100 protein-coding genes, 2 rRNA genes and 3 pseudogenes (1 of these 105 running past the window's edge) are annotated in these 113,128 nt (G+C 72.2%); 39 read left to right on the top strand and 66 right to left on the bottom strand.

Annotated elements, in window-relative coordinates:
- Nucleotides 1-40 precede the first annotated feature (40 nt).
- Entirely contained in the window at nucleotides 41-304 is a 264-nt protein-coding gene (locus HUT19_RS32005; protein ID WP_176183787.1) for a hypothetical protein, read from the bottom strand.
- Nucleotides 305-526: 222 nt separating this feature from the next.
- Here HUT19_RS32005 and HUT19_RS32000 point away from each other — a divergent pair, with 222 nt between their 5' ends.
- From HUT19_RS32000 to HUT19_RS31985, 4 genes are all read left to right on the top strand, one after another.
- Nucleotides 527-2,035, top strand: a complete 1,509-nt coding sequence (locus tag HUT19_RS32000; protein WP_176183786.1) for a DUF4331 domain-containing protein — start codon at nucleotides 527-529, stop codon at nucleotides 2,033-2,035.
- A 179-nt stretch (nucleotides 2,036-2,214) separates the two neighbouring features.
- Nucleotides 2,215-3,567, top strand: a complete 1,353-nt coding sequence (locus tag HUT19_RS31995; RefSeq protein WP_176183785.1) for a lipopolysaccharide assembly protein LapB — start codon at nucleotides 2,215-2,217, stop codon at nucleotides 3,565-3,567.
- Nucleotides 3,564-5,180 carry a sulfite exporter TauE/SafE family protein gene (locus HUT19_RS31990; protein WP_176183784.1) on the top strand — a complete coding sequence of 539 codons (1,617 nt, stop codon included), beginning with the start codon at nucleotides 3,564-3,566 and terminating at the stop codon, nucleotides 5,178-5,180. The genes HUT19_RS31995 and HUT19_RS31990 overlap by 4 nt, the downstream gene beginning before the upstream one ends.
- A gap of 44 nt (nucleotides 5,181-5,224) precedes the next feature.
- On the top strand, nucleotides 5,225-6,946 hold the full coding sequence (locus tag HUT19_RS31985) for a serine/threonine-protein kinase (RefSeq protein ID WP_176183783.1): 1,722 nt from the start codon (nucleotides 5,225-5,227) through the stop codon (nucleotides 6,944-6,946).
- Between the two features lie 2 nt (nucleotides 6,947-6,948).
- Here the strand turns inward: HUT19_RS31985 and HUT19_RS31980 are convergent, their stop codons facing one another.
- On the bottom strand, nucleotides 6,949-7,755 hold the full coding sequence (locus HUT19_RS31980) for an SGNH/GDSL hydrolase family protein (protein WP_176183782.1): 807 nt from the start codon (nucleotides 7,753-7,755) through the stop codon (nucleotides 6,949-6,951).
- 731 nt (nucleotides 7,756-8,486) lie between these two features.
- Nucleotides 8,487-8,885 carry a hypothetical protein gene (locus tag HUT19_RS31975; protein WP_176183781.1) on the bottom strand — a complete coding sequence of 133 codons (399 nt, stop codon included), beginning with the start codon at nucleotides 8,883-8,885 and terminating at the stop codon, nucleotides 8,487-8,489.
- A gap of 187 nt (nucleotides 8,886-9,072) precedes the next feature.
- Here HUT19_RS31975 and HUT19_RS31970 point away from each other — a divergent pair, with 187 nt between their 5' ends.
- Nucleotides 9,073-10,185 (top strand): DUF5925 domain-containing protein, encoded by a 1,113-nt coding sequence (locus HUT19_RS31970; protein ID WP_176187542.1) that lies wholly within the window; start codon nucleotides 9,073-9,075, stop codon nucleotides 10,183-10,185.
- A 19-nt stretch (nucleotides 10,186-10,204) separates the two neighbouring features.
- On the opposite strand, the gene ddaH is transcribed toward HUT19_RS31970, so the two are convergent.
- Both ddaH and HUT19_RS31960 read right to left on the bottom strand, forming a co-directional pair.
- Nucleotides 10,205-10,981 (bottom strand): dimethylargininase, encoded by a 777-nt coding sequence (gene ddaH, locus HUT19_RS31965; RefSeq protein ID WP_176183780.1) that lies wholly within the window; start codon nucleotides 10,979-10,981, stop codon nucleotides 10,205-10,207.
- A 50-nt stretch (nucleotides 10,982-11,031) separates the two neighbouring features.
- On the bottom strand, nucleotides 11,032-11,409 hold the full coding sequence (locus HUT19_RS31960) for a GntR family transcriptional regulator (protein WP_176187540.1): 378 nt from the start codon (nucleotides 11,407-11,409) through the stop codon (nucleotides 11,032-11,034).
- A 171-nt stretch (nucleotides 11,410-11,580) separates the two neighbouring features.
- Between HUT19_RS31960 and HUT19_RS31955 the strand changes: the two genes are divergently transcribed.
- Nucleotides 11,581-12,510 (top strand): GNAT family N-acetyltransferase, encoded by a 930-nt coding sequence (locus HUT19_RS31955; RefSeq protein WP_176183779.1) that lies wholly within the window; start codon nucleotides 11,581-11,583, stop codon nucleotides 12,508-12,510.
- 66 nt (nucleotides 12,511-12,576) lie between these two features.
- Here HUT19_RS31955 and HUT19_RS44390 read toward each other — a convergent pair.
- Together HUT19_RS44390 and HUT19_RS31945 are read right to left on the bottom strand one after the other, a co-directional pair.
- Nucleotides 12,577-12,888 (bottom strand): annotated as a pseudogene (locus tag HUT19_RS44390) (class I SAM-dependent methyltransferase); the annotation flags it as partial.
- 122 nt (nucleotides 12,889-13,010) lie between these two features.
- Complete coding sequence (locus HUT19_RS31945; protein ID WP_176183778.1) at nucleotides 13,011-13,616, bottom strand: NADPH-dependent FMN reductase; 606 nt, start codon at nucleotides 13,614-13,616, stop codon at nucleotides 13,011-13,013.
- Between the two features lie 135 nt (nucleotides 13,617-13,751).
- On the opposite strand from HUT19_RS31945, the gene HUT19_RS31940 reads away from it, so the two are divergent.
- Nucleotides 13,752-14,615, top strand: coding sequence for a helix-turn-helix domain-containing protein (locus tag HUT19_RS31940; RefSeq protein ID WP_176183777.1), 864 nt, complete (start codon nucleotides 13,752-13,754; stop codon nucleotides 14,613-14,615).
- Nucleotides 14,616-14,634: 19 nt separating this feature from the next.
- Here the strand turns inward: HUT19_RS31940 and HUT19_RS31935 are convergent, their stop codons facing one another.
- A complete protein-coding gene (locus HUT19_RS31935; protein ID WP_176183776.1) occupies nucleotides 14,635-15,612 on the bottom strand; it encodes a YafY family protein in 978 nt (325 codons plus the stop codon).
- 128 nt (nucleotides 15,613-15,740) lie between these two features.
- Between HUT19_RS31935 and HUT19_RS31930 the strand changes: the two genes are divergently transcribed.
- Both HUT19_RS31930 and HUT19_RS31925 read left to right on the top strand, forming a co-directional pair.
- Nucleotides 15,741-16,481, top strand: coding sequence for an NIPSNAP family protein (locus HUT19_RS31930; RefSeq protein ID WP_176183775.1), 741 nt, complete (start codon nucleotides 15,741-15,743; stop codon nucleotides 16,479-16,481).
- Between the two features lie 89 nt (nucleotides 16,482-16,570).
- Nucleotides 16,571-16,687: pseudogene (locus HUT19_RS31925) on the top strand (DUF397 domain-containing protein); the annotation flags it as partial.
- Nucleotides 16,688-16,702: 15 nt separating this feature from the next.
- Here HUT19_RS31925 and HUT19_RS44385 read toward each other — a convergent pair.
- Together HUT19_RS44385 and HUT19_RS31915 are read right to left on the bottom strand one after the other, a co-directional pair.
- Nucleotides 16,703-16,867, bottom strand: a pseudogene (locus HUT19_RS44385) (type III PLP-dependent enzyme); the annotation flags it as partial.
- An 83-nt stretch (nucleotides 16,868-16,950) separates the two neighbouring features.
- The gene (locus HUT19_RS31915) at nucleotides 16,951-17,532 is read right to left on the bottom strand and encodes a Uma2 family endonuclease (protein WP_176183773.1); all 582 of its coding nucleotides are present in this window, start codon (nucleotides 17,530-17,532) and stop codon (nucleotides 16,951-16,953) included.
- Nucleotides 17,533-17,651: 119 nt separating this feature from the next.
- On the opposite strand from HUT19_RS31915, the gene HUT19_RS31910 reads away from it, so the two are divergent.
- Together HUT19_RS31910 and HUT19_RS31905 are read left to right on the top strand one after the other, a co-directional pair.
- Nucleotides 17,652-18,491, top strand: coding sequence for a helix-turn-helix transcriptional regulator (locus tag HUT19_RS31910; RefSeq protein WP_254885885.1), 840 nt, complete (start codon nucleotides 17,652-17,654; stop codon nucleotides 18,489-18,491).
- Entirely contained in the window at nucleotides 18,485-18,697 is a 213-nt protein-coding gene (locus HUT19_RS31905; RefSeq protein WP_176183772.1) for a DUF397 domain-containing protein, read from the top strand. Before HUT19_RS31910 ends, HUT19_RS31905 begins: the two co-directional genes overlap by 7 nt.
- 15 nt (nucleotides 18,698-18,712) lie before the next feature.
- Here HUT19_RS31905 and HUT19_RS31900 read toward each other — a convergent pair whose 3' ends face one another.
- The 5 genes from HUT19_RS31900 to HUT19_RS31880 form a co-directional block, all read right to left on the bottom strand.
- On the bottom strand, nucleotides 18,713-19,900 hold the full coding sequence (locus HUT19_RS31900; RefSeq protein ID WP_176183771.1) for a type III PLP-dependent enzyme: 1,188 nt from the start codon (nucleotides 19,898-19,900) through the stop codon (nucleotides 18,713-18,715).
- Nucleotides 19,897-21,621: an IucA/IucC family siderophore biosynthesis protein gene (locus HUT19_RS31895; RefSeq protein ID WP_176187534.1), complete on the bottom strand. Its 1,725-nt coding sequence runs from the start codon at nucleotides 21,619-21,621 to the stop codon at nucleotides 19,897-19,899. Before HUT19_RS31895 ends, HUT19_RS31900 begins: the two co-directional genes overlap by 4 nt.
- 110 nt (nucleotides 21,622-21,731) lie before the next feature.
- Nucleotides 21,732-24,272 (bottom strand): IucA/IucC family protein, encoded by a 2,541-nt coding sequence (locus HUT19_RS43375; protein ID WP_254885884.1) that lies wholly within the window; start codon nucleotides 24,270-24,272, stop codon nucleotides 21,732-21,734.
- Entirely contained in the window at nucleotides 24,269-25,558 is a 1,290-nt protein-coding gene (locus tag HUT19_RS31885) for an acetyl-CoA carboxylase biotin carboxylase subunit family protein (RefSeq protein ID WP_176183770.1), read from the bottom strand. Before HUT19_RS31885 ends, HUT19_RS43375 begins: the two co-directional genes overlap by 4 nt.
- Before the next feature lie 76 nt (nucleotides 25,559-25,634).
- The gene (locus tag HUT19_RS31880) at nucleotides 25,635-27,482 is read right to left on the bottom strand and encodes a carboxyl transferase domain-containing protein (RefSeq protein WP_176187532.1); all 1,848 of its coding nucleotides are present in this window, start codon (nucleotides 27,480-27,482) and stop codon (nucleotides 25,635-25,637) included.
- Nucleotides 27,483-27,613: 131 nt separating this feature from the next.
- On the opposite strand from HUT19_RS31880, the gene HUT19_RS31875 reads away from it, so the two are divergent.
- The 3 genes from HUT19_RS31875 (at nucleotide 27,614) to HUT19_RS31865 (ending at nucleotide 30,654) form a co-directional block, all read left to right on the top strand.
- Nucleotides 27,614-27,964: a metalloregulator ArsR/SmtB family transcription factor gene (locus tag HUT19_RS31875; RefSeq protein WP_176183769.1), complete on the top strand. Its 351-nt coding sequence runs from the start codon at nucleotides 27,614-27,616 to the stop codon at nucleotides 27,962-27,964.
- Nucleotides 27,964-28,233, top strand: a complete 270-nt coding sequence (locus tag HUT19_RS31870; RefSeq protein ID WP_176183768.1) for a hypothetical protein — start codon at nucleotides 27,964-27,966, stop codon at nucleotides 28,231-28,233. Before HUT19_RS31875 ends, HUT19_RS31870 begins: the two co-directional genes overlap by 1 nt.
- Nucleotides 28,234-28,380: 147 nt before the next feature.
- Entirely contained in the window at nucleotides 28,381-30,654 is a 2,274-nt protein-coding gene (locus tag HUT19_RS31865) for an MMPL family transporter (RefSeq protein WP_176183767.1), read from the top strand.
- A gap of 193 nt (nucleotides 30,655-30,847) precedes the next feature.
- Here the strand turns inward: HUT19_RS31865 and HUT19_RS31860 are convergent, their stop codons facing one another.
- Nucleotides 30,848-32,038 carry an IS110 family transposase gene (locus tag HUT19_RS31860; RefSeq protein WP_176179770.1) on the bottom strand — a complete coding sequence of 397 codons (1,191 nt, stop codon included), beginning with the start codon at nucleotides 32,036-32,038 and terminating at the stop codon, nucleotides 30,848-30,850.
- A 238-nt stretch (nucleotides 32,039-32,276) separates the two neighbouring features.
- On the opposite strand from HUT19_RS31860, the gene HUT19_RS31855 reads away from it, so the two are divergent.
- Nucleotides 32,277-33,293: a lytic polysaccharide monooxygenase gene (locus tag HUT19_RS31855; protein ID WP_176183766.1), complete on the top strand. Its 1,017-nt coding sequence runs from the start codon at nucleotides 32,277-32,279 to the stop codon at nucleotides 33,291-33,293.
- 113 nt (nucleotides 33,294-33,406) lie between these two features.
- Here HUT19_RS31855 and HUT19_RS44055 read toward each other — a convergent pair whose 3' ends face one another.
- Nucleotides 33,407-33,535 (bottom strand): hypothetical protein, encoded by a 129-nt coding sequence (locus HUT19_RS44055; protein WP_303332258.1) that lies wholly within the window; start codon nucleotides 33,533-33,535, stop codon nucleotides 33,407-33,409.
- Nucleotides 33,536-33,545: 10 nt separating this feature from the next.
- On the opposite strand from HUT19_RS44055, the gene HUT19_RS31850 reads away from it, so the two are divergent.
- Complete coding sequence (locus HUT19_RS31850) at nucleotides 33,546-34,040, top strand: hypothetical protein (RefSeq protein WP_176183765.1); 495 nt, start codon at nucleotides 33,546-33,548, stop codon at nucleotides 34,038-34,040.
- 380 nt (nucleotides 34,041-34,420) lie between these two features.
- On the opposite strand, the gene HUT19_RS31845 is transcribed toward HUT19_RS31850, so the two are convergent.
- Nucleotides 34,421-34,906: a MarR family winged helix-turn-helix transcriptional regulator gene (locus HUT19_RS31845; protein WP_176183764.1), complete on the bottom strand. Its 486-nt coding sequence runs from the start codon at nucleotides 34,904-34,906 to the stop codon at nucleotides 34,421-34,423.
- Nucleotides 34,907-35,021: 115 nt separating this feature from the next.
- Here HUT19_RS31845 and HUT19_RS31840 point away from each other — a divergent pair, with 115 nt between their 5' ends.
- Complete coding sequence (locus tag HUT19_RS31840) at nucleotides 35,022-35,438, top strand: Ohr family peroxiredoxin (RefSeq protein ID WP_176183763.1); 417 nt, start codon at nucleotides 35,022-35,024, stop codon at nucleotides 35,436-35,438.
- 23 nt (nucleotides 35,439-35,461) lie between these two features.
- Here the strand turns inward: HUT19_RS31840 and HUT19_RS31835 are convergent, their stop codons facing one another.
- Complete coding sequence (locus HUT19_RS31835; RefSeq protein ID WP_176183762.1) at nucleotides 35,462-35,914, bottom strand: MarR family transcriptional regulator; 453 nt, start codon at nucleotides 35,912-35,914, stop codon at nucleotides 35,462-35,464.
- Between the two features lie 67 nt (nucleotides 35,915-35,981).
- Here HUT19_RS31835 and HUT19_RS31830 point away from each other — a divergent pair, with 67 nt between their 5' ends.
- Nucleotides 35,982-36,464: a MarR family winged helix-turn-helix transcriptional regulator gene (locus tag HUT19_RS31830; RefSeq protein WP_176183761.1), complete on the top strand. Its 483-nt coding sequence runs from the start codon at nucleotides 35,982-35,984 to the stop codon at nucleotides 36,462-36,464.
- Between the two features lie 33 nt (nucleotides 36,465-36,497).
- On the opposite strand, the gene HUT19_RS31825 is transcribed toward HUT19_RS31830, so the two are convergent.
- The 3 genes from HUT19_RS31825 to HUT19_RS31815 all read right to left on the bottom strand — a co-directional run bounded on the left by HUT19_RS31825 (nucleotide 36,498) and on the right by HUT19_RS31815 (nucleotide 42,439).
- Entirely contained in the window at nucleotides 36,498-37,430 is a 933-nt protein-coding gene (locus HUT19_RS31825) for a triacylglycerol lipase (protein ID WP_176183760.1), read from the bottom strand.
- A 150-nt stretch (nucleotides 37,431-37,580) separates the two neighbouring features.
- A complete protein-coding gene (locus tag HUT19_RS31820; protein ID WP_254885883.1) occupies nucleotides 37,581-38,570 on the bottom strand; it encodes a helix-hairpin-helix domain-containing protein in 990 nt (329 codons plus the stop codon).
- A gap of 308 nt (nucleotides 38,571-38,878) precedes the next feature.
- The gene (locus HUT19_RS31815; protein ID WP_176183758.1) at nucleotides 38,879-42,439 is read right to left on the bottom strand and encodes a DNA polymerase III subunit alpha; all 3,561 of its coding nucleotides are present in this window, start codon (nucleotides 42,437-42,439) and stop codon (nucleotides 38,879-38,881) included.
- A gap of 190 nt (nucleotides 42,440-42,629) precedes the next feature.
- On the opposite strand from HUT19_RS31815, the gene HUT19_RS31810 reads away from it, so the two are divergent.
- Nucleotides 42,630-43,115: a PPOX class F420-dependent oxidoreductase gene (locus HUT19_RS31810; protein ID WP_176183757.1), complete on the top strand. Its 486-nt coding sequence runs from the start codon at nucleotides 42,630-42,632 to the stop codon at nucleotides 43,113-43,115.
- Nucleotides 43,116-43,547: 432 nt separating this feature from the next.
- Complete coding sequence (locus tag HUT19_RS31805; protein ID WP_176183756.1) at nucleotides 43,548-43,991, top strand: subtilase-type protease inhibitor; 444 nt, start codon at nucleotides 43,548-43,550, stop codon at nucleotides 43,989-43,991.
- Nucleotides 43,992-44,156: 165 nt separating this feature from the next.
- On the opposite strand, the gene HUT19_RS31800 is transcribed toward HUT19_RS31805, so the two are convergent.
- The 10 genes from HUT19_RS31800 to HUT19_RS31755 all read right to left on the bottom strand — a co-directional run bounded on the left by HUT19_RS31800 (nucleotide 44,157) and on the right by HUT19_RS31755 (nucleotide 56,841).
- Nucleotides 44,157-45,233: a S1 family peptidase gene (locus HUT19_RS31800; protein ID WP_176183755.1), complete on the bottom strand. Its 1,077-nt coding sequence runs from the start codon at nucleotides 45,231-45,233 to the stop codon at nucleotides 44,157-44,159.
- Between the two features lie 408 nt (nucleotides 45,234-45,641).
- Nucleotides 45,642-46,589 carry a slipin family protein gene (locus HUT19_RS31795; RefSeq protein ID WP_254885882.1) on the bottom strand — a complete coding sequence of 316 codons (948 nt, stop codon included), beginning with the start codon at nucleotides 46,587-46,589 and terminating at the stop codon, nucleotides 45,642-45,644.
- A gap of 214 nt (nucleotides 46,590-46,803) precedes the next feature.
- A complete protein-coding gene (locus HUT19_RS31790) occupies nucleotides 46,804-47,709 on the bottom strand; it encodes a S1 family peptidase (protein WP_176183754.1) in 906 nt (301 codons plus the stop codon).
- Between the two features lie 252 nt (nucleotides 47,710-47,961).
- Nucleotides 47,962-49,392: an NtaA/DmoA family FMN-dependent monooxygenase gene (locus tag HUT19_RS31785; RefSeq protein WP_176183753.1), complete on the bottom strand. Its 1,431-nt coding sequence runs from the start codon at nucleotides 49,390-49,392 to the stop codon at nucleotides 47,962-47,964.
- Complete coding sequence (locus tag HUT19_RS31780) at nucleotides 49,389-50,483, bottom strand: LLM class flavin-dependent oxidoreductase (protein ID WP_176183752.1); 1,095 nt, start codon at nucleotides 50,481-50,483, stop codon at nucleotides 49,389-49,391. Before HUT19_RS31780 ends, HUT19_RS31785 begins: the two co-directional genes overlap by 4 nt.
- A gap of 31 nt (nucleotides 50,484-50,514) precedes the next feature.
- The gene (locus HUT19_RS31775) at nucleotides 50,515-51,480 is read right to left on the bottom strand and encodes an ABC transporter substrate-binding protein (protein WP_176183751.1); all 966 of its coding nucleotides are present in this window, start codon (nucleotides 51,478-51,480) and stop codon (nucleotides 50,515-50,517) included.
- Between the two features lie 59 nt (nucleotides 51,481-51,539).
- Nucleotides 51,540-52,292: an amino acid ABC transporter ATP-binding protein gene (locus tag HUT19_RS31770; RefSeq protein WP_176187528.1), complete on the bottom strand. Its 753-nt coding sequence runs from the start codon at nucleotides 52,290-52,292 to the stop codon at nucleotides 51,540-51,542.
- Nucleotides 52,293-52,297: 5 nt separating this feature from the next.
- On the bottom strand, nucleotides 52,298-53,161 hold the full coding sequence (locus HUT19_RS31765) for an amino acid ABC transporter permease (RefSeq protein ID WP_254886255.1): 864 nt from the start codon (nucleotides 53,159-53,161) through the stop codon (nucleotides 52,298-52,300).
- A gap of 89 nt (nucleotides 53,162-53,250) precedes the next feature.
- The gene (locus HUT19_RS31760) at nucleotides 53,251-55,191 is read right to left on the bottom strand and encodes an FAD/NAD(P)-binding domain-containing protein (RefSeq protein ID WP_176183749.1); all 1,941 of its coding nucleotides are present in this window, start codon (nucleotides 55,189-55,191) and stop codon (nucleotides 53,251-53,253) included.
- A gap of 396 nt (nucleotides 55,192-55,587) precedes the next feature.
- Nucleotides 55,588-56,841, bottom strand: coding sequence for a DUF5685 family protein (locus HUT19_RS31755; RefSeq protein WP_176183748.1), 1,254 nt, complete (start codon nucleotides 56,839-56,841; stop codon nucleotides 55,588-55,590).
- A 232-nt stretch (nucleotides 56,842-57,073) separates the two neighbouring features.
- Between HUT19_RS31755 and HUT19_RS31750 the strand changes: the two genes are divergently transcribed.
- Nucleotides 57,074-57,508, top strand: a complete 435-nt coding sequence (locus HUT19_RS31750) for a cell division protein SepF (protein ID WP_176183747.1) — start codon at nucleotides 57,074-57,076, stop codon at nucleotides 57,506-57,508.
- A 147-nt stretch (nucleotides 57,509-57,655) separates the two neighbouring features.
- Here the strand turns inward: HUT19_RS31750 and HUT19_RS31745 are convergent, their stop codons facing one another.
- A complete protein-coding gene (locus tag HUT19_RS31745) occupies nucleotides 57,656-58,840 on the bottom strand; it encodes an acyl-CoA dehydrogenase family protein (protein WP_176183746.1) in 1,185 nt (394 codons plus the stop codon).
- A 167-nt stretch (nucleotides 58,841-59,007) separates the two neighbouring features.
- Nucleotides 59,008-60,720 (bottom strand): MFS transporter, encoded by a 1,713-nt coding sequence (locus tag HUT19_RS31740; RefSeq protein ID WP_176183745.1) that lies wholly within the window; start codon nucleotides 60,718-60,720, stop codon nucleotides 59,008-59,010.
- A 330-nt stretch (nucleotides 60,721-61,050) separates the two neighbouring features.
- Between HUT19_RS31740 and HUT19_RS31735 the strand changes: the two genes are divergently transcribed.
- Together HUT19_RS31735 and HUT19_RS31730 are read left to right on the top strand one after the other, a co-directional pair.
- Nucleotides 61,051-62,238, top strand: a complete 1,188-nt coding sequence (locus HUT19_RS31735) for a hypothetical protein (RefSeq protein ID WP_176183744.1) — start codon at nucleotides 61,051-61,053, stop codon at nucleotides 62,236-62,238.
- Between the two features lie 312 nt (nucleotides 62,239-62,550).
- Nucleotides 62,551-63,609, top strand: coding sequence for a phosphatase PAP2 family protein (locus tag HUT19_RS31730; protein WP_176183743.1), 1,059 nt, complete (start codon nucleotides 62,551-62,553; stop codon nucleotides 63,607-63,609).
- A 137-nt stretch (nucleotides 63,610-63,746) separates the two neighbouring features.
- Here HUT19_RS31730 and HUT19_RS31725 read toward each other — a convergent pair whose 3' ends face one another.
- Nucleotides 63,747-63,962 carry an I78 family peptidase inhibitor gene (locus HUT19_RS31725; RefSeq protein WP_176183742.1) on the bottom strand — a complete coding sequence of 72 codons (216 nt, stop codon included), beginning with the start codon at nucleotides 63,960-63,962 and terminating at the stop codon, nucleotides 63,747-63,749.
- 384 nt (nucleotides 63,963-64,346) lie between these two features.
- Between HUT19_RS31725 and gvpO the strand changes: the two genes are divergently transcribed.
- From gvpO to ctaD, 9 genes are all read left to right on the top strand, one after another.
- On the top strand, nucleotides 64,347-64,658 hold the full coding sequence (gene gvpO / locus HUT19_RS31720; protein ID WP_176183741.1) for a gas vesicle protein GvpO: 312 nt from the start codon (nucleotides 64,347-64,349) through the stop codon (nucleotides 64,656-64,658).
- Nucleotides 64,659-64,709: 51 nt separating this feature from the next.
- Nucleotides 64,710-65,168: a gas vesicle structural protein GvpA gene (locus tag HUT19_RS31715; protein WP_176183740.1), complete on the top strand. Its 459-nt coding sequence runs from the start codon at nucleotides 64,710-64,712 to the stop codon at nucleotides 65,166-65,168.
- A complete protein-coding gene (locus HUT19_RS31710) occupies nucleotides 65,165-65,884 on the top strand; it encodes a GvpL/GvpF family gas vesicle protein (RefSeq protein WP_176183739.1) in 720 nt (239 codons plus the stop codon). The genes HUT19_RS31715 and HUT19_RS31710 overlap by 4 nt, the downstream gene beginning before the upstream one ends.
- A complete protein-coding gene (locus HUT19_RS31705; protein ID WP_176183738.1) occupies nucleotides 65,884-66,090 on the top strand; it encodes a gas vesicle protein GvpG in 207 nt (68 codons plus the stop codon). The genes HUT19_RS31710 and HUT19_RS31705 overlap by 1 nt, the downstream gene beginning before the upstream one ends.
- A 23-nt stretch (nucleotides 66,091-66,113) precedes the next feature.
- A complete protein-coding gene (locus tag HUT19_RS31700; protein ID WP_176187526.1) occupies nucleotides 66,114-66,395 on the top strand; it encodes a gas vesicle protein in 282 nt (93 codons plus the stop codon).
- Nucleotides 66,395-67,234: a GvpL/GvpF family gas vesicle protein gene (locus HUT19_RS31695; RefSeq protein WP_176183737.1), complete on the top strand. Its 840-nt coding sequence runs from the start codon at nucleotides 66,395-66,397 to the stop codon at nucleotides 67,232-67,234. The genes HUT19_RS31700 and HUT19_RS31695 overlap by 1 nt, the downstream gene beginning before the upstream one ends.
- Nucleotides 67,231-67,422 carry a gas vesicle protein gene (locus HUT19_RS31690; RefSeq protein WP_176183736.1) on the top strand — a complete coding sequence of 64 codons (192 nt, stop codon included), beginning with the start codon at nucleotides 67,231-67,233 and terminating at the stop codon, nucleotides 67,420-67,422. Before HUT19_RS31695 ends, HUT19_RS31690 begins: the two co-directional genes overlap by 4 nt.
- A complete protein-coding gene (locus HUT19_RS31685; protein ID WP_176183735.1) occupies nucleotides 67,419-67,697 on the top strand; it encodes a gas vesicle protein K in 279 nt (92 codons plus the stop codon). Before HUT19_RS31690 ends, HUT19_RS31685 begins: the two co-directional genes overlap by 4 nt.
- Before the next feature lie 116 nt (nucleotides 67,698-67,813).
- Nucleotides 67,814-69,490, top strand: coding sequence for a cytochrome c oxidase subunit I (ctaD, locus tag HUT19_RS31680; RefSeq protein ID WP_176183734.1), 1,677 nt, complete (start codon nucleotides 67,814-67,816; stop codon nucleotides 69,488-69,490).
- A 13-nt stretch (nucleotides 69,491-69,503) separates the two neighbouring features.
- Here the strand turns inward: ctaD and HUT19_RS31675 are convergent, their stop codons facing one another.
- Nucleotides 69,504-70,475, bottom strand: a complete 972-nt coding sequence (locus HUT19_RS31675) for a YafY family protein (protein ID WP_176183733.1) — start codon at nucleotides 70,473-70,475, stop codon at nucleotides 69,504-69,506.
- 63 nt (nucleotides 70,476-70,538) lie between these two features.
- Between HUT19_RS31675 and HUT19_RS31670 the strand changes: the two genes are divergently transcribed.
- Entirely contained in the window at nucleotides 70,539-71,726 is a 1,188-nt protein-coding gene (locus HUT19_RS31670) for an epoxide hydrolase family protein (protein ID WP_176183732.1), read from the top strand.
- A gap of 19 nt (nucleotides 71,727-71,745) precedes the next feature.
- Here the strand turns inward: HUT19_RS31670 and HUT19_RS31665 are convergent, their stop codons facing one another.
- A complete protein-coding gene (locus HUT19_RS31665; RefSeq protein WP_176183731.1) occupies nucleotides 71,746-72,624 on the bottom strand; it encodes a hypothetical protein in 879 nt (292 codons plus the stop codon).
- Between the two features lie 74 nt (nucleotides 72,625-72,698).
- Nucleotides 72,699-73,937 carry a glycosyltransferase family 4 protein gene (locus HUT19_RS31660; protein WP_176183730.1) on the bottom strand — a complete coding sequence of 413 codons (1,239 nt, stop codon included), beginning with the start codon at nucleotides 73,935-73,937 and terminating at the stop codon, nucleotides 72,699-72,701.
- Between the two features lie 279 nt (nucleotides 73,938-74,216).
- On the opposite strand from HUT19_RS31660, the gene HUT19_RS31655 reads away from it, so the two are divergent.
- Entirely contained in the window at nucleotides 74,217-75,122 is a 906-nt protein-coding gene (locus tag HUT19_RS31655; RefSeq protein ID WP_176183729.1) for a hypothetical protein, read from the top strand.
- Between the two features lie 5 nt (nucleotides 75,123-75,127).
- Complete coding sequence (locus HUT19_RS31650) at nucleotides 75,128-75,586, top strand: hypothetical protein (protein ID WP_176183728.1); 459 nt, start codon at nucleotides 75,128-75,130, stop codon at nucleotides 75,584-75,586.
- 36 nt (nucleotides 75,587-75,622) lie between these two features.
- On the opposite strand, the gene der is transcribed toward HUT19_RS31650, so the two are convergent.
- The 14 genes from der to HUT19_RS31580 form a co-directional block, all read right to left on the bottom strand.
- Nucleotides 75,623-77,086: a ribosome biogenesis GTPase Der gene (gene der / locus HUT19_RS31645; RefSeq protein ID WP_176183727.1), complete on the bottom strand. Its 1,464-nt coding sequence runs from the start codon at nucleotides 77,084-77,086 to the stop codon at nucleotides 75,623-75,625.
- A gap of 58 nt (nucleotides 77,087-77,144) precedes the next feature.
- Nucleotides 77,145-77,822, bottom strand: coding sequence for a 1-acyl-sn-glycerol-3-phosphate acyltransferase (locus HUT19_RS31640; RefSeq protein WP_254885881.1), 678 nt, complete (start codon nucleotides 77,820-77,822; stop codon nucleotides 77,145-77,147).
- Nucleotides 77,819-78,535, bottom strand: a complete 717-nt coding sequence (gene cmk / locus HUT19_RS31635) for a (d)CMP kinase (RefSeq protein WP_176183725.1) — start codon at nucleotides 78,533-78,535, stop codon at nucleotides 77,819-77,821. Before cmk ends, HUT19_RS31640 begins: the two co-directional genes overlap by 4 nt.
- A gap of 144 nt (nucleotides 78,536-78,679) precedes the next feature.
- Nucleotides 78,680-79,765: a prephenate dehydrogenase gene (locus HUT19_RS31630; protein WP_176183724.1), complete on the bottom strand. Its 1,086-nt coding sequence runs from the start codon at nucleotides 79,763-79,765 to the stop codon at nucleotides 78,680-78,682.
- Nucleotides 79,762-80,124 carry a chorismate mutase gene (gene aroH, locus HUT19_RS31625; RefSeq protein ID WP_176183723.1) on the bottom strand — a complete coding sequence of 121 codons (363 nt, stop codon included), beginning with the start codon at nucleotides 80,122-80,124 and terminating at the stop codon, nucleotides 79,762-79,764. Before aroH ends, HUT19_RS31630 begins: the two co-directional genes overlap by 4 nt.
- A gap of 204 nt (nucleotides 80,125-80,328) precedes the next feature.
- Nucleotides 80,329-81,423, bottom strand: coding sequence for a pseudouridine synthase (locus tag HUT19_RS31620; protein ID WP_176183722.1), 1,095 nt, complete (start codon nucleotides 81,421-81,423; stop codon nucleotides 80,329-80,331).
- On the bottom strand, nucleotides 81,423-82,085 hold the full coding sequence (scpB, locus tag HUT19_RS31615) for an SMC-Scp complex subunit ScpB (protein ID WP_176183721.1): 663 nt from the start codon (nucleotides 82,083-82,085) through the stop codon (nucleotides 81,423-81,425). The genes HUT19_RS31620 and scpB overlap by 1 nt, the downstream gene beginning before the upstream one ends.
- Nucleotides 82,082-83,497, bottom strand: a complete 1,416-nt coding sequence (locus tag HUT19_RS31610) for a segregation/condensation protein A (protein WP_254886253.1) — start codon at nucleotides 83,495-83,497, stop codon at nucleotides 82,082-82,084. Before HUT19_RS31610 ends, scpB begins: the two co-directional genes overlap by 4 nt.
- Before the next feature lie 386 nt (nucleotides 83,498-83,883).
- The gene (locus tag HUT19_RS31605) at nucleotides 83,884-84,474 is read right to left on the bottom strand and encodes a hypothetical protein (RefSeq protein WP_176183719.1); all 591 of its coding nucleotides are present in this window, start codon (nucleotides 84,472-84,474) and stop codon (nucleotides 83,884-83,886) included.
- The gene (locus HUT19_RS31600) at nucleotides 84,459-85,502 is read right to left on the bottom strand and encodes a ParA family protein (RefSeq protein ID WP_254885880.1); all 1,044 of its coding nucleotides are present in this window, start codon (nucleotides 85,500-85,502) and stop codon (nucleotides 84,459-84,461) included. The genes HUT19_RS31605 and HUT19_RS31600 overlap by 16 nt, the downstream gene beginning before the upstream one ends.
- Nucleotides 85,503-85,989: 487 nt before the next feature.
- Nucleotides 85,990-87,105 carry an alanine dehydrogenase gene (ald, locus tag HUT19_RS31595; RefSeq protein WP_176187524.1) on the bottom strand — a complete coding sequence of 372 codons (1,116 nt, stop codon included), beginning with the start codon at nucleotides 87,103-87,105 and terminating at the stop codon, nucleotides 85,990-85,992.
- A gap of 188 nt (nucleotides 87,106-87,293) precedes the next feature.
- Complete coding sequence (locus HUT19_RS31590) at nucleotides 87,294-89,357, bottom strand: tetratricopeptide repeat protein (RefSeq protein WP_254885879.1); 2,064 nt, start codon at nucleotides 89,355-89,357, stop codon at nucleotides 87,294-87,296.
- Between the two features lie 843 nt (nucleotides 89,358-90,200).
- Entirely contained in the window at nucleotides 90,201-90,827 is a 627-nt protein-coding gene (locus HUT19_RS31585; RefSeq protein ID WP_176183717.1) for an NUDIX hydrolase, read from the bottom strand.
- Between the two features lie 79 nt (nucleotides 90,828-90,906).
- Nucleotides 90,907-92,562 carry a CTP synthase gene (locus HUT19_RS31580; protein ID WP_176183716.1) on the bottom strand — a complete coding sequence of 552 codons (1,656 nt, stop codon included), beginning with the start codon at nucleotides 92,560-92,562 and terminating at the stop codon, nucleotides 90,907-90,909.
- Nucleotides 92,563-93,033: 471 nt separating this feature from the next.
- Between HUT19_RS31580 and HUT19_RS31575 the strand changes: the two genes are divergently transcribed.
- Both HUT19_RS31575 and HUT19_RS31570 read left to right on the top strand, forming a co-directional pair.
- Nucleotides 93,034-94,848, top strand: a complete 1,815-nt coding sequence (locus HUT19_RS31575; RefSeq protein ID WP_176183715.1) for a glycoside hydrolase family 15 protein — start codon at nucleotides 93,034-93,036, stop codon at nucleotides 94,846-94,848.
- A 69-nt stretch (nucleotides 94,849-94,917) separates the two neighbouring features.
- Entirely contained in the window at nucleotides 94,918-96,573 is a 1,656-nt protein-coding gene (locus HUT19_RS31570) for a PucR family transcriptional regulator (protein ID WP_176183714.1), read from the top strand.
- A gap of 17 nt (nucleotides 96,574-96,590) precedes the next feature.
- On the opposite strand, the gene HUT19_RS31565 is transcribed toward HUT19_RS31570, so the two are convergent.
- The 6 genes from HUT19_RS31565 to HUT19_RS31540 form a co-directional block, all read right to left on the bottom strand.
- Nucleotides 96,591-97,754 (bottom strand): glycoside hydrolase family 64 protein, encoded by a 1,164-nt coding sequence (locus HUT19_RS31565; protein WP_176183713.1) that lies wholly within the window; start codon nucleotides 97,752-97,754, stop codon nucleotides 96,591-96,593.
- A gap of 126 nt (nucleotides 97,755-97,880) precedes the next feature.
- On the bottom strand, nucleotides 97,881-99,005 hold the full coding sequence (locus tag HUT19_RS31560; protein ID WP_176187520.1) for a glycosyltransferase family 4 protein: 1,125 nt from the start codon (nucleotides 99,003-99,005) through the stop codon (nucleotides 97,881-97,883).
- A 350-nt stretch (nucleotides 99,006-99,355) separates the two neighbouring features.
- Complete coding sequence (recN, locus tag HUT19_RS31555) at nucleotides 99,356-101,107, bottom strand: DNA repair protein RecN (RefSeq protein WP_176183712.1); 1,752 nt, start codon at nucleotides 101,105-101,107, stop codon at nucleotides 99,356-99,358.
- A 341-nt stretch (nucleotides 101,108-101,448) separates the two neighbouring features.
- Nucleotides 101,449-102,471 carry an NAD kinase gene (locus HUT19_RS31550; RefSeq protein WP_176183711.1) on the bottom strand — a complete coding sequence of 341 codons (1,023 nt, stop codon included), beginning with the start codon at nucleotides 102,469-102,471 and terminating at the stop codon, nucleotides 101,449-101,451.
- Nucleotides 102,468-103,343 (bottom strand): TlyA family RNA methyltransferase, encoded by an 876-nt coding sequence (locus HUT19_RS31545; protein WP_176187518.1) that lies wholly within the window; start codon nucleotides 103,341-103,343, stop codon nucleotides 102,468-102,470. Before HUT19_RS31545 ends, HUT19_RS31550 begins: the two co-directional genes overlap by 4 nt.
- Nucleotides 103,344-103,385: 42 nt before the next feature.
- Complete coding sequence (locus HUT19_RS31540; protein ID WP_254886251.1) at nucleotides 103,386-103,820, bottom strand: hypothetical protein; 435 nt, start codon at nucleotides 103,818-103,820, stop codon at nucleotides 103,386-103,388.
- Nucleotides 103,821-103,896: 76 nt separating this feature from the next.
- On the opposite strand from HUT19_RS31540, the gene HUT19_RS31535 reads away from it, so the two are divergent.
- A complete protein-coding gene (locus tag HUT19_RS31535; protein ID WP_176183709.1) occupies nucleotides 103,897-104,244 on the top strand; it encodes a sterol-binding protein in 348 nt (115 codons plus the stop codon).
- On the opposite strand, the gene HUT19_RS31530 is transcribed toward HUT19_RS31535, so the two are convergent.
- The 4 genes from HUT19_RS31530 to HUT19_RS31515 form a co-directional block, all read right to left on the bottom strand.
- Nucleotides 104,192-105,157 (bottom strand): ABC transporter ATP-binding protein, encoded by a 966-nt coding sequence (locus HUT19_RS31530; RefSeq protein ID WP_254886250.1) that lies wholly within the window; start codon nucleotides 105,155-105,157, stop codon nucleotides 104,192-104,194. The two genes, HUT19_RS31535 and HUT19_RS31530, sit on opposite strands and share 53 nt — an antisense overlap.
- A gap of 38 nt (nucleotides 105,158-105,195) precedes the next feature.
- Entirely contained in the window at nucleotides 105,196-106,239 is a 1,044-nt protein-coding gene (locus tag HUT19_RS31525; RefSeq protein WP_176187516.1) for an iron chelate uptake ABC transporter family permease subunit, read from the bottom strand.
- 14 nt (nucleotides 106,240-106,253) lie between these two features.
- Nucleotides 106,254-107,300, bottom strand: coding sequence for an iron ABC transporter permease (locus tag HUT19_RS31520; RefSeq protein WP_254886249.1), 1,047 nt, complete (start codon nucleotides 107,298-107,300; stop codon nucleotides 106,254-106,256).
- Nucleotides 107,301-107,438: 138 nt separating this feature from the next.
- Nucleotides 107,439-108,503 (bottom strand): HAD-IIA family hydrolase, encoded by a 1,065-nt coding sequence (locus tag HUT19_RS31515; protein ID WP_176183707.1) that lies wholly within the window; start codon nucleotides 108,501-108,503, stop codon nucleotides 107,439-107,441.
- Between the two features lie 79 nt (nucleotides 108,504-108,582).
- Here HUT19_RS31515 and HUT19_RS31510 point away from each other — a divergent pair, with 79 nt between their 5' ends.
- Nucleotides 108,583-109,869 (top strand): DUF1015 family protein, encoded by a 1,287-nt coding sequence (locus tag HUT19_RS31510; protein WP_176183706.1) that lies wholly within the window; start codon nucleotides 108,583-108,585, stop codon nucleotides 109,867-109,869.
- Between the two features lie 84 nt (nucleotides 109,870-109,953).
- Here the strand turns inward: HUT19_RS31510 and HUT19_RS31505 are convergent, their stop codons facing one another.
- From HUT19_RS31505 to HUT19_RS31490, 4 genes are all read right to left on the bottom strand, one after another.
- Nucleotides 109,954-110,775: a tetratricopeptide repeat protein gene (locus HUT19_RS31505; RefSeq protein ID WP_217712295.1), complete on the bottom strand. Its 822-nt coding sequence runs from the start codon at nucleotides 110,773-110,775 to the stop codon at nucleotides 109,954-109,956.
- Entirely contained in the window at nucleotides 110,754-111,689 is a 936-nt protein-coding gene (locus HUT19_RS31500) for a hypothetical protein (protein WP_176183705.1), read from the bottom strand. Before HUT19_RS31500 ends, HUT19_RS31505 begins: the two co-directional genes overlap by 22 nt.
- Before the next feature lie 223 nt (nucleotides 111,690-111,912).
- Nucleotides 111,913-112,029 (bottom strand): 5S ribosomal RNA (rrf, locus tag HUT19_RS31495).
- 109 nt (nucleotides 112,030-112,138) lie between these two features.
- A 23S ribosomal RNA gene (locus HUT19_RS31490) occupies nucleotides 112,139-113,128 on the bottom strand; it runs 2,134 nt beyond the window's last position.

The following is a 113,128-nucleotide window of genomic DNA, read 5'->3' as shown; positions in this document are numbered from 1 at the left end:
ACCAACCTCGGAAACCTGAGAACCCGGTGGACCGGGCGGGTCAGCCGCGACTGCCGAAGAGCGAGCGGCGCAGCCGGCGCAGCGGCGCGAACAGCGAAACCCGCGCACTCCGGCTGTTCTTCGCGCGCACATGGTCGCGCGCGGTGAGCTCCTGCATCAGCACCGTCGCGCCCTCGGCCTCCCGCTCCGGGACGGCCGGGCCGCCCATCACCGCGAGATGGCGTTCGAGGCGCGCGCTGGACGCACCGCTCCCGCAGTTGATCGCAGGCACTCGTGGCCTGCTCCTTACCGTTATCTGCTCCATGACACTCCCCACCCGTACGAGGGCACCCGCCCCGGGCAGAGTAACCCTACCTCCCCGAACCGTCACGCGCGCGTCCCGTGCTCCGGATTCACCACCGCGTCAAGGGTGTTGACGGTAACTGTCACACGCGGACAAATTGTCGGACGGACCAAGCCATCGGCCCGTCGGCCCCGAATTGCTGCTTGAAGGAAAGTCCCGACAAGCGTGCGAAGGACCGACAGGATGACCGCATTCACCAGGAGCTTGGCCGCGCTGGTCAGCTGCGCACTGGCCGCGGGCGGGCTCACTGCCGCCGGTGTGGCCGTGCTGCACCCGGAGACGGCCCAGGCGTCCAGCCATCGTGAGGCGCCGCTGATCTCCGGTCAGCCGCAGTACGACACCACGGACGTGTACGCGTTCGTCAGCCCCGACAAGCCCGACACGACCACCATGGTGGTCAACATGCTGCCGTTCGAGGACCCGGCGGGCGGCCCGAACTTCTACAAGTTCGCCCATGACGCCCGCTACGACCTGCATGTGGACAACGACGGGGACGGCCAGGGCGATCTGCTGTTCCGGTGGACCTTCAAGGACCACCTGCGCAACGGGGACACCTTCCTCTACAACACGGGTCCGGTGACCTCCCTGGAGGACCAGGACCTGAACTTCTTCCAGACCTATGACATCGAACTGATCCATCTGAAGGATCAGAAGGCCGTCTCCCGCGAGAAGATCGCGAAGAACCAGCTGGTCGCCCCGTCCAACGTCGGCAAGGCGTCCATGCCGAAGTACCAGACCCTGCGCGACCAGGCGGTCTATCAGCTGCCCGGCGGCGGTTCGACGTTCGCGGGCCAGGCCGACGATCCGTTCTTCCTCGATCTGCGCGTCTTCGACCTGCTGTACGGCGGCGACATGTCCGAGGTGGGGCAGGACAGCCTGAAGGGCTACAACGTCCAGAGCCTCGCGCTCCAGCTGCCGACGAAGACGCTGACGCAGTCCGAGGACCAGCCGGTGATCGGCCTGTGGTCCACCACCCACCGCAAGACGGCCAACGGCGACTGGGCGCAGGTCTCCCGGCTGGGCAGTCCGCTGGTCAACGAGGTGGTCATCCCGCGCAAGGACAAGGACAAGTTCAACGCCTCGTCCCCGTGGGACGACAGCCAGTTCCTGAAGTTCGTCCAGGACCCGGAACTGGCCCGGCTGGTGGAGCAGATCTACAAGATCAAGGCGCCGAAGACGCCCCGTGACGACCTGGTGCAGGTCTTCCTCACCGGCGTGCCCAAGCTGAATCAGCCCCCGAACGTACGCCCCGCCGAGGAACTCCGGCTCAACACCTCCGTCAAGCCGACCGCCAGCCCCAAACGACTGGGGGTGCTCGACGGTGACAACGCCGGATTCCCCAACGGCCGACGGCTGACCGACGATGTGCTGGACATCTCGCTCCAGGCCGTGGAGGGCGAACTCGTCGGCAAGAAGAACGACCTGGGCGACGCGGTGGACGAGAACGACCAGAAGTTCGGCGGCTCCTTCCCCTATCTGGCGCTGCCCAACTCCGGTTCGGATGCCCTCGCGTCCAAGAAGAGCGCCGGGGAGTCGCTGCTGAACGGCGGCGACGGTATCGGCTCGTCCTCGGACGACAACATGCTGCTGGCCGGGTCCGCGGCGGCCGGTGGCGGGGCCGTCCTGCTGCTGACCCTCGCATTCGTCTGGTGGCGCTCACGCCGCCGGCCGGTTCGGGTCCGCAGGCACTGACCGGTCCGCGTGTGTCCGGTCCCCGGGCGACCGGACACGGGCGCGGCCCCGCACCTCCCGCGCGGCGGCCGCGCCCACCCCGCCCCTCACGCCTTTTCTCGACTCCCTCGACTCCTCGACTTCCTCGACCCTGACCCGTCCCGCCCCGGCGTACGTTCCGGCGAAAGGCAACAGTCACCATGGCTCTTCGGCCACTCCCCCCTCACACGCCCCGCACCGCCGCGGTCGTGTGCGCGCTCGCGGTGGGTCTGACCGCCGCCTCGGTCGTGATCGACGGGCCGGGCGGATCCGGCGGCGGGCCCTCCGCGACCCGCGCCGCGCGGCCCGCCGCGGCCCAGCTCGCGCAGGTCTCCGCGGACGGCCTCACCGACCGGATCAGCGCGCTCCAACAGCATCTGCGCGCCGAGCCGAAGGACGCGACGGGCTGGGCCCAGCTCGGCTCCGCCTATGTGGAACAGGCCCGCGGCACCGGCGACCCCACCCGCTATCCGCAGGCGCAGAAGGCGTTCGCCCGGTCCCTGACCGTCCAGCCGCGCGACAACGACGCCGCGCTCGCCGGACGCGCCTCGCTCGCCGCCGCCCGCCATGACTTCCGGGGCGCGCTGCGCGACGCCGACAAGGCGCTGAAGGTGAACGCCTACAGCCAGGCCGCGATGGCGGTCCGCGTCGACGCCCTCGTCGAACTCGGCCGCTACCAGGACGCGAAGAAGGCCGCGGAGCACGCCGACGCCACCCGCCCCGGCATCCCCGTCTTCACCCGGCTCGCCTACGTCCTGGAACTGCGCGGCGACCCGGCGAAGGCGCGCACGGTGCTGCTGCGCGCCAAGGACTCCGCGAGCTCGCCCAGCGACATCGCCTACGTCTCCACCGCGCTCGGCCAACTCGCCTGGGGCCAGGGCCGGTACGACACCGCCCGTAAGGCCTACGACACCGCTCTGCGGGCCGTCCCCGGCTATCTGCCCGCGCTGGAGGGCCGAGGCCGCACCGAAGCGGCGGACGGGCGGCTCGACGCCGGGATCCGCGATCTGAAGAAGGTCGTCCAGCGCTATCCGCTGCCCGCGGAGCTGGCGGCCCTCGGCGAGGCGTACGAGGCGCGCGGCGACCGTACGCAGGGGCGCCGCCAGTACGCCGTGGTGGACACCTGGATCACCCTGGCGAAGGCCAACGGCGTGGCGACCGACCTCGACAGCGCGCTGGTCGCCGCCGACCACGGCGACCCCGAGGAGGCCCTGAAGGCGGCCCGCGCCGAATGGGAGCGGCGGCAGACGGTGCACACGGCCGACGCCCTCGCCTGGGCCCTGCACCGCACCGGCGACGACAAGAAGGCCCTCGGCTACACTGAGCGCGCCGCCGAACCCGGCTACCGCAACGCGGCGTTCCTCTACCACCGGGGCATGATCGAGAAGTCGCTCGGCGAGAAGGCCGACGCCCGCCGCCACCTCCGCGCGGCCCTCGACCTGAACCCCGGCTTCTCCCCCACCGCCTCCCGTACGGCGAAGGCGGCGCTGAAGCGGCTGGACGGTGACGGATGAGGTTCCGCGTCCGCCGTCTGGTGGCCGCCGCGGGCGTTCTGACCGGCGCGGCGGCCCTGGTCGTGCTGCCCGCGGGCAGCGCCTCCGCCCATCCGCTCGGCAACTTCACCGTCAACCGCTACGACGGTCTGGTCGTCGCCCCCGGACAGCTGCGGGTGGACCATGTCGAGGACCTGGCCGAGATCCCCTCCTCACAGGCGAAGCCGGAGATCGACCGCAACGGCGACAACGCCCTCTCGGCGCGTGAGGTGGACACATGGGCCGCGCGCCGGTGCGCAAGCGCCGCACGCGGGGCGCAACTGACCGTCGACGGGCGCGCGGTGCCGGTGCGCGCCGCCCACACCGCCGGACACACTCGGCGCGGCCAGGCGGGGCTGCCGACACTGCGCGTCGAGTGCCGGCTGACGGCCGCGCTGGCACGGGATGAGCGGACGGCCGTCTCGTACCGTCCGAAGGACATCGGCACCGGCCCCGGATGGCGGGAGATGACGGCCCAGGGCGACCGGATGACGCTCTCCGGCTCCGACGCGCCGAAGGACTCCGCCTCGCGACGGCTGACCAGCTACCCCAAGGACCAGCTCTCCTCACCGGCCGACCAGCGCTCGGTCACCCTGCGGGCGCGGCCCGGCGGCCCGGCGCTCGCCGCGTCCCCCTCCGACGAGGCGGCGAAGGGGGTGGCCTCCGGGGTGCTGCCGCGCGGTGTCGACCGCTGGACCGAGGCGCTGACCTCGATGGTGGCGCGCCATGACATCACCTTCGGCTTCGCGCTCACCGCGTTCGGCACCGCCGTCCTGCTCGGCGCGATGCACGCGATGGCCCCCGGGCACGGCAAGACGATGATGGCGGCGGCCGCGGCGGCGGGCGGACGCAGTGCGCTGCGCGATGTGGTGGCGCTGGGCGCGTCGGTGACGGTCACCCACACGATGGGTGTGTTCGCGCTGGGGCTGCTGGTCACGGCGGGCTCGGCGGCGGCGCCCTCGGTGATCTCCTGGCTGGGCATCGCGAGCGGGGTGCTGGTCTCGGCGGCCGGGGCGCGGCTGCTGCGCAAGGCGCTGCGCCGCCGACGGCAACTGAGCCCTCAGTACCATCACCACGGTCATGACCACGAGCACGGCCACAGCCACAGCCCTACGGATGACCACGAGCAGGGCCACACCCACGACCACGCGCACCCCCACGACCACGCCCCTACGCACACCCACGCCCATACGCACACCCATGACCACGGGGACGGGCACAGCCACACCCATGAGCTGCGGCCCACCCTCCGCGGCACACTGCTGCTCGGTTTCGCCGGGGGTCTGGTCCCCAGTCCCTCCGCCGTCATCGTGCTGGTGGGCGCGGCGGCCCTGGGGCAGGCGTGGTTCGGCTTCCTGCTGGTGCTGGCGTACGGGCTGGGTCTGGCGCTGACCCTCACCCTCGCCGGGTTCGCCGTGGTGCGGCTCGGACACCGGGCCGCGGAAAGGCTGAGCGCCCGCCGTACGGCCGCGGCGGGCCGCGGCCACCGGCTGCTGGCGGCGCTCCACCGCGCCTCCCCGGTGGGCACGGCAGCCGTGGTGCTCGTGCTCGGATGCGGATTGGTGCTCAGGGGGGCCGCAACTACGCTCGGTTGAGGTACATTCACCCCGAATTGCTCGGTTGGGGGGAGGGCTCGGCCATGGGCGACGAGGGTACGGGGCGACGGGGCGAGCGGGTGGCAGGCGGGCGTTACCGCCTCCTGGACGTGCTGGGCCACGGCGGGATGGGCGTGGTGTGGCGGGCGTACGACGAGGCGCTGGGCCGCGAGGTCGCCATCAAGGAGGTCCGCGCCCCGGCCGGGCTCGGCGACCGCGACATCGGGCGGCTCTACGCCCGGCTGGAGCGCGAGGGCCGGGCGGCCGCGCGGGTCTCGCACCGCAATGTGGTCACGGTATACGACGTGGCGCTGGAGGGCGGTCGCCCCTGGATCGTGATGGAGCTGGTGCGCGGCCTGTCCCTGTCCGACGTCCTGGAGGCGGAGGGTCGCCTGCCACCCCCACGGGCGGCGTTCATCGGCGCCGAGGTGCTGACCGCGCTGCGGGCGGCCCATGCGGTCGGGGTGCTGCACCGGGACGTCAAACCCGGCAACGTACTGGTCGCCAACGACGGCCGGGTGGTGCTCACCGACTTCGGTATCGCGGTGGTGGAGGGTGATTCGGCGCTGACGCTGACCGGGGAGCTGGTGGGCTCGCCGGAGTTCCTCGCGCCGGAGCGCGCCCTCGGCGCCCCGCCGGGTCCCGCGGCCGACCTGTGGTCGCTGGGCGTCCTGCTGTACGCGGCGGTCGAGGGCGTCTCACCGTTCCGCCAGGACACCCCGCTGAGCACGCTGCGCGCGGTGGTGGACGCGTCGCTGCCGGAGCCGCGCCGGGCCGGACCGCTCACGCCCGTTCTGGAGGGGCTGCTGCACAAGGATCCGCGGCTGCGGCTCACGGCGGCGGAGGCGGAGCGGATGCTGCGGCTGGTGGCGGCGGGCGGTACGCCCCGGTCCGCCTCGGCCCCGGTGCCCGCGCCCGTACCCGTACCACCCGTACCGTCGGCGGGCTTCGCGGCGAACGGCCCGGACACCGCGCCGTACCACGCCGCCCCCGCCCCCGCTCCCTTCTCCCCGCCGCCGGACGGCGGGCCGCCGCCCGGCCACCGGCCCCGCCGTGCGGTGGCCGCCCTGGCGGCGGGCGCACTGCTGGCCGGGCTGGCGCTGGGCGGGCTGGCCTGGGCGCTGCTGAACGACAACGGCGAGGACGGCAACGCTCCCCGGGGCGGCGGCGGTTCGCACAGCGCCGGTCCCGCCGCCGGGGGCAAGGACCGCCCTGAGCCCCGCGCCAGTACGAGCCGTACAGATGGGGGCGGCGACACGGCCTCCCGTCCGGCGGACGGCACCTCGTCCTCGAAACGGCCGTCCCTCACCATCACGATCATCGTGAAGGCGGTGCGCGGCGGCTACCACGGCACCTGCCCCCCGCCGGAGGACAAGGCGCCGTCCTTCACCGCGACCGTCACGGTGAACCGCGCGCCCACGACCGTGGAGTACCGCTGGATCAGCGGAAGCGGTGAGGTGTCCGGTCCGGGCTGGCAGAAGCTGGAGTTCACCGGCGGCTCGGCGGGATCGTCCCGGACGCTGCGTCATACGGAGGCGGCTCCCGGGGCGCGCAAGGACTGGATCGCGCTGGAGGCGCGGAGCCCCAAGGCGGTGACCTCGGAGAAGGTGTCCTTCACCGTGGTGTGCGAGGAGGCCCCGACGGACGGGGCCTCCTCTTCGGCTTCCTCCTCGGCTTCCTCCTCGGCTTCCTCCTCGGCTTCCTCTTCGGCCTCCTTTTCGGCCGCTGATTCGGCCGCTGATTCGGCCTCGTCCCAAGGCGGCTGAGGTCAGGCGGCCGCCGAGAACGCGGGGAGGTAACCGCCGGACTGTCCGGCGGCGTTGGGGTGGTACGACTCGTCGATGGGCCAGGTGACGCTGTTCAGCCAGGCACTGCCGGAGCAGATCTCGTGGCCGGAGAAGCGGCTCGCGACATCGCCGAAGCTGAAGCCGTGGTCGGCGGCGCGCTTGGCGGTGATGGAGTTGAGCAGGTCGGCCGCCCCGTTGATGGCGGAGCGCTCGGCCTCGGTCAGACCCACGATGCAGGAGCCGTTGAGCTTGTAGAAGCGCGGGTAGCCGAGGACCACGACATGGGCGGAGGGGGACTTGGCGCTGATCGCGTTGTAGACCTGGTCGAGCCTGCCCGGCAGGGTGTCCTGGGCGAAGGCCCGGGCGGTGGCGATCTTGCTGAGGCAGGCGCTCTCACCGGGGAGTACGCAGGTGGTCATGACGTCGGCGAATCCCGCGTCGTTGCCGCCGATACTGATGCTGACCAGTCCGGTGCCGGAGTTGAGCGGTCCGAGCTGGTTGTTGAGGACGTCGGCGGTCTTGGCGCCCGAGCAGGCGGTGAAGTCGAAACTGGAGGGGGAGTGGGAGGCGGCCCAGAGCGCGGGGTACGCCTTGGTGCTGCGCTTGCAGCCGCCGCTGGAGCTGTCGTAGCTGCCCGCGCCGACGCCGGATGAGTAGGAGTCACCCAGCGCCACATAGGCGGGGCCCGCGCTGTTCTCGGTGGCGTGTGCGGTGCCGGCCCCGGTGAGGGCGAGGACGGCGCCTACGGCGAGCGCTCCAACGGTCGCCGTGAGTCTGGACAGTTTCATTCGATCTCCCTAGCAGGGTCCCTGCTGTGCCGATGTGAGGCGCAATCACCCCGGGCGGGGGCAATCGCGTTCGAAACCGTCGGTCACGCCGCGCGCACATGTTTCAGCGACATGACATGGCTATGTCATCCCGTCGAACGCACCGATCCATGCGCGTAGTTGGCAAAATTCTTGCGTTGTCAGGGGCGGGCAGCCCCAAGCGTCCCTGGGCGCACTCCGGGCGCACACGGCGCGCGAGGCCTTGATGAGTGCTCAACCGTTCGCGGCTTCGCGGCGCGTTAGCAGCTATCGGCGCGCTGCTGCGTGCGCCGTTCACGCTCCTGCTGATCCACGCCGGGACGCGGGCGGCCCGCCGGACCCGCGGTGCGACGGGTCGGGCAGGCCGTACGACAAGAAGTCAGGAATGGCCCGGGGAGTTCGGTGTATACGGCCCGGGTGAGCTGACGGCCGTGGACCGGGAGGTCTGGACCGCCATGCGGTCGCGGGCCCGTCTGCTCGGCGCGCCGGAGCCGGGGAACCCCTTTCCGGCACCGGAGTTCACCCTCGCCCTCGGCCGCGGGCGGGCGGTCCGGGCCTCTCGGACGCCCAGGGCCTGGTGCACCGTCCCGGCCTCCGCACGCCCGCAGCGGTTCCCTCGCCCGACACGCTCGGCGAAGTCCTGGTGGCGGGCGGGGCTCGGCGTGGTCTCCACGACGCTTGCGACCAGTCGGTGCGCCCCGGTGTGCCGCCCTTCATCCAGTCGGGGGCGCAGACAGGGTGAGGACGGGCGCGGCGCGGGTGCGGCGCATCAGGGCGACCCGGCGGTCGGGGGCCGCGGAGTCGCCGTGGCCCGGCGACGGCTCGGGGTTGTCCGCGCCCCAGCCCATGAGGTGCTGGTTCCGCGGCACCCGGCGGCCGGGGGGCGTCCTCTCGGCCGTACGTCCGGCGCGCGGCGCCTTGGCCGGCGCTGTACTGGGTATGGATGAATCCCCAGCCGAGTGCCGGTGCGGCGGCTCTGTCGTCACCGTCGCCGTCCCCCGCGGCCCCTCTCCCTCACCGGGCCGGCCGGTGCAGGTGGTCAGGAGTACGACCAGGGCGGCCGTACCGGCGGCGAGCAGCATGCCGCTCCGCCACCGCCGCGCGGCCGTCAACCCGCCCGGTCCTTACCTTGACGTCCCACAAAGGGTAAGAGTGTCCGTGAACGCCCCCATTCCAGTGGGGTTCTTCGGAACCGCTCGCCAAACGGCCGCAAACCCCGGTGCGTGGACGCCCCTCGTGCTGGATCATGGGGCGGGTGCGCTGACCGACGTACCGACCCGCGTTCTCAGGAGGCAGGCCCTGCCCGCGACACCCGCCGAACAGTCCCTCCCGATCCGGCTGAACGTCGATGACAGCGACTCTCCGTCGGATGTGGTCGACGCGCTCTTCCTCGGGCGCTTCGCCACCGGGGAGCAGCCGTACGCGCGCAGCCACTCCGTGGACCGCGTGAAGTCCGGTGTGACCCTGCTGCCGCCCGCGGCCACCGTGCTGCGCGCGGCCCGTGACGACGACCGCAGCGCGACACTCGCCGAGGGCGAGGGCTGGACGCTGCTGGTGTCCCGGTGGAACCGGGGCGCGGACGTGACCGTGACCGCCGTCGACGACGCGCTCGCCGAGAAGGTGCTGCGGCAGGCGATCGACGGCGCGGAGGACGAGCCGGAGCCCCAGCCGGAGAACGTGTCGATGGGCTTCTGGTACGTCTCCCCGCGGCGCGGTCCGCACCGCACCACTCGTCAGATCGCCGCCGGGACCTGGGAGGAGATCCGCGGCAACTACACCGCGCCGGTCGCCGAGGCGATGGACGGGCTGATGAAGATCACCCCGGATGACATCGCCGGGCGGCTCCTGCTGCTGCACGGCCCGCCCGGCACCGGCAAGACCTCGGCGCTGCGCACCCTGGCCCGGTCCTGGCGGGACTGGTGCCAGGTGGACTGCGTACTGGACCCGGAGCGGCTGTTCACCGACGTCGGCTATCTGATGGACATCGCGATCGGCGAGGACGACGGCTCCGCCAAGGGCCGCTGGCGGCTGCTGCTGCTCGAGGACTGCGACGAGCTGATCCGCGGCGAGGCCAAGCACACCGCGGGCCAGGCGCTGTCCCGGCTGCTGAACCTGACGGACGGTCTGCTCGGCCAGGGGCGCAATGTGCTGGTCGGGGTGACCACCAACGAGGACCTGGAGCGGCTGCACCCGGCCGTGGTCCGCCCCGGCCGCTGTCTGGCCCGGATCGAGGTCGGCAAGCTGACCCGCGCGGAAGCCATCGGCTGGCTCGGCGACGACGCCCACGGCCGGGAGGACACCGTCGGGCGGGACGGCGCCACGCTGGCGGAGCTGTTCGCGCTGCGCCGCGGCACCCGCCCCGCGTCGGTGCCCGTCCAGCCGGGCGACGCGGACGCGGGGCTGTATCTGTGAAACGCCGCCCTTCGGCCGCTCAGCCGTACAGCTCCCGCAGCCGTACCGACAGGCAGGTCACACAGCCCTCCATCTTCTCGAACTCGCTGATGTCCACCGGGACCGGCTCATAGCCGAGACCGGCGAAGAGCTCGGCGCTGCGGGGCGCGCTCGACGCCATGAGCAGCTTGCCTCCACCGAGCAGCACCACATGGGCGCCGGACTCCTCGGGGACGGGCAGGAAGCGGGGGAACGCGGCAGGGTCGTCGACCAGCGGGGGAAAGCCGATGACGGTCCCGTCGGGGAGGGCGGTGACCGCCGACTTGAGGTGGAGCACCTTGCTGACCGGGACGGCGACCACCCGTGCGCCCAAGGGCTCGAAGACGGCGCGCAGTTGCCGCACGCCCTCGGCGTTGGTCCGGCCGCCGCGCCCCACGTAGAGGGTGTCCCCGATCTTGAGGATGTCGCCCCCGTCCAGCGTTCCCGGCTCCCGGACCCGGTTGAGCGAGCAGCCCAGCCCGGTCACGGCCGCTTCCGCCGCGGCGGTCTCGGGCCTGCGGGACTCGGCGCCCGGCCGGGCGATCAGCGCGACGTTCTTGTAGACGACCATGGTGTCCTCGACGAAGACGCCGTCCGGGCACTCGTCCATCGGGGGCACCTCCAGCGTGTCCCAGCCGTGGGCGCGCAGCGCCACGACATAGACCTCCCACTGCCGCAGCGCCAGCGCGGGGTCGACCGGCTTTCGGTCGATGTGGGTGACCAGCCCGTCGGCGAGACGGGGGCTGGGGCGTCGGACGAGGGCTTTCCGGCTGGTCATGGGGCTCCTTGGTGAGCGTGCGGGCGCGGGCCGTTGTGCGGGCAGGGGTTTCAGGACGCGTCGTACCCGGCCCGCAGCGCGTCCTCGACGGCGGCGAGCGCGTCCGCGCGGTCCAGGCCGAGGCGTTGCGCCCGCTGGACATAGGTCCGGGCGGCCTCCGCCGCCCGGCGCCGGGCCGCGTCACCCGCCGCCGCCACGAAGGAGCCGTGGCGGCCACGGGTCTCGATCACCCCGTCGGACTCCAGCGACCGGTACGCCTTGGCGACCGTGTTGGCCGCGAGCCCCAGCTCCTCGGCGAAGCCGCGCACGGTGGGCAGTTTGTAGCCCACCGGCAGCGCGCCGGAGCGGGCCTGTTCGGCGATCTGGGCGCGGATCTGCTCGAAGGGGGCGGTCGCCGCGTCCGGGTCGACGGTGATCTGCAAGGCCACGCGGGGCTCCTCGGCGTGTGGTGGGTCCGGTGCGGACGGTGGTCGGGGCGGGCGGTCCGGCGGCCCGGCGGGGGTTTGTCCTCCCCATTGTGTGATGTGCTGGTGTGATGTCACATCGGTGTCCGGAAATCGGGAGGCACACCGGACGGGGACACCGTAGCCTGCGACACCATGACCATGATCGTGCGCGATTTCCGTCCCGCCGACGCGGAGGCCGTGGCCGCGGCGCGCCGTTCCGCCTTCCCCCATCTGGTGACCACGGCGGAGACCGTGGCCTGGGAAGTGGCGAGCGCCCCCGCCGAACGGCAGTACCGGCTGCTGGTCGCCGAGGTGGGCGGCCAGGTGGTGGGCTCGTCCGAAATCGGCGTCTTCCACGCGAGCGACGAGCCGGGGCTCGCCTTCGCCAACACCTCGGTGCGGGTGGACACACTCGGCCGGGGTGTGGGTTCGGCGCTGGTGACCGCGGCGGAGGAGCGGCTCGCCGCACTCGGGGCCGCGAAGGTCTTCGCCTGGACGCTGGAGGCCCCGCACGCGGTGACGTTCGCCGAACGCCGTGGCTACCGCCGCGGCCGCTCGTCCCGGATCCAGCGGCTGGACCTCGGCACGGCCGCGCTGCCGCCGCTGGACCCGCACGGGTTGCCGGAGGGGGTGGAGCTGCGGACGGCGGCGGACTTCACCGCCGATCCGCGTCCGCTGTACGAGGCGGACGCGGAGTGCACCGAGGACGAGCCGGGGGACGTGGACGCCGGGCGGCTGCCGTACGACCAGTGGATCGCCCTGATCTGGGAACACCCCGCCCTGGACCGCGAACTGACCACGGTGGCCGTGGTGGACGGGGCGGTCGCCGCCTACAGCGTGGCGCATACCGACGGCCACGGCCGGTACTGGTCGGGGATGACCGGTACGCTCCGCGCCTTCCGGGGCCGGGGGCTGGCGAAGCTGGCCAAGAACGACGCACTGCACCGCGCGCGGGCGGCGGGCTGTCGCGAGGCGTTCACCGGCAACGACGGCGACAACCAGCCGATGCTGGCGATCAACAGGTGGTTCGGCTATGAACCCGCGGTCACGGAGTGGCGCTACATCCGGGAGCTGACGGCGTAACGGGCGATGACACCGGCAGCGGCAGGAGCCGGCCGGGGCCCGCGGAGTCGAACCCGGCGGCTCCGCCGCGTCGCCGACGAGCACGGTGCCGCCGGTCCCGGCCAGCTTGGCGCGGGCCCGTTCGGCCATGGGCGGCGACCGGTCGACCCCGGTCACCCGGTGGCCGTCCTCGGTCAGCAGCAGCGCGAGACTGCCCGTGCCGCAGCCGAGGTCGAGGATGTCGAGCGGCTCACCGGGCGGCCGCTCGGGCAGCCAGTCGCGCAGCCGCGCGGCCCAGGCGGCCCGTACCCGCGGATCGCGCAGTCCGTGGTCCGGCTCCTGGTCGAAGTCCGCCGCGGCGGCGTCCCAGTAGGCGGCGGTGGAGTCCTCGAGTCCCATGCCGCGATGGTGCCGGACGCCACTGACAATCCCGTAGCTCCGCGCATCCGCATGTCCCGGGCACGGACCGGGCCGGGCCGGGTGCCCGGGAAGCACGGTGGCGATGGACCACCCCGCCGCGGCTATTCCGCAGCGTACGGCCGGTCGCGGCGGGCGTCGTGGAGGACCTCGGCCCACCAGTGGAGCTCGTCGAGCAGGGCCTTCGCCGCGCCGTTCGGGCCCTCCGGATCCAGCAGCGCGCCGTCGGGGCCGAACTGCTCGTAGTAGCGCGGGAACGTCACATGGTGGCGGAGCGTGTGCGCCTGTACCTCGGCGAAGACATGACGCAGCTGCTCCGCCGCGAGGAGGCCGCCACTGCCCCCGCCGCTGTAGCCGACGAAGCCCACCGGTTTGGCCCGGAACTCGGTGTAGTGCCAGTCGATGGCGGCCTTCACCGACGCGGGGAAGCTGTTGTTGTACTCCGGTGTCACCACGACCACCGCGTCGGCCTCCGCGATACGGCGGGTGAGGTCCTCCATCCCGGCCGGACGCGGCGGTTCGGGGTCGAAGGCGGGGGGTGTGGCGGGCAGTGCCAGGGGAAGCGGGATGTCGGCCAGGTCGACGACATCGACCGCGAACCGGCCGTACTCCGCGGCCCGTTCGGCGAACCACTTCGCCACCACCGGGCCGAACCGGCCCTCCCTGACACTGCCGACGATCACCGTGAGCTCGAGGGGTTCGCTGGACATGGGTGCGCTCCTTGCGTCTGTCGTGGGTGGGACGGCTCCCAACCTGCCGGGCGCGGCGGGCACCAGGAAGGCCGGGCCGAAGCTGGTAGTGGCAGGGCCACCCTCCGGACCGGCCCGGCTGTTACGTTCGGTGGTATGAGCGACAACGAGCTCGGGCTGTTCCTCCGCAGCCGCCGGGAGGCCGTCACACCGGCCGACGTGGGGCTGCCCACGGGACCGCGCCGGCGGACGCCGGGGCTGCGCCGGGCCGAGCTGGCCACGCTCGCGGGGGTCAGCATCGAGTATCTGACCCGGCTGGAGCAGGGGCGGGACCGGCGGCCGTCCGCGTCCGTGCTCTCCGCGCTGGCCGACGCCCTCCGGCTGACCCCGGGTGAGCGCGTCCATCTGCACCGGCTCACCAAGGGGGCCGACGGCGGCTTCCTGTGCATGGGCGACGCGCCCCCGGGCCGTACCGTGCGGCCCTCCGTGCGGGCGCTGCTCGACCGGCTCGAGCCCGCCCCCGCCGTGCTGCTCAACCGGCTGAGCGAGGCCCTCGCCTGGACGGAGGGCTACGACCGGCTGGCCCGGCCCGTCGGTCTGCTGGACGCGCGTGAGGACGGCCCGCCCAACCTCACCCATTTCGTCTTCGCCGACAGCCGGGCCCGCACCGCCTTCCCCGACTGGGACCGGGTCGCCGACGACCACGTCGCCGCCCTCAAACAGGGCCCCTTCCGCGCGGACCGGCACATCGCCGCGCTCGCCGACGAGCTGACGATCACCGCCGGGTCCGCCTTCACCGAGCGGGTACGGACCCTGCCCGGTCTGCCGCGGCGGAGCGGTGTGCTGCGACTGGTCCACCCCGAGGAAGGCGAACTGCGCCTGGCCTTCGAGACGCTGGAGCTGCCCGTCGACGACGAGCAGCTCCTGGTCGTCCACCTCCCCGCCGACGAGACGGCGTCCGCCGCGCTCGACCGCCTGGCCGGACGCCGGTCGGGCGCCCTGCGCGCGGTGTCCGGCTGAGCCGGGTAAGTCCCTTGTGTCAGTGGAGGTCGTAGGCTCGGGCGAGAACCTCCACGGTGGCGGCCATGGCCCGACGCAGTTCCGCCGGTGCGACGACCTCGACGTCGGCGCCGAGCCGCAGCAGCTCGCCGCGGGCGTGTTCGGTGCTCTCGGTCGGAATGACCGCCTCGAACCATCCGCTGTCGCCGACGGCGGTTGCGGTGGAGTCGACCGCCCGCACCACCTCCGGAGGGACGTTGTCGGGCAGGCGCTGGCGTCCCCGAGAGGACAGGCGGACGGTGGCCGTACCGGTGTAGCGGCGTGTCCGGAAGTCCTCGAGGTAGGAGGTCCAGTACGCCCCCAGGTCGAAGTCGCCCGGCCGGTCGAACCGCTCGTCGCTCAGTACCGCGTCGAGTACCTGGGCGGCGCGGTATGTCGCGACGCCCTTCTCCGTGGCGGCCACGAGGTACCAGGTACCGGATTTGAGAACCAGTCCGTAGGGGCGGAGGCGGCGGTTCACCTCCTGCGGGGCGCGCCAGCGGCGGTAGCGCACGTCCACCGCACGCCGGGTGAGCACCGCGTCGACGAGGAGGGGGAGATGCGCTGTCCGTTCGGGTTCCCGGTACCAGCCGGGAGCGTCCACGTGGAAGACCGCGGCGGTCCGCGCCGCCTCCTCGCGCAACCCTGTCGGGAGCGCTGCCAGCAGCTTCAGCCGGGCTGCCGCCACCTCGCCCGCGAGCCCCAGATCGGCGGCGGGCCCGGGTAGTCCGGCGAAGAACAACGCCCGCGCCTCGCCCTCGCTCATCCCGGTCAGCCGGGTGCGGTAGCCGTCGAGCAGTTGGTAGCCGCCACCGCGGCCCGTCTCCGCGTAGACCGGAATCCCGGCAGCCTGGAGGCGCGTCAGGTCGCGGTAGGTGGTGCGCACGGACACCCTCAGCTCATCCGCTATCGCTTGCGCGGACATCCGGCCACGGGATTGGAGCAACAGCACCACCGACAGCAATCGACTGGCAGACATGGAGGCATTCTCCTCGAAAAACCCTGACAGCCCCTGTCACAGGGCTCTCCTACCGTCGATCCGCGTCCCGTCGCGGACCGGACGAGCCGCGATCCCACGTCCGAAGAGCACCGAACAGGAGTCCCGCTGTGCCACCGACCGACCTCGTCGGCCTGCCGGCCGTGATCGAGCTGCGCCAGTACACGCTGCGTCCCGGCCGGCGCGACGAGCTCATAGACCTGTTCGACCAGGAGTTCGTCGAGACCCAGGAAGAAGTGGGGATGAGGGTGCTCGGCCAGTTCCGGGACCTCGATGACCCGGACCGCTTCGTCTGGTTGCGCGGATTCCGGGACATGACGGCGCGCCATCGCGGGCTCACGGATTTCTACGGCGGCCCCGTCTGGGCCGAGCACGGTCCCCAGGCCAACGCCACCATGCTCGACTCCGACGATGTCCTCCTCCTGCGCCCGGTGCCGACCGCGAGCGGATTCACCTACTCCGCCACCCGGCGGCCTCCGGTCGGAGCTCCCGCGCCGGACCGGTTCGTGGCCGCCACCGTGTGGTCCTTCCCTCCCGGACGACAGGACGGCATCACGCTGGTCCAGGACGGTCTCCTTCCGGTACTCCTGGAGACGGGGCCCGCGCCACTCGCCTTCCTGACCACCGAGCACGCGCACAATACGTTCCCCAGGCTGCCGGTCCGCTCCGGAGAGAACGTCGTCGCGATCTTCACCTCGTACCCCGACGAGAGGGCGCACCGTCGGCATCTGGCCGACGTACAGGCCCATGCCCTCGTACGTCACGAGATCCTCCCGGGCATCGAGCGAGAACAGACGGCAGCACCCCGGGAACTCCGGCTGACGCCCACCGGCCGCTCGCTCATCTCCTGACCTCCGAGAGCTGAACCCGACGGGCCCGGCCGGCCGGTCATGCAACTGGCCGACCAGGCCCGAGGGGCGTGGTTCGTCAGCGGGGTGGCCCCGGAGCCGTCCCCGTCCGCGACTCGAAACAGCCAGACGGCCCGGCCCTCGTCTTCTCCAGGAACGCATGGTCAGCGTTCATATCGGCCGTCACCACGGACCGCCTCCCCGGGTGACGAGGGCCTGACCGGTCAACCGCCCAGGTAGTGGAAGCCCGGCCTCGGGTGCACCAGAAAGTCGTGGTGCCAGATGTTTCAGGCGTAGGCACCGGCCAGGGCGAAGGCGATGCGGTCGCCCACCGGCAGCTCGTCCACCGGCACCCGCCGGGCGAGGACGTCCTTGGGGGTGCACAGCCGGACGGAGGTGCTCGTCGAGCCGTACGTCGTGGACGTCACCGTGGACCAGGCGGACGCGGCAGCAGGTGACGAGGCCCGGCGCCTCAGCGCACCCAGCCCTCGAGCGGTTCGGTGTCGAGGGTGACCCCGACCGGGGCGGGCAGCGTGACCGTCTTGCCGAACGGCACGGTCTTGGTGCTCTCGTACCGGACGCCGTCGGGCTCGCTGAAGACGGTCACCTCGCCAGCCTCCCGGTCGATCAGCAGATAGACCGGGATGCCGGTCTCGGCGTAGGCGCGGGGCTTCTCCACACGGTCACGGCGATCGGTGTCGGAATCGTAGGAGGTGACCTCCACGACCATGAGCACGGCTTCGGCCTCGGCCCACTCACCCTGGCCGACGAACGCGTCGCTGTGGGCGAGGGTCCCGTCCGGGCGGGCGTGGCCGTTGCGGTACGTCTCCACCTTCAGGCCCTGGTCGTGCAACCACAGGTCGGGATTGGCCTGGATGCAGATCCGCGCCAGCCACTGAATGATCCGGCCGTGGTCACCATCCGGCACCGGCGTTACCCCGATCTTTCCGTTGATGAACTCCCAGCGCACCCCTTCCGCCACACGGGCCGCCAGCCGCGCGTACTCCTCGAACTCCTCCGGCAGCATCTGCGGACGGTCGTGGGTCGCGGTCATGACCGGGGCCTCCCTCGGGTGTGCGGGCGCTTTACAGCGTAACCGGTACCGGCCGTCCGGGCAGGTCGCACCGGTGCTGGCCGCGCCGGTCACCGGGGCCATCGGTCCGCACCGTCGCGGTGGCGAGGGCACCGGCACGGCGGGAACTGCTCCGTTCGGCCCGCGACCTCTTCGGCGCGGAGATCCGGCGTCATCGCGAGAAGGCGGACATGTCGTTACGACGGCTGTCGGAGGTGCTGAATTACAGCAAGTCGCATCTGGCGCGGATCGAGGCTGCGGAGTCGCTGCCGTACGACGACCTTCCGGCGAAGCTGGACGCGTGCTTCGGGACGGACGGGATGTTCGCCCGGGTCTACGCGCTGGCTAGGAACGAGCCGTTCCCGGGCAGGTACCGGCGGGTCATGGAAATCGAAAGCCGGGCGACCGCCATCGAGTCCTATGTGGGTGCCACCGTCCCTGGCCTGCTCCAGACGTCGGCGACTGCCGAGCGGCTGCTGCGCGTCGGGTGCCCGTACGCCCCAGATGCGGAAATCGAGGCCATGGTAAAAGCCCGCCTCGGTCGGCAGAGACGGCTGAGTCAGCCCAAGCCGCCGCGCTGTTGGTTCATTCTTGACGAAGCAGTGTTGCGCCGCCCCATTGGCGGGCCCCAGGTGACATACCACCAGTTGGCGTCCCTTCTCCAGCATGGGACACAGCCACGGATGACCATCCAGGTTCTGCCGTTCGATGCTGGCGAACACCCCGTTCTGGGTGGTTCGCTCAGTCTCTTCACGGTCGCCGAGCAATCGCCAGTACCGGTGCCCTACGTCGAAGGCGCCCGGTCCGGGACGATCATCACGGAACGGGACGAGGTGGAAGAGCGCCGGGAGAACTACGATCTGGTCCGGACCATGGCCCTCTCACCTCGTGATTCCGAGGCGATGATCCGAGCAGCAATGAAAGACTGGAAAGCGTGCTGAACACTCCAGACTTGGGCTCTGCCATCTGGCGAAAGAGCAGCTACAGCAACATCGGTGGCGGTGAGTGCGTCGAGGTCGCCGACAACCTCCCCGGAATCGTCCCCGTCCGCGACTCGAAACAGCCCGACGGCCCGGCCCTCGTCTTCTCCAGGGACGCCTGGTCAGCCTTCATATCCGTCGTCGCGACGAACCGCCTTCCCGGGTGACGAGGGCCTGACCGGTCAGCCGCCGAGGTAGTGGAAGCCCGGATGCGGGTGCATCAGGAAGTCATGGTGCGAGATGTTCCAGGCGTAGGCACCGGCGAGGGCGAAGGCGATCCGGTCGCCCACCCGCAGCGTGTCCATCGGCACCCGCCGGGCCAGGACGTCCTTGGGGGTGCACAGTTGGCCGACCAGCGTCACCCGCTCCCCCGCCACGGCGGGGCGCGGCCAGGAGCGGTCCCAGCGGTCATCGGGCAACACCCGGAACGGCTGGTCGTGCTGTTTGGTGACCGGCGTGCGCAGGTGGTGGGTGCCGCCGCGCAGTACCGCGAACGCCTCGCCGCCGCTGTGCTTGAGGTCCAGCACCTCGGTGACGTACCAGCCGCAGTAGGCGGTCAGGGCGCGGCCCGGCTCGGTCCGCAGGGTGAGGCCGGGGTTGTCGCGGGCCACGTCGGCCAGGCCCGCGCCGTAGGCCGCCCAGTCGAAGCGGTGGTCGGGGCGGGCGTAGTCGACGCCCATGCCGCCGCCGACGTTCACCTCGGTGGGCGCCAGGCCGTGCCGGTCGGACAGCTCCCGTGCCCAGGCGGCGACCCGTCCGGCCACGGCGGTCTGGGCGGGGGCGTCGAGGCCGCTGGCGAGATGGGCGTGGATCCCGCGCAGCCGCAGGCGTCCGTCCGCCGTGAAGTGGCCGAGGCAGCGCTCGAGCCGGTCGGGGTCGAGGCCGAACGGGCTGGGACGGCCGCCCATGGCGAGCGCGGCGCCACCCAACTCCTCCTCACCCAGCGGAAGGTTGACGCGCAGCAGCACGTCGGCCGTATGGCTCCCGGCCCCGGCGATCTCCGCCAGCAGCCGCAGTTCGTGCTCGCTCTCGACGTGGAAGCGCTCGACGCCCAGCTTCAGGGCCCGCCGCAGCTCGGTTTCGGTCTTGCCCGGCCCGCCGAAGGCCAGCGGCTGTCCGGGCACGGCGTCGCGCACATGCTCCAGTTCACCGCCCGAGGCGACTTCGTAGCCGGTGACGTACGGGGCGAGGGCCGCCAGAACGCGCGGTGCGGGGTTGGCCTTGGCCGCGTAGTACAGCTCGACGGCGGGCGGCAGGGCCGCCCGTACGGCCTGTGCGTGGGCGGCGAGCGCGGTCAGGTCGTAGACGTAGGCGGGCAGTTCGTCACCGCTGAGGGTCGTGACAAGCTCCGTGACGGACGGGGTGATCATCGGCTGCTCCCGGGAGAGATGACATGGGCCGCCTCGGACAGCAGGGCGGAGGCGAGCGGGCTGGCGATGCGGACGTAGCCCGCCTCGCGGTCGGCCTGCCGGGCCCAGCGGGTGAGGAGGTTGGCCTTGGCGGGCAGCGGAACGCCCGCGACGAGGGCGCGCAGCGGGGGCGGATCGTCGTGGGCGGCGGAGCGTTCGCACAGCACCCGGCGGACCGCCGACCACAGGGCGGGCTCCAGCCGGGGATGGCGGTCGGCGAGGGCCGCGACCATCTCGGCGACATGGTTGACCAGCAGGCAGTACACCACCCGGTCCCAGCCGCGCTCGCGCTCGTACGTCATCGGGCGGGCGACGGCGGCGGGCAGCGCGGCGAGCGCGGCGGCGTGGTGTTCGGGCAGCAGTTTGGTGCCCTCCAGGTCGCGGAAGAGCACCTGCCGCGGGGTGCCGGAGGCGTCGACGCCGATGACCACGTTCTGGAGATGGGGTTCCAGGACCACACCGTGGTCGAAGTAGGCGGCCAGCACGGGCGGGACGAGCAGCCCGAGATACGCCTCCCACCAGGCCAGTGCCCGGTCCGGCCCGGCCCCGGCGAGCAGCCGGGAGACCTGGGCGCCGCCGGTCGCGTACTCATCGGCGACGGCCGCCGCCAGCAGCCCGGTCAGCCCCGGCCGCAGCCGGGCGGCAAGCCCCTCACGGACGATCACGCCGAAGCCCTCGGCGAGTTCGCGGTGGCCGAGGTCGAGGGTGCGGTAGGCGGGTTCGCGCAGCAGCTCGCCGCCGGGGAAGCGGGCGGCGAGGTCGGCGGCGACCGGGTCCAGCAGCCGGGTCAGCGCGACGGCGCCGGACAGTTCGTAGTCGGCGTTCTTGCGCAGGCAGTTGGTGATCCGCACGTTCAGGCTGAACTTGAGGAAGTCCCGGCCGTCGTAGAGGGTCCGGACCGAGGCGGTCGGCGCGAAGTCCGGTCCGCCGGGCCCGAGGTCGAGCACATCGCCGCGGTCCAGCGCCGCCCGCAGCGCCCGGTGGTCGCGCAGCATGGCGTACTGCCAGGGGTGGGCGGGCAGCAGCCGGTAGCCGACGGGCACCGGCCGCTGCCGGTCGAGGGCGGCGAGGGCCCCCGGGAACGCGGACTCCTCGCGGATGAACTCCTCGCGTACGGCGAGGTGGTGCAGCGGGAAGCGGGCCCCTGCCTCGGGGGCGAACAGCGACCAGGAATCGGCGCTGCCGGTACGGGCCTTGGGGGTGGGGTGGAAGCGGTGGCCGAAGAGCAGCGACTGCTCGGAGGCCAGATAGGGGTCGCGCCGGTCGCGCTCGGCGGTCTTCTCGCGCTCTTCCAGGGCCGCCGTCATCCCCGCGTGGCTGGAGGCGACCTGGTCCAGGAACTCGTCGTTGCGCACCCCGGTGCGCAGGTGCAGCTCCCGGTGGATGCGCTCGGCGAGCTGGCGCCAGGACACCTCGGTCCAGGTGCCGTCGCGCTGTTCGCTGACCGGTCCGGTGAACCGGTGCGCCCCGATGAGGGACGTACGGCGCAGTCCGACGCGCAGCAGCACCCCGCAGCGGGGCAGCCGCAGCCGGAGCCGTCCGTCTGCGACGGCGGTCTGGTGCTCCGGGCCGGACACCTCGCGGAGCAGGCAGTTGAGGAGGGTGTGGGCGGCCACCTCGTCGGCGGAGGCCACGGCGGTGGCAGGGATGGTGGAAGTCGACGCGGAGGAGGGTGAGGGCATCGGGCGGCTCCAGCGGGTGCGGAGGGGGGTGGCGGGAGGCGTGACGGGAGCGGGGTGGGATACGGGGTGGAAGGCGGGCCCGGAGGGTGAGCCGGCCGACGGCTCGGTGGTCATCCGCCGCTCCTCCGCAGCAGGTAGTTGGGCCCGGTGACGTAGTGCTTGTTGATGTCGGCGGCGCCGGTGCGCTCCTTGGGCAGCAGCGTGCCCGCCGTGACCATCGCCTTGACCGGCAGCCGGGGCGCGTCCAGCAGCCGGGCCCGCAGCAGGTCGGCCGTCGCGCCGGGCCGGGTCCCGGCCATCCGGTCGACGGCCTCGGTGAGCCGGTCGCGCAGCTGCCGCAGCAGGGTGTCGAGCGGCGCCCGGCCGAGCGCGGCCAGCTCGAAGACGAGGGCGGCGGCGCACAGATGGACGGTGATGGTGGTGAACACATCGGTCACCGGCCCGTCGCCGCCGGTCAGGATTCTGCGGTCGTCGAATCCGCACAGATCGGCGGCGGCGCCTCCGCCGATCATCGCCGCGAGCCGTATCGCGTGGACGCGCGGACCGTCGTGGTCCTTGATCAGCAGCCGTAGGCGGGGACCGTTCTCGCCGTCCTCGCCGTTCTCGCCGCCCTCGAACACCAGGGAGGTGTTCTGCTGATGGGACTCGAGCGCGATGCCGTGGGCGAAGAGGGTGGTGTGGAAGTCGAACAGCAGCCGGTAGTAGGCGTCGAGGAGAGCGGTCAGATCACCGCCGTAGTAGCGGGCGGTGAGCGCGTCCACGACCAGACCGCCGTCCGGTGTCCGGGCGAGCAGCCCGGCCAGGGGCACGATCCGGGCGCGCTCCAGACCAGGCGGGTAGCGGCGTACCAGGGTCGCCAACAGCTCGTGTCCCGCGTGCAGATGGGTGGTCTCGTCGGCGAGCAGCACGGTGTCGGTGAACCGCGGCTCCCGCGCGATCACCGCCTCCACCAGCCGCTGGGCCACCTCACCGTCGATCAGCGTGCCCGGTTTGACGGTCCGCCGGTTGCGCAGCCCCAGGGTGGCCGTGGTGAGCGGCAGCTTGAGGTGCACGAGGGGGTTCTCGGCGACGGCGACGGTCCGCATCGACAGCGTGGGGACGACATCGAGGTGGGCGCGCTCGGCCAGGTGGGCGGAGCCGTCGAGTCCGGTCTCCCGCAACGCGTCGGCCAGCGGGCGGCCGACGGTGAGCGGGTGCACGGGAAGGGCCAGATGCGTACGGTCCAGACCGCGCGCCAGCCCGAGTCGGGCGGAGGTGGGCCACCACGCGGGCAGCCGGGAGGGATCCCCGGCGACCGCCTCGCGGGGCAGCGCGACCCAGCGCAGCGGGAACGTCGGGTGGAACTCGGGCGCATGGGCGCGTAAGGCGGCCTCGCCGAAGCCGGAGCGGACACGGCCGGTCGGATAGACGGGGTGGTCGCGGAAGGCGGCGAGGGTGTCGTAGGCGAGCGAACCGGACATCCCGGCCCAGCCGGGGCCCTCACCGGGCGGGCGCGCCACCCCATGAGCGCCCCCGCCGGGGGCGGCCCCATCCAGCCCGTGCGCGCCGGAGTCGGACCGACTCGCGCCGACCCCAAGCCCGCCCGGACCGAGGCCCTGCGGGCGGGACCCACCCGGGCCGTGCGCGGGGGACCCGTCCGGCGCGAACGCGCCCAGGCCGGCCGCGCTCGCGCCGGGGCACCCCGAGCCGGGCCCATCCGGCCCGTGCGTGCCCGAGTCGGGCCGACTGGCGCCGTGCCCATCCGGGCCGGGTGTGCGGGATCCGCACGGAGCGTCATCGTCCAGGCTGGGCGTGCTCGTGCCGGGCCAACTCGTGGGCCCCGCTACCGGATCAGTTCCGTCCAGGCCGGGTCTCCGTGAGCCGGGCGTGCACGATGCGTCCACGGCGCCCTCGCCCGGGCCGGGCCCACCCGTGCCGGACCGCCCTTCCGAACCGGGCAGGCCCGCGCGGGGCCCCTCCACGCCGGACCTGCCCGAGTCGGGCCGACTCGCGCCGTGCCCCTGCGGGCCGGGCGCGCGGGAGGTGTCCGGGGCGGACGCGCCCGGCACAGGCGTACCCGTGCCGGGGCTACCCGAGCCCGGTCCCCCGGAGTCATTCGCTCCGGGGCGGACGGAGTTGGACCCCTCTGCGCCGGGCTCGCCCGGCGCGGGACCGTAGTGCGTGGTCAGGCGCTCGACGACGGCGGGGCGGACGCGGGCGTGCCAGTGCGCGGTGTCCAGGGCCTGGCGGCATTCGCCGACGAAGGCGTCATAGCCCGCCCGGTCCTCGGCCGCCACGACCCGCCGCAGTACCCCGAGCACGGCGTCGAGCCCGGTGACGATCCCGGCGGCGGGGGCCTCGCCGGGGTACGGCGGCGCGTCCGGCGGGGACGCGTACTCCAGCCGTACCGGGCGCCGCGCCCGGATCTCGCACTGGAAGCCGTCCTCCTCCACCGGCAGCAGCACGCGTTCACCCCCCTCCAGCGCGATCCGCAGCCAGTCGCCCCCGTCCGCGCGGCGTACGGTGCGGGCGCGGCCGCGCAGTCCGTACGCGTCCTCGCGGAGCAGGGTGTCGATCACCCGCCCGAGAAGCTCCTCTTCGGCCCGCCCCCCGGTGCGTCCGGTGCGTCCGGTGCGGAGCAGGAGGCCGTCGGCCGCCGCGGTCCCGCTCATGACGCGATCTCCCATCGGTGGGCCGCCAGGAACTCCGCCACGGCGGTGTCGATCAGTGCCTGATCGGTGCCGGTCGCCCGCAGGACGCCGAGGAAGTCGCGGTTGGTGCGGTACAGCGGATGTTCCTCGCCGACCTCACGCAGGGGACGGTAGTCCAGCCGTACGCCGTCGCGCTCACTCACGCCCCCCGCCGGGGCGGAGACCAGCCGTCCTGCGCGGTCCGCCAGGACGTATTCCATCCGGGCCCTGCCGTCGGTCCGCGCGCCGAGGTCGTCCGGCAGCGGCTCGCCGAGGTGGGTGCGCAGGACGTGCTCGAAGAGCGGGATGCCGAGGAGTTCGGCGAGCACCAGGTCGCACTGGTCGCCGATGGCCCGGTAGTTGACCTCGATCAGACGGGCCCGGTCGCCCTGGACGACGTATTCGGTGTGGCAGATGCCGAAGCCGACACCCAGCGCCCGAAGTTGGTCCAGCACCTGGCCGGTGTGCGGTTCGGGCGGCGGGGCGGGCAGCAGCCGCAGCCGTTCCTCGATGAAGTGCGGGGGCGGGGAGAGCTCGGTGCGGAATCCGCCGAGGACATGCAGGGTGCGGCCGTCGCCGAGGGTTTCGAGGGTGTGGAGTTCACCGTCGAGGAACTCCTCGACCACCAGCGCCGCACCGGGCCGCCGTTCACGTATGGTCCGGCACCGCGCGACCAGTTCCGCCGCGTCCGCGACGAGTACGACGTCCTCGCTGGCCACGCCCTCGCGCGGTTTGACCACACAGGGGTAGGGGGCGTCGAGCCCGGTGAGGGCGGACGGGTCCTGTCCGGTGCCGAGTTCGGTGGACCAGACCGTGTCGGCGCCGGTGGCGGCGAGGGCGCGGCGCAGTTCGGCCTTGTTCTTGGTGCGCAGCGCGGCGCGCCAGTCCTTGCCGGGGAGGCCGAAGTAGTCGGCGGCGAGGGCGGCCTGGGCCTGGAGGTGGTCGCTGTTGGTGAAGATCGCCCGGGGCCGCTGTCCGGAGGCGGTGATGTGGCTGATGACCTCGCGGAAGTCCCGTATGTCGCAGTGTTCGAGGGCGAGTTCGGGCAGGGGTGCGGTACCGGCCGCGCGGACGCGTGCGTAGGCGCGTTCATGCGCCTCGGGCTGGTCGGTGAGCAGGGTGACCGCGAGCCCCAGTCCGCCCGCCGCCGGGAGGAAACCCTCGGTGACGGAGTCGGTGGGGTTGACGGCGAGGAGGTGGAGCCGGTGGGGCCGCCGGGCAGGGGAGGGGGACGGCCGTGGTGCCGCCTCGGGATCATGCTCGTTCACGGCCCGAGATTAGGTTAGGCAAGCCTAAGACCGCTAATTTGGTGGACCGCTCCGTCCGTTTGGCCCTGATTCGCCGTCAACCCGGTACCCCGATACGGCGGTGCCGGGCCCGGCGCGCGGCCAGTCGCTCGTCCTGGTCCCGCGCGCGGAGGGCGGCGAGTTCGGCACCGAGGATACGGCCGAGCCGCTCGAGGAAGATCTCCGGGCGGCCCTCCTCCGCGTCGGACTCGTCCACGATCCGGTCGACGATGCCCTGGGCGAACAGGTCGGCGGAGCGCACGCCCTGGCGTCCGGCGACCTCGTAGGCCCGCTCGGTGGTGCGGTGGAGGATCGCGGAGGCGCCTTCGGGCGGCAGCGGTGACAGCCAGGCGTGCCGCGCCGCCACGACCCGGTCGGCGGGCAGCAGCGCGAGCGCGGCGCCCCCGGCGCCCTGGCCGAGCAGCAGACACAGGGTGGGCGCGGGCAGGGTGACCATATCGGCCAGGCAGCGGGCGATCTCCCCCGCGAGCCCGCCCTCCTCGGCGGCGCGGTTGAGCGCGGCGCCCGCGGTGTCGATGACGGTGAGCAGCGGAAGCCCCAGCTCGGCGGCGATGCGCATACCGCGCCGGGCGGTCCGCAGCCCCGCCGGGCCGAGCGGCTGGCCCTCCCCCGGCCCGTCGCCCGTCTCGTCCTCGCGCGCGCTGCGGCGGTTGTGCCCGAGCACCACACAGGGCGTGCCGCCGACGCGCGCGAGCGCGAGCAGCAGCCCGGGGTCGTGCTCACCGGCGCCGGTGCCGCTGAGCGGGGTCACGTCCTCGGCGGCGATACGCAGCAGATCCCGCACCCCGGGCCGGTCGGGCCGCCGGGAGGCCCGTATCGACTCCTCGGCGGAGGGCACGGTCCCGCCTCGCGCGGCGGCCCCACCGCCCGGAGCAGGGCCCGCGGGCGCGGGCCCTGCCCCGAAGTCCGCACCGGACACGGACGCGGTCCCCGCCGCCGCACCGGACCCGCCGTCCGATTCCGGGAGCGGCGCGGGAGCGTCGGGCGCGGGGTGTGTTCCGGCACGCCCCGCGGCATCGGCCGCGGGCGCTTCCGGCGTGGGCCGCACGGATGCGGACATCGCGCCGGGCGAGGCCGCGGGCCCGGACGCGGCAGCCGCCTCCGCCGCCGGACCGGCCTCCCCCTCCGCGTCCTCCGCGGAGCGCGAGGGCGGGCCACTGCCCTCGCCCTCATCGCCCGTTACCGCGGCGGCGTCCCCGCACAGGACGCGCAGGACCTGTGCCGCCACCCCCGCCAGGCGGCTGGCCGGGAGCACGGCGTCGATCAGGCCGTGGTGCAGCAGATGCTCGGCGACCTGGACGCCGGGCGGGAATTCCTCGCCGTAGAGGGCCTCGTGCACCCGCGGGCCCATGAAGCCGATGAGCGCCCCGGGCTCGGCGGCGGTGACATGGCCCAGGGAGCCCCAGGACGCGAGGACCCCACCCGTCGTGGGGTGGCGCAGATGGACGAGATAGGGCAGGCCCGCGGCCTTGTGGTCGGTTATCGCCGCCGCCACCTTCACCATCTGGAGGAACGCGACCGTACCCTCCTGCATCCGGGTCCCGCCGGAGGCGGGGGCCGCGAGCAGCGGCAGCCGCTCCGCGGTGGCCCGCTCCACCGCCCGGACCAGGCGTTCCCCGGCGGCGACGCCGATCGACCCGGCGAGGAAGCGGAACTCGCACGCGACGAACGCCACCCGGCGCCCGTCGATCCGCCCCTCCCCCGTGATCACCGACTCGTCGAGCCCGGTGCGCTCACGCGCCCGCTCCAGGTCGGCGCGGTAGTCGGGGTCCTCGGTGACGATCTCGACCGGTTCGTCCCACGAGCGCCGGGTGCCCGGGTCGAGGACGGCCTCGATCAGCTCCGCGGCGGACCTGCGCGACGACGGTGTGGACGAGGACGCCATCCGTCCCTCACCGGCCGTGTCGTTCGTACGAGAGTTCGTTCCGGTCATGTCTGTCACCATTCCACGCACCCGGCCCTCCGCAATCATTCTCTGCATGTGCTAACTTTTTTTTGCATGTGCAGGGTTTCGCTATGACCATCTCCCAACCGACCGGCGATGAGCTGGTGCGCGTCCTGGCCACGCTCGCCAATCCGCACCGGCTCCGGGTCATCGCCGCACTGGCGCGTGAGCGCATGTATGTGAGCGAACTGGCCCGCGCGCTGGGGATCAGCCGGGCCCTCCTCCAGGTCCATCTGCGGAAGCTGGAGGCCGCCGGACTGGTGTCGGCGCGGCTCGAGGTGTCGGAGGACGGAAAGGCCATGAAGTTCTACGAGGTCAGCCGGTTCGCCATCGAGCTGACCCCGGAGGCCGTCGAGGCCGCGGAACGGACGCTGACGGTGCCGGGGGACGACGCGCACCACAAGACGAAGGGGAACACGTGATGGACGGGCACGATCTCGCGGAGGTCGTCGGGGCCTTCGGCATCTTCGCACTGATCACCACCGTGCTGACCACGATCATCTGGCAGTTCGCGGCCACCCGGCGCGCGAAGGTCCAGGTCGTGCGGGAGCTGGAGTACCGCAAGCTGGCGGCGGAGGCCGTCGCGGCGCAGCAGGGCGCCGAGCTACGGCTGAAGGAGATCAGCGAGCGCCTCGCCGCGGTGCAGGGGCGGATGGACTCGCTGGAGCGCATTCTCCAGACGGTCGAATGACCCCGGGCGGAGACCCGGACAGCGCACAGGTCCTGGGCCGTCGAGCGGCAACTCGACGGCCCAGGTGGACGAAGTAGCAGCACCAGCTCGCCCGCGACGGGCGAGTTCTCACAGGAACGCTCCTTCTGCGGGAAAGGACAGCAGCTCATGCTGCGCAAAAGCAAGTCGCGCCCGGCGGTCGTGGAACGGATCGCGGGGTGGTCGGCCCGGCATCGCACACTCGCGATCGTGGGCTGGTTGGCGCTGGTCGTGGTGGCCGTGCTCGCGAGCTCGGTGATACCGGGCGAGACCAGGAGCAGCACCGGACCGGGTGAGTCGGGCCGCGCCGATCTGGTGCTGGAGGCCCAGCGGGAGTACCCGCCCGCCCAGGAGAACGTGCTCATCCAGGCCGAACGGCCCGGCGGCCCGCGCTTCACCGACGATCCCGAACTGCGCCGGGCCACCGAGGACCTGACGCGGACACTGCGTCGCGCACCGGATGCGGTGATCGCCGTCCACTCCCCGCTGGACCGCTCCCCGCTGGACCGGGACGGCGGCAGGCGGCTGGTGTCGGGGGACGGCCGGTCCGGCCTGGTCACCTTCCAGGTGGCCGGGCCCGACGAGAAGTCGGCGGAGCACTACGAGACCGCGGCCGAAGCCGTGGCGTCGGTACGGGACCGCCATCCCGGCGTACGGCTGGCACAGGCGGGGGACATGAGCCTGTCGCGCGCGGTCGACGAGGGCATCAAAGGTGACTTCCAGCGGGCGGAGTTCTTCTCGCTCCCGCTCACCGTCGCCATTCTGCTGGTGGTGTTCGGCTCGCTGATCGCCGCCATGATTCCGCTGCTGCTGGCGGCCACCACGGTCATCGGCACGTTCGGTGTGCTCCAGGTGGTGGCGCACTGGGTGCCGGTCAACAGCGCCACCTCCTCCATGGTGCTGCTGATCGGTGTCGCCGTGGGCATCGACTACTCGCTCTTCTCGCTGCGCCGGGTGCGCGAGGAGCGCGCCGCCGGACGCGGTCTGCCGGAGGCGCTGCGGATCACGGCGCGGACCTCGGGCCGGGTGGTCGTGGTCTCGGGGCTGACCGTGATGGTCTGCGTGAGCGGGCTGCTCCTCACCGGCCTGGACAACTTCAAGGGGCTGACGGCGGGCGCGGTGCTGGTGGTCGGGGTGGCGGTGCTCGGCTCGGTGACCGTACTGCCCGCGCTGCTGGCCGCGTTGGGGAGCCGGGTGGACCGGGCGCGGCTGCCCTGGGTGGGCCGCCGCCGGATCGCGGCGGAGAGGTCCCGCACCTGGTCGGCGGTGGCCCGCGCGGTGGTGCGCCGTCCGCTGCTGTGGGGCGGCTCGGCGGCACTGGCGCTGCTGGTGCTGGCGCTGCCCGCGTCGGGGATACACCTCCAGGACGCGGCGGTGACCGACAGCCTGTCCCGGAGCGTTCCGGCGGTGGACGCGGCGGCCCGTATGCAGCGGGCGTTCCCCGGCGCCCCCGCTCCGGCGCGGGTGGTGATCTGGGGAACGCGGGACCACCGCGCCGTGGACCGTCCGGATCTGCGGAAGGCGGTCGCGAGCCTGCACGACCGGGCCGCGGCGAGCGGTGGCACGCTGGGCGAGCCGATCACCGTGACCCGGGCGGACCGGGCTCTGGTGGTACGGGTACCGCTGGCGAGCTTCGGCACCGACACCACCGCGAACAGGGCCCTGGAAACGCTGCGGCAGCGGACACTGCCGGACGCCCTCGGCGGGCTGGACGGGATCGACTACGCGGTGACGGGCAAGACGGCGTTCGCCTACGACTTCACCCAACAGGTCACCGACCGCACCCCGGCCGTCTTCGCCTTCGTGCTCGTCCTCGCCTTCGTCCTGCTCGTGGTCGCCTTCCGCTCGCTAGCCGTCCCGCTGGTGTCGATCGCGCTGAACCTGCTGTCGATCGGCGCCAGTTACGGGGTGCTGACCTGGGTGTTCCAGGACGGGCACCTGGGCTCGGCGCTGGGCTTCAGCCCGTACGGCGGAGTCATCGGCTGGCTGCCGCTGTTCATGTTCGTCATCCTCTTCGGGCTGAGCATGGACTACCACATCTTCGTGCTCAGCCGGATCCGCGAACGGTGGCTCGACGGCGCGGCCACCCGTGAGGCGATCGTCGGGGGCGTGGCGTCCGGCGCGGGGGTGGTCACCAGTGCGGCGGTCATCATGACGGCGGCCTTCAGCGTCTTCGTCGTGCTGTCCGCGATCGAGTACAAGATGATGGGCGTCGGTCTTGCGGTGGCGGTGCTCATCGACGCCACCGTGGTGCGCGGGGTCCTGCTGCCCGCCGCCATCGCGCTGCTGGGGCAACGGAGTTGGACCCTGCCGCGCGGGCTGCGATGGCTGCCGGGAGGCCGGGACCACTCCCCCGCCGAGGCGGCGGCCACGGAGCCGGAGCGGCGGGTGCCGACGGGCTGACGCCGCGGCCTCCCCGTTCCGGCCCGTGGCGCGGACGCCCGCACCACGGGGTCCGGAACGGGGACGGGCGTCATCCTCAGCTCAGTCTGAGCTGCTCCTTAACAGCGCCATAAGACGGGCAATCCGGCTGATCGGCGGAGTTAGCGTGCTGCGCGTCGCCCCCCATCAGCGAAAGGACTTCCCAATCGTGATGTCAAGCCGCCACTGTGACGGGAGGTGAACCTTGGTAGCACTGTCCGTCACGGATCATCGCCCACAGGACATTGAGGCGTCGGCGGGCGAGCGCGAGCAGGGCCTGCTTGTGTCCCTTTCCCTCGCTCCTCTTCCGTTGGTAGTACGCCTTCGAGGCCGGACAGCCCTTGAGGCTGGCCATGGCCGAGAGGTACATCGCCCGCAGCAGGCCGCGGTGGTAGCGCCTGGGTCTGCGCAGGTTGCCGCTGACGCGGCCGGAGTCGCGGGGTCGGGGGGCCAGGCCGGCGAAGCCGGCCAGGCGGTCGGCGCTGCCGAAGGCGTCCATGTCACCGCCGGTCGCGGCGATGAACTCGGCGCCGAGCTTGGTTCCCATGCCGGGCAGGCTGCGGATCACCTCGGCATGCGGATGCTCGCGAAACTTGGCCTCGATCAGGGCGTCGAGCTCGGCGATCTCCTCATCAAGGGCCATCACCCCCTTCGCGAGGCGGACCACCATGGCGGCGGCCAGCTTCTCGCCGGGCAGGGCCGTCTGCTGAGCCTGGGCAGCCTCCACCGCCGTCCTCGCAAGTGCGGCGGCGCCACGGACCCTCCGGTTCTTCAGCCAGGTCTCAATTCGCTTCGCGCCCGCGCGACGGATCGCAGCCGGGGTCTGGTAGCCGGTCAGCAGCATCACCGGCCCCTTGTTGACCAGGTCCAGCGACCGCTCCAACGCGGGGAAGATCTCCAGCAGTTGAGCACGGAGCCGGTTGATCTGCCGGGTGCGGTCGAATACCACGTCCAGGCGCCGGGTGGTCAGCGTGCGCAGGTCGACGGCGATCTCGTCTCCGGGGCGCAACAAGCCAAGGTCTCGGCGAACGCGGGCCTGGTCGGCGATGACGAAGGCGTCCTTGGCGTCCGTCTTTCCCTCGCCCTTGTAGGTGGCCGAGGCACGGTGGACCGCCAGGCCGGTGAGGTAGGCCATCGGCTGGTCGTGACTGAGCAGCAGGCCGATCAGCAGGGCGGCGCCGCCGTGGTTGAGGTCGACGGCCCACAGCACGTCGATGGATATCTCCAAGATGTCGGCGATGAGCTGGAGCAGTTCGGTCTCGTCGTTCAGGACCCGGCGGGACAGCAGCCGCTGACCGTCCGCGTTGATCACCACGCAGTGGTGGTGTTCCTTGCCGATGTCCACCCCGGCCCAGATCTCGGGCACGTTTCCTCCGCCAGCTCGCCGTTACATCGATCCCGCAGACGACCTCGCCGACGTTGTCCTACAGCAGCGATCAGAGTCGCGTCTCCCAATTGGCGGTCGAGTCGTCGCGGGGCCTCGGGTGGCCAAGTCCTTTGAGCCTTGCCAACGGCGCCCAACCATGAGCCATGCCCGAAGCCCCCGGGCCCTCCGATCTTACGAATGACCAGAGCAACCACCCTTGAAAGGTAGGACCCCCACGATGACCGCTCGCCCGAGGACCGCTTGTCGCCGAACGGCACAGATAGCCGCGCTCGGTATCGTGCCGCTCGCCCTCACCGCGCTGTCCGCGGCCCCGGCCGTCGCTCACGGTTCGATGCAGAACCCGGTCAGCCGGGTGTCGGCCTGTTTCGCCGAGGGGCCGGAGAGCCCGGATTCGGCCGCCTGCAAGGCGGCCGTCGCGGCCGGGGGCACCCAGGCGCTGTACGACTGGAACGAGGTCAACATCGCCGACGCCGCCGGGCGGCACAAGCAGATCATCCCGGACGGAAAGCTGTGCAGCGCGGGCCGGGACAAGTACAAGGGGCTGGACCTGCCGCGCGCGGACTGGCCCGCCACGGCGATGAAGGCCGGTACGCACACCTTCACCTACCGGGCCACCGCCCCGCACAAGGGCAGCTTCGAGCTGTACATCACCAAGGACGGTTACCAGCCGACCAAGCGGCTGGCCTGGTCCGACCTGGAGGCGAAGCCGTTCGCCAAGGTCACCGACCCGACGCTGAAGAACGGGAGTTACGTCTTCAAGGGCAAGGTGCCGAAGAAGTCCGGCCGCCATCTGATCTACAGCATCTGGCAGCGCTCGGACAGCCCGGAGGCGTTCTACACCTGTTCGGACGTGACCTTCGGCGGCGCGGCCGGTGCCCCGAAGAAGGCGTCCGCACCGAAGGCGGCCGCGCCCGACGACGCGCAGATCGCCGCGGGCGCCGGGAAGTCGACGGTCGACCACCACGGACACGGCGGTGACGGGCCGAAGGGGACGGACACCAAGAACGGCGGGAACGTCGAGGTGAAGAGCGCCGAGGCGAAGGGCGCCGAGGCGAAGAACGGTAACGCCCCCACCGCGACCGGCGACAGCGGTGAGCACCTCGCCCAGACCGGTGGCGACAGCAACACCACCACCCTCGCCATCGGCGGTGCCGCGGTCCTCGCGACCGGCGCGGCCGTGCTGTTCACCGTGAACGGCCGCCGCAGGGCAGCGGCGCAGCGCGCCCGCGACTGACCGTAGGCCGCGGAACCAGAGACCGGAGCCGGCTCCGGGGCTGTTGACGACGCCCCTCGGAGCCGGCTCCTCCACGGCCGGTCCCGGCGCAGGGGCCGGGACCGGCCCCGGCGTCACTCCAGTTCGGTGACCACATCGCCCGCCATATGCTGGTGGATGATCGAACTGCGGAGGTCCACCACTTCGTTGCGCCCCGAGAGCCGGTCCATCGAGAAGGCGTTCAGCCGGTCCACATCCGGCACCGACACATGGATGCGGGCCGCATCCACCTGCCTGGCGGCGGTCACCCCGGCCGGGCCGCTGGCGGCGCTGGTGCCGCTGCCGCGCCGTACACCGCTGTGGTGGGCGGCGGCCGGCAGCACGGCCGTCACCGCGGTCGTCCTCGCCCTCTCCGGGCCGCTGCTGCTGATCCCGCCGGCCCTGGCGACCGCGGCGTTCTGCTTCCAGACCTTCCAGGGATCCCCTGGTCCCCGGGGCTCGACGGGCTTCCGCGGTGTCCAGGGCGTGCCGGGCCTGCGGCGCCTCCGCACCGTCCGGCGTCATCGTGCACCCGCCACGCCCACCGACAGCGCCACCGCCACCGCCACCGGGCCCCGGCTGACCTCGCCGGGCGGGGTGGCCGCGGTCGTGTGCATGGGCGACACGCCGACCCATCTGCCCGCCAAGGAGGATGTGCCCGCGCTGCTGACCGATGTGGCCCGCGCCCTCGCTCGCGGCGGCCGCCTGGTCATCACCTACCGGATCTGACCCGGCCGCTCGAGGGAACCGCCCGGTTCCCGCCGGTGCGGAACGACGCGGACCGGATCCTGACCTGCTTCCTCGAATACCGTGCCGCGGACACCGTGCAGGTCCACCACGTGCCGCGGCTGCGCACCGCCGAAGGCTGGACGCCGCGCACCCGGCTCGTATCCGACGCCGCGGATCGGCGCGGACTGGCTCGCGGACCGATGCCGGGACGCGGGCCCGGAGGTGCTCCACAGCGCACCGGGCCCGCGCGGTATGCGTGCCCTGGCGGCGGCCCCGGCCGTCTGACGCGACTGGCTGGGCGGATCCTCCCGCGACGCGCCCCGGGCCGTGACGCAGCGGCGGGGGACGTTCCGGCCGATGCCCGAAGGGTTACCGGCGCTCTAGGGTCCCTCGTCGTTCCCGTCGGGGGTCTCGTCGGCCAGCGCCGCGTCGAGCGCGGCCGTGAGCCGCTGGAGCCGCGACCGCAGATCCACCATCTCCTCCGTGTCGAGACCGCTGGCCTCGCCCACCTTCAGCGGGATGTCCTGGGCCTTCTCGCGCAGCGCCTCCCCCTCCGCCGTCAGCCGCACCGTCACCGAGCGCTCGTCGTGGGCGCTGCGCTCGCGCTGGACGAGACCGGCCGTCTGCATGCGCTTGAGCAGCGGCGAGAGGGTGCCGGAGTCCAACCGCAGATACTCCCCCAGCTTCTTGACCGGCATCTCCCCGTGCTCCCACAGCACCATCATCGCCAGGTACTGGGGATAGGTCAGCTCCGTCTCGCGCAGCACCCGGCGGTAGACGCCGCCGAAGGCGCGCGAGGCGGCGTGCAGGGTGAAGCAGAGCTGGAGATCGAGCCGGAGGAGATCGGGGCGGGACTGGTGCGACATACCTCCAGCCTACCCTTTAGTTGTGCACAACTAAATTGTGTGCTGTACTTCGTGTCGGACGGAGGCGGGCACACCGAGCGCCCGCCCCGCACAGGACTCGAAAGGGATGGTCTCCATGGATGCGCTCTACACCGCGGTCGCCACGGCCAACGGACGCGACGGCCGGGCCGTGAGCTCCGACGGCCAGATCGACCTGCCACTGGCCATGCCCCCCGCGCTCGGCGGCAACGGCAAGGGCACCAACCCCGAGCAGCTGTTCGCCGCGGGCTTCGCCGCCTGCTTCGCCAGCGCGCTCGGCCTCGTCGGCCGCCAGGCCAAGATCGACACCAAGGACATCTCGGTCACCGCCGAGGTCGGCATCGGCAAGGACGAGGCCGACGGCGGCTTCGGGCTCAAGGTCACGCTGCGCGTGGAGCTGCCCGCGGAGCTGGAGGGCGAGAAGGGCCGCGGCCTGGTCGATCAGGCCCACCAGGTGTGCCCGTACTCGAAGGCGACCAAGGGCAACATCGCGGTCGAGCTGATCGCCGAATAAGCCTCGACCGCGGCGACCGGCGGCTATGCGGCGGGGGAAGCGGATTCGAGGTTCGCGGCCATACGGCTCAGCACCCGTACGGTCTCGAGGTACTGCTCGGCCGTCACCCCGTCCATCAGCCGCCCTCGGGTGTCGCCGACCCGCCCCGCCAGCACGGCCCGCCCCTCGGCGCCGAGCGGAGTGAGCGCACACCGCGCACCCCCGTCCTCCGCACCCGCCGCACCCTCCGCACCCTCCAGCAGGACCCAGCCCCGCTCGCGGAGCGAGGTCAGGACCTCGTCGAGGGTGATCGCGCCCGCACCCCAGAAGGGGAGCAGGGCGGCGGAGAGCTCGTCCACCCGGCACGGGCCCGCGGCGAGCGAGTTCAGCACCTGCCAGTGGCGCCGGGTCAGCCCGCTCCCCGCGAGGGTGCGCTCGAAGTCCGCGCAGATCAGCGCGTCCAGATGCTTGAGCCAGTATCCGATCGGCTTGTCCATGACTCCACCTTCCCCGTGTTGCATGTAACATAGCAACTAGATGTTGATGATTATGCATCGGGGAGCGATGGGCAACAACAGCGCACGGCACATCGAGGACATCGAGCGGGCGATGGTCGCCATCCGGCGGAGTCAGAGCAGACGGTCCCTGGCGCGTCTCGGCGGCCAACGGCGCTCTTCGGAGAGCGGCAAGGGCGGAGGCGCGGCCTTCGACGTCCTCGACGCCATCGAGGCGGCGGAGCAGAGCGGGACCCCCGCGACCGTCTCGGGCATCGCCGCCGCCCTGGACGTCGACCAGCCCCGGGCGAGCAAGCTCGTCACCGGGGCGGTCGACGCCGGGCTGGCACGGCGGGAGGCGGACCAGACCGACGGGCGGCGCGCCCTGCTCGTCATGACCGAGGCAGGGCGCGCGCTGACCGAGGAGGTCCACCGCTTCCGGCGCTCCGTGTTCGCGGAGGCGATGGAGGAGTGGCCCGAGACGGACCGGGCGGAGTTCGCACGGCTGCTCACCAGCTTCGTGGACGCCCTCGGAAGGCGTACGTCCGGCTAGCCGTGAGAGCCGTCAACCGCCTTCTGTCAAGGGTCAGTCGTCCGACTCACAGGTCGTCGGGGTGGCGTGTTCTGGATCGAGGGCATTGACGGCTTCATGGAAGGCGAGGCCGTCGGTCAGTCCGATCGCGAGGTGCTCGGAGATGTCGGTCCGGCACAGGTCCTGGAGCACCACGTTCTTGACGTCCGGGCCGGACAGGAACTGCGCGCGGTACGGCGTGGCGACCTCGTCGTACTTGGTCGCGATGACGGTGTAGTGCACCCCGGGGACGGTGTCGCCGCCCTCGTTGAGGCGCTTGAGGAAGTCCGAGCCGGCGACCTGGTCCATCAGCCCCGGTGCGACCATGCCGATCAGATCGCCGGCGCCCGGGAAGTAGTCGAGCAGCTTCGTCAGTCCGGACAGGGTGGTGCCGTGGTTGTTCGGGGCGAGCCCGACCAGGGCGTTCACCTTCGGCGCCCCGCCGAGGAACTTGAGGTAGTAGCGGGGCATCATGCCGCCCTGCGAATGTCCGACCATGTCGACCTTGTTGGCGCCGGTGGCGGCGAGCACCCGGTCGACATAGGTGGACAGCTGCTCGGCGGACTTGTCGATCTTGTTGAGGCCGTGGAAGAAGGGCACGAGCGGCAACTGGCCGTAGTCGAGGGAGAAGACGCAGTACCCCCGTTTGACCAGGTAGGGGGCAAAGCCGAGCCAGTTGTCGACGGAGTTGCCCAGGGTGCCGTGCACCAGCACCACGGGGCGGGGATGTTGGGCCGACGGCTTGCAGGAGTAGTTGTTCCACCCGCTGCTGACCGTGTCTGAGCTCGCCGCTTCGGCCGCGGTGGGTACGGCGGTCGCCACGACCGTCAGGGCCAGGGCGGGCAGTAACCTTCGCGACCGGTTGAGCGTGTAGGACTTCTGGGACTTGCGGGGTTTGTGGGGCTTGTGGGTCCTGCTGAGACCAGAGATATGCCTCCAGGGCAGCATCACATGAACTCCTCGCCGTGGGGGAGAGAGGGTTGCACTGACGGCGCGCCCTGCGATCCGGATCACACGTGGTGGTGCGCTCAGAAGAAATTACGCGCGAGTAGCAAAGGCTTCCAGCCATCGGTCGGTGAAGGAATCTCTACATCCTTTTCACGCGACGTCCAGGAATCCGGCGGGCCGGACCGCGGACGCGCCGAAGCGGGCACGCGCCCGGTCGGCGGCCGCCTCGAGCCGCCGGGACTTCTCGTCCGCGGGGTCGAACGTCAGCTGATGCGCGGCGAGTTCGGCGTCCATCAGCCCCTCGACCCGCAGCGATACGGCCCGCACCCGGGCCCGTTGCAGCCCGAGCGCGTCGTGCAGCGCGTACGCGACGGCGGTCAGCTCCGGGGTGTGGGCGGTCGGCTCGGTCAGGGTGCGGGAGCGGGTGGTCGTGGATCGGTCGGCGTACCGGACGGTGAGCACGAGCACGGCCGCCGCCTGCCCGCTGGTCCGCAGCCGGGAGCCGAGCCCGTCGGCGAGCGTGAGCAGCGCCCGGCGCCGCCGGACGGGGTCCAACTCGTCGTGGCGGAACCGGTGTTCCGCGCCCATGGCGCGGGCGGGGGCGTTCGGGGTGACGGGCGCCGGGTCGACACCGCGGGCCCAGGCGTGCACCTTGCGCGCGGTCGCCGCACCGAGGATCCGCTGAAGGGTGCCCAGCGGCGCGTCGGCGATCCGCGCGGCGCTGTCGAGCCCGTACGAGCACAGGGTGCGCGCGGTGGCCGGGCCCACGCCGGGCAGCGCGGTGGGCGGCTTGCGGGCGAGGAACGCGGCGACGGCGCCGGGTTCGTCGGGCACGGTACGGACGGCGCCGGGCGCGTCCGGCGACGCGTCCTGGGCGGCCATCCGGGCGAGCATGGGGTTGGCGGCGACCCCGACGGTGCAGTCGACGCCGTACCGGGCCAGCGCCCGGACCCGCACGATCTCCGCGAGCCCGGCGGCGTCCCGCCCGAAGTACCGCAGCGCACCGCGGACATCGGCGAACGCGGCATCGGGCGGCAGCGCCTCGACGACGGGCGTCAGCTCACCGAGCAGCGCCAGCAGCCCCTGGTAGACGTCCTCCCCCAACGCCCCCCGCCCGGCCTGGAACCGCACATACAACACATGCGGCTCCCCCGCCGGGGCGGGCGACTGCCTGGAGCCGGTCCGCGCCTCCTCAAGCTCGCACGCCGAGGCCGCAGCACCGCCCAACGACTCGTCCCCCGCCGAAGGCTCGGCACCCGCCGGATCGGCGGGCGCGGCCCGCCGGGACGCCGGATCCGGCCGCCCGGCCCCCGGCGCAGAACCGCCCGCCCCGGCATCAGCCGAACGCACGGCACACCCAGCCGCCCCGACCCGCGGCACCCCCACCGGGACTCCGGCAGACCCCACCGCCGGGGCGGGTGGCGGACATGGGTACGGTCGGTCGGGGGTCATCCCGCGCTCCCCGGGCTGGCGTGCCACAGTTTGCGGCCGGTGGCGGACTGGTCGCCCGCGGGCTGGAGGTCGGCCCACGGGTGCATGGCGTAGCCGGTGGACATCTGGATGCGGCGGCCGGAGTCGGCCCCGGCCGGTTCGCGCGTACCGTCGTCCGGGCCCGCCGCGAGTTCGGCGGCGACCGCCTCCAGGCCGCCTTCGCGGCGGAGCCGGGCCAGTTCGGCGAGGTTCCAGACGGCCGAGCCGACGACGCTGAGGCTGCGCGGGCCGCGCCGCTGGACCACCCCGCGCACCAGCAGCAACCACGAGTGGAAGACGGTGTGCGCGCACGCGGCGTGGCTGTCGTCGAAGAACGCGCAGTCGACCAGCCCCGTTCCGTCGTCGAGGGTGGTGAAGATGACCCGGCGGCCGGAGCGGATCGGCGGGGTCTGGGTGGCGGCCTTGGCCCCGGCGACGAGTACGGTCTCGCCGTGCCGGGCGTCGCGCAGCCGCTTCGCGGACATCGCGCCCAGCTCCTCCAGGAAGTCCCGGTGGTCGCCCATGAGATGGCGGGAGACGTCCATGCCGAGGATGCCGAGCTCGGCGCCGAGCCGTTCGTCCGCGTCGAGGTCGGGGAGCCCGGCGGGGGCGGCGGGCCCGGCCTCGGCCAGCGGCAGCTGGCCCGCGCCGTCGTGCCGGGCGGCGCCCCGCTGCTGCCGGTGCAGTTCGGCGATCTGCAACAGCAGGTCCCGGCGGCTCGTACCGAACGCGTCCAACGCGCCGACCTGGGCCAGCCGTTCGGCCACCGGCCGCCCGGGGTGGGCGCGCAGCCACAGGTCCTGGAGCGAGGAGTACGGCTGTCCGGCCGCGATCCGCCCGGTCTCCGCCTCGCTGATGCCGTGGACGTCGGCGAGGGCCAGCCGGACCCCGACACCCGGGCCGTCGCCCGACACACCGTCACCGGACATGCCGTCGCCCGACACACCGTCACCGGACATCAGTTCGATTCGATAGGTGGGGCCCGACCGGTTCACATCCAGCGGAAGGATCGGCACCCCGCGCCGCCGCGCGTCCGCCAGCAGCAGCCGCTTCGGGTACATCCCGGGGTCGTGGGTGAGCAGCCCGGCGTAGAAGGCGGCCGGGTGGTGCGCCTTGAGCCAGGCGGACTGATAGGTCGGCACCGCGAAGGCGACGGCGTGCGCCTTGCAGAAACCGTACGAGCCGAACGCCTCGACGATCTCCCAGGTGTGTGCCAGCACCTCGGCCGGATAGCCCCGCTTCGAGGACTCCGTCCGGAACCAGGCCCGTACCCGCCCCTGCCGCTCGGGGTCGGACAGCGCGCGCCGCGCCTCGTCGGCGAGGTCCCGTTCACAACCGGTCATGATCGAAAGGATCTTGATGATCTGCTCATGGAAGACCACCACCCCGTAGGTCTCGCGCAGCGCCTCCTCCAGGTCCGGATGCGGATAGCGCGGCGGCTTGCGGCCGTGCCGGGCGTCGATGAACGGGCGCACCATGTCGGCGGCGACCGGACCGGGCCGGAAGAGCGAGATGTCGACCACAAGGTCGTGGAAGGAGGTGGGCTGGAGCCGTCCGAGGAGATCTCGCTGCCCGGGGGACTCGATCTGGAAGCAGCCGAGCGTCTCCGTGGAGCGGATCAGATCGTAGGTGGCCGGGTCGCCGGGCCGGACCTGCGCCGGGTCGTCGAGGTCCACCGCCCGCCCGGTGACCCGCTCGATCTCGGCCACTGCATGCGCCATCGCGGACTGCATCCGTACGCCGAGGACATCCAGTTTGAGCAGCCCCAGCTCCTCGACGTCGTCCTTGTCGAACTGGGACATCGGGAAGCCCTCGCCGCTGGTCGGCACAATGGGCGTACGGGCCAGCAGCCCGGCGTCCGAGAGCAGCACCCCGCAGGGGTGCATGGCGAGGCCGCGGGGCAGCGCGTCCAGCGCCTCGACCAGCTCCCAGAGTTTGCCGAAACGTTCCTGCTCGGCGGTCGCCTCTCGTAGCGCTCGCAGTTCGGGCAGTTCGGCCAGGGCAGCGCGGGCGTCCCGGGCGCGGATGTGCGGGAAGGACTTGGCGAGCCGGTCCACCTCCTCCGGGTCCATGCCGAGCGCCGCGCCCACGTCCCGTACCGCGTGGCGCACCCGGTAGGTCTCGGGCATCGCGACGGTCGCGACCCGCTCCGCCCCGAAGCGGTCGAAGATGGCGCGGTAGACATCGAGGCGGCGCGCGGACTCCACATCGATGTCGATGTCGGGCAGCGCGGCCCGCCGCACCGACAGGAACCGCTCCATCAGCAGCCCGTTGGCGACCGGATCGGCATGGGCGATACCGAGCAGATGGTTGACGAACGAGCCCGCGCCGGAGCCGCGGGCGGCCACCCGGACCCCGAGCGCCCGGGTGTCGTCGACGACCTGGGCGACGGTGAGGAAGTACGAGGCGAAGCCGAGCCGTTCGATGGTGCGCAGCTCGTCCTCCAGCCGCTCCCAGCGCACCCGGTCGCGGTCGTAGCCCCGCAGCACCATGGCGGCGGCGCAGCGCGACCGCAGCACCCGCTCGGCGCTCCGCCGTCCGGCGCCGACCAGCCGCGGTTCGGGGAAGTGGACACTGCCGAGGCCGATGTGGTCCTCGGGGTCCACCAGGCACTCCGCGGCGGCGCGCCGGGTCTCCTCCAGCAGCCGGTACGCGGCGTCCCGCCGCATCCCCGCCGCCTCCGCGATCCGTTCGGCGATCTCCGCCATGTCCCGCGGGCCCTTGAGCCAGCGCTCACCGCTGTCGAGCGAGCCGGGGCGGTGCGGATCGATCGGGACCAGCCGCCGGGCGGCGTCCAGGACGTCGGCCACCGGGCCCTCCCCCGGGTCGGCGTAGCGCACGGCGTTGCTGAGCACGGCCCGTACGCCCTGGTCGGCGGCGAAGCCGACGGTACGGGCGGCCAGCCGCAGCGAGCCGGGGCCGGGGCCGGTGCGGCCGTGCCACACGGCCTCCAGCCGCAGGGCGTCACCGAAGAGTTCGCGCCAGGGGACGATCAGCCGGGCCGCCCGGTCGGGGCGGCCGGCGGCCAGGGCCCGGCCGACGTCGGAGTCGGGGCCGAGCAGCACGGTCAGTGCGGAGAGCGCTCCGCCACCGCCGCCGACCAGGTCACGCCAGTCCAGCAGAGGCGGCCCGTCGCCGTGGGTACGGGCGGTGCCGGGGTGGTCGAGCCCGGTATGGGCGGCGGAGACCAGTCCGCACAGCGCGGCCCATCCGGCCGCGCCGTCCCGGGCGAGGAAGACCACACGTGGCGTGGATTCATCGATGAACGCCCCACCGCGCACCGGGGTGCGCCGCCGGACCGTACGCCCCGGCTCCGGGGGTTCCACCCGGACGGCCAGATCCACCCCGAAGAGCGGACGCACCCCCACGGCCTCACTCGCGCGGGCGAACCGCACCGCTCCGGCGAGGCTGTCCCGGTCGGTCAGCGCGATCGCGTCCATTCCGCGCTCGGCGGCGCGTTCCGCCAGCCGCTCCGGATGCGCGGCCCCGTACCGCATGGAGAATCCGGACGCGGTGTGCAGATGCGTGAAGCCTGGCATCCGCACCTCCCGCTGCTCACACCCCCTGACCGACCCTGTTCGTCCCACGCCCCACCATAACCCCATTCTCGAACAAGCGTGCGAGTCGGTTCGGTCGCCCTTCCATATACACCATAAGCACGCAAACCGCCTCGACATTCCGCGTGTCGTACCGCAAAAACCGGCCGTTCGCCGCCTACGCTCGATCCTTATGACCGAGCGACCCGGGGACTCCGCCACGCCCTCCCAGGACACCCTGCTCGGGCTGTTGCGGGAGCAGCGCACGGGTGCGCTGGTCACCCTCAAGCGCGACGGACGGCCCCAGCTGTCGAACGTCGCCTTCACCTACGATCCGGCCGCCCGGCTGATCCGTATCTCGGTCACCGACGGCCGCGCCAAGACCCGCAATCTGCGCCGCGACCCGCGTGCCAGCTTCTACGTCACCAGCGACGACCGCTTCTCCTATCTGGTGGCCGAGGGCGACGCCGAGCTGACCCCGGTGGCCGCGGATCCCCATGACGCCACGGTCGACGAGCTGGTCGAGGTCTACCGCGCCATTCAGGGCGAGCATCCGGACTGGGAGGATTTCCGCGCCGCGATGGTCGCCGACCGGCGGCTGGTGGTGCGGCTGCGGACCGGCCGGGCCTACGGCTGGGGGCGGCAGAGCGGCGCCCTGAGCCGCGATCTGGACAGCTGACCCCCGCGCCGTACACCCCCGTTCCGGCCTCCGAGGGCCGTTTGAGCACCCGCCCGCCGGTCGCCTTGTGCTGGCAGGATCTCGCCCACGCGCCCCTTGGGCCCCGATGCCCCCGGCAGATGACGGACGGATCATCACCCGCTGCCCCATATGAGCGCGCCTGAGCCAATACGAGTGCTCTGAGCATGTCGTTCATGAACCGGCGGATACTCCGGACACCCCCGCGCCGGGCGCACACCCACCGGCTCGCCCCGCCCGTCGCGCATCCGCTCGCCACGCGGCGTTCCGCGGAGCGACACGCCCCGCACGCGACAATAAGCCACCGAATGACTACGTATAGCGACCGGAAGTGTTCGATCGACGTGCGTTCCTGACTTGCACCGCGTAGAACTCCGTCCGGTATCTGAAACCACGAGCAAGGGAGCGTTCGAAATGCGGAAGACCACAGGGGCGATCGGTCTGGGGGCCGTCGTGGCTCTGAGCGCCGCGCTGGGGATCGGTGCGAGCGGCACGGCGAACGCCGCGCCCGCGCAGCCCGACAGCCTGTACCCGGCCTCTGCGTTGGTCCTCACCGTCGGCTACGGCGCGGACGCGGCGACGGCCGACGTACAGCGGGCGGTGACGCTCAGCTGTCAGCCCATCCCCTCCGGTACCCATCCGGCAGCCGTCAAGGCATGCGCCGAACTGCGCGCGGTCGACGGCGTGTTCAACTCGCTGACCCTGTCGGCGGAGCCCGGCCGGGTCTGCACCAAGGAGTGGCGGCCGGTGACCGTCACCGCCGAGGGGATCTGGGACGGCCGCCGGGTCTCGTACGAGCACACCTTCGCCAACAACTGCTACAAGAACGCCGTCACCACCCAGGTCTTCGGGTTCTGAGCGGCGAACGACCGAGCAGCGCACCACCGCACCACCGAACGCGGCACCGCACGCGGCACCGTTGAACGAACGGCACCGTTGAACAAGGGGAGGCCCCCCGGACACCGTCCACGGGTGTCCGGGGGGCCTCTGCCCTGGGTGCGGCCCTGCGCCCTGGGCGCGGGGTCAGCCGATCGAGGCGCCGTACGCGTCCAGCGCCTCCGGGACCGGCTGGAAGAAGGTCTCGCCGCCGCCGGAGCAGTCACCGCTGCCGCCGGAGGTCAGCCCCAGCGCGGTGTCGCCCGCGAAGAGCGCGCCGCCGCTGTCGCCCGGCTCGGCGCAGACGTTGGTCTGGATGAGCCCCTCGACCGTGCCCTCCTGGTAGTTGACGGTCGCGTTGAGGCCGGTGACCTCGCCGTCGTGCACCTGGGTGGTGCTGCCGCTGCGCTGCACCTTCTGGCCGACCGTGGCGTCCCCCGCCTTGGCGATGGCCTGGGTGCCGCCGTTGTAGAGGTCCACGGCGCTCGGGTGCTCGGTGTCCTTGGTGTACTTGACCAGGCCGTAGTCATTGCCGGGGAAGGAGCTTCCCTCGTTGGCCCCGATCTCCTCGCCGCCCTGCGAGTCCGACCAACTCTTGATCGACTCGGTGCAGTGTCCGGCGGTCAGGAAGTACGGCTGGCCGTCCTTGACCACGTTGAAGCCGAGCGAGCAGCGCCCGCCGTCGCCCCAGATGGCGTCGCCACCGGCGATGAAGGTCGAGAAGGTGCCCTTCGAGCGCTTGACCTCGACCTTGTCGCCCAGACCGTCGGTGACCTTCGTCAGCTTGGCCAGCGGGCCGCCCTTGACGGTGCGGTCCGCGGTGACGACGACCTTGTTGGATCTGGGCTCCACCGACCACGCGGTGCCGGGAATGGCGGCCTTGTCCTTGAGGGTGGTCCGCGCCGAGTTCAGCTGGGCCAGGGTGTGCTTGACCACCTTGGCCTCGGCACCGGCCGCGCGGACCTTGTCAGCGGCGGCGTCGTTCACCACGTTGACCACGAGCTTCTTGGCCTCGGTGTCGTAGTAGGTGCCCGCGGAGTCGTCGCCCAGCGAGGAGAGGAGGCTGTGGGCGAGCTTGCCCGCGGCCTTCGCCGAGAGGGGGTCCGGCTGCTCGTCATCGGGGGCGGCGTTGGCGCTCTGAAAGGTGAGTCCCGCGGCGACCAGGGCCGCTATGCCGGCTCCGGCGATGGCGACACGACGCTTGGGTATGCGGCGATGCTTCAACTCAGAACCTCCAGTGGGGGGTTGGGCCCGTTCGGCAGTGGGGTGCCGGACCCGGAGGGCGTAACGGCAGGGCGGCGCCTGCCCAGTCAGGCGCGTCCATGCCAATTTCGCCGCCGAGTATTCCCAGGAAATCCGGGACCGCACAAGGGCGCGTTCACGTCACGTCTGTGAAATTTGCGATGCGGCCCCGTGTACGGACATGACGAGGCCCGCGCACCGGCAAAGGGTGCGCGGGCAGGACCCTATCCCAGCGAGTGCCGATCACCGGCCGCGGGTCAGCGGCCGTGGGTCAGCGGCCGTGGGTCAGCGGCCGTGGGTCAGCGGCCGTGGGTCAGCGGCCGTGGGTCAGCGGCCGTGGGTCAGCGGCCGTGGGTCAGGTCATGGGCCAGGGGGCACGGAGTAACGGGGTCACGTAGTCCGCCTCGGCTCCGTCTCGCGTTCGGTGAGCGTGGGAACCGGCCTCGCGGTCCAGCCCTCCTTCGCCGCGCCGGAGGCACCGGAAGCGGCCGGGACGGCCTTCCGCTCGGCGGCGGCGCCCTCCGGCTCCTCCTCCGTCCGCCCCGCCTCCAGGAACTGCCGTCCCTTCTCCTGGACCTTCTCCGGGCCCTTCTCCAGGAAGCGCAGCAGCTCCACCGGGATGGGCAGCACCAGCGTGGAGTTCTTCTCCGCGGCCACCGCCATCACCGTCTGGAGCAGCCGCAGCTGGAGCGCGGCCGGGGTGTCGGACATCTGCGAGGCGGCCTCGGCCAGCTTCTTGGACGCCTGGAGCTCCGCGTCCGCGTTGATGACCCGGGCACGGCGCTCCCGGTCGGCCTCCGCCTGGCGGGCCATCGACCGCTTCATGGTCTCCGGCAGCGAGACGTCCTTGATCTCGACACGGTCGATATGGACGCCCCAGCCCACCGCCGGGCTGTCGATCATGAGCTCAAGGCCCTGGTTGAGCTTCTCCCGGTTGGAGAGCAGATCGTCCAGATCGCTCTTGCCGATGATCGAACGCAGCGAGGTCTGGGCCATCTGGGAGACGGCGAAGCGGTAGTCCTCCACCGCGACGATCGCCTCGGCGGGATCCACGACCTTGAAGTAGACGACCGCGTCGACCCGGACCGTCACATTGTCACGGGTGATGCCCTCCTGTGCGGGCACGGGCATCGTCACGATCTGCATGTTCACCTTGTGGAGCCGGTCGAAGACCGGGGCGATCATGGTGAACCCCGGCCCCCGGACGTCCGACCGCAGCCTCCCGAGCCGGAAAACCACCCCCCGCTCGTACTGCTTGACCACGCGGGCCGCCGCCAGGGCGCAGATCACACCCAGGCAGGCCACTACCACGATCACTGTCACCAGCGCATCGATCATCACGGCCACCTGCCGTCCGTATCACGAGCAATGCCCCATCTGGGGTATTCATGTCCACGATAGTCCGGCTCGACGACAGGGGGGAGCCCCCGCTCGGTACCCCGGGCGGGGGCTCCTTCGCCGTATACCGGCGGCCGCCGAGGGGCCGCCGGCATGCCGATGACGGCGAGGGTGAGCAGACCGGTGAGGGTCCGGACACCAGGGGGTCAGCCGATCAGTAGACGTTGACCCCGTAGGCGTTCAGCGCTTCGACGACCGGCTGGAAGAACGTGGTCCCGCCGCTGGAGCAGTTGCCGCTGCCGCCCGAGGTGAGGCCGAGGGCGGTGGACCCGGAGTAGAGGGGACCGCCGCTGTCGCCGGGCTCGGCGCAGACGGTGGTCTGGATCATGCCGTAGACGATGTCGCCGTTGCCGTAGTTGACGGTGGCGTTCAGCGCGGTGACCCGGCCGCTGTGGATGCCGGTGGTGCTGCCGCGCCGGGTGACCGTCTGGCCCACGGTGGGGTTGGCGGCCCGGGTGATGTCCTGGCTGCCGACGGTGCCGGACGGGCTGACCGAGCCGCTGTACCGGACCAGACCGTAGTCATTGGTCGGGAAGCTGGAGCCGGCCGTGGGGCCGATGGTGGTGGTGTGGCCGGAGTTGGACCACCAGGTGCCCGCGCCGTCGGTGCAGTGACCCGCGGTGACGAAGTAGTTGGCTCCACTGCTGTTGCGCACGTTGAAGCCGAGGGAGCAGCGCCAGCTGCTCGCGTAGATCGCGTCTCCGCCGGAGATCAGCTTGGAGATCTTGCCGGAGGTGCGCTTGACCTTGATCGCGTCGGCGTTCGCACCGGCGCCGTCCTTGATCTTGGCGATCTCGCTCGAGGAGACGGTGCTGTCGGCGGTGACCACAAGGGTGTTGGTCGTCTTGTCGACGTACCAGGCGGTGCCCGCGACATCGGCCTCGAGGACGGCGGTGCTCGCCGCCTTGGCCTCCGATGCGCTGAAGGTGGCGGCCTTGTCGCTTCCGGCGTAGGCGGCGGGGGCGGCGAGTGCCGTTCCGGCCACCAGCGCGGAGGTGGCGGCGATCAGGGCTATGCGTCTCGCCTGGATACCGTGGGGGGCGTTGCGCTTGATCCTCAACTCTTCCTCCGAGGGAATCGGGGGTCCGCTTGGATGGGCAGGCCCGTGAGGCGCAGTCAACGATCACATCGGCGGGAATTTCCGACGTGTTCCTGACAAGCGCTTCCCGAAGTATTCGGGCCATCGGCCCCGGCGCGCAAGAGGACAATCCGGAACAGTCAACGGGCGCCCGGCACTTGGCCCCGGCGGCTTCCGGCCGCCGGGGCGGTGCGCCCATCCCCTGGGTGTCCATGAGGACGCAAACGCCGACGCTCAGGTTCCGTCGGTCCGTCCGATTCCGGTCCGGCGCCCGTCGAGGTCCGGTGCGGAACCCCTCGCGGACCGGGCGGACCTCCCTCCCGGATGGCGAAGCCCTAGGTGGTCGCGGAGGGTGCGGCCGGTGTATCCGGTGCGGAACACCCCGCGCTCCTGGAGCAGCGGGACCACCCGGTCCACGAAATCGTCGAGTCCGCCGGGGGTCAGATGGGGCACGAGGATGAAGCCGTCGGCGGCGTCACTCCGTACAAAAGCGGCCATCTCGGCGGCGACCGCCTCCGGGGTGCCGATGAACGACTGCCGCCCGGTCGCCTCGATGACGGTCTGCCGGATGGACAGCCCTTTCTCCTCCGACAGCGCCCGCCACTTGGCCGCCACCGCCAGCGGATCGGCATGCCGCACCCGGCCCTGGACCCGCTGGGAGTCGGGGTCCGGATCGATGTCCGGAAGCGGTCCTTCGGGGTCGTAGCCGGACAGGTCCACCCCCCAGATCTGCTCCAGGGTGAGCAGCGCGGTCTGCGGGGAGACCTGCTGCCGCCGGATCTCGGCGGCCCGCTCCTGGGCCTCGGCCGCGGTGTCGCCGAGGACGAAGCTCACCCCGGGCATGATCTTCAGATCGTCCGGGTCCCGGCCGTACGCCGCGAGCCGCCGCTTGACGTCGGTGTAGAAGACGCGGCCCGCCTCCAGGGTGCCGTGCCGGGTGAAGATGACATCGGCCGCGGAGGCGGCGAACTCCCGCCCCTCGTCGGAGTCCCCGGCCTGGATCACCACCGGATGGCCCTGGGGCGCGGGCGCCACCCCGAACCACCCCTCGATACCGAAGTGTTCACCGCTGTGAACGAACGGCCCGGGGGTGCCGTCGGGCGTCCCGGAGTCCCACAGCTCGCGCGCGGTGGCCACGAACTCCGCGGCCCGGGTGTAGCGGTCGGCCCGGTCGAGATAGCCGCCGCGCCGGAAGTTCTCGCCGGTGAAGGCGTCGGAGGAGGTGACCACGTTCCAGGCGGCGCGGCCCCCGCTGAGATGGTCCAGGGAGGCCAGCCGCCGGGCCAGTTCATACGGTTCGTTGAAGGTGGCGTTGACCGTGGCGGCCAGGCCGATCCGCTCGGTGACGGCCGCCAGCGCGGTCAGCACGGTGAGCGACTCCGGCCTGCCCACCACATCGAGGTCGTGGATACGGCCGTTGTGCTCGCGCAGCCGCAGCCCCTCGGCGAGGAAGAAGAAGTCGAACAGACCGCGTTCGGCGGTGCGCGCCAGATGCTCGAAGGAGGAGAAGTCGATCTGGCTCCCGAGAGAGGGGTTGCGCGAAGCGCATCGGCCAGGAGTGGTGGTCGGGCCGGCGGGTGGGCCCGCCCACACGGTGGTGTTGTTCACTCCCGGGAAGTGTGCGGCCAGATGGATCTGTTTGCCGGACCCGCTCGAGTCGTTCACTGGGCTGTCTCCCTCGCCAGGGCGTAGCGGTTGGCGGGGCGCGGCAGCCCCAGGTGGTCACGGAGCGTCGCACCGGGATAGAAGGTGCGGAACAGTCCGCGGTGCTGGAGCAGTGCCACGGTGCCGTTGACGAACCGTTCGAGATCGCCCGGCGGTGCCGCGGGGGTGATGTGGAAGCCGTCCACGGCCCCCGCGGTATGCCATCCGGCGATGAGGTCCGCGAGGTCCACCGGTCCCCCGCGGTACAGCGGCGGTCCGGCGGCCGTGGCGGTCAACGGTGCGTCGCCGGTGGCCAGTCCGGCCGCGTACTCACCGTCCGCCAGGTCCACGGTGACGGCGGCGAGCACGGTGAGCGCGCCCCGCTCCCGGCCGAACGACGCGGCGCGGCCCCGCAGTTCGTCGCGTATCCGGCCCGCCGCATCCGGGGTGGTGGCCCGGACGAACGCCACCGTGGCGTGGCGGGCGGCGGTGTCCCAGGTGACGGGGTCGGTGGCGTCGACGGCCACCACCGGGTGGCCCTGCGGGGGCCGGGGAACGATGGACGGGCCGCGCACCCGGAAGTGCCTGCCCTCGAAGTCGACGTAGTGCAGTTTGTCGCGGTCGATGAAGCGGCCGGTGGCCGTGTCGCGGATCTCCGCGTCGTCCTCCCAGCTGTCCCACAGCCGGGCCACCACATCGGCCACCTCCTCCGCCTCGGCCCACAGTTCCCCGGCCGGGGCGGCCGGGCGGCGGCCCACCAGCCGCGCCTCGGCCTCGGTCGTCGACACCCCGACCGTCCAGCCCGCCCGGCCGCGGCTCACCCAGTCCAGGGTGGCCACGGCGGACGAGACATGGAACGGCTCGGTGTGGGTGGTGGTGACGGTCGGCACCAGGCCGACCCGCTCGGTGGCCGGTGCGACGCGCGCGAGAACGGAGAGCGCGTCGGGCCGGCCCTGCCCCTCCCCCGGGGGGCCGAACGAATCGTCCAGGGTGACGAAGTCGAGCGTGCCGCGCTCGGCGAGGCGCGCGAGCTCGACGTAGTACGGCGCCGTGTACTGACCGGTGCCGTCGATGGCGGCGGCCAGGTGCAGGGTGCCGGTGGATGGGGCCATGGTCAGGGCCTTCCTCGGTCGGGGTGGATGGTCACGGCCTGGGCAGGCCGCGCGGGTTGATCTCGGACTTCTTCACCGCCTCGCTGGAGAGCCCCCACCGCTTCAGGACCTTGGCGTACGAGCCGTCGTCGATGACGTGGTCGATGGCCGCCGCGTAGGCGTCGACCAGTCCGCTGCCCTTCTTGGTGGTGGCGGCGATCTTGCCCTGCACCGCGTCACCGCCGCCCGAGAAGGTGCCGATGATCTGGGTCTGACCGGCCGAGGCGACGTGGTAGGCGGAGGTGGGGTGGGGGCCGAGATAGGCGTCGATCCGCCCGGACTGGAGGGCGAGGTAGTAGTCGGTGTCCTTCTGGAAGTACTTGATGTCGACCGGCTTGCGGCCCGCCTTCTCGTTCTTCTTGCTCCAGTCGATCAGGATCTTCTCCTGATTGGTGCCGGAGGAGACGGCGATGGTCTTGCCCGCCACGTCCTTGGGCCCCTTGACCCGCCAGTCGGTGCCCTTCTTGGCCTCGAAGGCGAGGTCGTCCAGTCGGTAGGTGGCGAAGTCGTACTTCTCCTTGCGCTCCTCGGTGACGGTCACATTGGAGAACACGGCGTCGAACTTGGAGCTGTCGAGGCCGACGAAGAGGTTCTCCCAGGAGACCGCCTGGAAGTCGACCTTGAGGCCGAGGGTGTCGGCGACCAGGGTGGCGAGGTCGATCTCGGAGCCGATCCGGGTCTTGTCGTCGGTGGCGTAGAAGCCGAGTGGCGCGGCGGCGTCCGCGCTGCCGCCGATCCGCAGGCTGCCGCGCTCGCGGATCGCGGCGGGCACCTTGGCGGCGATGGACGCGACCTTCTTGCCTCTGACGCGGTGCTGGTCGGGCCCGATGTTCAGCTGCCCGCCCTTCTTGTTCTTCGCCCCGACGGTCTCCTGGGCGTCACCGCTGCCGCAGGCACCGAGCAGGGTGGCGGCGAGGGTGACGGAGAAGGCGGCGACGAGGGTGCGGCGGGTCTTCACGGGGTTGCTCCTTGCGTGGGTGTACGGGGTGGTGGTGCCGTTCGACAACGGCGGGCGGGTCACAGGACCTTGGAGAGGAACTCCTTGGTCCGGGGCTCACGGGGGTGGTCGAGCACCTCTGCCGGCGGGCCCTGCTCGACGATCCGGCCGCCGTCCATGAAGACCACGGTGTCGGCCACTTCGCGGGCGAAGCCGATCTCATGGGTGACGACGACCATGGTGGTGCCCTGGTGGGCCAGGTCCTTGATGACGTCCAGGACCTCACCGACCAGTTCGGGGTCGAGCGCGGAGGTCGGCTCGTCGAAGAGCAGCAGCTCCGGTTCCAGGGCGAGAGCGCGGGCGATGGCCACCCGCTGCTGCTGTCCGCCGGAGAGCTGCCGGGGGTACGCGGACGCCTTTTCCGCGAGACCGACCCGGGCCAGCAGCGCTTCGGCGTTCTCGACCGCCTGCTTGCGGGGGCGGCGCAGCGCCGAGACCGGTGCCTCGGTGATGTTCTCCAGCACCGTCAGATGCGGGAAGAGGTTGAAGTTCTGGAAGACGAACCCGATCCGGGTGCGCTGTTTGAGGATCTCGCGCTCGCGCAGCTCGTGCAGCCGGTTGCCCTGTCGGCGGTAGCCGACCAGTGAGCCGCCGACGCTGATCCAGCCGCTGTCCACCTTCTCCAGGTGGTTGATGGCGCGCAGCAGGGTGGACTTGCCGGACCCGGACGGTCCGAGGACCACGGCCACCTCTCCGGTGCGCACCTGGAGGTCGATACCGCGCAGCACCTCCAGGGTCCCGAAGCTCTTGTGGACCGAGCGGATGTCGACCATGGCGGTCATCGGGTGGCTCCCCGGGCGAAGTGGCGCTCGACGTAGTACTGCGCGACGGAGAGCACGGTGGTCAGGATGATGTACCAGACGGTCGCCACCATCAGCAGCGGTACGACCCGGCCGTTGCGGCCGTAGACGACCTGCACCTGGTAGAAGAGTTCGCCGATCGCCATGACGGAGACGATCGAGGTGCCCTTGAAGAGGGAGATGACCTCGTTGGCGGCGTTGGGCAGGATCGAGCGCATCGCCTGCGGCAGTACGATCCGGCGCAGTTGGCGCAGCCGGGGGATGCCGAGCGCGGCCGCCGCCTCCAGCTGTCCGCTGTCCACGGCCAGCACTCCCCCGCGCACGATCTCCGCCGCGTAGGCCGCCTGGTGCAGGGCGAGTCCGAGGACCGCCGCGCTCATCGCGCCGACCAGGCCCGCGGTGTCGAAGGAGAAGAAGCCGGGGCCGAAGGGGATGCCGAAGTCCAGCCGCTTGTAGAGGTAGGTGAGATTGAACCAGAAGAGGAGCTGGACGATGAGCGGGATGGAGCGGAACGCCCAGATGTAGGTGAACGCCACCGACTTCAGGAACGGGCTGGCGGACAGCCGCATGAAGGCCAGCACGATACCGAGGGCGAAGCCGAGCGCGGTGCCGTAGAAGGTGAGCTGGATGGTGATCCAGACCGCCTTGAGGATGGTCTCGGTGGCGAAGAACTGGGCGAACACCTCCCATTCCCAGCCGGGGTTGGTGACCAGGCCATGGGCGAACTGCGCGACCAGGACGGCGGTGACGGCGACCGCGACCCAGCGCCAGGGGTGGCGTACGGGGACGACCTTGAGCGCGGAGTAGTCCTCGGACGGGGTGGGTTCGGGTGCGGTTTTCAGGGGTGGCTCGGAGGTCAGTGACACGGGATAGGTCCTTCGAGGAGATGAGGACGGACGGGCGCCGGGAGGCGGAAAGGGGCCCGCTCAGGTCAGGCGGAGAGCGGGGCGCTACGGGCCAGTTCGCGCAGACAGCGGAGAAGGGCCCGCGCGGTCGCGTCGTTCTGCCGGAACGCGGGCGCGTTGGTGCGCGGCCGGGCGAAGGCGCCGGAGGCGCGGGCGTCGGTGTGCGGCCCCAGCGCGAAGCGGCGCGGATGCGGGCGTCCGGCCCGGTCCAGGATCCGGCCGTCGCCGGAGCTGACGGCGAGCAGTCCGGCCGGGGTGGCGGACGCGCCGTTGCGGTGCAGTGCGCGCAGCAGCGGATCGCGGGTGCGCTCCACGGTGGGTTCCGGCAGCCGGGCCTCGACCAGGGCGCGGGCCTCGACGGAGTGTCCGGGCAGGCCGGCGCCGGTCGCCCGGAACACACCGCGTCCGGGGTCGGCGGTGACGGTCAGCTCGGCGCCGAGGAAGCGGACCACTCCGGCGCGGGAGAGGGCGAGCAGCTGTTCCAGCCGCGGTCCGGGCGGTCCGGAGGCGAGATAGCTGAAGAAGCCGTGCCACCAGCCGCCGATGTCGCCGAGCCGGATCAGCTGCCCGTAGACGGACAGCAGGGCGAGGAAAACGGCCAGGTCGGGGCTGTGTTCGGGGTTGTGGCGGCGGGCGAGGTCGGCCTCGATCCAGCCGCGCACACCCTGCTGCAGCGTTTCGTCGGTGGGGTACCGCAGCCCGGCCAGCGGATGGTCCAGGGCGTCGAGGTCCAGCCGGTCGGCCGGATCGGGGACGGCCGAGGCGACCAGGGCGGCGAGTGCGGGGCTGCCGGGCGGGCAGGCGGCGTACCGCTCCTCGAAGGCCGGCCAGTCCAGGGCGGTGCGCCCGGGGTGGGCGGTGAACAGCCGGTGGTAGTGGGCGTAGCCGAGTTCCTTGTCGATCAGCGGCCAGATGTCGCGCCGGAAGTCGGGCCGTTCTGGCCGCCGCAGCAGTGCGTCGACCTCGGCCGGGCCGAAGAAGCGGGGCAGCGGGGGCCGTTCGCCGTCCAGCGGGTAGCCGATCTTGGCATGGTACGGAACGCCGCGGCGCGAGCCGACGTGCAGTACGGGTTCGCGTCCGGACGGCCGGTACGTCAGCTCCCCGTCCGGCCCGCGTTCGTAGCGGCCGCCACGGCCCTCGGTGACCAGCACCATCAGATCGATGAAGGCGAGCCCGAGGCCGCGGACGAGCACCGGCTCACCGGGGCGCAGCCCGCTCAGATCGCTGTCGGCGGTGAACTCCGGCGGGAGATGGACGAGTCCGTACTCGGCGGCGAACGCGGTGAGCGCCCGCTGTTCGGCGTCGGGTTCGGCGTCGAGGTGGCCGAGGGCGAGGACCACGGCGTCGGCCGTGATCGGGGTGGCCCGGCCCTCCAGCCACACCTGCTGGCGTCCGTCGCGCGGGCCGGTGATCCGTACGGCGCGGTACCGGTGCTCATGGACGGTGACACCGGGCGGCAGGGCGGCCACCGAGCGCTCGTACACCCAGCGCAGATAGGCACTCTGGAGCCGTCGGGTGGCGAAGGTCTGACCGGTCAGCGTGGCGGCCTCGGCGGCGAGTTCGGGCGGCAGTGCGCGGAGCGAGGTGCCGGGCAGCTCGCCGTCGCGGAGCTGTGCCGCCCATTCGGCGAGGGAGGGGCCGGGGCGGACCGGTCCGTCGCGCTCCACCGACTCGTCGGTGAACATCGTGACGTCCTCGGCCATGGAGTTCATCCACAGCAGCGGGGACTGGTCGGGGCGCCAGATCCGGCCGCCGCCGGGCGGATACGGGTCGACCAGATGCACGGCGAAGGGCGGTGCGCCGTCGCCGTACAGCTCGGGGGCGTTGGCGGCGAGCCGCTCCACCAGCCCGGTGGCCCGCGGGCCCGCGCCGACGACGACCACGGCGGACGGCCGGGAGGGCCGTGGGGAAGCGGAGGACAGGGAAGACCGGGGGGTTCGGGGCGGGAGGTCCGGGATCGCGGACATACGAAAGGCTCCGTGAGTTCTGAAGTGAACTCACGCATTGCCTGCACACCCGGCCGCGCCCCTCAGCACGGCCTGGCGCCGAGATTAAGGCGTCCCTACGGCTGCTTGTCAAGGCTGTCCGAACTGTGAGCACCGCGTCTCACCGCAGTTGACGCACAGGCGGAAGGCTGCTCCACTTGGCCCATGCATTCATGGCAGCGACTGGTCACCCGCGACCACATCGACTTCGGTCGGGTGTGGTCGTCGTCCTGTTCGGGCTGACCGCCCGCCTCCGATGCCTTCGGGAGGCTTCGCCGCCCATCGCACGCTCTGTCCGATGTGGCCCCGTATGCCCGCGTTCTCACGCGTCTTCACACCCGCCTCAGCGCTCCCCCTCCCCTCGCGCTCGGCCGTTCCTCAACAGCCGCAGTCACACCCGCAGTCGCAACCGTCGCAGCAGTCACAGTTGCAGCAGTTGCAGCAGTTGCAGCAGTCACAGCAATCGCAGCAGTCCGAGCAGTCATCGCACTTGTGGCACAGCCCTTCGCGCGGCTGACCGGTCCACGGGTCGTGGTACGGATCCTTGCAGCACACCTGACAGGTGCAGCAGAGCCCGGTCCACACCGCGCACCCGGCTATCAGTCCGCGCCGACGCCCCCGGTCCGGCGGCTCGGGCGGCGCGCCGCCGGGTCCGTGCGGGTTGTTGATCCACGGCGACTGCGGGGGCGGCGTGCCGTGCGCCGCGTCCGGGACGCGCACCGCGTCCGCGCCGTGCGCCGCGTCCGGGGCATGGGGGTGCGCACAGCCGGTGGTGCCGAAGGCGCGGTCCACCGCGCGCGGCAGTTCGTGCGCCAGCAGCACATGGGCCAGCTTGCCGGAACCCTTGCTCGCGAACCGGGCGTCCCGGAGGGCCAGCCGCACCCCGTGCACCGCGTCGTCGCAGAGCCTGCGCACCTCGGCGAGGTCCGTACCGGTCGCGGCGATCGGGTTCCAGGCGCCGGTCTCGGCATCCTCGGCCAGGTCCTCCACCGCGTCCAGCAGATGGGCCAGCCGTCCGAAGAGCCGTCCGGCCTCCTCCAGCGGGGCCCGGTTCTCCGGCCGCCCGGCCAGGATCGCGGTGTGCCCGAAGGCCGCGGCGGTCGCGGTCTCGGTGGGCTCGGTGACGGTCAGCAGCGAGGTGCCGAGACCGGCGACGCTCTCGATCCCGGTCTGCCGGCCGACCGCGTCGAGGAGGACGGCCGTGTCGAAGCCGATCTCGGCGCCGCTGCGCGCACCGGCCCGGTCCCAGCGGGCGGCGACCCGGCGGGCAGCCGCGGCGACCGGCCGCCGGGCCAACGCCCCGTCGCCGTCCTCCACATGGTCACGCATCTTCGCCGAGGCCAGCACCAGGGAGACGGTGGCGGCCAGCCGGGCGCCCTCGCCCCGGGCGACGGAGGCGGTGCGCATTCCGCGCAGCGGGCACGGCCCGGCGGTACGCCGCCAGCCGTCGGAGCGTCCGGCCTGGGCCTCCACCAATACGGAGATCACCAGACCGTCGTAATTGGTGGCAATCCGGGCGAACTGTCCGTGATCACCCCTCAATGCGAGGCACAACCCGCACAGATGCGCCATCCACTCCGTCCGGAGGTTTTCCGACAGACGATGGCGGCAAGGCCGGATAATGCCAAACACAAAGATCCCCGTTCACCCGTACGTCCCCGACGTCACCCGTCCGGCCCCGCGGAGTCTACCCAGCGCTCCGTCAGCCGCCTTAAGCAGGTGGAACTCTGATATGGCGCCAGGCGTTGTGCACCAGTAACGTCACGAATCCCCTGTGCGGCCGCAATCCACGTGGCACACCATCCGCATCATGGACGACCATGGAGGGGCGGACAGTACACACCGTTAGCGAAAGGAGGCGTCCATGGGATCGGTACGCAAGGCGAGTGCCTGGCTTGGCCTCGTCGACGACAGCGATGACGAGCGCTACTACGACGACGACTACGCCGAGGGGCCCGAGCCCGGCGACTCCTGGGTGACCGACCCGCGCGTGCGGGTGGCCGACCAGGCCGCGCAGGACCAGGGCACGCGTATCGCCACGGTCACCCCGGACGGCTTCCGGGACGCCCGGGGCATCGGTGAGCTCTTCCGGGAAGGCGTCCCGGTCATCGTCAATCTGACGACGATGGAGCCCGCCGACGCCAAGCGGGTGGTGGACTTCGCGGCGGGGCTGACGTTCGGGCTGCGCGGTTCGATCGAGCGCGTCGCCAACCGCGTCTTCCTCCTCACTCCGGCCGACTACCAGATCGTCAGCGGTGAGGCCAACCGCTCGATCGGCGGCTTCTTCAACCAGAGCTGATGGCCTCCTTTTTCGGAGGCTCGGTTCTCCTCCGGGGCGCCTGAGTCCCTGTCGACGGTCGACCGTGCTCGGCCCCTCGTTCCTCGGGGTCTCCGCGCGCTCTCCCTTTCGACAGGGCCGCGCCCCTTCGGCTCACTCGCCCGCCGCTCACCGGAACGCGTCGAGTCCGGTGAGCGCCTTGCCGAGCACCAGTTGGTGCATCTCGACGGTGCCCTCGTAGGTGAGCACCGACTCCAGATTCGTGGCATGCCGCATCACCGGGTACTCCAGCGAGATCCCGTTGGCGCCCAGGATGGTCCGGGCCGTGCGGCAGATCTCGATCGCCTCCCGCACGTTGTTCAGCTTGCCGAAGCTGACCTGCTCGGGGCGGAGCCGCCCCGCGTCCATCCGCCGCCCCAGGTGGTGGGCCAGCAGCACACCCTTGTGCAGCTCCAGCGCCATGTCGGCCAGTTTGGCCTGGGTGAGCTGGAAGCCGCCGATCGGGCGGCCGAACTGCTCCCGGGTCCGGGAGTAGTCGAGCGCCGCGTCGAACGACGCACGGGCCGCGCCCATCGCACCCCAGACGATGCCGTAGCGGGCGTGGCCGAGACAGCTCAGCGGTCCGCGCAGCCCGGTGGCCTCGGGCAGCACGGCGTCGGCGGGCAGCCGTACCTCGTCCAGCACCAGTTCGCTGGTGACCGAGGCGCGCAGCGACCACTTGTGCTTGATCTCGGGGGCCGAGAAGCCCGGGGTGTCGGTGGGGACGGCGAAGCCGCGGATGCCCTCGTCGGTACGGGCCCAGACCACCGCGACCCCGGCCACCGAACCATTGGTGATCCACATCTTGCGGCCGGTGAGCACCCAGTCGGAACCGTCCCGCTTGGCGTAGGTGCGCATGGCGGCCGGGTCGGAGCCGATGTCGGGCTCGGTGAGCCCGAAGCAGCCGATGGTCTCCCCGGCGGCCATCCCCGGCAGCCACCGCTGCTTCTGCTCCTCGGAGCCGAAGCGGTGGATCGCGTACATCGCCAGTGAGCCCTGCACCGAGACCAGGGAGCGGATCCCGGAGTCGGCGGCCTCCAGCTCCAGGCAGGTCAGTCCGTACTGGACGGCGCCGGCGCCCGCGCAGCCGTAGCCCGTCAGCGACATCCCGAGCGCCCCGATCGAGCCCAGCTCACGGGCCAGTTCGCGGATACCGGGCAGCTCACCGCGCTCGTACCAGTCGGCGATCTGCGGCAGGACGCGGTCGGCGGCCCACTGCCGCACGGTGTCGCGGACCGCCAGGTCCTCGGGTGAAAGGAGGTCGTCGATGCCCAACGGGTCGCTCGGGTCGAACGGCGGGGTGCCAGCGGACATGGGTAGCGGCCTCCGGTGGGAAACGGCGGGTGGGGCGGACGCCTACCGGTCGCCGGGCGCGCCTCCGCCCCGCGGCCAGGTGATCATCCGTGTCGGCTCCGACGCTACGGCCGGGTCCTGTCCGCCGTCCAGACCCACTCGGGCCTGTCCGTGGGCTCCGCGCCAGGTCAGCCCGAGGAGTCGGCGCCCACGACGGCCGCGCGGTCGCGTCGGACCGGGACGTCCGCACCGTCCACACGCTGCACACCGTCCCTGAGGGCCGGGGCATCCGCACGGTCGGCGGCACCCGGAGCGCACTCCTCCGCGTCGGCGGGGGCGCACTCCATCGCCTTCGGCAGCCGCAGCGCGGCCAGCGCCCCGAGCAGCAGCAGTCCGGCGCTGACCACGAGCGTGACGTGCAGTCCGTGGACGAACGAGGCGCGGGCGGCGGCGCGCAGCGCCTCTCCGGCCGCTCCGCCGAGCTCGTGGGAGACCTCGTACGCCGCGCCCAGCGACTGTCCGGCGTCGGCGCCGGCCTGGTGCGGCACCCCGGTGACCGAGGAGACGCCGGGCTTGTAGGCGGCGTTCATCACGCTGCCGAGGAGCGCTATGCCGATGCCGGCGCCGAGTTGGTAGGAGGTCTCGCCGATGGCTGCCGCGCCACCGGCCGACTTCGCGGACGCCTCGTTGAGCATCGACTCATAGGCGCCGAAGAGCGTGGTCTCCAGGCCGAAGCCAAGGACGACGAAGGCGCCGACCAGCACCCCGGGCCGGTCGGCCTGGCCCATGACGGTGAGGGAGAGCACGGCGACGGCGGTGAGCCCGAAGCCGAACGCCACCATGGTGCGCGGGCCGAGTCCCTGGAGCATCCGGGATCCCGCGAGCCCCGCGGCCATCGCGGCGAAGGTGAGCGGGAGCAGCCGCAGCCCCGTCTCGAGCGGGGTGAGCCCCAGGACGAGCTGGAGGTACTGGGCGGCTATGAGCTCCAGGCCGACGAGCGCGAGCAGGGCCAGGACGATGCAGCCGACCGAGATCGAGAAGGCAGGCCGGGCGAAGAGATTGAGGTCGACCAGGGGATGCGTCCGGCGCCGCTGACGGCGTACGAACAGCACCAGCAGCAGTACGCCGCACAGCACCGGCAGGGCGGTGACCGGCTCCAGCAGCCCCGAGCCGCTGCCCACCCGTTTCACACCGAAGACCACGCAGAACAGCCCGCAGGCCGCCATGACCGCGCCCAGGACGTCCCACGGTCCGTCGCCGTCGCCGGTGGACTCCGGCAGCAGCCAGCGGCCCACCGGCAGGGCCACCGCCATCAGCGGGATGTTGATCAGGAAGACCGAGCCCCACCAGAAGTGCTCGACCAGGAAGCCGCCGAGCAGCGGTCCGACGGCGGCGCCGACGGCGGCCACCGCACTCCAGATGCCGATGGCCAGGGCGCGCTCCCGGCGGTCGGGGAAGACCTGGCGCAGGATCGACAGCGTGGCGGGCATGATCATCGCGCCGCCGATGCCCAGCAGGGCACGGGCCGCGATAAGGATCTGGGGGGTGGCGGCGAAGGCCGCGAGGGCCGAGGCGGCGCCGAAGAGCCCGTAGCCGAGCAGCAGCACACGGCGTCTGCCGACGCGGTCGCCGAGGGTGCCGAAGAGGATCAGCAGGGACGCGCAGACCAGCGGATAGGCGTCCACGATCCACAGCAGCTCGATCGAGCCGGGGCGCAGATCCTCGGTGACGGCGGGGACCGCGACATGGAGCACGGTGGCGTCGACGGCCACGAGCAGCAGGCTGACACAGAGCACGAGGAGGACGACCCAGCGATTCGCGCCGCCGCTCGCTTCGGTTCCGCGCCATTGCCGGGGAACGCCCGCCGTCCGCCGATCGCGGCCCGTGGTCGTCCCGGACATGTACGCACCTCCCTGGTCTTGCGCTCGCGGTCCGCCCGGGAGGGCGGAGACGTCACGTCGTGGGGACGCGTCCGGTGACCCGGTGGCGAAGGCGCGAGTGAGACGTCAGGGTACGCGAGTCGCCGCGCCGACCGTGTGCCGCAGGTCATGTTGCACCTGGCACACGCGCCAGGTACGGCGGTGTACGTTCCCTCGTTCCCCTTTTGTCCTCTGTCTCTCCCGCGTCTCCCCGACGTCACGGGGGTGGCGCTCCGGTGTCGTACGGTCGTTCGCCCCCCGGTTGTCCACAGGCGCCGCGGGCGGTCCGGATCATGCTTGATAATCGTCGCCGTGACCGATCTCGCCCATGCCGCCACCGAGCCGCGCGGCGACGACACACGGCCCGGACGTGCCGTGCGCGCCGCGCTGCGCCGAGCAGCCCCGGCGCTGCTCGCGTATGCGGGGACGCGCCTGGTCGGGCTGGTGGTTCTGGCGGTCTGGGGGGCGGTGGCGGACAAGAGTCCCCACCAGCTTCTCTCGGCCCGCTGGGACTCCCTCTGGTACTCCCGTATCGCCGAGGAGGGGTACGGCTACACGCTGCACCTGGCAGACGGCGCGGTCCACTCGAATCTGGCGTTCTTCCCGCTGCTGCCCGCGCTGGAGCGGGTGATCTCGGCCATATCTCCGCTGGACGCGCCGGACGCGGGGCTCGCGGTGAGCTGGGTCACCTCGCTGTTCGCCGCGTGGGGGATCTTCGCGGTCGGCGATCTGCTGTACGGACGGCGGGTGGGCACCGTGCTGGCGGTGCTGTGGGGGGTGCTGCCGGTCGGGATCGTGCAGTCGATGGCGTACTCCGAGTCCCTCTTCACGGCGCTCGCCGCCTGGGGGGTGTACGCGGCGCTCACCCGGCGGTGGCTGTCGGCGGGCGTTCTCGCGGTGCTCGCGGGGCTGACCCGGCCGGTGGGGGCGGCGGTGGTCGCCGCGGTGTGGGTGGCGGCGGCCGCCGAACTGCTGCCCGAGGGCCGGTGGCGGCGGGCCCGGCGCACCCACCCCCGGCTGCTCGCCGGGGTGGTGCTGGCACCGCTGGGCTGGCTGGGCTACGTGGTGTGGGTCGGCTTCGAGACCAGCAGTCTCACCGGCTATTTCGACGTCCAGAACGGCTGGGGGAACGGCTTCGACGGCGGTCTGGCCTACGCCGCCTTCATCGGCGGACTGCTGGCGGGCCCGTCCTTCCCCGCCGGGCTCGCACTGCTGGCCGGTGTCGCGGCGCTGCTGTGGCTGTACGCACGCGGGGTGCGGCAGCGCCAGCCGCTGCCGCTGCTGGCGTATGGCGGGGCGGTGCTGGTGCTGACACTGGCCGCGAAGGGCTACTTCGGTTCGAAACCACGGCTGTTGCTCCCCGCCTTCCCGCTGCTGCTGCCGGTCGCGCTGGCCCTGGCCCGGCCGCGCCCGGTGCGCACGGCGCTGGTCCTGGGCTCGGTGGGGCTGGCCTCCGCGCTGTACGGGGCGTTCTGGCTGCATGGTTCGGGACCGCCGTGATCCGGCCATCCGGCCGAGCGGCGCCGGGCGCGGGGCCCGGCGGGGCGGGGCTCCCGCCTCGGCCCGGCGACGCCCGGGGAAACGGGTGGGAACGGCCCGGCCAATCACCGATAAACGCCGCTGTAAGAAATGCATAAAGGAGCCGTTGGCCGGTGATAGGAAGGCCGCGCGCACAAAAGTCCCGGGGCCTCGTGGATTACGCCGGAATGGCACGGCCAAAAGCCGCCGACGAGACGAAGTCCACATCACATCGTCATCACAAAGCGACGTGATCGACCGAACCCGCCTGTCACGCAATGTAACGTCGATTAGGTGCGTACCGAAGACAAGCTCCCCGAGGCGGAGGAGCGCCCGACCGATCTCGCGCGACCGCGCATGACCCGAACCCGCCGCTGGCTGCTCGGGTCCACCCTGGCGGTCTACGCGGCCACGGTCATCGGCGTGCTCACCACCTCGTGGCTGGTGAAGCTGGACTGGCAGGTCATGCTGTTCCGGCCCTACAAGCAGTGGCCGGAGTTCCACACCTTCCTGGACTACTTCGTCGTCATGGGCCAGCGCGGCCCCACCGCCGTGGCGGTCGCCGCCTGGCTGGGATGGTGCTGCCACCGGCAGCGCACCCTGCGTCCGCTGCTGGTGCTCGGCACCTCGCTGCTGCTGCTGAACATCACCGTGGGCGCGGTGAAGCTGGGCTTCGGACGGCTCGGCCCGCACTACGCGACCACCGTCGGCTCCAATGAGATGTGGGCGAATGGCGATATATTTCCTTCGGGTCACACCGCGAACGCCGTGGTCACCTGGGGTGTTCTGGCCTATCTGGCGACCACGCCGGTGGCCCGCAGAATCGCCTCGCTGATCGCCACGGGCTTCGCCTTCGGCGTCGGCATGACCACCGTCTACCTCGGCACCCACTGGCTGAGCGATGTGGTGCTGGGCTGGGCCGCCGGCGTTCTGGTGATGCTGGCCCTGCCGTGGCTGGAGCCGGTGATGGCACGCGCCGAGGTGCTGTTGCTGGGCCTGTGGCACCGGCTGCGCCAGCACGGCGGCCGGGCGCCCGTACCGATCCCCGTCCCGTCCGCGCGGCCGGTGGCCGGATCCACTCTGGCCACCCCGCGGACCGCCCGGGACGACGAGTTGCCGCCGCGTGAGCCGGTGGGCGTGGCCGGACGTCCGGGCGGCCCCACCGCGCGGATCGCCGAGCCCCGCCAGCACCACCCGGTCCGCCAGCACCAGCACACCCCGCGCTCCGAGCGGACCCCGGTCAGCCCGGCCGGCAGCCGCCGCCCGCCGCACGCCGACCGGGTGCCCCGCACAACCACCGGCCCCTTCGGCTCCGCCACGGGCCGCGGGCGCACGACGGCCACCGGCGGCTGACACCGCACCCGGCCGCGGGACGGTACGCACGCCCCTCCCCCGCACCTCCGCCGCGAAGGACCGCGCACAGCGGCCCCGGACGCTCCAGCGAGAGCCGTCCGGGGCCGCTGTCGTGTCCGGTGCGCGGTACGGGCGGCTCAGCCGTGCCAGCAGCGCCGCACGGCGTTGTCGGCCACCTCGAAGTTGATGCGGCCGACGAGGTATTCCATGGTGATGATCGCGCCCGGTGGCAGCGCCCGCACGGTGGTCCAGCCGCGCTCCCGCGCCACCTCCTCGGCGGTACTGGCGTCGAGTCCCACATAGCTGTCGAGGTCGTCGTCGGGTTCGGCCGGAAGGTTCGGTACAGGTCCCATGACAGCCACCGTAGGCGGCGCCAAACGGGTGGGAAAGCGGGAGCTGGATCACGGCAAGCATCGCCTCATCCGCCTCGAGTCCGCCACTCGTCACACTTGTGTCACAGAAAACACGCCCGGGTTTGTCGGCGACTTTGTCACTCTTCCGGGGTTCGGGTTGACGCCGTTGAGATGACCGAGCTTTTTCGCCGATTTCGCGCGCCAACGGCGCTGGTCTGATATAGAGCGCAGGCTCACCGAACTCTCCGCCGAACAAATTGCGCGGCCGACGGAAATACATCGCCCGGAAGTAGTCGGAGCGCACAATTCCACCACAAATCGCCGATCACGAGCGGTCGGGTTTACCCGGGGGCGGACGCGGTACCCGCCGCCACTGGAGCGAACATGACTGACTCGACTGACTCACCCGATGAGACCCGCGAGAAGAAGGCGACCGGCGGCCCGTCCCCGGTGGCGCTCCTGCGCTCTGCCCGTGAACAGCTCGCCGAGCTGACGGGCCTGCATCCCGAGTCGGTGCCGCGGATGGAGCGGACCGAGGACGGATGGGTGCTGGACGCCGAGGTGGTGGAGCTGGCCCGGGTACCGGAGACGATGAGCCTGATGGCTCTGTACGAGCTGACTCTCGATCCGGACGGCGTGCTCACCGGCTACCGCCGTATCCGCCGCTACGAGCGCGGGCGAAGTGACCGCGGCTGACCGGGCGGCGGGCCAACGGCCCCGCCCGGACACGAGAGGAGCAGATTCGACATGACGACCGTTGTCCCGGCACAGCAGTCCAGGGGCGGGGGCGGCACCAGCGGCCTGTACGACGTCCTCGAGCTCATCCTCGATCGGGGGCTGGTGATCGACGCCTTTATCCGCGTCTCCCTCGTCGGCATCGAGATACTCAAGATCGACGTTCGTGTCGTGGTGGCGAGCGTCGACACCTATCTCCGCTTCGCCGAGGCATGCAACCGGCTCGACCTGGAGTCCGGCCCCAACAAGTCCCCCGGCATCCCCGAGATCCTCGACGGCGCCACCGAGGGCGCCGCGCGCAGCAAGACCAAGGGCGCGCTGTCCGGCGCCGGGGAGACGGTCAGCAAGGCCGCCAACACCGTGGCCGACGCGCTCCGCGGCGACGAGCGGGAGGAGGAGCCCACCCGTACCCGCAGCCGCCGTACGACCGCCCGTAAGTCGTCGACGAAGAAGGCGGAGGAGGACGAGTGAACACCTACGTCTACGGCATCGCGCGGGGCGAGGTTCCCGACCTCGGCGACCGGCTGCGCGGTATCGGCGACCCGCCGCTCCCGGTCCGCGCGCTCACCGAGGGCGACCTGTCCGCGATCGTCAGCGACTGCCCGGCCGAACTCAAGCCCCGGCGCCGCGATCTGCTGGCCCATCAGCAGGTGCTGTCCGAGGTGGGCGACGCCCATCCGGTACTGCCGATGCGCTTCGGCTCGGTGTCGACGAGCGACGACGACGTGCGCACGGTCCTGTCCGAGCACGCCGATCGCTACCACGACCAGCTGTCCCGGCTCGCGGACCGGGTGGAGTACAACGTCAAGGCGGTCCACGACGAGAACGCCGTACTGCACCAGGTGCTCTCCGAGGAGCCCGAGCTGCGGATGACGGCCGAGGCCAACCGCGCCTCGGGCGGCGGCACCTACGAGGACCGGGTGCGCTTCGGCGAGCTGGTGGCCGGTGCGGTCCAGGCGCGCGAGGTGCGGGACGCGCAGATCGTGGAGGAGGCCCTGACCCCTACCGCCGAGGCGGTGCGCCCCGGCCCGGAGAGCGGCGGCTGGTTCCTGAGCCTGTCCCTACTGCTGGCCAAGGACGGCGCCGATCCCCTGCTGGAGGCGGTGGCCGAGCTGGAGAAGGCCCATCCCCGGCTGAAGCTGCGGGTCAACGGACCGTTGCCGCCGTACAGCTTCGTCGATTCCTGATGCTGCTGATCGGCTGGGTGCTCCGGCAGCTCCTCACCCAGGCGGAGCGGGAGTACTACAACCCAGCGAACATCCAGGGCGCGCTGATCGCCCTGGAGACCCAGCTGGACGAGGGGCTGATCGACGAGGAGGAGTTCGAGCGGCAGGAGGACGTGCTGCTCGACCGGATGGAGGAGGCGCGCCGATGGGCGAACGGGACCCTATGACCACCACCGCCTACGGCTCCCCCATGGCATCCCGCGCACCAGCCCCGGGCGGGCTGTCCGCCCGGGATGGGAGCGGGGCCAACCTGGCCGACATTCTGGAGCGGGTGCTCGACAAGGGTGTGGTCATCGCAGGCGACATCCGCATCAATCTGCTCGACATCGAACTTCTCACGATCAAACTGCGACTGATCGTGGCCTCCGTCGACAAGGCCAAGGAGATGGGCATCGACTGGTGGGAGCACGACCCCTCGCTCTCGTCGCGCGCCCGCACCCGGGACGAGCTGGAAGGGCGGGAAGACGGCTGATGGCGGAAGCACCCCAGGTGGGTCCCCGGCAGACGGACCCTCGGGCGGACGGACTCCAGTACGCGTACGCCGTCGTCCGCGACACCGGCACGCTGGACACGGCCCTGGCCGGCCTCCGCGGGGTCGCGGGCGAACCGGTGCGCGCCGTCGCCCATCTCGGGCTCGCCGTGGTGGCGGGCCCGGTCCCGGCCGGGGAGTTCGACGAAGAGCCGCTGCGCGAGCGGCTGGAGAAACTGGAGTGGCTGGAGCGGATCGCCCGCGCCCATGCGCGGGTGGTGGACGCCGCCGGAGCGGACACCGGTGTGGTGCCGGTCCGGCTGGCCACCGTCTGCCGTGACGAAGATGGTCTGCGGCGCATGCTCGAGACCGGGCGGGAACGGTTCACCGAGGCGCTGGACCGGCTGGAGGGCCGGGTCGAATGGGGTGTCAAGGTGTACGCCGCGCCGCCCCCGCCCGCGGAGCCGGCCGCCGCGCCCACGACCGCCGTCTCCGGCCGCGACTATCTGCGCAGGCGGCGGGCCGAACGGCAGGCGTCGGAGCGGCGCTGGGGGGAGTCGGAGGACGGTGCGCGGCTGGTGCACGACGCCCTGTGCGCCCACGCCGAGCAGGCCCGGCTGCATCCCCCGCAGGACGCCCGGCTCTCCGGCGAGGAGGACCGCAATGTGCTCAACGCCGCCTATCTGGTGGCGCGTGCGGACGGCCCCGCGTTCGCCGAGCGGGTCGAGGAACTGGCCCGGCGGTCGCCGGGGGTCCGCCTGGAGCTGACCGGGCCGTGGGTGCCGTACTCCTTCGTCACCCCGTTCGCCGAGGACGCCGAGCGCGGGCGGTCCGGCGGATGACCACGAGCCCCCTCGCCCACCGGCAGATCGCCCTGGTGGACCTGCTGGACCGGCTGCTCGCGGGCGGTGTGGTGATCACCGGTGACCTCACCCTGCGGATCGCCGACGTCGACCTCGTCCGGATCGATCTGCGCGCGCTCATCAGCTCGGTGAACGAGAACGTGCCGTCCCCCTGGGAGGAACCGTGAGCCGGAAGGTGGAGCTGGACCAGGACACCGTCGAACGCGATCTGATGAAGCTGGTGCTGACCGTCGTGGAGCTGCTGCGGCAGCTCATGGAGCGGCAGGCGCTGCGCCGGGTGGACCAGGGCGATCTGACGGAGGACCAGGAGGAGCGGATCGGCCTGACGCTGATGCTGCTGGAGGACCGGATGGGCGGGCTGTGCGAGCGCTACGGCATCGCGCCGTCGGATCTCAACATGGACCTTGGGCCACTCGGTCCGCTGCTGCCCCCGAGGGGGTGACGCTCGGCAACCCTCCCCGGATCGGGGCGTTCGTTCGGTGATCATGGCGGGAAACCGTCTCGCACCCGGTCCCCGGACGCGGAGGGAGCCTTGGATGACTGCGGAGGGAGCCTTGGATGACTGCGGACACCACGCGCCCCACGACAGGCGGGGTGCGGCTGCCGCGGCGGGGCCGGGTGGTCGTGGACTGGCTGACCACCACCGACCACAAGAAGATCGGCCATCTCTATCTGATCACCTCCTTCGGCTTCTTCCTCGTCGGAGGAGCACTGGCGCTGGTGATGCGGGCCGAACTGGCCCGGCCGGGGCTCCAGCTCGTCTCCCAGGAGGCGTTCAACCAGGCGTTCACCCTGCACGGCACCATCATGCTGCTGCTGTTCGCCACCCCGACCTTCGCCGGGTTCGCCAACGAGATCATGCCGTTGCAGATCGGCTCGCCGGATGTGGCCTTCCCCCGGCTCAACATGCTCTCGTACTGGCTGTTCCTGTTCGGCGGGCTGATCGTGGTGTGCGGTCTGATGGTGCCCGGCGGCGGCGCCGACTTCGGCTGGACCGCCTACGCCCCGCTCAACAGCGCGGTGCGCTCCCCCGGGATCGGCGCCGATATGTGGATCATGGGTCTTGCGCTGGCGGGCTTCGGCACGATCCTGGGCGCGGTCAACTTCCTGACCACCATCATGGCGATGCGCGCCCCGGGGATGACGATGTTCCGGATGCCCATCTTCACCTGGAACACCCTCTTCACCTCGATCATGATCCTGATGGCGTTCCCGGTGCTGGCGGCGGCGCTGCTGGCGCTGGAGGCGGACCGGCGGTTCGGGGCGGTGGTCTTCGACGCCCGGTTCGGCGGGGCGCTGCTGTGGCAGCATCTGTTCTGGTTCTTCGGCCACCCCGAGGTCTACATCATCGCGCTGCCGTTCTTCGGCATCATCACCGAGATCATCCCGGTCTTCTCCCGCAAGCCGATCTTCGGCTACGTCACGCTGATCGGCGCCACGATGGCCATCACCGGACTGTCGATGGTGGTCTGGGCGCACCACATGTTCGCCACCGGAGCGGTGCTGCTGCCGTTCTTCTCGCTGATGTCGTTTCTGATCGCGGTGCCGACCGGGGTGAAGTTCTTCAACTGGATCGGCACGATGCTGAACGGCTCGCTGTCCTTCGAGGCGCCGATGCTGTGGGCCGTCGGCTTCCTGGTGAGCTTTCTGTTCGGCGGGCTGACCGGGGTCATCCTGGCCTCGCCCCCGCTCGACTTCCACGTCACGGACACCTATTTCGTGGTCGGCCACTTCCACTACGTGGTGTTCGGGACGGTCGTCTTCGCGATGTTCGCGGGGTTCTACTTCTGGTGGCCGAAGTTCACCGGGAAACTGCTCGACGACCGGCTGGCCAGGATCCACTTCTGGACGCTCTTCGTCGGCTTCCACACCACCTTCCTGGTGCAGCACTGGCTGGGTGTGGAGGGGATGCCGCGGCGCTACGCCGACTATCTGGCGGCGGACGGCTTCACGGCGCTCAACACCGTCTCCACCATCGGGGCGTTCCTGCTCGGGCTGTCCACCCTGCCGTTCCTCTACAACGTCTGGCGGACGGCCACGTACGGGACGAGGGTCGAGGTGGACGACCCATGGGGGTTCGGCCGCTCCCTGGAGTGGGCGACCTCCTGTCCGCCGCCCCGCCACAACTTCACGGTGCTGCCGAAGATCCGCACCGAGTCCCCCGCCTTCGATCTGCACCATCCGGAGGTGGCGCTCGCCGAGCAGGAGCAGGACCAGCAGTTGAAGCCCCGCTAGTGCCGCCGCGGCACTAGGCCACCGCGGGACGCAGGGCACGGTCGAGCCGGTCCCTGATCAGGCGGACGCGCTCGGTCAGTCCGGCGGGTTCGCGCACCTCGAAGTCGAAGCCCATCAGCACGATGTGGATCACCATCACATCGAGGCCGTGGGCGCCGGTGTGCAGCAGACAGCTGTGCTCGTCGACCGCCTCCAGCACCCCGGCCGAGGGCGAGACGCGCTCGGCCGCCCGCTCGGCGGAGACCCGCAGCAGCACGGTGGCCTTCTCGGCGTACGCGGCGGTGGACACCCCCCGGGAGACATAGGCGGCGAGGTCGTCGGCGGGCGGGCGGCGCGGGGCGACCCGCGGACCGTGCGGCGGGGTCGGGGTGATCCGGTCGGCGCGGTAGGTGCGCCAGTCCGCCCGGTCCAGATCCCAGGCGACCAGATACCAGCGGCGCTGGGCGCAGACCAGCCGGTGGGGCTCGGCGGTGCGGCGGCTGACCGTGCCCTGGTGGTCGCGGTACTCGAAGCGCACCTGGTGGCAGTCCCGGCAGGCGTTGGCCAGTTCGGTCAGCACCTCCGGATCCACCCCGGCCCCGCGGTACCCGCCGACCATCGGCACGGTGAAGGAGCTCAGGGCGCCCACCCGGCGGCGCAGCCGGTCCGGCAGCACCTGCTCCAGTTTGGCCAGGGCGCGTACCGAGGTCTCCTCGATGCCCTCGACACCGCCGCCCGCGGCCTGGCGCAGCCCGACGGCGACCGCCACCGCCTCGTCGTCGTCGAGCAGCAGCGGGGGCAGCTGGGCGCCCGCGCCCAGCTGGTAGCCGCCCGCCGTGCCCGGTGCGGAGTGCACAGGGTAGCCGAGCTCGCGCAGCCGGTCGATGTCCCGGCGCACGGTGCGCGGGGTCACCCCGAGCCGGTCGGCGAGGTCCGCGCCGGACCAGTCGCGGTGGGCCTGCAACAGCGAGAGCAGGCGGAGCAGTCGTGCCGAGGTCTCCAACATGTTGACGAGTCTGCCAGCCCTTGAGGACACCACCTGTCCGCAAGGGTCCGTAGCGTTCGAGCCATGGACATCACCAGGAAGAACCAGGAAAGCACCGAGGACATCCGCCCCTTCCGGATCGAGATCGCGCAGGAGCGGCTGGACGACCTGCGGGAGCGGCTGGCCGGCACCCGCTGGCCCGACGCGCTGCCGGAGGCGGGCTGGGAGTACGGGGCCGCGCTGCCCTATGTGCGGGAGCTGGCCGACCACTGGCGCACCGGCTACGACTGGCGGGTGCACGAGGCGGCGCTCAATGAGCACCCGCAGTTCACCACCGTGCTCGACGGCGCCCAGGTGCACTTCCTCCATGTGCGCTCCCCCGAGCCGGACGCGCTGCCGCTGCTGCTCACCCACGGCTGGCCGGGTTCGGTCGTGGAGTTCCTCGACATGATCGGCCCGCTGTCCGACCCGGGCGCCCACGGCGGCGACCCCCGCGACGCCTTCCATCTGGTGATCCCCTCCATCCCCGGGTTCGGCTTCTCCGGGCCGACCCGGGACCGGGGCTGGAGCAGCCGGCGGGTGGCGCGCGCCTGGGCGGAGCTGATGCGTCGGCTCGGCTACGAGCGGTACGGGGTGCAGGGCGGCGACTGGGGCGCGATCATCTCGCCCGAGGTGGGGCGGGTGGCCCCGGAGGCGGTGGCCGGGGTGCATGTGAACGCCGCGTCGGCGGGGTTCGCCCCGCTCGGTCCGCTGTCGGAGGAGGACCGGGCCGCACTGAGCGAGCGGGAGCGCGAACGGCTGGCCGCGGGCAGCTTCTCCCAGGACCAGATGGGCTACGCCGCGATCCAGTCCACCCGGCCGCAGACCCTCGCCTACGGCCTCACCGACTCCCCCGTCGGCCAACTCGCCTGGATCATGGAGAAGTTCCGGGAGTGGACGCATCCCTCGGCCGCCCTCCCCGAGGACGCGATCGACCGGGACCGGCTGCTGACCAATGTGATGCTCTACTGGCTGACCGGCACCGCGGGCTCCTCGGCGCGGCTGTACTACGAGAGCGTCCGCGACGGCGTCTGGGGGCCGCCGCCCGCCAAGTCCCCGGTGCCCACCGGTGTGGCGAACTTCGCCGAGGACCGCGCGGTCCGGCCGGTCGCCGAGCGGTCCAACGCCGTCGTCCACTGGAGCGAGTTCGAGCGCGGTGGGCACTTCGCCGCCCTGGAAGCCCCCGATCTGCTGACCGGGGACCTGCGGCGGTTCTTCCGGGCGCTGCGCTGAGCGGACCGCCCCGCGCGGCTCAGACGGCCGCCTCGACCCGCACCGCCAGGTCGTTGTTCCGGGTGTAGTACGGACGCACCCACGCCTGGCCGTGCGGGGCGGCCACCGCGGTGGACGGATAGGTGAAGATCTCCTTCTTGTCCGGGACGTCGTCCAGGATGCGCGCCAGCCGCGCGGACGGCGCGGCCCCGTCCCCGGCCCCGTCTCCGGCCGCCGGACGCAGCCACAGGTCCCATACGTCGGCGCCGCCGCCCCAGTCCTCGGTCAGCTCGGCGAAGGGCAGGGTGCCGAAGAACTCCGCGCCGTCCGCGGTGACCGGCACGGTGCGCACCCGGGCGGTGTCCCTGCGGCAGCGTGCCTCGAGGACCGCGCCGGCCAGCCACTCCGCGGGGGACCGGACGCGGTGGAGCCGACCGTGGACGGCCATCGTGCCGTCCTCCAGCAGGATCTCCCCGGCCTCGGCGTGCGGCGCCCGCCGCCAGCAGCGCAGCGAGAGATTGCCGTGCTTGGTGGCGTACGGGATGCGCACGGACAGCGGTGAAGTGCTCGGCCCGGGTCTGCGGTCGACCAGCGAGCGCAGATCGTTCAGCCCCGGTGCCAGCCGCCGCGGGTCGGCGTCCCCATAGGACACATGGACGTCCCAGCGGCCCTCGGGCAGGGCGACGGTGCTCGGCAGCGCGGCCTGGAGACGGCCGTCCCCGGTCGGGCCGAGCGGCAGCCGGACCTCGCCGTCGTCGCGGCGCTCCGCGCCCCGGCGGACCAGGACCAGCGCACCGCTCCAGTCGTCGTAACTGCCGGGCTGCGGCCGGACCCAGTCGGAGATGTGGAAGGTGAGCCCACCGGCGGAATCCGCCACGCAGTCGGCGCGGGTGGGGGCGGCCTCTCCGGTTTCGCTCATGCTGTTTCCCTGCTCCTGCCGCGTTCGCTCCGCTGCCCCCGCTGACGTCATGGCCGCATCTCCGCTCGGAGCACTCATGCCACCCGCACCTTCCGCAGCGAGTCCTTCGTCGCCAGCGCGCCGCTGAGCAGGGTGCCGCGGGCACGGTGGAGGGTGCCGCGCAGCCCGCTGCGCGCGACGAGGCCGGCGAAGAGGGACTCGTAGCGCCCGGCCACCCGGGAGGGGTCGAAACGGGCCGAGTCCTTCAGCGCCGCCTGCCCCATCTGCTGCCGCAGTTCGTCGTTGTTGATCAGGTCCAGCAGGGCTCGCGCGATGGCGTCGGTGTCGCCGGTGGGGACGAGACGGCCGTCCACCCCGTTGTCGATGATCTCGGCCGGGCCGTGCGGGCAGTCGGTGGAGACCACCGGGAGCCCGCAGCGCATCGCCTCGACGATGGTCATGCCGAACGACTCCAGGCTGGAGGTGACGGCCGCGATGGAGCCCTTGGCCCACTCGGGGTCCAGCGGATTGGCCGGGCCCATGAGGAAGACGTTGTTGTACAGGCCGAGTTTGTCGATCAGCGCGCGCAGCTTGTCGTGCTGGGCGCCGCCGCCGTAGATCCGCAGCCGCCAGTCCGGCCGGGACGCGCTGACCTTGGCGAAGGCCCGTATCAGCAGGTCGTACCGTTTCACCGGGGCCAGCCGCCCGGCCGCCACGACCCACTTGTTGGTGCCGTCGGCGGGCTCGAGACCGGGCTCGGGCACGCTGTTGGGCACCGCCTCGATCCGCACCCCCGGCAGCCGCATCTGGCCGCGGTAGGTCTCGGCATCGGCCTCGGTGACGGTGGTGACCGCGTCCAGCCGCGGATAGACGCCGCGCAGCGCCCGCTTCAGCCCCCGGGAGTGGGTGCTGAGCGTCAGATGCTCCTGGCCGACGCGGATCGGGCCGCGGCGCGCCTCACGGGCGATGTGCACATTGAGGCCGGGGCGGGTGCCGACGACGATATCGGCCTCCACCTGCCTGAGGTGTTCGGCGATCCGGCGGTCGGTGAGCGCGCTGTACTGCTGGTAACGGCCCTCGCTGGTGGGGAAGACCTTCGCGGGGCGGGCGTGCTCGGGGTCCGCTCCGTCGTAGGTGGGGCTTCCCTTGCGGATGTCCACCAGATGGCTGAGCCGCACATGCGGCCCGGGGTCGAAGATCGGCTGATCACGGTGCCGGAACACCGAGACGATCTCCACGTCGTGCTGCTCGCCCAGGGTGCGGGCGAGGTTGTACGTGGTCCGGATCGTCCCACCGATCCCGTACGCGTTGTGAATCAGGAATGAGATGTGCATCCGTCCCCGTCGTCCCCGTATCCCACTGGTTCCCCGCGGACGAGCGACTCGTCCGCCTACCACCTGGTAGGACTTCGTCCCCGGTTGCCGGGTTGGGCCCCATCACCGCTTTGTTCCAGAACAGATGTGAAATCGGTAGCGAACCGAGGGAACGCCGAGGGGATCTGACGCATCGGAGCCAGGGACGGCAAGGCGGCGTGACCCCCGCCGTGGCTGGCCCGTTGTTCTCCATATGAGCCGGGAGACGCCCGGCACAGCACCGATACCGAGGAGCCACCCGTGCCGCGCATGCTCGACGTCAGCGATGACGTACGCGCCGAGATCGGCGACGAAGAAGCCGACCGGCTGCTCGCCGGTGAGAATGCCCCGGGCGCCTACGACTGCACGTCCTGCCGCACCCCGGGCAACACCGACCAGGAGCGCACCAGCACCGTCCTCTTCGTCGGGCAGGAGACGGCCGTGCTCGCCTTCGCGCACGCGACCTGCGTCCCTTCCCAGGTGGTACCGGTCGCCGAGGAGCAGTTGCGCGGCGCGGTGCGTTCCATCACCGGGGAGGACACCGCCGATCCGCTCGCGGAGGCGGTGCCGCACGGCGTGTCCGCCGCCCCGCAGTACGCGTCCGCCGCCCCGTCCGGCTATGCCGGGGCGGCGCAGCCCCGGGCCCAGGCCGCCGTCCAGGACCCGCCGCAGCAGCCGGGGCGGGCCGCCCCGTCGCCGCAGGCGGTGCTCGGGGTCACCAGCGGGGTGGTGCTGGTGGGCGGAGAGGCGCGGCCCGCGCTGGTGGTCGAGCCGACGGCGCCGATCACCCGGCCCGGATCCGGCCAGGGCGACGACTTCCTGTCACTCCTGACCGAGCAGGGCTTTCTGCCGGTCGTCGATCTGAACCGGCCGCCCGGACCCAACCACGGCTGGTCGGTGCTGATCGCCATGGGGCAGCTGCACGCGGTGCTGATGCCGTCGGCGAACGGCGGCGCCCCGGTGGCCTGGTGGCAGGCGCACCGCCCGATGCCGCTCAGCGAGGGCTGGCGCAATGCCGCCAACCGCTCCCGGCAGGTGATGATCTACGCCGCTCCGGCGGGCACCATCGGCACCCAGCCGCGCGAGGACCAGCTGCGCGCGGCGCTGGACCGGGCCGCGGCGAGCGGCGCGCTGGTCGGCGCCTCGATGCCGCTCGCCGGCACCTGACGCTCATGGCCTCCGCCGTCCCCGGCCCCGCCCACCTGCCGCGGGCAGCCCATTCGCCACCGATGCCGCATCCGACGGGCGGCCGGGTCGTTGGCACATACGTGCACGCATACGACCTCCCCCATCGTCCCCCCTCATACGGCTACATTCCGGCGATGCGCCCCGCGCTGGAGGCATCGGCCGACCCCTGGCGGGTCTCCGCCACGCCGATCTACGACGCGCTGTACGCGGAGTACCGGAGGCTGTTCCGGGCGCTGCCCGGTGACCGTTCGGACGAGGAGGATCTGGGGTTCGTCGCGTTCAGCGCCATCGGCCACACCGGTCAGCCCCGCGGTCTGACCGGCGGCGGCCACGGCCGGGCGGCCGGCCACAGCGGGTCGTGGGACACCGGCGGGCTGTACTACCGCGGCTATCTCCCCGCCCTGCCGCCGAGTCGGCGCGACGGGCGGGGGCACGACTACTGAACCGGTGCGGGAGGTGTGCGCACCCCCGCGCGGCCGCTACTTCTTGCGGCCGCGCTTCTCGCGCACCCGCACCGAGATCTGGATCGGCGTCCCCTCGAAGCCGAACTCCTCGCGCAGCCGCCGCTCGATGAAGCGGCGGTAGCCCGCCTCCAGGAAGCCCGAGGCGAACAGCACGAACCGCGGCGGCCGGGTCCCGGCCTGCGTCCCGAACAGGATGCGGGGCTGCTTGCCGCCGCGGATCGGGTGCGGATGCGAGGCCACGATCTCGCCGAGGAAGGCGTTCAGCCGCCCGGTGGGGACCCGGGTCTCCCATCCGGCCAGCGCCGTCTCGATCGCCGGGACGAGCTTTTCCATATGACGGCCGGTGCGCGCGGAGACATTGACCCGCGGCGCCCACTGGATCTGTCCGAGCTCGGTCTCGATCTCGCGCTCGAGGTAGTAGCGGCGCTCCTCGTCGAGGGTGTCCCACTTGTTGTAGGCGACCACCATCGCGCGTCCGGCCTCGACCGCCATCGAGATGATGCGCTGGTCCTGGACGCTGATGGACTCGCTGGTGTCGATCAGGATGACCGCGACCTCGGCCTTCTCCACAGCGGCCGCGGTGCGCAGCGAGGCGTAGTAGTCGGCGCCCTCCTGGAGGTGGACCCGTCGGCGGATACCGGCGGTGTCCACGAACTTCCAGGTCACGCCGCCGAGTTCGATCAGTTCGTCGACCGGGTCGCGGGTGGTGCCCGCCATCTCGTTGACGACCACCCGCTCCTCGCCCGCGACCTTGTTCAGCAGCGAGGACTTGCCGACGTTGGGACGGCCGATGAGGGCGATCCGGCGCGGTCCGCCGAGCGCCGCCCCGAAGGTCTGGGCCGGGGCCTCCGGCAGCGCCTCGAGCACCGCGTCCAGCATGTCGCCGGTGCCGCGGCCGTGCAGTGCCGAAACCGGGTGGGGCTCGCCGAGGCCGAGCGACCACAGCATGGCGGCGTCCGCCTCACCGCTGGGCCCGTCGACCTTGTTGGCGCACAGCACCACGGGCTTGCCCGCCCGGCGCAGCAGCTTGACCACGGCCTCGTCGGTGTCGGTGGCGCCCACCGTGGCGTCCACCACGAAGACCACCGCGTCGGCGGCCTCGATGGCGAACTCGGCCTGCGCGGCCACGGACGCGTCGATGCCGAGCACGTCCTGCTCCCAGCCGCCGGTGTCGACGACCTTGAAGCGGCGGCCGGACCACTCGGCCTCGTAGGTGACCCGGTCCCGGGTGACCCCGGGGCGGTCCTCGACCACCGCCTCACGGCGGCCGATGATGCGGTTGACCAGGGTCGACTTGCCGACATTGGGGCGGCCGACAACGGCCAGGACGGGCAGCGGACCGTGTCCGGCCGCGGCGAGGTCGCCCTCGACCTGCTCGAGGTCGAACCCCTCCTGTGCGGCGAGCTCCATGAACTCCGCGTACTCGGCGTCGCCAAGCTCTCCGTGCTCGTCGCCACCACTGTGGATCTGGTCGTTCATGAAGTTACGTTCCTCGTCGTCCCTCAGGCCGCGGGCCCGTCGTACGGGCTCGCGGATCTCATGTCTCGTCGCGGCGGCCGGTGAGCCGCCTGGCGTTCCCCAGGTGCGCGCCCAGTCGCTTCTGGATGCGCGTGGTCGCCTCGTCCAGGGCCGCCCGGGTCCGTCGGCCGCTGCCGTCGCCCGCCTCGAACGGGTCACCGAAGACCACGTCGATCCGGCTGCGCAGCCGGGGCACCGTCCTGACCCGCCCGTCCCCATCGCGCTGGTCGCCGGAGCCGAGCACGGCCACCGGCACGATCGGCGCTCCGGAGCGGACGGCGAAGTACGCGAGCCCCGCGCGCAGCGAGGCGAAGTCGCCCTCGCCGCGGGTGCCCTCGGGGAAGATCCCCAGCACCCCGCCGCGCTCCAGTAGGCCCAGGGCGGTGGTGATCGCCGCCCGGTCGGCGGTCGTTCGGTCCACCTTGAGCTGCCCGATACCCCGCAGGAACGGGTCCAGCGGACCGATGAACGCTTCCTTCTTGATCAGGAAGTGCACCGGCCGCGGCGCGGTGCCCATCAGCATCGGGCCGTCGATGTTGTGGGTGTGGTTCACCGCGAGGATCAGCGGTCCGGTGCCGGGCACCCGCCAGGCGCCCAGCACCCGCGGCCGCCACAGCCCGTACATCAGCCCGATGCCGATCCGGCGTCCCACCGCGGCTCCGGCCGCGCTCGGCAGTGTGTCGGCGGGTCCGGTCACACGCCCGTCCGCTTCTCCTCGACGAGGGTGACCACACACTCGATGACCTGCTCGAGGGTGAGCTCGGTGGTGTCCACCTCGATGGCGTCGTCCGCCTTGGCCAGCGGCGAGGTCTTCCGGCCGGAGTCCAGGGCGTCCCGCTTGGCCAGCGCCGCCTGGGTGGCGGCCAGGTCCACGGCCTCCTTGCCCTTGAGCTCACCGCTGCGGCGGGCGGCCCGCGCCTCGGCGGACGCGGTCAGGAAGATCTTGACGTCGGCGTCGGGCAGCACCGTGGTGCCGATGTCCCGGCCCTCGACGACGATGCCGCGCGGTGCCTCGGTGGCGATGGTCCGCTGGAGCTCGGTGATCCGGGCCCGCACCTCGGGGACCGCGCTGACCGCGCTCACCCGGGAGGTGACGTCCTGGGTGCGGATCGGCCCGGCGACATCGGTGCCGTCGACGGTGATGGTCGGGGCGGCCGGGTCGGTGCCGGAGACGATGACCGGCTTGGCGGCGGCGTCGGCCACGGCGACGGCGTCCTCGACGTCGATGCCGTTGTTCACCATCCACCAGGTGATCGCCCGGTACTGGGCGCCGGTGTCCAGGTAGCCGAGGCCCAGCTTGGCGGCGACGGCCTTGGAGGTGCTGGACTTGCCCGTGCCTGCGGGGCCGTCGATCGCGACAATCACTGCTGCCGGGGCGGTCCGGGCGGCGGTTTCCACGGTGACTGACACCTTTCGTGTGCACGGGGCTGGGTCGAACGGGGCGGATGGGGCCTCGGACAAGGTTACTGGTTCACACGACCGCTCCGGACAGCATGGTCATGGCCGGACCACGGGGACCGGCCGGGCCGGGGCGGCGCGCGCACCGCCCCGCGGTCACTGCCGGACCGACCAGCCCCGCTCGCGGAGCGCCGCGGTGAGGCCGGGTGCCGCAGCGGGCTCCACCATCAGCTGGATCAGGCCCGCCTGCTGTCCGGTGGCGTGCTCGATCCGGACGTCCTCGATGTTGACGCCCGCCCGGCCCGCGTCGGCGAAGATCCGGGCCAGCTCGCCCGGCTGGTCGCCGATGAGCACCGTCACCGTCTCGTAGACGGCCGAGGCGGCGCCGTGCTTGCCCGGCACCCGCTCGCGCCCGGCGTTGCCGCGGCGCAGCACGTCCTCGATCCCGGTGGCGCCGTCGCCGCGCTTGGCCTCGTCGGCGGACTGGAGGCCGCGCAGCGCCCGTACCGTCTCGTCGAGGTCCGCGGCCACCGCCGCGAGCACATCGGCGACCGGACCGGGGTTGGCGGACAGGATGTCGATCCACATCGCCGGGTCGGAGGCGGCGATCCGGGTCACATCGCGGATCCCCTGCCCGCACAGCCGTACCGCGGTCTCGTCGGCGTCCTTCAGCCGCGCGGCGACCATGCTGGACAGCAGATGCGGGGTGTGCGAGACCAGCGCCACCGCGCGGTCGTGGGCGTCCGCGTCCATCACCACGGGCACCGCCCGGCACAGCGCCACCAGTTCGAGGGCGAGGTTGAGCACCTCGGTGTCGGTGTCCCGGCCGGGGGTGAGCACCCACGGCCGCCCCTCGAAGAGGTCGGCGGTGGCGGCCAGCGGACCGGAGCGCTCCCGGCCGGACATCGGATGGGTGCCGATGTAGCGGGTCAGATCGCAGCCCAGGGCCTCCAGCTCCCGGCGCGGGCCGCCCTTGACGCTGGCCACGTCCAGCGCGGCGCGGGCCGCACCGCGGCGCAGCACATCGGCGACCGTCCGCGCCACGTGCGCGGGCGGTACGGCCACGATCGCCAGGTCCACCGGCCCGTCGGGCTCCTCCTGCGTACCGGCGCCGAGCGCGGCGGCGGTACGGGCCTGGTCCGCGTCGTGGTCGGCGAGATGGACGTGGACCCCGCGCCCGGCCAGGGCCAGCGCGGCGGAGGTGCCGATCAGGCCGGTGCCGATGACGAGTGCGGTTCTCATTGGGCGATGTCCTTGCGGAGGGAGGCCGCGGCGCCGAGGTAGACATGGGCGACGTCGGACTTGGGCAGGTCCGTCTCGACATGCGCCAGGATGCGGACGACCCGCGGCATGGCGCCTTCGATGTCCAACTCCTGGGCGCAGATCAGCGGCACGTCGGTGATGCCGAGCTTGCGTGCGGCGACCGCTGGGAAGTCGCTGTGCAGATCGGGGGTGGCGGTGAACCACACGCTGATGAGGTCGTCCGGCACCAGGCCGTTGCGCTCCAGGATCGCGGTCAGCAGCTCCGAGACCTGCTGCCGCATATGGCCGGACTCGTCCCGCTCCAGCTGGACTGCCCCGCGGACCGCTCGTACCGCCACGTCTGTGCTCCCCTGCGCGTGTGTCACCTGTGGGCGCCTGTGTCACCCGTGCCGCGCCGCCGTGGACGCGGGTCCCGGCGCGCTCACGGTCAGCCTAACGAGCGGGCCGGGCGGACTCCCGCCGCGACCGCCCCGCGAGACGCGGGGGGCGGGGGGGGCGGGGCGCGGCGCGCGGGAGCCGTCGGCGGACGACCCCGGTGCGGGTCAGAGATCGACCTCGCGCATCAGCATGCCGACCTCGGTGTTGGTCAGCCGCCGCAGCCAGCCGGACTTCTGGTCGCCCAGCGCGATCGGGCCGAAGCCGGTGCGCACCAGCCGGTCGACCGGGAACCCGGCCTCGGCGAGCATGCGCCGCACGATGTGCTTGCGACCCTCGTGCAGGCTCACCTCGACGAGGTAGTTCTTGCCGGTGTTCTGCACGACCTTGAAGTGGTCGGCGCGGGCGTAGCCGTCCTCGAGCTGGATGCCGTTCTTCAGCTGCTTGCCCAGGTCGCGCGGGAGCGGGCCCTGGATCGCGGCGAGGTAGGTCTTGGCGACGCCGTAGCGGGGGTGGGTGAGGCGGTGGGCCAGCTCGCCGTGGTTGGTGAGCAGGATGATGCCCTCGGTCTCGGTGTCCAGGCGGCCGACGTGGAAGAGCCGGGTCTCGCGGTTGGTGACGTAGTCACCGAGGCACTGGCGGCCGTCGGGGTCCTCCATGGTGGAGACGACTCCGGCGGGCTTGTTCAGCGCGAAGAACAGGTACGACTGGGTGGCCACGGTCAGCCCGTCGACCTTGATCTCGTCCTTCTCCGGGTCGACGCGCAGCCCCTGCTCGGTGACGATCGTGCCGTTGACCTCGACGCGGGCCTGGTCGATCAGCTCCTCGCAGGCGCGGCGCGAGCCCATACCGGCGCGGGCCAGAACCTTCTGGAGACGCTCGCCCTCCTGCTCGCCGAAGGTCTTGGGCAGCTTGACCTGGGGCTTGTTGTGGCGGGCCCGGTTGCGCTCCTCTATCTGCGCGTCGTACTCGCGCGGACGGGACGGGCCGCCGCCGGGCTTGCGGCCGCGACCGGCGCCCGCGCCGCCCTTGGGGCCGCCCTTGGCACCCGGCTTGGGACCGCCCTGGGGACCCGCCTTGGGGCCGCCCTTGGGGCCGCCACCGCTCTTCGGGGCTCCGCCCACGTCGTAGCGGCGCTCCTCGGGACGGGGGCGGCCCGTGCGCTTCTGCTTGTCGTCGCGCCGGTTCCCCGCGCCGCGGTAGCTCCTGCCGCCGCTACCGCTGCCGCCGCTGCCCCTGTTGTTCCTGCCGCTGCTTCGCATCAAGTTTCCGTCTGAGAGTGGCCTACTCCGTCGTCCGCGTCATCGGCGTCGACGGCGTCCGGGTCGAACGACGGCACACCCTCCTGGGACTCGCCCTCGACCGCGTCCGCCTCGGGGAGGAACGGTGCGAGCTCCGGAAGCTCGTCCAGACCCCGCAGGCCCATCCGCTCCAGGAAGTAGTTCGTCGTCCTGTACAGGATCGCACCTGTTTCGGGTTCCGTGCCCGCCTCCTCGACCAGACCCCTCTGGAGGAGGGTCCGCATCACGCCATCACAGTTGACGCCGCGGACGGCCGAGACCCGGGAACGGCTGACCGGCTGACGGTACGCGACCACCGCGAGGGTTTCCAAAGCGGCCTGGGTGAGCCGGGCCTGCTGGCCGTCCAGGACGAAGCCCTCGACGGCGGCGGCGTAGGCGGGGCGGGTGTAGTAGCGCCAGCCGCCCGCGACCAGCCGCAGCTCGAAGCCGCGGCACTGGGTCGCGTACTCGTCGGCCAGCTCGCGCAGCGCGTCCGCGACCGCGCGGCGCGGCCGCTCCAGTACCTTGGCGAGGTGCTCCTCGGTGGCCGGCTCGTCGACGACCATGAGGACCGCCTCCAGAGCGGGCTTGAGGTCGAGCGCCGCGACGTCCGAGGCCGCGGCGGGGGTCCACTGCTCGCTCAACTCCGTACCTCCTGCTTCTCCTTCTGCTCCGACCGTCCCTCGGACCGCCCCTCGGGCGGCTCCTGCCGGGCTCCGGCCTCCTGGTCGAACTCATCGGTGACCAGCGGCTGCTCACCGTCCACGCCGGTCCAGCGCACCATGAGCGAGCCGAGGGCCTCCGGCTGGTCCAGCAGGACCGCGCGCTCCCGGTAGAGCTCCAGCAGCGCCAGGAAGCGGGCTACGACGGTGAGGACGTCGGGGGCGTCCTCGGTGAGCGTCCGGAAGCTGGCCTCCCCCAGCTCGCGCAGCCGCGCCACCACCACCTCGGCCTGCTCGCGCACGCTGACCAGCGGGGCGTGGATGTGATCCACGTACACCTGCGGCTTGGGCTTGGGCTGCATCGCCTTCACGGCCAGCTTGGCGAACCCCTCGCCGCCGATGCTGATGACGACGTCGGGCAGCAGCTCGGCGTGGTGCGGCTCGAGGCCGACGGTACGGGGGTGCCGGGCGGCCTCGCTGATCAGCCGGTCGTTGAAGATGTCCGCGATCCGCTTGTACGCGCGGTACTGGAGCAGCCGCGCGAACAGCAGGTCGCGCGCCTCGAGCAGCGCGAGGTCGGCCTCGTCCTCCACCTCGGCGGCGGGCAGCAGCCGGGCCGCCTTGAGATCGAGCAGCGTCGCCGCGACCACCAGGAACTCGGTGGTCTGATCGAGATCCCAGTCCGGCCCCATGGCCCGGATGTACGCCATGAAGTCGTCGGTGACCCGGGACAGGGCGACCTCGGTGACGTCCAGCTTGTGCTTGGAGATCAGCTGAAGGAGGAGGTCGAAGGGCCCCTCGAAGTTGTCGAGCCGCAGAATGAAGCGGGTGCCGTCGTCTTCGGCTCCCTCATGGGGCGCGTCGTCGGCCGAAGCCGCTGACGGCCCGCTGACGGCCTCGCCGCCCGGTTCCCCGCTCGGTGCCCCCGCGCCGTCACCCGCGGGCCGCACGGGCCCGTCGGCCCCCTCCTCGGCCCGCGCATGAGCCGGATCGGGCTCAGGCCGCGGGGCAAGGCCCGCCGCACGGGCCCCCCGAGTGGTTGTCCGGGGCGGAGATCCGGTGGCCGCGGCGGCATCACGTGCCCCCGAGGCCGGGGACCCCACCGGAGGGCCCGGTACGGCATCCCCGGAACCCCCCGGCACCGGTCGCGGCTCAGCAGGGGACGCCCCCGCGGCCGGCACGGACTCACCGGCGGACGGGTCCGCGTGCCGCTCGACCGGAGGCGTGGAACGCACATCGGCCTCAGGCTCCACCGCCGGCCGACCGGCCGAAGACCCCCCACGCGACTCGACAGCGGCCGGGGCAGCCCCCACCGACCCCGCCCGCGCCGGAGCCGCAGCGGCTTCGACGGCCCCGGCACCGGAACCCGGCGCGGACTCACTGGCCGACGGCACGGGTTGCGACTCGGCCGGGGCCGCAGCGCCACGCGGCTCGGCAGCCGACACCTCCGTGCGCCGCTCAGCAGGGGACGCCCCGGCGTCGGAATCACATGCCCCGCCACCCGGCACGGCCTCCGCTACGGACCCATCGGCCCACGGAGCCGTGTGCGGCTCGACTGCGGCCGGGACACCCTCCACCGACCCCGCCCGCGCCGGAGGCGCTTCGGCGGGTGGGGCGGGGGCCGGTGACGGCTGGGTGGACGGGGCCGCGCCGGGGCCGCGGCCCAGGGTGCGGCGGCGGGGCGGCGGGGCGGAGGCGTCGTTCGTCGGCATCGCGGTCCAGGGTGCTCAGGGCCGGGCGGGACAGCCCGTCTGACCGGGCAGGCTATCGCCCGGCCCGGTCAGCGGCCGCGCAGGCGGCGCACCAGGATGCTCGCGTCGCCGCGCGACTCGAGGTCGGCGAGGACGACCGCGACCGCCTCGCGGACGATCCGGCCGCGGTCGACCGCGAGTCCGTGTTCGCCGCGCAGCACCAGGCGCGCGTGTTCGAGGTCCATCAGCTCCTCGGCGGAGACATAGACCGTGATCTTCTCGTCGTGCCGCTCACGCCCGCTGGGCCGCCGGTTCGCCGCGCGGGCGCGGCGGCGGGCGGCGCCGCCCTGTTCGGCCGGGCCCGCCCCGCCGCCGGCCTGGCGGGCCTTGGGGCGGCCCGCCGCCGCGGGGCGCCGCTCGGCGGCGTCCTGCGGGCCGGCGGCCGTCTCCCGGCCCGTGTGCTCGGCGGCGGCGGACTGCTCGTCCTCCGGGCGGCGGTCGGTCGTACCGTCCTCGTGCGGTTCGGCGGCCGTGTCGGGTTCGGCGGCGGGCGCCGGGACCCGGGCGGCCTCGCCGTTCGCCTGGCGGCGGCCGGACGCGGGAGAGGAGGACTGGAGCCCCATCCCTCCCGTGGTGCGGAACAGTTCGTCGGCGCCCGGCAGACTCACTCGGCGTGACACCGGGCGAGCACCTCCCTGGCGAGCTGGCGGTAGGCGGCGGCACCGACGGAGTTGGACGCGTACGTGGTGATCGGCTCACCCGCGACGGTGGTCTCCGGGAAGCGGACCGTACGGCCGATGACCGTGTGGTAGACGTGATCGTCGAACGCCTCCACCACGCGGGCGAGGACCTCACGGCTGTGCACGGTGCGCGAGTCGTACATCGTGGCGAGGATGCCGTCCAGCTCCAGCTCGGGGTTGAGCCGCTCCTGGACCTTCTCGATCGTCTCCGTGAGCAGGGCCACACCGCGCAGCGCGAAGAACTCGCACTCCAGCGGCACGATCACCTTGTGCGCCGCGGTGAGCGCGTTGACGGTGAGCAGACCGAGCGAGGGCTGGCAGTCGATGACGATGTAGTCGTAGTCCGCCATCAGCGGCTTGAGCGCGCGCTGAAGGGTGGACTCCCGGGCGACCTCGCTGACCAACTGCACCTCGGCAGCCGACAAGTCGATATTGCTGGGCAGCAGGTCCATATTGGGCACGGCCGTCTTGAGCAGCACCTCGTCGGCCGCCATGCCCCGCTCCATGAGCAGGTTGTAGACCGTGAGGTCGAGCTCCATCGGGTTGACCCCGAGGCCGACCGACAGGGCGCCCTGCGGGTCGAAGTCGACCAGCAGGACCCGGCGGCCGTACTCGGCCAGCGCCGCGCCCAGGTTGATGGTGGAAGTGGTCTTGCCGACCCCGCCCTTCTGGTTGCACATCGCGATGATCTTCGCGGGGCCGTGGTCGGTCAGCGGACCGGGAATCGGGAAGTACGGCAGCGGCCGCCCGGTGGGGCCGATGCGCTCGCGGCGCTGGCGGGCCGCGTCGGGCGCGAGTGTGGCCGCGTACTCGGGGTCGGGCTCGTACTCGGCGTCCGGGTCGTAGAAGTGCCCGTCGGGGAGGTCGTCGTAGTCGGCGAAGCGGGCGGGATCCGTGCCCCCCTGGTCGCCGGCCATGGCGTTCACGTGATGGCCGTCCATGCTCTGGCTCTGGTGGGCTGTCGTCATGCTCTGCTGGGTTGCGAAGGTGCGGACAGCGACGGAGCCGACAGCCTCGAGCTCCGAGGGACCCTGGCCCCGCGTAGCCGGTCCTGGTTGACCACCCCCGGGAGAAAATGTCGACTCATTCACAAGTCGTCCTACCTCCTTGGTGACCAGGAAATTTCTAGATAGGTCAGCGTGACACCATGCCGACGGTTGGCGACTCTATGGCGTGTCGGCGGTCCGCAGCAACACAATCCACCGGAGACGGCATGATGTGTCGGCAATCGAACACCCCGATGTCAAGGGCGTGTGAACGGCGGCGGAGCGATTTCACCACCGTACAAAGCGTCTGAAGAGTTACATTCAGGGCGAGTTGACCAGCCTGACGCCGCCCTGCGCACAGGTCGGCGTCGGACACACCAGCGGCCGGGTCCCACCCTTCGGCAAGACCCGGCCGGATGCCCGGTGTTGACTCGCTGTTGACGGTCCGGGTTGACCGTCCGCCGTTATGTCAGCCGATCAGGGTGCTCAGTTCGACGTGGGGCAGTCCGTGCGCCTCGGCGACCGGACCGTAAACGACCTGACCCTCGTGGGTGTTGAGGCCCTTGGCCAGGGCGGCGTCCCGGCGCAGCGCCTCGCGCCAGCCGCGGTTGGCCAGCTCCACGATGTACGGCAGCGTGGCGTTGGTGAGCGCGTGGGTGGAGGTGTTCGGCACCGCGCCCGGCATGTTGGCCACGCAGTAGAAGACCGAGTTGTGGATCGTGAAGGTCGGCTCGGCGTGCGTGGTGGGACGGGAGTCCTCGAAGCAGCCGCCCTGGTCGATCGCGATGTCGACAAGGACACTTCCCGGCTTCATCCGGGAGACCAGCTCGTTGGTGACCAGCTTCGGGGCCTTGGCGCCCGGGATGAGCACCGCGCCGATGACGAGGTCGGCCTCGAGGACGGCCTTCTCCAGCTCGTAGGCGTTGGAGGAGATCGTCTGCACCTTGGTGCCGAAGATCTTGTCGGCCTCGCGGAGCTTGTTGATGTCCCGGTCCAGCAGGGTGACGTGGAAGCCCATGCCGATGGCGATCTGCGCGGCGTTCCAGCCGGAGACACCGCCACCGATGACCACCGCGCGACCCGCGGCCACACCCGGAACACCGCCCGGCAGCACACCGCGGCCACCGGCCGAGCGCATCAGGTGGTAGGCGCCGACCTGCGGCGCGATCCGGCCCGCGACCTCGGACATCGGCGCGAGCAGCGGCAGCGCGCGGTTCGCGGTCTCGACCGTCTCGTAGGCGATGGCGGTGGTCCCGGACTCCAGCAGCGCGTCGGTGCAGGCGCGGGAGGCGGCCAGGTGGAGGTAAGTGAAGAGGGTCTGGTCCTTGCGCAGGCGGTGGTACTCCTCCGCGATGGGCTCCTTGACCTTCAGCAGCAGGTCGGCCGTGGCCCAGACCTCGTCGGCGGTGTCGAGGATGCGCGCACCGGCCGCGGTGTACTCCGCGTCCGTGATGGAGGAGCCCAGGCCCGCGCTCTGCTCCACGAAGACCTCGTGGCCGTTGCGGACCAGCTCGTGCACACCGGCGGGGGTGATGGCCACACGGAACTCGTTGTTCTTGACCTCGCGGGGGATACCGACCTTCACGTCGATCACGGTCCTTGAATGGGGGGAATCGGAATATAACGTCACAGCCGGACAGACTCAGCCATGGACATGCAAACCGGACGCCGCGTCCGCATGCCGGTGACGACCGCATCATTCGCGGTACAGCCAGTCTAATGAAGGACGTCGCGCTGTCTAGCCTTGCAATGCATCAATCTTTCGCGAGACCACTACTGATTTCGTAGGTCGATCCCGTCTTCCTCCCTGGCCCGGTGTGCCTCCGGGGGTGCCGTGCCCGGTGATTCCTCAGGTGAGAGGCGCCTGTCGGGTGCCTCGGCGCGTTCCGCCTCCCGCCGCAGCAGCCGGACCACCGCAGGATCGCCACCGAGCCGGTCGACGGCCTCCGCGGCACGCAGTGCCAGCTCCCTGTGCAGCCGGGTGTCCCCGCAGCCCCGGGCGACCGTCACCGCCTCACCCCAGCTGCGCAGCGCGTCCCGCGTCCGCCCGGTCTGCTCCTGGGCGCGGGCGGTACCGCTGAGTGCCCGGGCGCATCCGGGCAGGTCGTCCGCCCGGCGGCAGGCGGCCGCCGCCGCGCGCCAGTCGCGCAGTGCCTCGGCCCAGCGGCCCGCGTAACCGTGGACGGTGCCGAGCCGTGCGTACACCCTGGCCCCGGCGGCCACGTCCCGGCGGCTGAGCCGGAGCTCCAGGGCGCGTCCGTACCAGTCGGCGGCCCGGTGCCAGTCCGCCAGCTCCTGGTAGACACCGCCGATGGACTCCAGCGCCCGCCCGGTCGTATACGCGTCGCCCGCCTCGCGGGCGGCCTCCAGCGCGCCCTTGTAGCGGGTGAGCGCCTGATCGACACGGTCCGCCCGGGCGTCGAGGTCGCCCAGATTGAGCAGGGCCGCCGCCCGCTCCACCGGCAGATCACGGCGCTCCGCCACGTCCAGCACCAGCTGGTGCAGCCCGTACAGCTCCGGTGCGGCGCCCTCCGGGCCCCGGTGAGCGCTGAGCGCATGGGTGAGCGCGGCCACCAGGCGCCGGGCCAGAGTGTCGAGTTCACCGGCCTCGACGGCAAGCCGGGCCGCCTCCAGCAGCACCGGCAGCCGTGCCGTCAGCCAGTCGGCCGCCTCCGCCGACGACTGAAACCGCAGCGGCCGGGGCATTTCGGCCAGCTGTTTCCGAGCCGGAGTGCCCACCGGTTCGGCGGCCAGCCGGCACGCGTGCAGCTGCCGTACGGTTCGCTCCAGCATCCGGGCGCGGGCGAGCTCCACCTCCGCCGGGCGCTCCACGGACTCCAGCAGCTCCCGCAGCAGCGGCTCCAGACAGCCCGGCACCTGGTACCGGCCGTCCTCGCGCGGGCGCAGCAGCCCGCATCCGGCCAGCCCCTCGAGCGCCGCCTCACCGTCCTGGACCGAGCATCCCGCCAGCGCGGACGCGACATGTGCGTCGGCCGACCCGGCGGGCGCGAGCACCAGCAGCCGCAGCATCCGGGCGGCGGCGGGCGGCAGCGCGTCGTACACCAGCCGGAAGGTGCGGGCCAGCGGCCGTACGCCGGGGTCGGCGTCCGCCGAGGACGGCGGCAGCTCACGCAGCCGCGTCACCAGATCGGCCACCGACGCCTCGGGCCGTACGGCCAGCCAGCCACCGGCCAGGACCAGCGCGGCGGGCTGACCGGCGCACTCCTCGACGAGCGCCTGCGCCGCCACCGGGTCGCAGGTGATCCGGGTGGGCCCGGCGTACTGCGCCAGCAGCCCGACCGCGGCGCTCACATCGAGCCCGCCGACCGTGCACGGCCGGACGTCCGGCACCCCGGTCAGCGGACCGCGCGAAACGGCGACGACCAGGCAGCCGGGCTCGTCGGGCAGCAGCGCGTCCACCTGCTCGGCACCGGTCACGTCGTCGAGCAGCAGCACAAGCCGTTTGCCGGCCAGCTTCTCGCGCAGCGCCTCGCCGAGATCGTCCTCGTCCGCCCCCGGCGGGGCGGTCACCCCGAGTTCGCCGAGCAGATCGCGTGCGGTGCGGGCGGTGGGCACCGGCTCCCCGCCGGACGTCATCAGCCGCGCGCTCAGCACACCGTCGGGATAGTCGTCGGCGAGCCGCCGGACCAACTCCTCGGCCAGCGCGGTACGGCCCCAGCCGGGGCGCCCGGCGATCAGCAGCACCCGGCTGCGGGCGGCCTTGCGGCCCGCGAGGGTGTCGAGACCGGCGCGGTCGATGTCGGCCCGCAGCGACAGCAACTCCCGCCGCCGCCCCGCGAACCCCTGGCCCACGGTGGCCGCCGCGGCGAACAACACGGCCCGCGTGGCCCCGCCCCACACCCCACCGTCCGCGGCACCGTGCCGCTGTCCCGGCGGCCCAACGGCGGTGCGCCGCGCGGAAGTCGGGGGCGGGGCAGCAGCGCCCGCCGCGGGCCCGGCGCCCGAACCCGCGGAGCGGGCCGGGCCCGCAGCGCTCGCACCGGTGCCGGTACCGGTACCGGTGCCCGAGGCCGGGCGACGGGCCGAGCCCCCGGCGTCTGCGCGCGCAACGGGATCCGGGCCACGGCCCGCACCCGCCGTCGCCGTGCCGGTGCCCGGCCCCGCGGAACGCGAGACCTCCGCTTCGGCCACGCCGGACACCGGACCCGCCGCGCGGGACGGACCCGCAACACCCGTACCCGACTCCGCATCCCGAGAGCGGACCGGACACCCCGTTCCCGTCCCCGGCCCCGCGGAACGCGGGCCCGGTGCCGGTGCGGGCACGGGGCGTTGGTGGGGGGCCGGTGGCTCCCCTTCGGTGTCGACCGCCTGCTCCGCCACGGGCCCACTCCCGTCCACCTGCGCATCACGAGCCCGCCGCGGTCGCGGTCGGGGTTGGTGCGGCTCGGTTCGCCCGCGGGGCGCCTGCGCCGCTGTCGACGGTCGACCGTGCTCGACCCCTCGTACCTCCGGGGCTCCACTCGCGCCGCACGCTGCCTTTCGGCAGCCCGCGACGGCTTCGCGGGCGGGTGCCCTTTCGGCGCTTACGAGAGTAGTTCACTCCGCGTCAGGAACCGGGCACTCCCGACCGGCGGACCGGGCTGAAAATCACTCCATCGGATCCACTGATCGTCGGAGCTGGCTCGGAGCGAGCTCGGAAAGGGTGGGCCGGGAAGTCGGTCAGGCTTCGAAGGGGCGCGCCGGCCACGGGGCGTCCGACGGGCGCAGGGCGTCCAGGCCGTCCCCGTCCAGCGCGGCGCGCGCGGCCAGGACGCCGACCGTGAGGCAGGTGTTGTGCAGCTCGCCCGCGAGGACGCCGCGGACCAGCTCGTCCAGCGGGACACGGTCCGTCTCCATGTCGGCCTCCTCCTCGGAGACCTCGAAGCGCTCGCCCTCAACCGTGGAGATCTCCCGGGCGAGGAAGATCCGCACCGCCTCGTCGGTGCCGCCGGGCGAGGTGTAGACGTCGGTGAGGACGCGCCAGTCCTCCGCCTTGACGTGCGCCTCCTCGTACAGCTCGCGCTGGGCGGCGTGCAGCGGGTTCTCGCCGGGGATGTCGAGGAGCCCGGCCGGGATCTCCCACAGCCGCCGGCGCACCGGGTGGCGGTACTGCCGCACCACGATGACCCGCCCGTCCTCGTCGAGGGCGAGGACGGCGACCGAGCCGGGGTGGACCTGGTAGTCGCGCTTGACCCGGCTGCCGTCGGGCATCACGACCTCGTCGGTGCGCACGCTCGTCTTGTTGCCGGTGAAGGGCGTGGCGGTGGCAGTGACCTGCCACTCCTCGGGGGTGTCCTGGATGCCCATGGGTGTCTCAGCGTCCTCTCGGTGCGATGGCCGGGGTGCGGGCCGCGAGCGGCCCGCACCCGGGGTTCCACCGTATCGGTCAGGCGCCGGCGCCCTGCCCCTGAGCAGCGGTCTGTCGCTCGACCGCCGCCTTCACCAGACCCGCGAAGAGCGGGTGCGGGCGGGTGGGGCGGGAGCGCAGCTCGGGGTGGGCCTGGGTGCCGACCAGGTAGGGGTGCACCTCGCGCGGGTACTCCACGTACTCGACCAGCTTGTTGTCCGGGGAGGTGCCGGAGAACACGATGCCGGCCTTCTTCTCCAGCTCGCCGCGGTAGGAGTTGTTGACCTCGTAGCGGTGGCGGTGGCGCTCCTCGACGTACTGCTGGCCGCCGTAGACCTCGCGGACGATCGAGCCCTCGGCCAGCTTGGCCGGGTACATGCCCAGCCGCATGGTGCCGCCCATGTCGCCCTCGCCCGCGACGATGTCGAGCTGTTCGGCCATGGTGGAGATGACCGGGTCGGTGGTGGCGGGCTCGAACTCGGTGGAGTTGGCGCCGTCGATGCCCGCCAGGCTCCGGGCGGCCTCGATGACGATGCACTGGAGGCCGAGGCACAGCCCCAGCAGCGGGATCTTGTTCTCCCGGGCGTAGGTGATCGCGCCGAGCTTGCCGATCACACCCCGGTCGCCGAAGCCGCCGGGGACGCAGACCGCGTCGACGCCTTCGAGCTGCTGCCGGGCACCGGCCGCGGTCTTGCAGTCGTCGGAGGTGACCCACTTGATCTTGACGCGGGCGCTGTTGGCGAAGCCGCCCGCGCGCAGCGCCTCGGTGACCGACAGATAGGCGTCGGGCAGGTCGATGTACTTGCCGACGAGTGCGACGGTGACCTCGTGGTCGGGCTGGTGGACCCGGCCCAGCAGATCGTCCCACTGGGTCCAGTCCACGTCCCGGAAGGGCAGGTCCAGCTTGCGGACGACATAGGCGTCCAGACCCTCGGAGTGCAGCACCTTGGGGATGTCGTAGATCGACTTGGCGTCGATGGCGGCGACCACGGCGGCGTCGTCCACGTCACACATCAGCGAGATCTTGCGCTTGATGGAGGTGGGTACGTCGCGGTCGGCGCGCAGCACGATCGCGTCCGGCTGGATACCGATGTTGCGCAGGGCGGCGACCGAGTGCTGGGTGGGCTTGGTCTTCAGCTCACCGGAGGGGCCGATGTAGGGCAGCAGGGAGATGTGCACCACAAAGACGTTGTCCCGGCCGACCTCGTGGCGGACCTGGCGGACGGCCTCCAGGAAGGGCAGCGACTCGATGTCGCCGACGGTGCCGCCGACCTCGGTGATGACCACGTCGACGTCGTCGGTGGCCATCCGGCGGATGCGATGCTTGATCTCATTGGTGATGTGCGGAATCACCTGCACGGTGTCACCGAGGTACTCACCGCGCCGCTCCTTGGCGATCACGGTCGAGTACACCTGGCCGGTGGTCACGTTGGCCGAGCCGTCGAGATCGACGTCGAGGAAGCGCTCGTAGTGGCCGATGTCCAGGTCGGTCTCGGCGCCGTCGTTGGTGACGAACACCTCACCGTGCTGGAAGGGGTTCATCGTGCCCGGGTCGACGTTCAGATACGGATCGAGCTTCTGCATGGTGACGCGCAGACCGCGCGCCTTGAGCAGGGCACCCAGACTGGAGGCGGTCAGGCCCTTGCCGAGTGAGGAAGCGACACCCCCGGTGACGAAGAGGTGCTTGGTCGTCATGGGCTTAGCGGCAATGGCCAAGAGGGGGCTCCCGTGGTCGCGTCGTGAGGGTGCGGTCCGGCAGCTGCCCCGGAAATCGGGGGGTGCCGTCGCTGAGGTTCGGGGGTTTTGCGCCCGCCGCTCCACGGGCTACCAGGGTATCAGTGACCCGGGGCGGCCGCTGTCGGCCGTGGCCGCGCAATCGCGCGGACACCTTGCGTGACCTGGCCGGGGGCCTGGCCGGGGACCTGACCGGCGGGCCTGGCGGAGGAGCCGGCCGGGGTCCGGCGGGACCCGGCCACCCGATCGGCCGTGAGATGCAAGCCACGATATGGACGAACACAAACGGATCATCGTTGTCCGTCGTATCCTGCTCGGACGCACGCATGCGAGCCACCCCGGCACGGCACCACCAGCACGCCCCCGGAACAAGAGCTCGTCGAGAATTTCCGAGACCGTAAGAACGCCCCGCGGGGCTGTACGGCCGTTCGAATGGGGAAGCACGTGGCCGGGCGTATCGAGGACTACGCACTGATTGGTGATATGCAGACCGCCGCCCTCGTCTGCAGAGACGGCACGGTCGACTGGCTGTGCCTGCCGCGTTTCGACTCCCATGCCGTGTTCGCCGGTCTGCTGGGGACCGAGGAACACGGATTCTGGCGGCTGGCTCCGGCCCAGGCCGCGGGCAGCGAACCGCAGCCCGCCGACCGCCGCCGCTACCGGGGGGACTCACTGGTCCTGGAGTCGGAGTGGGACACCCCGCGCGGCACGGTCCGTGTGATCGACTTCATGCCGCCGCGCGACGGCGCCCCGCAGCTGATCCGCATCGTGGAGGGCGTCAGCGGCCGGGTGCCGATGCGCTCGGCGCTGCGGATGCGCTTCTCCTACGGCTGGGTCGTGCCGTGGGTGCACAAGGTGGACACCCGCACGGTCGCGGTCGCCGGTCCCGACTCCGTGTGGCTGGACACCGACGTGGACACCTACGGCAGGGACCTGACCACCTACGCCGACTTCACGGTCGCCCCCGGCGACCGGATCGCCTTCACCATCAGCTGGCAGCCCTCGCACAAGGACCAGCCCGCGCTGCCCGAGCCGGAGGCCGCGCTGGAGGCCACCGAGGCGTTCTGGCGCGAGTGGGTCGAGCACTGCACGTACCACGGCCCCTACCGGGACGCGGTGGTCCGCTCGCTGATCACCCTCAAGGCGCTCACCTACGCCCCCACCGGCGGCATCGTGGCGGCGCCCACCACGTCCCTCCCCGAGGACATCGGCGGCGTCCGCAACTGGGACTACCGCTTCACCTGGCTGCGGGACGCGGCGATCACCCTCTCCTCGCTGCTGCGCACCGGCTACCGCGAGGAGGCCCGCGCCTGGCGCGAGTGGCTGCTGCGCGCGGTCGCGGGCGACCCGGAGAACCTCCAGATCATGTACGGGATCGCGGGCGAGCGGGAGTTGTCGGAGGCCGAGCTGACCTGGCTGCCCGGCTATGAGGGCTCCCAGCCGGTCCGGGTCGGCAACGGCGCGGCGGGCCAGCTCCAGCTGGACGTCTACGGCGAGGTCACCGAAGCGCTGCACCTGGCCCATATGACCGGCCTGGCGCGTAACGACTACGCGAGCGTGCTCCAGCTGAAGCTGATCCGCTACCTCGAGGAGCACTGGGACGAGCCGGACGAGGGCATCTGGGAGGTGCGCGGTCCGCGCCGCCACTTCGTGCACTCCAAGGTGATGGCCTGGGTCGCGGTGGACCGCACCGTCAAGCTGATCGAATCGGGCGATGTGGACGGCCCGTTGGAGCGCTGGCGGGATCTGCGCGACGAGATCCACCGGGATGTGTGCGAGAAGGGCTACGACGCCGAGCGCAACACCTTCACCCAGTCCTACGGCTCCAAGGAGCTGGACGCCTCCCTGCTGCTCATTCCGCAGATGGGCTTCCTGCCGCCGGACGACAAGCGCGTCATCGGCACCATCGAGGCGATCCAGCGTGAGCTGTCCACCCCCGACGGCTTTGTGCTGCGCTATCCCACGGCCGGTGAGGACGCGGGCGTGGACGGTCTCGAGGGCGATGAAGGGGCGTTCCTGGCCTGCTCGTTCTGGCTCGCCGACGACCTGGCGATGATCGGCCGGGTGGACGAGGCCCGCAAGCTCTTCGAGAAGCTGCTCGCGCTCCGCAACGACCTGGGGCTGCTGGCCGAGGAGTGGGACCCGCGGCTCCAGCGGCAGGTGGGCAACTTCCCGCAGGCGTTCAGCCATGTGCCGCTGATCGACACCGCGCTGCGGCTGACCGCCTCCGGCGCGTACGGCGGCTGACCGCGCCCACCGGCCCCGGGCGCCCTCGCCCACCGGCCCACGACGCCCGCGCCGGGTAACGTCCTGACCATGGAACCGCAGGGTCCCCAGGGGACGATCACCGTGGCGCGGGCGCTCGACCTTCCGGCGCTGCGCCGCGGGCTCCCGGAGGTCGTGTCCGGGGAAGACCTGCTGGACCGGCCGGTGCGCTGGGTGCACGCGGGTGAGGCGCCCAATATCGCGGCGCTGCTGCGCGGCGGGGAACTCCTGCTGACCACCGGGCTCGGCGTCGGACCGCGCCCGGCCGAGCAGCGCGCCTTCGTCCGCAGACTGGCCGAGCGGGGGATCGCGGCGCTGGTGGTGGAGCTGGGGGCGCGGTTCCGTGCGCTGCCGGGGCCGGTGGTGGACACCGCGCGCTCCTGCGGGCTGCCGCTGGTGCAGCTCCATCGCGAGGTGCCGTTCGTGGCGGTCACCGAGGAGATCCACACCGAGATCGTCAACGAGCACTACGCCCTGCTGCGCCAGGCCGATGTGGTGCACCGCCAGGCGACCGAGGTGCTGCTGCGCGGCGGCGGGGTACCGGAGATCCTGCGCCACTTCGCCCGGTTCGCGGCCAACCCGGTCTTCCTGGAGACCCCCGACGGGCATCTGCTGTACGCGGCGGGGCCGGGCGAGGAGGCGGCCCGGCCGGGGCTCGCCGATCCGCTCCAGGTGTGGGAGGGGATGCGGGCGCGCCGGGCGGCCGAGCCGCCGGAGCCCCCGGCGGGCAGTGTGCTCGCGGACATCCCGGGCGGTGGACACGGGCCGGGGGCGGTACGGGCCCGGCTGACCGTGCTGCCGGTGGCCGGGCCGCTGGGGCCGGTGCACCGGATCGCGGCCGAGCGGACGGCGGATCTGCTGGCGGTGGTGCTGCTGCGGGCCCGCCAGGAGGAGGAGTTGGCGGCCCGGGGCCGCGGCGATTTCCTCACCGATCTCGCGGAGGGCTGGATCAAGCCGGCGGAGGCGCCCGCCCAGGCGCGGGTGCTGGGCTTCCGGCCGGGCGACGGCCCGCTGCTGCCGGTGGTGACGCGGCTCGCGGAGGATATGCGTCCGCTGGGCGGCGGGGAGAGCTGGGCGGCGCTGGCCCATGCGCTCCAGGAGGAGTTGGCGGCGGTGGGGGTGCCGGTGCTGCTGGGGGTGCGGCTTCCGGAGGGCCGGGTGCCGCTGCTGGCGGGGCTGCGGGACGCGGCGGAGCGCGGTGCGGTCGCCGAGCGGATCGCGGCGGGCGTGCGGACCGCGGTGGAGCGGGCCTGGCCGGACCGGGCGGGTTCACGGCCGCCGGTGGTGATCGCCGGTCTCGCGGTCGGCTGGGAGGCGGCGGGGGCCGAGCTGCGGCATGCGGCGGAGGCGGCCAACGCGGCGCGGGGGCTTCAGGACCGGGACTGGTACGACGTACGGAGCCTGGATGTCGATCTGTTGCTGTGGCGACTGCGTGAGCACGGGGATCTGGCCGCCTTCGTCGACCGGGTGATCGGGCCGCTCCTCGCCCATGACCGTACGGCCCGGCCGCCGCTGGTGCCGACGCTGGAGGTCTATCTGCGGCATGCGGGCCGCAAGGCGGAGACGGCCCGCGCGCTGCACCTCAACCGCCAGACCCTGTACGACCGGCTGGCCCGGATCTCGCGGCTGCTGGGCAGCGACCTGGAGGACCCCCAGACGGTGCTTGCGCTGGGGGTTGCGCTCCAGGCCCGCCGCCATGTCCGCTGACGGGCCCGGCCGCCGGATCAGAACGGGGTCAGGGTGAGGGTGAGCCCGGTCGGCGCGGTGTCCTGGATGTAGGACGCGAAGTCGGCGACGTCGTCGAAGGCGAAGCCGTAGGCCTTGCCGTCGGCGGTGGCCGCGTGCATGGCCTTGGCGTAGTGGTGGGTGATCCGCCCGGTGTAGAAGGCGCCCGGGTCGGTGACCGGCTGGGCGGCCGCGCTGTGCAGGGTGGTGCGGTTGAAGGCCGCGCCGAGGATGGCCGCGACCGGGCCGGTCGTCCCGTCGTTGGGCGCGGCCAGCGCGCCGTCGCAGAACAGCACGTCCTTGGTGGAGGGTTTGGCGAAGGAGACGGTGGCGGGACCGGTGAAGGAGAGCCTGCCGCCACCGACCCGGCCGGTGAAGGTGCCCGCGTTGGTGGTGACCTTGAGGTCCTTCGCTCCGTAGGTGTCCCACACCGTGTCGATGTAGGACGCGAAGTAGTCCTGCGGGAACAGTCCGGCGCCCAGACCGTGCCCCGGGGCGATCACCCGCAGCCGGTCGCCGAGCACCAGCGGGCCGAAGGCGTCGGTCGCGGCGAGGCCGGAGAACACCTTGTCGCGGGCACCGTCCTTGAGGGTGCCGGTGGTCTGGTCCTTGGCTCCGGTGAGGCGGATCGCCAGCGGCACGCTGAACATGTCCACCATGGTGGTGTTGCAGAACATGCCGTCGGCGTTGAAGGTGAACTCCGCACAGTCGTGCAGGACTTGGTAGTTGGGGTCCCCGGAGACCCAGCCGGCCGGGTACTGGAGGGCGGCGTTGCCCGCGCCGTCGGTGACCGCCTTGAACTTCAGCCGGGAGCCCAACGCGACATAGATCCGGCCGGACATCCGCGGCAGGGTCAGCTTGGTGTCACCGCTCCCGGCCAGCGGGATGGCGTAGTCGGTCCAGCCGTCGGCGCCGTTGTCGGACAGGGCGACAGGGGCGAGTCGGCCGTCGGGCGTCACCCTGACCTGGCGTCCGCCCTCGTTACCGACGATGTAGAGCCATATCGACGTATTGGCGAACTGACCGGTGCGGTTGACGACGGTGATCGGCAGGGTGGCGGCGCTCTGGGCGCCGTCGGCCCGGCCGCCGGTGAGGGCGAGACCGGAACCTGCGGCGGCCGCGGTCGCGGCGAACGAACCCAGCAGTTTTCGGCGACTGATCATGGTGATGTGCTCCTCGGCGTCGTGGGGGTTGCCGGGACAAGTGCGCGGGGGGGGTGATGGACAGCACGGCTGAGAGCGCTCTCTCACGGCGACTGGGCAGCACCCTGCCCATCACCGCGAGGGCCGTCAACCCCCTTGACGCCAAAAGGTCTGCACCAATTCGTCGTACACGCTGAGGACATGACTCACCGTGTCGTCCTCGGTCGGCCAACCGGCCGCCCGCGCCCGCCCGGCGGCGGCCAGCGCCACCCGGCGCGCCGGGTCGGCGAGCAACCCGGCCACGGCGTCCGCCAGCGCCTCCGGATCGCCGTACGGCACCAGTTCGGCCGCGTCGCCGACCAGTTCGGGCACTCCGCCCACGGCCGTGGCGACCAGCGGCACCCCCGCGTGCAGCGCCTCCTGGGCGAGCGGCGAACGCGCCTCCCAGCGGCTGGAGAGCACCGCGACATCGGCCGCGGCGAGCAGCTCCGGCACATCGTCCCGGCGGCCGAGCAGCCGCACCGGCAGCACCTCCGCCTCGATCCTGCGCTGGAGCAGCGCACGGTCCGGCCCCTCCCCCGCGATCACCAGCATCGGCTGCGGGTCCAGCGCACGCCACCGACGGGCGGCGTCCAGCAGCGGACCGAAGCCCGCCGCCGCCTCCAGACGGCCCGCCGCGACCAGCAACGGCCGCTCCACGGCGCCCAGTTCGGCCCGCGCCTTCTGCTCGTCGCCGTCGCCCGCCCCGCGCTGTACCGGGACCGCGACCGGTGCCAGCCGCGCGTCACGGGCACCCCGGGCGCGGGCCCGGTCCACCAGGTCCGATGAGGTACCCAGCACGATCGCGGCGGTACGTGCCACCTTGCGCTCCATCATCCGGACCACCGGCGCCCGCGCCCCGTCGGCGTCCACCGTGGTGTGCCAGGTGACGATCAGCGGGACGCGGCGGCCCCGCAGGGCCATCGCGGCCAGCAACCCGGAGCGCAGCCCGTGGGCGTGCACCAGCCCGGCGCCGACCGAGGCCGCGCGCAGCGAGGCGACGCTTCCGGCGTCGGTCAGCGCGTCGAGGGCGGCGAAGCGCGCGCCCGCCTCGGTGAAGCCGTACCCCAGTTCGGCGCTCCAGGGCCCGCACACGGTCACCCGCAGCCCGCGCGCGACCAACCCGGCCGACAGCGACCGCACATGCACCCCGCTGCCCCGACCACCCCTCCCCAGCACCTGGACGGCGTGCAGCGACGGCTGCCCGTGCGGCGGGACCGGGGTGGTGCTCACGGTACTGCTCACGCGGGCGGAGCTCCTGAGGCGATATAGGGTCGGGGATGGGGCGCGGCGGTGCGGGCGGTACGAGTGCGCTGGGCCCAAGAATGCCAGCACTCGCGGCGCCGCCGCGGCAATGCCCGCGCGGGGCGCCCGGCCCTGACTCGGCCGTACGTCCGCAGTACCACCCGTACGGGTGACCCCGGGAGTGCGGCCCGCCGGCCGTCCCCGCCACGGGGGTGCGGGGAACCGCACGACCGGCCACGATGCGGCCGCGGACGAACGACGGCACCTCAGGGCACTTCCCCACGGGCAGCTCGCCGCACTTCCCGCGGAGCGCGCGGCGGCGTTCCATGCCCGCGGCCTCAGCGTCCGGCGCGCGCCGCCTCCAGCAGCTCTTCGGCGTGCGCCCGCGCCAGTTCCGAATCCTCCTGGCCCGCCAGCATCCGCGACAGCTCCCGTACGCGGTCCTCGCCCTCCATGGCCTTCACCCCGCTGCGGGTCACCGACCCGTCGTTGGTCTTCTCCACCACCAGGTGCCGGTCGGCGAAGGCCGCGACCTGGGGCAGATGTGTGACCACCACGACCTGCGCCGAGCGGGCCAGCCGGGCCAGCCGGCGGCCCACCTCGACCGCGGCCTTGCCGCCGACGCCCGCGTCCACCTCGTCGAAGAGATACGTCGGCACCGGATCGGAACCGGCGAACACCACCTCGACCGCGAGCATCACCCGCGACAGCTCACCGCCGGAAGCACCCTTGGCGATCGGGCGGGGCGGGGCGCCGGGGTGGGGGGCGAGCAGCAGCTCGACCTCGTCGGCGCCGTGCGGTCCGTAGAGGACGGCCCGGCCGCCCACCTCGATGCCCGCCGTCTCGTCCGCGGCGTCGGTCTGGCGGATGGCGAAGGTCACGCGGGCGTGCGGCATGGCCAGTTCGGCCAGTTCGGCGGTGACCGCCTCGGCGAACCGGGCCGCGGCCTCGGTCCGGGCGTCGGTGAGCGTCTGCGCCAGCTCGCCGAGTTCGGTGCGCAGCGCGTCGCGCTCGGCGGTCAGCTCGCCGATGCGGTCGTCGTCACCGTCCAGTTCGGCCAGCCGGGCCGCGCCCTCCTCCGCCCAGGCCAGCACGTCCGCGATGGACTCGCCGTACTTCCGGGTCAGCTGGGCCAGCGCCGCGCGGCGCTCCTCGACGACGGCCAGCCGCAGCGGATCGGCGTCGAGGTTGTCGGCGTAGCCCGCCAGTTCCTGGGCGACGTCGGACAGCAGGATGCCGACCTCGCCGATCCGGTCGGCGAGCCCGGCGAGCGCCGGGTCGTGGGAGCGTACGGCCTCCACGGCGCGGTGGGCACCGCCGACCAGAGTGGTGGCGTCCACACCCTCGGGGTCCTCCGGGTTCCCGGCGAGGGCGGCGTGGGCGACGGCGGCGGCGGAGGCGAGGGCCTCGGCGTGGCCCAGCCGCTCGGCCTCGGCGGCCAGCTCGGTGTCCTCCCCCGCGCGGGGCTCGGCGGCGGCCACCTCCTCGAGCCCGAAGCGGAGCAGATCGGCTTCCTGAGCGCGTTCGCGGGCGCGGGTGGTCAGCTCCTCCAGCTCGGTGGTGACGGCGCGCAGTCGGCGGTAGGCGCCCCCGTACTTCTCCAGCGGCCCGGCGACCGCCTCGCCCGCGTACCGGTCCAGCGCCTCGCGCTGCCGGGCGGGCCGCAGCAGACCCTGCTGATCGGTCTGACCGTGCACGGCCACCAGGTCGTCGGCCAGCTCGCCCAGCAGCCCCACGGGGACCGACCGGCCGCCCACATGGGCGCGTGAACGGCCTTCGGCGGAGAGCGTACGGCTGATCAGCAGCGCGCCGTCGTCCAGTTCGGCGCCCGCCTCCTCGGCCCGTACGGCCGCCGTCGAGCGCGCGTCGACCGTGATCCGCCCTTCGACGACCGCCGCCTTGGCGCCGATCCGCACCAGGGTGGCGTCGGCGCGGCCGCCCAGCAGCAGCCCCAGGCTGGTGACCACCATGGTCTTGCCCGCGCCGGTCTCACCGGTCACCGCGGTGAAGCCGGGCGACAGCTCGACGACCGCGTCGTCGATGACGCCCAGCGCACGTATCCGCATCTCCTCCAGCACGTGCAAGACCATACGAGGTTTGACCGGTCCGACGCGACGACGGGGCTCACCTTCCGGGTTCCGCCCGCACAGATGACCGGTCGGACGGGGCCCTACGCCCGGGGCCAGGTGCTGTCCCGCCGAGCTCTTCGCGGACCCGATGAGACCCGCCGGACGTGGCCTGGGGCCCTGTCAGCCGAGGTTCGTCCCGCTCGCCGCCCTGGCACGCTCCCCCAGCTACCGCTGGGAGGTGCCCCCTCTCGCTGCGTTGGCCGTAGCCCGAGCAGGCCCCCTACGAGGGCTTCTCCGGCCGCCTTGCGATCGCACGCACCAGGGGACGCCTCGCCACCGGGCGTACCTCGGCTGACGCGGCACTAGTGGGGCGCGCCGCGCCAGCCCGCCACCGGGAGCGCGAACTTGGCCACCAGCCGGTCGGTGAACGACGCATGGTGCAGCCGCGCCAGCCGCACCGGTACGGCACCCCGCCGCACCTCCACCCGCGCCCCCGCGGGCAGTTCCACCGTGCGGCGCCCGTCGCACCACAGCACCCCGTGCGGCGTCTGCGGCTGCACCTCCACCGCGAGCACCGAGTCCGGCGTGGTCACCAGCGGCTTGGCGAACAGGGCGTGCGCGCTGATCGGCACCATCAGCAGCGCCTCCACCTCGGGCCAGACCACCGGGCCGCCCGCCGAGAAGGCGTACGCCGTCGAACCGGTCGGGGTCGCGCACACCACACCGTCGCCGCCGAAGCGGGACACCGGGCGGCCGTCGACCTCGGTGACGACCTCGAGCAGCCGCTCGCGCGCGGCCTTCTCCACCGACGCCTCGTTCAGCGCCCAGTCGGTGTGCACGATGTGGCCGTCGTTGCGGACGAGTACATCGATCGTCATCCGCTCCTCGACCTCGTACTGCCGGGTCACCACCCGGTCCACGACCTTGTCCAGGTCATCGCGCTCGGCCTCGGCGAGGAAGCCGACCCGGCCCAGGTTGACGCCGAGCATCGGCACACCGGAGATCCGCGAGAACTCCGCCCCGCGCAGCAGCGTCCCGTCCCCGCCGAGCACCACCAGCAGCTCACAGCCGTCGAGAACGTCCCGGCCCGCCTCGACCAGCTCGACCGCGGGCGGCAGCGGCAGGTCCGCGGCCTCCGCGGCGAGCACCCGCACCCCGATACCGCTGCGCAGCAGCCCCTGCACCACCAGTTCCGCGCTGCGGATGGCCGCGGGGCGGCCGGTGTGCGCGAGCAGGAAGACGGTGCGCTTGGCCGTCGGCTCGGCCGTCGGCGTCCCGGGAGCGGGTGCGGGTGCGTCGGCGCGGTCCGCGTCCCCTGCCGGACCAGCCTCCCCGGCCTGACCGGTTCGATCCGCCGCTTCCGACGCTGCTTCTGAAGTGGTCAACTCGGCCCCTCCGCCACTGCACGGTCAACATCGGCCGGGTTCAGTGCCGGCGCCCCGGCGCGCATCCACAAAAAGTACTCGACGTTGCCCGATGGTCCGGGCAGCGGGCTGGCCGTCACACCCAGCACTCCCAGCCCGAGCCCCGCCGCCTGTTCCGCCACCGTGCGCACCGCCTCGGCGCGCAGTTCGGGGCTGCGGACGACACCGCCGCTGCCGAGCCGTTCCTTGCCGACCTCGAACTGCGGTTTGACCATCAGCACCAGATCGGCGTCGGGCGCGGCACAGCGCACCAGGGCGGGCAGCACCAGCCCCAGCGGAATGAAGGAGAGATCGCCGACGACCAGGTCCACGGGCTCCCCTCCGATCTGTTCCAGCGTCAGCTCGCGTACGTTCGTACGGTCCAAAACGGTCACGCGTTCATCGTTCTGGAGAGACCACGCGAGCTGTCCGTATCCGACATCCACGGCGACCACACCGGAGGCGCCCGCGCGCAGCAGGACGTCGGTGAAGCCACCGGTGGACGCGCCCGCGTCCAGCGCCCGCCGTCCGGCGACCTCGAGCGCCGCCCCGGGGACGGGCCGGACGTCGGCACCCTGGGTCCCGGCGCCCGGGCCGCTCCGGTACTCCTCGCTGAAGGCGAGGAACGCGCCCGCCAGCTTGTGGCCGCCGCGCGAGACGTACTCCGGGTCGCTGTCGTCCTTGATCACCACGACGGCCGCGCTGGTCTCCACCTGGGTGGCGGCCTTGGTCGCGGTCGTCCCGCCGACGGTGACCCGGCCCGCGGCGATCAGCTGGCCGGCGTGCTCACGGGAACGGGCCAGCTTACGGCGCACCAGCTCCGCGTCGAGTCGTACGCGTCGTGGGCGGGTCACTGCCACGGGTGGTTCAGCTCCTGAGGTCGGTTCCGGAGTTGGTCAAGCGGGGCCGTGCGGGGCGGGGGTTGGAGGTCCGGGCCGCCGGTCGAGTGCCGTCAGCGTGTCGCGCAGGCCCTGGTGCACATCCTCGTACACCTCCAGATGTTCGCCCGTCCCGAGGTGGTCGGCATCGGCCAGCCGGTCGAGACGCGCGTCGACCTCGGGGACGCCGGTGGGGGTACGGGGGACGCCGAGCGGGGCCGGATCCGCGGGCCCGGCGGCCTCGGCAGCCGTCGGTGCCTCGGCGGTATCCGGGAGTTCGGCGGCCTCCGGGGCCTGTGGACCCACGGCTCCCGGGACGTCCGGGGCCTCGGCGGTCTCCAGGGGCTCGGCGGCCTTGGGGACCGGTTCGGCCGCGGGCCGCCGCGCCGGGTCCGCCATGGGGTCCGGCACGGCCCCGGCGCCGGACTCTGCTCCGGGCCGCAGGCCCGGCATCGGCTCACTCATGGCCCCGACGCTACCGCGAACCGTACGTTCTCCGACGTGCGCGACCTGGGGTACGGTCATCGCGATGGCGACCTTGGATCAGTGCCGTGACGCACTCGACAAACTGGCGGAGAACCTCGCGGGCGCGAACGGCGACCTCCGCGGCGCCGCCGCGCTCGACCGCTCGGTGAGCTGCTGGATCACCGACCTCGACACCACCTTCGTCGGCCGTCTGGTGGACAGCCGGATCGAGGACGTGACGACGCTGTCCGGCCCGCCGCCCGAGCGTGCGCAGATCCGGCTGGCGATGACCGGGGACGACCTGGTGGCGCTGGTCGACGGTGAGCTGCACTTCGCCCGGGCGTGGGGCAGCGGCCGGGTCAAGCTGGAGGCGGGCCTGCTGGATCTGGTCCGGCTGCGGAAACTGCTGTAGCCGCCGACAGCTGACGGGGCTCGTCGTCCACCCGGGCCGGGGGACCGGCCGCGTCCGGGACACCCGGCGCACCGCGGGTACGGGCCCGGCGGGCGGCCGGTATGACCAGCGGGGTGCCGGTCTCCGGATCGTCGATCACCTGGCAGCGCAGTCCGAAGACCCGCTCCACCAGCTCCGCGGTGACCACCTCACCCGGTGCGCCCTCGGCCACCACCACTCCGTCACGCATCGCGATCAGATGGGTGGCGTAGCGGGCGGCGTGGTTGAGGTCGTGGAGGACCGCCACGAGGGTACGGCCCTGCTCCTCGTGGAGCTGGGCGCACAGGTCCAGCACATCGATCTGGTGCTGGATGTCCAGATAGGTGGTGGGCTCGTCGAGCAGCAGCAGCGGGGTCTGCTGGGCGATGGCCATGGCGATCCACACCCGCTGGCGCTGGCCGCCGGAGAGCTCGTCGACATAGCGGTCGCCCAACTCGCCCACACCGGTGGCCTCCATCGACTCCTGGACGATCCGCTCATCCGTCTCCGACCACTGGCGCAGCAGCCCCTGGTGCGGATAGCGGCCGCGGGCGACCAGGTCGGCGACGGTGATCCCGTCCGGGGCGATGGAGGACTGGGGCAGCAGTCCGAGGGTGCGGGCGACCTTCTTGGCGGGCAGCGAGCCGATCGCCGTGCCGTCCAGCAGTACCGCTCCGGCGGCGGGCTTGAGCATCCGGGACAGGGCGCGCAGCAGGGTGGACTTGCCGCAGGCGTTGGGTCCGACGATCACCGTGAAGGAGTGGTCCGGGATGGTGACGGAGAGGTCCTCGGCGACCGTACGGCGGTCGTAGGCGAGGGTGAGCCCCTCGGCCACCAGCCGCTGGGGCTCCTTGCTCCGCCGGGCGTCCTTGTTCTGCCGGGTGTCCTGGTCCATGGTGTGTTCCGGGTCTCCGTCCGCGCCGTTGTGTGTCCTCATATCCGCCCCGCCTTGCGCTCGGTCACCAGCAGCCAGAGCAGATAGCCGCCGCCCAGCATCCCGGTGAGCACACCCACCGGCAGCTGATCGGCCCCGAACAGCCGCTGCGCGGACCAGTCGGCGGTGATCAGCAGCCCTGCGCCCATCCAGGCCGAGGGCAGCAGATTCGGCCCGGCGGAGCGGGTGAGCCGACGGGCCAGCTGCGGGGCGGTGAGCGCCACGAAGGCGACCGGCCCGGCGGCGGCCGTGGCGGAGGCGGTGAGCACGACGGCCGCGAGCATCAGCACCAGCCGGGTCCGCTCCACCCGCACCCCGAGCGCGTAGGCGCTGTCGTCGCCCATCTCCAGCATCCGCAGGCCCCGGGCGTGCCCCAGCACCACGGGCAGCAGCACCGCGCAGACCAGGGCCAGCGGCCAGACCTGGCTCCAGTCGCGCCCGTTGAGCGAACCGGTCAGCCACACCACCGCACGGGTGGCGTCCGGGAGATCGGCCTTGGTCAGCAGATAGCCGTTGACCGCGCTGAGCATCGAGGAGGCGCCGATGCCGACGAGCACCAGCCGGTAGCCGTGTACGCCGCGCCGCCACGCCAGTGCGTAGACCCCGACCCCGGTCACCAGACCGCCGACGACGGCCCCGGCCGCGACCGCCCCGGGGCCGCCCTGGAAGAGCACGATGACCGCGAGCGCCCCGGCGGCCGAGCCCTGTCCGAAGCCGATCACATCCGGACTGCCCAGCGGATTGCGGGAGATGCTCTGGAAGAGGGCACCGGCCAGCCCGAGGGCCGCACCGACCAGCAGGCCCACCAGCACCCGCGGCATCCGCAGCTCGTTGATGACGAAGTCCTGGGCCGCGTTGCCGTCGCCGGTCAGGGTGCGGATGACATCGGCGGGAGCGATGGGGAAGTCGCCGGTGCCGATGAGGACGACGCTCATCGCCAGCGCCACGGCGATCAGCAGCAGACCGACGATCGCCCCGCGCGGGTCCAGGCGCAGCGAGAACCCGCGGGTGCGCAGCGTCACGCCGCGCGTCCTGGGCGTCATGCGCTTGCTCGCGTTCACAGTTGGGCCATCCTTCGGCGGCGTACGAGGTGGATGAAGACGGGACCGCCGATGAAGGTGGTGACGACCCCGACCTGGAGTTCGGCGGGCCGGGCGACCACCCGGCCGATCACATCGGCGCCCAGCACCAGCACCGGTGAGAGCACCGCGGCGTACGGCAGGATCCAGCGCAGATCGGGGCCGGTGAGCGCGCGCACCAGATGCGGCACCATCAGCCCGACGAACGCGATCGGCCCGCAGGCGGCGGTCGCGGCCCCGCACAGCAGGGTGACGGCCAGCATCGACAGCGCCCGGGTACGGCCCAGATGGGTGCCGAGCGCGCGGGCGGTGTCGTCGCCGAGCGCCATGGCGTTCAGCGGGCGGGCGAGGGCCAGCGCGAGCACCGACCCGGCCAGCAGGAACGGCGAGACCTGCTGGACGATCGTCATGTTCGCGGAGGCGAGCGAACCGACCATCCAGAAGCGCATCTTGTCGAGCGCCACCCCGTCCAGCAGCTGAACGGCGTTGACGTATCCGTAGAGCGCGGCGTACACGGCCGTGCCCGCGAGCGCGAGCCGCACCGGGGTGGCCCCGCGGCTGCCGCCGAGCGCGTACACCAGCACGGAGGCCGCGGCGGTGCCGAGGAAGGCGAACCACACATAGCCGGTCAGCGAGGTGATACCGAGAAAGCTGATCGCGGAGACGACCGCGGCGGCCGCGCCCGTGCTCAGGCCCAGCACTCCGGGGTCGGCCAAAGGATTGCGGGTGAGCGCCTGGATGACCGCGCCGGAGAGCCCGAGACCGATGCCGACGAGCAGCCCGAGAACGGTGCGCGGCACCCGTACGTCCCGGATCACGACATCGCTGTTCGCACCGCTGTAGTGGAACAGCCCGTGCCAGACCTCGTCCAGGGGGATCGGCTTGGCGCCGATGGCGACGCTGGCAGCGACGACCACCAGCAGCACGGCGACCGAGGCGGCCAGCCCGGCCGCTCGACGCGCGGTGCGGCGCGGTCCGGGTGGCGCGGTCGCTGTCTCGGTCCCGGTTTTCACCGGACTGACCAGGGTCACGCGGAACTCCACCTCACAGCACGGCCGGTCAAGACTTAGGTTAGGGTACCCTAAGCCTCAATGTCCGTACCCGGGCGGGCGCCGGAAACCGCGAGGTCCCCTCGAGTCGGCTGACCGCCACAGCGGATGGGCTCACCACCCCAGGCGTGCCAGAGCCTTCCCCGGGTCCGCGGAGCTCACACCGTCACCCGCCGCGGTCCAGGCCGCCGCGCACAGCGCCCGCAGCCCGTCCAGCGGCTCGCCCCCGTCGCCCTCCAGCAGCAGCGCGCCGTCGTGCACCCGGGCCCTCCAGCCTCCGCACCGGAAACCGTCCGCGGCGCCACCCCCGGCGCCGTCGGTGCCCCCGGCGGGCTCCACCTCCGGCTGGGCGGCGAGCAGCCCCCTCAAGTCGCGGTCCACATACGTCGGCCGGTGCTCCGGCCCGGCCGCCAGCAACTGCGCCGCGTCCGTCACCCCGGTCAGCACGAGCAGCGAGTCCACCTCGCCCGCGTACGCCCCCTCGATATCGGTGTCCAGCCGGTCCCCCACCACCAACGGCCGCCGGGCACCGGTCCGCAGGACCGTCTCCCGGTGCATCGGCGGCAACGGCTTCCCCGCCACCTGCGGAGACCTGCCGGTGACGATCCGTACGACTTCCACCGCCGCGCCATTGCCCGGGGCGATACCCCGTCCGCTCGGAATCGTCAGATCCGTGTTGGACGCGAACCACGGCACCCCGCGCCCCACCGCGTACCCCGCCTCCATGAGCCGGGACCAGGGCAGGTCCGGACCGCCGTACCCCTGCACCACCGCCGCCGGATCGTCGTCCGCCGACTCCACCGGCGTCAGACCGCGCTCGCGCAGCGCCACCCGCAGCCCCTCCCCGCCGATCACCAGCACCCGTGCGCCCGACGGCATCTGCTCGGCGATCAGGCGGGCCACCGCCTGCGCCGAGGTGATCACATCAGCGGGCTCGGCGGGCACCCCGAGGCGGGTCAGGTGCTCGGCCACCGCCTGCGGTGTACGCAGTGCGTTGTTGGTCACATACGCCAGCCGCATCCCGTCGTCCCGCACGGTGCCCAGCGCCTCCACGGCGTGGTCGATCGCCTCACCACCGGCGTACACCACCCCGTCGAGGTCCAGCAGGGCGGTGTCGTACACCTCGTTCAGCGGCCGCTGACTGCCCTCGGGCCGGGTCCGGACGGCGGTCTGGTTCATGGATGGACACACTCCTCGCAGATCTGTGCGCTTCTCCCCCGATCATCGCCCATCCCCGTACGGGGCATAGCATTCTCAAATGAGCATTCCAGGGCCTGGCGGGCAAGGTCTCCAGCTCACCCCGTTCCGTGGGCTGCGCTACGCGGCGGAACGGGTCAGCAGCATCGCCGCTGTCACCTCCCCGCCCTATGACGTGGTAGTTCGGCCCGACGGTCTGCGCGAACTCGAGACCGCGGACCCCTACAACATCGTCCGGTTGATCCTGCCGCAGGCCGGCACCCCCGCCGACCGCCACCGGCAGGCCGCCGAGACGCTGCGCCGCTGGCAGGCCGACGGCATCCTCGCCGCCGACCCGGAACCGGCGCTCTACATCTATGAACAGCGCGACGGCCCGACCCTCCAGCGCGGTCTGATCGGTGCCCTCCGGCTGAGCCCCCGCGAGGAGGGCGTCGTCCTCCCGCACGAGGAGGTCATGCCGCATATCGTCGAGGACCGCGCCGATCTGATGCGCGCCACCGCGGCCAATCTGGAGCCCCTGCTGCTCGCCTACCGCGGCAACGGCGGGGCGAGCGGTGCCGCCCATGTCATCGAACGCACCGTGCACCGCGAACCGTTGCTGTCCACGACCACCGAGGACGGCATCGACCACCATCTGTGGCGGCTGACCGATCCGGGCGACCTCGTCGAGATCGCCACCGACCTCCGCCGCCACCAGGCGCTCATCGCCGACGGCCACCACCGCTGGGCCACCTATCTGCGGTTGCGCGAGGAGCGGCCGGAGCCCGGCCCGTGGGACTACGGACTCGTCCTGCTCGTGGACACCACCCGCTACCCGCTCCGGGTCCGGGCCATCCACCGGCTGCTGCGGCGGCTGCCGCCCGCCAAGGCCCTGGCCGCGGCGGGCCACGCCTTCCGGATCCAGGAGATCGACGGCCCACTGCCGCGCGCCCTCGACGCGCTGGCCGAGGCCACGGCCGCACAGCCCGGCGGAAACGCCTTCCTGCTCACCGGGGACGGACGCTTCCACCTCCTGGACCGCCCCGACGCCGAGCTGCTGGCCCGTACGGTCCCCGGGGGGCGCCCGGAGGCATGGCGCACCCTGGACGCGACGATCCTCCACTCGGTCCTGCTGGACCACCTCTGGAACGTCCCGGACGCGCCCGAGCACATCGGCTACATCCACGACGCGGAAGCCGCGGTCGAGCAGGCGGAGCGGCTGGGCGGCACGGCGGTGCTGATGCATCCGGTGGACGAGGACGTCGTCCACGACCTGGCCCGCCAGGGCGTCGCCATGCCGCACAAGTCGACGTCCTTCGGACCGAAGCCCGCCACGGGGCTGGTGCTGCGCAGTCTGACGCTGGGCTGACCCGGAACCGGAACCGGAACCGGAACCGGAACCGGAGAGCGACGAGGGCGGAACCCGTGGCCGGGTTCCGCCCTCGTCATGCTGTCAGCGGTCGTCGCCGTCCTGCTGCTCCTCGGCGGCCCGCTCCTCGACCACCTCGACGGCCTCCTCCGGCTCGGGCACCTCGGCAATGTCGGGGGCCTGGGCCTCGACCTCGTCGTTGGCCTCGTCCTGGACCGCCTCGTCGGGGTCGAGAGCGTCCACGAACTCCACACCGTCCAGCTCCGCGAGCCGGTCCGACGCGTCCGTGGTCCCACCCTGATCGGCCTCGAGCGCCTTGGCGAACCACTCGCGGGCCTCGTCCTCGCGTCCCACGGCCAGCAGCGCGTCGGCGTACGCATAGCGCAGCCGCGCGGTCCACGGCTGGACGGAGTGCGAGGCCAGCTCCTGGCTCTGCAAGGTCACCACGGCGGCGTCGGCCTGGCCCATGTCACGGCGGGCACCGGCGGCCACCAGCCGCATCTCGACCTGACCGGCCCGGTCCAGCTTCTGCACCTCGGGCTCACCGGCCATGGCGAGCGCCCGCTCGGGACGGCCCATGCCACGCTCGCAGTCGGCCATCACCGGCCACAGCTCAGCATTGCCGGTCATCCGCCGGGCCGCCCGGAACTCGGCGAGGGCCTCGGAGTACTTCCCCACGGCGTACGACGCGAACCCGGCGGCCTCGCGCACGGCGGCCACCCGGGAGGCGAGCCGCAGCGCGATACGGGCGTACTGGTACGCCTGCTCGGGCTCGGTGTCGAGCAGCTTGGCGACCATGACGAGGTTCTTCGCCACGTCCTCCGCGAGCGTCTTCGGCAGGCTCATCAGCTCCTGCCGCACGGCCTTGTCGATCTCGTCGCCGGTCACGTCCTCCGGGATCGGCAACCGCTTGATCGGCTCGCGGTCGCCGCGCTCCCGGGCCCGGTCGTCACGGCGCCCGTAGCCGCCGGAACGGTCGTCACGACGCCCCTTGAAGCCACCGCCGGGCCGGTCCTCGCGCCCGCGGCCCTGACCGTACCCGTACGGACGACGCGGCCCGCGATCGTCACGGCCGTCCCGGCCATCGCGCCGGAACCCGCCACGGTCGTCACGGCGGTCATCACGACGCTCGTCCCGGCGGTCATCACGCCGGAACGAGGGCCGCTCATCGCGGCGGTCGTCGCGCCGCAACGACGATCGGTCATCACGACGGTCATCACGACGGAAGCCACCGCGATCGTCCCGACGGTCATCGCGCCGGTAACCCCCACGGTCATCACGGCGATCACCGCGACGCTCGTCCCGGCGATCGTCACGACGGAACCCGCCACGGTCGTCCCGGCGATCATCACGACGGAAACCACCACGATCGTCATCACGGCGGTCACCACGACGGAAGCCACCACGGTCATCATCACGACGCGGGCCACGGGGACGGTCATCGCGGCGATCGTCACGCCGGGAACCACCACGGTCATCACGGCGATCATCACGGCGGAAGCCACCACGATCGTCATCACGGCGGAAGCCGGGACGGTCATCGCGGTCACGCCGGAACCCGCCCTGGCGGAACCCACCGTCGCGGTCATCACGGCGCGGACCGCGCGGACGGTCATCACGACGCTCATAGCCGCCGGGCCGACCGCCACGGTCATCACGGCGCCCGAAGCCACCGCCACCGGGTCGGCCACCACGATCGTCATCACGACGCGGGGCGCGCGGACGGTCATCACGACGATCGTCGCGCCGGTCATCACGACGGAAACCGCCACGGTCATCACGGCGGTCATCACGACGGAAACCACCACGGTCGCGGTCACGGCGGGGGTCGGAGTCGCGGAAGTCCCGCCGGTCGCCGCCGTCCCGGCGGCGCGGCTCGCGCTCCGACCGGTCGTCGGGAGAGTTGGTGGACATCGGCGTGACTCCTGTCTTGAGGTACTTCAGTCATTCTCCCGCACCGGTCGCGCCGGCGCGGAAACAGCAAAAACAAAAGGACCCTTGGTCCCAGCGTTGAACGCTGGGACCAAGGGTCCTCCAAAGATTGTTCGGCGGCGTCCTACTCTCCCACAGGGTCCCCCCTGCAGTACCATCGGCGCTGAAAGGCTTAGCTTCCGGGTTCGGAATGTAACCGGGCGTTTCCCTAACGCAATGACCACCGAAACCCTATCGGGTTCTAGCGAACAAGCACACTCTTCAATTAATAAGGTGGAACTGGTTCACCGGTGCGACTGTTCGCAACCCGGGAACCACACAGTGGACGCGAGCAACTGAGGACAAGCCCTCGGCCTATTAGTACCAGTCAACTCCACCGGTCACCCGGCTTCCATATCTGGCCTATCAACCCAGTCGTCTACTGGGAGCCTTAACCCATCAAGTGGGTGGGAGCCCTCATCTCGAAGCAGGCTTCCCGCTTAGATGCTTTCAGCGGTTATCCCTCCCGAACGTAGCCAACCAGCCATGCCCTTGGCAGGACAACTGGCACACCAGAGGTTCGTCCGTCCCGGTCCTCTCGTACTAGGGACAGCCCTTCTCAAGACTCCTACGCGCACAGCGGATAGGGACCGAACTGTCTCACGACGTTCTAAACCCAGCTCGCGTACCGCTTTAATGGGCGAACAGCCCAACCCTTGGGACCGACTCCAGCCCCAGGATGCGACGAGCCGACATCGAGGTGCCAAACCATCCCGTCGATATGGACTCTTGGGGAAGATCAGCCTGTTATCCCCGGGGTACCTTTTATCCGTTGAGCGACGGCGCTTCCACAAGCCACCGCCGGATCACTAGTCCCGACTTTCGTCCCTGCTCGACCCGTCAGTCTCACAGTCAAGCTCCCTTGTGCACTTACACTCAACACCTGATTGCCAACCAGGCTGAGGGAACCTTTGGGCGCCTCCGTTACCCTTTAGGAGGCAACCGCCCCAGTTAAACTACCCACCAGACACTGTCCCTGATCCGGATCACGGACCCAGGTTAGACATCCAGCACGACCAGAGTGGTATTTCAACAATGACTCCCCCTGAACTGGCGTCCAGAGTTCACAGTCTCCCACCTATCCTACACAAGCCGAACCGAACACCAATATCAAGCTGTAGTAAAGGTCCCGGGGTCTTTCCGTCCTGCTGCGCGAAACGAGCATCTTTACTCGTAATGCAATTTCACCGGGCCTATGGTTGAGACAGTCGAGAAGTCGTTACGCCATTCGTGCAGGTCGGAACTTACCCGACAAGGAATTTCGCTACCTTAGGATGGTTATAGTTAC

Source organism: Streptomyces sp. NA02950 (assembly GCF_013364155.1).
Classification (GTDB): Bacteria; Actinomycetota; Actinomycetes; order Streptomycetales; family Streptomycetaceae; genus Streptomyces.
This window is presented reverse-complemented; position numbering and strand designations above follow the sequence as displayed.

Bases quoted from the DNA above. Each gene is read 5' to 3' on its own strand.
- HUT19_RS31895 (WP_176187534.1), bottom strand. From the start codon at position 21,621: ATGCCCTCACCCTCCTCCGCGTCGACTTCCACCATCCCTGCCACCGCC.
- HUT19_RS31585 (WP_176183717.1), bottom strand. From the start codon at position 90,827: ATGGGCATCCAGGACACCCCCGAGGAGTGGCAGGTCACTGCCACCGCC.
- HUT19_RS31870 (WP_176183768.1), top strand. From the start codon at position 27,964: ATGGACGGGCACGATCTCGCGGAGGTCGTCGGGGCCTTCGGCATCTTC.
- HUT19_RS31510 (WP_176183706.1), top strand. From the start codon at position 108,583: ATGAGCATTCCAGGGCCTGGCGGGCAAGGTCTCCAGCTCACCCCGTTC.
- HUT19_RS31770 (WP_176187528.1), bottom strand. From the start codon at position 52,292: ATGGTCGACATCCGCTCGGTCCACAAGAGCTTCGGGACCCTGGAGGTG.
- HUT19_RS31565 (WP_176183713.1), bottom strand. From the start codon at position 97,754: ATGATCAGTCGCCGAAAACTGCTGGGTTCGTTCGCCGCGACCGCGGCC.
- der (WP_176183727.1), bottom strand. From the start codon at position 77,086: ATGAACGACCAGATCCACAGTGGTGGCGACGAGCACGGAGAGCTTGGC.
- HUT19_RS31940 (WP_176183777.1), top strand. From the start codon at position 13,752: ATGAGCGACAACGAGCTCGGGCTGTTCCTCCGCAGCCGCCGGGAGGCC.
- HUT19_RS31815 (WP_176183758.1), bottom strand. From the start codon at position 42,439: ATGCCAGGCTTCACGCATCTGCACACCGCGTCCGGATTCTCCATGCGG.
- HUT19_RS31900 (WP_176183771.1), bottom strand. From the start codon at position 19,900: ATGATCACCCCGTCCGTCACGGAGCTTGTCACGACCCTCAGCGGTGAC.
- HUT19_RS31840 (WP_176183763.1), top strand. From the start codon at position 35,022: ATGGATGCGCTCTACACCGCGGTCGCCACGGCCAACGGACGCGACGGC.
- HUT19_RS31630 (WP_176183724.1), bottom strand. From the start codon at position 79,765: ATGAGAACCGCACTCGTCATCGGCACCGGCCTGATCGGCACCTCCGCC.
- HUT19_RS31570 (WP_176183714.1), top strand. From the start codon at position 94,918: ATGGAACCGCAGGGTCCCCAGGGGACGATCACCGTGGCGCGGGCGCTC.
- HUT19_RS31760 (WP_176183749.1), bottom strand. From the start codon at position 55,191: ATGTCCGCGATCCCGGACCTCCCGCCCCGAACCCCCCGGTCTTCCCTG.
- HUT19_RS31665 (WP_176183731.1), bottom strand. From the start codon at position 72,624: ATGAGCGAAACCGGAGAGGCCGCCCCCACCCGCGCCGACTGCGTGGCG.
- HUT19_RS31715 (WP_176183740.1), top strand. From the start codon at position 64,710: ATGACGACCGTTGTCCCGGCACAGCAGTCCAGGGGCGGGGGCGGCACC.
- HUT19_RS31535 (WP_176183709.1), top strand. From the start codon at position 103,897: ATGGCGACCTTGGATCAGTGCCGTGACGCACTCGACAAACTGGCGGAG.
- HUT19_RS31745 (WP_176183746.1), bottom strand. From the start codon at position 58,840: ATGTCCGCTGGCACCCCGCCGTTCGACCCGAGCGACCCGTTGGGCATC.
- HUT19_RS31695 (WP_176183737.1), top strand. From the start codon at position 66,395: ATGGCGGAAGCACCCCAGGTGGGTCCCCGGCAGACGGACCCTCGGGCG.
- HUT19_RS31985 (WP_176183783.1), top strand. From the start codon at position 5,225: ATGGGCGACGAGGGTACGGGGCGACGGGGCGAGCGGGTGGCAGGCGGG.
- ddaH (WP_176183780.1), bottom strand. From the start codon at position 10,981: ATGACCAGCCGGAAAGCCCTCGTCCGACGCCCCAGCCCCCGTCTCGCC.
- HUT19_RS31780 (WP_176183752.1), bottom strand. From the start codon at position 50,483: ATGGCCCCATCCACCGGCACCCTGCACCTGGCCGCCGCCATCGACGGC.
- HUT19_RS31700 (WP_176187526.1), top strand. From the start codon at position 66,114: ATGGCATCCCGCGCACCAGCCCCGGGCGGGCTGTCCGCCCGGGATGGG.
- HUT19_RS43375 (WP_254885884.1), bottom strand. From the start codon at position 24,272: ATGAGCGGGACCGCGGCGGCCGACGGCCTCCTGCTCCGCACCGGACGC.
- HUT19_RS31945 (WP_176183778.1), bottom strand. From the start codon at position 13,616: ATGTCCAGCGAACCCCTCGAGCTCACGGTGATCGTCGGCAGTGTCAGG.
- HUT19_RS31515 (WP_176183707.1), bottom strand. From the start codon at position 108,503: ATGAACCAGACCGCCGTCCGGACCCGGCCCGAGGGCAGTCAGCGGCCG.
- HUT19_RS31530 (WP_254886250.1), bottom strand. From the start codon at position 105,157: ATGGACCAGGACACCCGGCAGAACAAGGACGCCCGGCGGAGCAAGGAG.
- HUT19_RS31705 (WP_176183738.1), top strand. From the start codon at position 65,884: ATGCTGCTGATCGGCTGGGTGCTCCGGCAGCTCCTCACCCAGGCGGAG.
- ctaD (WP_176183734.1), top strand. From the start codon at position 67,814: ATGACTGCGGACACCACGCGCCCCACGACAGGCGGGGTGCGGCTGCCG.
- HUT19_RS31955 (WP_176183779.1), top strand. From the start codon at position 11,581: ATGACCATGATCGTGCGCGATTTCCGTCCCGCCGACGCGGAGGCCGTG.
- HUT19_RS31580 (WP_176183716.1), bottom strand. From the start codon at position 92,562: ATGACGACCAAGCACCTCTTCGTCACCGGGGGTGTCGCTTCCTCACTC.
- HUT19_RS31980 (WP_176183782.1), bottom strand. From the start codon at position 7,755: ATGAAACTGTCCAGACTCACGGCGACCGTTGGAGCGCTCGCCGTAGGC.
- HUT19_RS31935 (WP_176183776.1), bottom strand. From the start codon at position 15,612: ATGTCTGCCAGTCGATTGCTGTCGGTGGTGCTGTTGCTCCAATCCCGT.
- HUT19_RS31675 (WP_176183733.1), bottom strand. From the start codon at position 70,475: ATGTTGGAGACCTCGGCACGACTGCTCCGCCTGCTCTCGCTGTTGCAG.
- HUT19_RS31650 (WP_176183728.1), top strand. From the start codon at position 75,128: ATGGCCTCCGCCGTCCCCGGCCCCGCCCACCTGCCGCGGGCAGCCCAT.
- HUT19_RS31540 (WP_254886251.1), bottom strand. From the start codon at position 103,820: ATGCCGGGCCTGCGGCCCGGAGCAGAGTCCGGCGCCGGGGCCGTGCCG.
- HUT19_RS31855 (WP_176183766.1), top strand. From the start codon at position 32,277: ATGACCGCTCGCCCGAGGACCGCTTGTCGCCGAACGGCACAGATAGCC.
- HUT19_RS31830 (WP_176183761.1), top strand. From the start codon at position 35,982: ATGGGCAACAACAGCGCACGGCACATCGAGGACATCGAGCGGGCGATG.
- HUT19_RS31880 (WP_176187532.1), bottom strand. From the start codon at position 27,482: ATGGCGTCCTCGTCCACACCGTCGTCGCGCAGGTCCGCCGCGGAGCTG.
- HUT19_RS31805 (WP_176183756.1), top strand. From the start codon at position 43,548: ATGCGGAAGACCACAGGGGCGATCGGTCTGGGGGCCGTCGTGGCTCTG.
- HUT19_RS31620 (WP_176183722.1), bottom strand. From the start codon at position 81,423: ATGCGAAGCAGCGGCAGGAACAACAGGGGCAGCGGCGGCAGCGGTAGC.
- HUT19_RS32005 (WP_176183787.1), bottom strand. From the start codon at position 304: ATGGAGCAGATAACGGTAAGGAGCAGGCCACGAGTGCCTGCGATCAAC.
- HUT19_RS31875 (WP_176183769.1), top strand. From the start codon at position 27,614: ATGACCATCTCCCAACCGACCGGCGATGAGCTGGTGCGCGTCCTGGCC.
- recN (WP_176183712.1), bottom strand. From the start codon at position 101,107: ATGGTCTTGCACGTGCTGGAGGAGATGCGGATACGTGCGCTGGGCGTC.
- gvpO (WP_176183741.1), top strand. From the start codon at position 64,347: ATGACTGACTCGACTGACTCACCCGATGAGACCCGCGAGAAGAAGGCG.
- HUT19_RS31795 (WP_254885882.1), bottom strand. From the start codon at position 46,589: ATGATCGATGCGCTGGTGACAGTGATCGTGGTAGTGGCCTGCCTGGGT.
- HUT19_RS31525 (WP_176187516.1), bottom strand. From the start codon at position 106,239: ATGACGCCCAGGACGCGCGGCGTGACGCTGCGCACCCGCGGGTTCTCG.
- HUT19_RS31670 (WP_176183732.1), top strand. From the start codon at position 70,539: ATGGACATCACCAGGAAGAACCAGGAAAGCACCGAGGACATCCGCCCC.
- HUT19_RS31740 (WP_176183745.1), bottom strand. From the start codon at position 60,720: ATGTCCGGGACGACCACGGGCCGCGATCGGCGGACGGCGGGCGTTCCC.
- HUT19_RS31845 (WP_176183764.1), bottom strand. From the start codon at position 34,906: ATGTCGCACCAGTCCCGCCCCGATCTCCTCCGGCTCGATCTCCAGCTC.
- HUT19_RS32000 (WP_176183786.1), top strand. From the start codon at position 527: ATGACCGCATTCACCAGGAGCTTGGCCGCGCTGGTCAGCTGCGCACTG.
- HUT19_RS31750 (WP_176183747.1), top strand. From the start codon at position 57,074: ATGGGATCGGTACGCAAGGCGAGTGCCTGGCTTGGCCTCGTCGACGAC.
- HUT19_RS31575 (WP_176183715.1), top strand. From the start codon at position 93,034: ATGGGGAAGCACGTGGCCGGGCGTATCGAGGACTACGCACTGATTGGT.
- HUT19_RS31825 (WP_176183760.1), bottom strand. From the start codon at position 37,430: ATGCTGCCCTGGAGGCATATCTCTGGTCTCAGCAGGACCCACAAGCCC.
- HUT19_RS31865 (WP_176183767.1), top strand. From the start codon at position 28,381: ATGCTGCGCAAAAGCAAGTCGCGCCCGGCGGTCGTGGAACGGATCGCG.
- HUT19_RS31990 (WP_176183784.1), top strand. From the start codon at position 3,564: ATGAGGTTCCGCGTCCGCCGTCTGGTGGCCGCCGCGGGCGTTCTGACC.
- HUT19_RS31725 (WP_176183742.1), bottom strand. From the start codon at position 63,962: ATGGGACCTGTACCGAACCTTCCGGCCGAACCCGACGACGACCTCGAC.
- HUT19_RS31915 (WP_176183773.1), bottom strand. From the start codon at position 17,532: ATGACCGCGACCCACGACCGTCCGCAGATGCTGCCGGAGGAGTTCGAG.
- HUT19_RS31810 (WP_176183757.1), top strand. From the start codon at position 42,630: ATGACCGAGCGACCCGGGGACTCCGCCACGCCCTCCCAGGACACCCTG.
- HUT19_RS31995 (WP_176183785.1), top strand. From the start codon at position 2,215: ATGGCTCTTCGGCCACTCCCCCCTCACACGCCCCGCACCGCCGCGGTC.
- HUT19_RS31850 (WP_176183765.1), top strand. From the start codon at position 33,546: ATGCGGGCCGCATCCACCTGCCTGGCGGCGGTCACCCCGGCCGGGCCG.
- HUT19_RS31835 (WP_176183762.1), bottom strand. From the start codon at position 35,914: ATGGACAAGCCGATCGGATACTGGCTCAAGCATCTGGACGCGCTGATC.
- HUT19_RS31600 (WP_254885880.1), bottom strand. From the start codon at position 85,502: ATGACGACAGCCCACCAGAGCCAGAGCATGGACGGCCATCACGTGAAC.
- HUT19_RS31660 (WP_176183730.1), bottom strand. From the start codon at position 73,937: ATGCACATCTCATTCCTGATTCACAACGCGTACGGGATCGGTGGGACG.
- HUT19_RS31690 (WP_176183736.1), top strand. From the start codon at position 67,231: ATGACCACGAGCCCCCTCGCCCACCGGCAGATCGCCCTGGTGGACCTG.